Here is a 111,894-nt window from a genome sequence, read left to right as displayed (position 1 = left end):
AGGCGAACTTGTGCACGAACGCCTCCAGCAACGGCTGCGGATGAAACGCCATCGCGCCGGTTCCCCAGAGAATGCGGTCGATGGCATGCTGCCCACCGGGGCCAACGAGCGAAGCCATGATCTGCTGGAAGGCGGCTGGCCGGGTCGCGGCGAGCGCGCAGGTGATTTCAAGGTTGACATAGACGTTGGGGAAGCGCGCGAGTTGCCAGGCGGTTTCTTCCGCGAACGCCATTCCGCCATGGATAATTTCGAAATTGAGGTCCGGGAAGGCCATGCAGGCGCGATCGATGTCGCTGACGCGGTAGTGATCGATCGCGACGGGGCCGAGCGGAAGAGCCTTGTGGATCGCCACCACCCTGATACCCAATTCCTGCGCCCGCTGGAAAAGCGGGAAGGCCACTTCCGGGTCATCCATCTTCCAGCCCTGGATTTCCTGACCCACCCAACTATTCGGGTAGAGCTTCAGGCCGATGGGCTTCAGGATCTCGACCTGACGTTCGAGTTCGTCGAGCGCGGCGGCGCCCATCAGCGGATCGACGCCGCAATAGGTGATCATTCGGTTGGGCCAGCGCTTCTTCGCCTCGACGGCCTTTTCGAAACTGCAGAGACCATCATGAAAGGAGTAGATCGGCAAGGCGTGATATACGGCAAGGTCGGTGTCGCTTTCGACAAAAACCTGGTCTACCGTCTCCTCGATGCTCCAGTCCCGATAGAATTGCTCGCGCGTTGGGGCATAACCTGGCAATGCCGAAGCGATGACCGAGTCATAGACAAGATCGCACAAGGGTTTCGCGAAGCGATTGGCAAAATTCTTCTCATCCATATTATAAGCATGGATAACTGCATCTATTACGTTCAGGCCGTCAATCATCGGGATCCTCCCATCTCGATTTGTATTGCTTCAAGTGTTCTTCAATTTAGGATCTCCGTCCAACGAGGATTGATGACCTCGTGATCAGGATTCGAGATCAGAGCCTGCCGGCGCGCGGCGCGCTGCTGAGTGTCATCTGCACGACATCATGTGCCACCTCGCGAAAGGTCACGGCCGACGGGTTCGGTTCGTCGCCCTTCCAGGCGAGCAGCAGTTCATAAGGCGTGGAAAAGTCGGCCAGGTCGCGAAAGACGACGCCGGGCTGAGGAAGCTGCGCCACCCATTTCGGTACCAAGGTCACGCCAAGCCCAGCGCTGACGAGGGAAAGAAGCGTGTGCAACTGCCCACCTTCCTGCGTGATGCGCGGGGCAAAACCCGCCCCTGCACAGGCCGTCTTGAGCAGATCAAGGATTCGGCTGTTCATCTCCAGCGGAAAAGTCACGAAGGGCTCCGCTGCAAGCTCCGCCAGCTCGACTTTAGACTTGAGTGCCAGCACGTTCGCAGAAGGAAGGGCGACCATGAGCGGCGCCGATATCAACACCTCGGTCCTGACGGCCGCGGCAAGATGAGAGGGCGCCGGGATCATGCCGATATCGATCGTGCCCGCAGCGATAGCCTCGACCTGAACGCCGCGGTCCATGGGGATAAGCTTCAGATCGACATGCGGCCAGCGTTCACGAAAATCGCGGATGATCGGCGACAGCAGCGTCCACAGCACATTATCCACGAAGCCGATGGACAGGCGTCCGACAATGCCGCTCGCTGATGCCTTCAGCCGCCGCACCGCCTCCTCCGTTCGTTGCAGGATTTCGCGCGCCTCGGGTAGAAAAACCTCGCCCAGCAAAGTCAGGCTAACATCCTGGCGCGAACGCCGGATGAGGGTGAAACCGAGTTCGTCCTCCAAAAGCTTTAGCTGTTGGCTGATGGCCGATTGAACGACATGCGCCCGCTCGGCGGCCCTACCGAAATGAAGTTCCTCAGCCACGGCAACAAAGTAGCGAAGTCTGCGCAAATCCATGACCGGCTCCCTCGATCGCACCGCTTCTTGCGTCGTCGAGAAGGCTACACCTCTAAAAAATCGGCAACAGCGGCAAAGATTCGAGGGTTATGGTCGATTTAATAGAACGTCCGAACAAATGCAGCCATCGCTATATCGTTCGATTTTTTCGACCGTAACCAATCATTTTATTCGACTATTCCCCCAAGCGGTTCGATGCGAGTTTGTTCCCAAGCCGCAAGGGCGACTGCCTCAAATCAAAGGAGAACAAAAATGGCGAAGGTACTGGTCCTTTATTATTCGACCTACGGACATATCGAGGCGATGGCCTATGCCATCGCGGAAGGCGCCCGCAAGACTGGCGCTCAAGTCGATGTCAAGCGGGTCCCCGAGACTGTTCCGGAGGAGATTGCCCGCAACAACCATTTCAAGCTCGACCAGACAGCACCGATCGCCACCGTCGCGGAACTTGCGGATTACGACGCCATCGTCGTCGGTACCGGCACCCGTTTCGGTCGCATCTCTTCACAGATGGCAGCCTTCCTTGATCAAGCCGGCGGCCTCTGGGCGCGCGGTGCCCTGAACGGCAAAATCGGCGGCGCCTTCTCCTCCAGCGCCACCCAGCACGGCGGGCAGGAGACCACCCTGTTCTCGATCATTACCAATCTCCTGCACTTCGGCATGATGATCGTCGGCCTTCCCTATAGCCACCAGGGCCAGATGAGTGCCGAGGAGATCGTCGGCGGTGCCCCGTATGGTGCAACCACGGTGGCCGGCGGCGACGGATCGCGCCGGCCGACCGAAATTGACCTCGCCGGCGCCCGTCACCAGGGCGAACTGGTGGCTGCCGCGGCCATCAAGGTCTTCGGCTAAGCCGATCGGCGGGAGGTTCGCGCCTCCGGCCCCACTCCACACCAACAATCAACCGGAAACATCGTCCCGCACGGGCGGGCGAGGAGCGAAGCCATGTCTGCGGATTTCGACGGCAAAGTGGTACTGGTCACCGGTGCAGGCTCGGGGATCGGCCGGGAGGCGGCACGGCTGTTTGCCGAGTGCGGCGCGCATGTTTTCGCGGCCGACCTCAACTTGGACGGCCTTGAGGAAACCAGGGACATCTCCGCAGCCGGGAAAATCGAGATCTTCGGTGTCGACGTTTCGAGCGAAGAGCAGGTGAGGGCCTTCCTTGCGCGCATCGAAAAGGATGCGGGACGGCTGGATGCAGCATTCAACAATGCCGGCATCACCGGCGGCACCTACCGCATCGAGGACTACCCGATCGAGGATTTCGACCGGGTGCTGACCGTCAATCTGCGCAGTGTCTTCCTCGGCATGAAATATGAGCTTCCGCTGATCGCCAAGACCGGCGCCGGCGCGATCACCAACACCGCCTCCGTTGCCGCGCTGACCGGACCTGGCGGCATGAGCGCCTATGCCGCCTCCAAACACGGCATCCACGGCCTCACCCGCGTCGTGGCGATGGAAAACGCCAGCCGCAATATCCGCGTCAATGCACTCGCGCCCGGCTGGACCGAAACGCCGATGGTCGTGTCCAACAGCGCCCAGAACCCGGCTTTCGCCGATCTTGCACGGAAAGCCATCCCCGCCAAGCGGGGCGGACAGCCGCGCGAGCTCGCCGAAGTGGCCGTGTGGCTGAGCTCCCCGGCCGCAAGCTACGTCTTCGGCCAGATGATCGTCGTCGATGGCGGCATGACCATCGGCGGCTTCGAACTTTGACCCCTGACATCGAAGGATAAGACCATGACCAGAAGTGCAGAAAGCGAAGCGGCGATCGCAGTGGTCCGCCGGAACACCGAAGAGGTGCAAGGAAAGGGCAATTTCGCCATCTTCGACGAAGTCTTTTCGGAGGATTTTCTCGATCACACGCCGCAGCCAAACATGGTGCCGGACAAGGAAGGCGTGCGCGGCCTCTATGCCGGCCTGCGCAAGGCTTTTCCGGATTTCCATGCGGTCATCCACTGGCAAACGGCCGACGGCAATCTCGTGACAACCTTCAAGACCTACTACGGCACCCACAAGGGAACCTTCCTCGGCATTGAACCAACCGGCAAGACGATCCAGTTCGAGACGGTGGATGCCATGCGCGTCGTCGACGGCAAGATCACCGAACACTGGGGCGTCGCCAATCTCTATTCGCTCGTCGGCCAGCTCGGCCTCCAGCTTCAGCCGAAGGGCTGAGCCATCCCATTTTTCTGAAGGAACAGTGCCATGAGTGACATTCTGAAGAACAAGGTGGTCATCGTGACCGGCGCGTCAAGCGGCATCGGCCGCGCCATCGCCATCCGCGCCGCCGAACACGGGGCGAAGGCCGTGATCGTCGCCGACATCACCGAGGCCCCGCGCGAAGGCGGCCGGCCTACGGTCGAGGAGATCGAGGCGATCGGCTCGGCCGCCCGCTTCGTCAAGACCGACGTCAGCAAACGCGCCGACAACGATGCGCTCGTCGAAGCCTCGGCCGAGTTCGGCGGCGTCGACGTCATGGTCGCCAATGCGGGCATTACGCTCCGCACCGATGGCGCCGACGTGCCGGAAGACGACTACCACCGCCTGCTGTCGATCAATCTCGACGGCCCGCTGTTCGGCGCGCAGGCCGCTGCCAGGCAAATGAAGGCGAACGGCAAGGGCGGCAGCATTGTGCTGATGGCCAGCATGGGCGGCATATCCGGCGCCGGAATCACCGTGGCCTATTCCACCAGCAAGGGCGGCGTCGTGCTGATGGCAAAATCGCTTGCCGACGCGCTCGGCCCGGACGGTATCCGCGTCAACGCGGTCGCACCTGGCACGATCGACACCGAGCTTTTGCGCACTAGCCCCGGCATTGCCGAGGCTTCAGAAGGCTTTCGCAAGCGCACCCCGCTGCGCCGCCTCGGCCAGCCCTCCGAAGTGGGCGACGCTGTGGCCTATCTCGGCTCGGACCTCTCCAGCTACGTCTCGGGCATCGCCCTCCTCGTAGATGGCGGCCTGCTGGCCGTCCTCTGACCCATAAGGGAATCGGCGATAAAACGCCGAACGTGCTGGTTCATCAGGACATTGCCGTCCGGTGCCAGGCTTGGGCCAGCTCGGCATTCGAGGGCTAGAACCCCGAGGCCGGCCGTCTCAGGCGACGGCAAACCCTCATCATTTGAATCCGCTTGGCGGCAGGTCATGCCTGCCTAATGGAGAAGACCATGTCCTACGTCGTCAAATACAGCCAGTGGGGCGGCCCGTCCGTCCTGCGCATCGAGCAGGAAAATGCCCGCGCCCCGGGCGTCGGCGAGGTTCTGATCAAACAGGAAGCCATCGGCGTGAACTTCGTCGATACCATGTTCCGGGATGGAACGTTCAAGGTCGCCCTGCCTGCCGTCGCCGGCGTGGAGGGTGCCGGCACTGTGGAGGCGGTCGGACCGGGCGTCACCCGCTTCGCCGCTGGCGACCGGGTCGCCTACTTCTTCGCCCCCGGCAGCTATGCCACCCAGCGCATTGTCAGCGAAGACGTCCTCGTGAAGGTGCCCGACGACATCTCCGCAGAGAAGGCAGCGACAATCCTTACGAAGGGCCTCACCGCGTGGATGGCGATCAATGCCATGGCGAAGCCCGACAAAGACGACCGCGTGCTCGTTCAGGGCGCGACGGGCGGCGTCGGCAATCTGCTTGCCCGCTGGCTGAGGGCGCGCGGCATAGCGGTCATCGGAACCGGTTCGAGCCGCAAGCTCGCCGATCTGGAGCAGGCGGTCGACCATGCGTTTGCATATGAAACACTCGCGCTTAACGACCACATCCGCAGCCTCGCTCCCAATGGCGTCGATGTCGTTTATGAATTGGTGGGAGCAACGACTTTCGCATCGACGCTCGGCTCCATCCGTGACGGCGGGACGATCGCCGTGATCGGCGCCGCATCCGGTGGCGCCGCCATCGACGAGGCGGAACTCAGCCGTCGCGGCATTCGCCTCGTGCGCGGCAGCACCGGGCAGCATGTGACGAAGGCCAACCTGCAATCCGCTGCCGACGAGGTGTTCGATGCCTGGCGCACCGGTGTGTTCGGTAAGATCAGCGCGCGGAAATATCCGCTCTCCGAAGCGCAGCGCGCCCATGCCGACATTCTCGAACGCCGCAGCAGCGGTCCGATGGTGCTTATCCCTTGATGCTCGGAGGAAACCGTCATGTCCGATTGTGACAAACTTCATCCCGCCTTCCGGAATCTCGAGACGATCGAGGAGGCCCACCGCCGGCGCCTCAGCCCGTCGCTGGTGGAAGCTGTGGCGATGGCTGTCGTCCTGCTGCTGTTGCTAGCGACCAACTTCGATCGGTGGACCGGCAGTGCCAATGCCCCCTCAAAGGTCGCCGTTATCCACGAGAATGCGCTTGAACTCGATGATTGCCGGGCCGCTTTCCTGCCCGGCGACTGCTAAAGACAGCGATGGCGTCGCCTCGGAACGTGACGCCATTTTACCATGCGCCCTCTAGACCGAGCACCTGCCTTCGGCTGCAAAGGCACGGTTGCCGCGGTGATGCAAGCTACGCCTTGCGCTCAGTCTCGATCCATAACCGCTCAGTATCCAGAATGAAGAGGTTATGGGCTTCACGGGCATCGACTGCGCATTCCATGCTGGCAAGGCACTCCTCGATCAGCGGCACGGCCGGGCTTCGGCGTCAGGCCGAAACATTTGAACTTGTCGACTGCCCAGCCCGTTCAATTGCGAACCAGGCATCTCTTCTGCTCATTGAGGACGTCGTTCCCCATATCGAGAATGACAGTACGCTCGTGCCCACGCCAAGCGGTCGAAGCCGGAAGAGGGGGTCAACGCGTCTGCTAAGCAGCGGCGATGGGCTCATCCACATCCTGACTTCGGAAATGGTCAACCAGGAAACTGGCCGCAGGGCCAGGGGGCGCATCAGTGCGATACACTGCCTGAAGGCGATAGGGGCCGCCTTTGCAATCGGGAAGGTCAAGCTGCACCAAACGACCCGCCACGATGTCATCACGTACCATCGGCTCGGGCATGTTGCCCCAACCAATGCCCTCTTTGAGAAGCATATGCTTTGCGCCCAGGTCGGCCAGACGCCACGTGTGATTTCCGACAACAGCAAACTCATGTCCCTGAGTGAGCGGAGACCTGTCGGTCAGGACCAACTGAATGTGTCTTCGTGCGGCTCCGGGCGGATGTGAACCGCCCGCCAGCGGATGGTCACGCGAGGCCACCGGTATCAGTTTGACGAACCCCACGCCGATGCGTTCAAGCCCGGCGATTTCGACATCGAGCGGGCCGCTAATGCCGATCCCGGCGTTTCGGTTCAGCACCATCTGGGTGACCGCTCCGAGCGCCTCAACATACAAGCGAAGCGATACGCTCGGGAACTCCTTCCGAAACGCCTTCAGCGCATCCATGACGCGCGCGGCGGGCAGCATGACATCAAGTGCGAGGTGAACCTCCGGCTCTACGCCGCGAAGCATGCTCTTCACTTTGGCGCGGAGGTTATCGATGCCATGAGCAACGCTCTTCGCCTCAGCAAGGACTGTCCTGCCCTCCAAGGTTAGCTGCGGCTTCTTCGTCGATAGCCGATCGAACAGCATCACGCCCAGTTGCGCTTCAAGATTGGCGATCGTGTAGCTGATGACCGAGGTGGCTCGGTTAAGCTTGCGGGATGCGGCCGCGAAACTCCCGGTTTCAACCACGGTGATGAACACTTTTAGCTGATCCAGCGTCGGCTGGCCGGGATCTGACATTTCGAATTCCTCGATCGTTTCCGCCGAAATTATCTGAGTTTTCCGAAACGTCTAGTGGACTTATTTTCAGCTCATCGAAATTCAACCGTCGGAGCTGACGATGTCCTATTTGTCGAACGCTGATATCGAACAGGTGATCTTGCCTTCGAGCCGAGACCTTGGAGGTTTCTCTGTCCGCCGCGCGCTTCCTTCGGCCATGCGCCAGATGGTTGGTCCGTTCATATTTCTCGACAGTTTCGGACCGGTTCGTTTTGGGGCCGGCGAGGGGATCGATACCCGCCCCCATCCGCACATTGGACTATCGACCCTCACCTATCTTCTCGAAGGCGAACTGCTGCATCGTGACAGTGAAAGCTACGTACAATCGATCAGCCCGGGCGAAGTCAATCTGATGGTGGCCGGCTCCGGCATTGTTCACTCTGAACGCACGCCGGAGCACATTCGCAAGGACGGAGGGAAGCTCGCAGGCCTGCAGAGCTGGATTGCTCTTCCGAAACAGTCCGAAGAGACGACACCACGTTTCCAGCACCTAAGCGTCAACGAATTGCCGACGGTCAGCGGCGAGGGCATCAACATGAAGCTTCTCGCCGGCACCCTGCACGGCCGGCGCGCACCCACCACCACCTTCTCTGATCTGTTTTCCGCCGACATTCAGCTTCAGGCCGGCGCCCGCTACAGGATCGATGGCGAGCATATCGAGCGAGCGATCTTCGTTGTCGACGGTGCAATCGAGATCACCGGTCAGGACGGGACCCACGGGCCTGACCGTCTGATCGTGTTCAAGCCCGGCGCAGAAATCGTAGTGAAGGCGAGGCAACCATCCCGGTTCCTTGCGTTTGGAGGAGAACCGCTTCCGGAAAAGCGTTTCATCCGCTGGAATTTCGTAGCCACCGATCAAGATCGCATCCGCCATGCCGCCAATCTATGGCGCGAACGGCAATTCCCCGGCGTGCCGGGAGACGACGAGTTCATTCCCCTCCCCGACAACTTCAACTGACAATCGCAGCATATCAAGGAGAACGACTATGACGACATATGCAATCATTGGTTCTGGCGCGATCGGCTCTGCACTGGCAGAACGTTTCCACGCCGCAGGCATCGATGCCGTTATCGCCAACACACGCGGTGCGGCTTCGCTTCAGACGATCACCGACAAGTTTGGCAGCACGGTGAAGGCTGCGGAACTGGAGCAAGCTCTTCATTCCGACGTCATTATTTTGGCAGTGCCGTATGATGCTGTACCGCAAGTCGCTAAGAGAAAATCGGACTGGGAAGGCCGCATCATTGTAGATGCGACGAACGCTATCGATTTTCCTGCGTTCAAGCCGCGCGATCTCGGCGGCCGCCTGTCTTCGGAAATTGTCGCCGAACTGTTCCCCGGTGCTGAGCTCGTGAAGGCGTTCAACACGCTCCCGGCCGCTGTTCTGGCTGCGGATCCGGTCAAGGAAAGCGGTAGACGCGTGTTGTTCCTTTCCGGAAACTTTCAGGAAGCGCGCACGACGGTCGCTGACCTGATCGCTCGCCTTGGTTTTGCGCCTTCCGATCTCGGCAGCTTCAAAACTTCTGGCTCTCTGCAGCATTTCGGACAGCCGCTCGTCGCGTTGACCCTGCTGAAGGATTGAAGAATGGAGCCGCCCGCCCGTCGGGCGGCTCTCCCCCGCACTCAGGCTCCGAAAGCCAGGCCGAGACCGAACCGCGCAACTCTCATGTAGAGCTTTTCGATCATTTCCAGCCTCATGATCGGAGATTAGGCCGATCGACCTGGAGATTGGAATTCTTATGTTCCAAAGCGAGGTCGTGACCTTCAATCCGGCGCGACTGGACAGGCGTCGAAAGGAAACAAAATGAAAACCACGAACATCGAGTTCGGTCTGGACACCTTCGGGGACGTTACCCTTGATAACGCCGACCAGCCGGAACATCACGCGCAAGTCATCCGCAATCTTGTCGAGGAGGCCATTCTTGCCGATCAGCTCGGCATCGACTTCTTTGGTATTGGCGAGCACCACCGTGAAGATTTTGCCGTGTCCGCCCCCGAAATCGTGCTTGCGGCGATCGCCGGCGTGACCTCCCGCATAAAGCTGGGTTCCGCCGTGACGGTGCTGAGTTCGGATGACCCCATCAGGGTCTTCCAGCGCTTTTCCACCCTCGATGCTGTTTCGAACGGTCGTGCCGAAGCGATCCTCGGCCGCGGTTCCTTTACCGAGTCCTTTCCGCTGTTCGGTTTTTCACTCAGCGACTACGAAACTCTCTTTCAGGAAAAGCTGGACCTGTTTTCCGACCTGCTGGAGCAGAGGCCGGTAAGCTGGTCCGGGACCACCCGGCCGCCATTGAGCGAGCAGAGCGTGTTCCCGCACGTGGAAACCGGTCGACTGAAGACATGGATTGGCGTCGGCGGCAGTCCCAACTCCGTGATACGCGCTGCGCAGTACCGGCTGCCTCTGATGCTCGCCATCATCGGTGGAAGCCCATATCGCTTCAAACCCTATGTCGATCTCTACCACGAGGCGACACGAAAGCTCGGCTTTGAACCGCTGCCCTTTGGCATCCATTCGCCTGGGTACATCGCCGACAGCGACGAGCAAGCAAGGGACGAGTTCTGGCCGCACTATCGAGCGATGCGCGACAGAATAGGAAAAGAACGCGGTTGGGGCCCAATTACCATGGACGAATATGTCGCAGAGATCGAGAACGGTTCGCTCTATGTCGGATCAGCGGAGACGGTGGCGGCAAAGCTGGCTCCCGTTCTCCATACTTTGGGGGCTGAACGGTTCCAGCTTAAATACAGCGCGGGAACGCTTCCTCACACATATCTCATGCAAAGCATCCGACTGTACGGCGAAGAAGTGATCCCCGCCGTCAAGGCGCAACTCGCCAGCAAAGAAGCGGCGTGAGCTATCCCGACGGGATTGGTGACACCTGATAAACCGCCAGGCGTCGCCGCATGCTGCTCCTTGGCGGGGATCAACTGATGGCTTTGGCAGCCAATCTGGCAAGCCCTTCCAGCCGTTCGCGACCGGCCCCGTCGCGGGCCTGTACTGCCATGCCTTGAATAACCGCGGAAAGATAAACTGCCCTGTCAGCGGCGGCTTCCTCATCGAGCCAGCGCTGCAGCTTTCCTGCGAGCAACGCTGTGAAGGCCGTTCGACGTTCGGAAAGCTGCGCTGCAATCTCGGCGTGATCCGGATGACTTGTCAGCATGCCCATGTTGAGCATGCAGCCCGCTTCGGTGGACGGATCGCTCAGGCCGTGTGCCGTTGCGATAAGGAGAGCAAGCACTGCATCGTCAGCAGTCTCGTATACATCCATGAAGGAGAGATCCGTGGCGCCTCGCAGGCTTCGATATCTGTCGACGGCTTCGAGATAAAGCGCGCTCTTGTTTCCGAACGCAGCGTAAAGGCTGGGTGCCGCAACTCCCATGGCAGCGGTGAGTTGTTGGAACGAGACACCTTCATAGCCGTGTCGCCAAAACAGCCGCATCGCGGTCTCCAATGCCGCGTCACGATCAAATTCTCTAGGGCGACCGCCACCGGGTGATTTCTTAGGTTTCATAACGGTCATTAAATAATGTTTGACAGCGATCGTCAAGCTGTGTTGTTTAACGATCATTATAAAACATGGAGCGATATATGACCAACCATGAAAAGCCAGTGGCTCTCGTCACCGGTGCGTCCTCCGGCATCGGCGCTGGGTATGCCGACCGCCTTGCACACCGGGGATATGATCTCATTCTGGTCGCCCGACGACTGGATCGGCTCGACAAACTCGCAACTGACCTTTCCTGTCGACATGGTTCAAACGTGGAGGTTCTCGAGGCCGATCTCACAACGGAATCCGGTATCACAAAGGTCGAGAATACCCTGCGTTCAGACAGTCGCATCACACTGCTCGTGAACAACGCGGGAAATGGAAAGCTCGGAACAACAACGGACATTTCGCATGAAGATTCGATCTCCATGATCGCGCTGAACGTGACCGCTTTGACGCGGTTGACACGTGCAGCCCTTCCCAACTTTATCGCCCGCGACAGCGGCGCGATCATCAATATCGCTTCGGTGATGGCGTTACATTCCCTGCCGATAACATCGCTCTACAGCGCGACGAAAGCATTTGTCCTAAGCTTCAGCCGGGGCCTTCAGGAAGAATTGGCCGGAACCGCGGTGAAGGTGCAGGTGGTGCTGCCTGCCGGGACCGCAACGGAGTTCTACGACCATGCGGGCATCCCTCTTTCAGCATTTGATCCAGACGTGGTCATGACGACCACAGACCTCGTTGACGCGGCCCTTTTGGGCCTCGACAAAGGTGAACTCGTGACAATGCCGTCGGTAGAGGACCTTGAGCTTTGGGCTTCTTTCGATGTAGCACGAAACAAGCTTTTTGCAGCGACGCAAAGCGGGAAGCCGGCATCACGCTACCAGGTTGCTTCGGGCGGCTCCTCCGAATTATAGCCTGACCTTGTGCTGAGGATCAGGCAACTGCCTTCCACTTTGCCCTGCACGGAGCCGCCTCACCGCGGCTCCGCTTCTGGTCCGGGTACGCGTAGAATCAGGCAATCTACCCGGACTCCATTCTATCGCGGGCGCGCGCACAAGGAGAATCTCTCGCCATGGGCAGCACACTTGCTGACCGCTTCCTAAACCGAGGAGCTTACCCGTGACGAAACTCAAAATATTGATCTTCATTATCTCAGCACGACAACGAAACTGAACTTCAGGACCCTCCGATCGGACGCGCGCCTTCCCAGCGCGGGTTTTTCTGCGGCATCGTTCGAGATTATCGACGATAATGCGCGAGAATATCCGGCTTTTTCGTCCGATCTCAAGATGGCAGTTTCTCCTCACGACGCAGCCACGGCGGCTGCGCCCCAACACAGGAGAAACGTCGATGTCTTATTCCGATGCAATCGCTGAGCGCGCTGAAACTCTTTCCAAGTCGCTCCTCATTAATGGCGTGGCCCCGCTCGCCGGCCGTGTTCTTCTTGCCGCCATCTTCCTACTTTCCGGCATCAGCAAGATCTCGGACCCGGCCGGAACGATCGGCTATATCAATATGGTCGGCCTGCCCTTCCCCTCGCTGTCCTATGGCGCGGCAGTCGTGACGGAGATCGTCGGCGGCGGGGCGCTGATCCTCGGCTTCCAGACCCGCATCGTTGCCCTGGTCCTGGCTCTGTTCAGCATTGTCACCGCGGTGACGTTCCACAACAACCTCAGCGACCTGAACCAGTTCATCCACTTCTTCAAGAATATCGCCATGGCCGGTGGTCTGCTGCAGGTCGTCGCGTTCGGCGCGGGTCGCCTCAGCCTCGACGCTCGCCGCTAACCTCGCATAAGCCGCAAAAGAGCCCGGGCCTTCCCCCGGGCTCTTTTCGTTCGATGGTCAGCAGCTATGCAGATAGCGCCGAGCGCTGCTGAAACCCTCGGATCTCAACATCGGTGACACAAAGGTCAGGCACCATCGCAAGGAAATATCGGGCTTTGCCTTGAAGAAGGCCACATTGGTCAGTTCGGCCATTTTGATAGTCCTTACCGAGTTGACAGACTTCAGGCGCCCGCGATCGCGATGATCCTCGATTTGGCAGCAGCCTGGCGCTGGGCTGCAAGTGGTTGATATTCTTGCGATGCGAACAACTGGCTGATCGCTTCTTTGTCCGGGAATTCAATGATCAGCATGTTGGTGGCTTCCCAGTCTTCGAGTGCAAGTGGCGTGGCGTCGAGAGCGATCAGGCGGCCGCCTGCTTTGGCAACAAGCGGCAATGCCTTGGAACGATAGTCTTCGATCGAATTCATATCGTGAATATCGAGGTCGACGACGAGATAGGCAGACATAGGGTTTCTCCTCTAATTTCGGTTTCGAATGAGGCGGCCGACGCCCTCAGGGCAGATGGCGCCACTTGACCATACGGTCCTTGAGATCGAGCGTTCCGCCGTCGACGGTGAAGGTGCCGTCGCCCCGGTGGTGAAGTGTTCGACGCTCCTTGCGGGTTTCGTTCACCCATAGGCGCTTGGCTTCCAGGATGAACAGGTTGTACGGCTCGACGTTGCGCCGATCGACCACCACGCATTCGATGTTCACCAGGCAGTCGGCGATAAGAGGCGCGGACACCTCCTTCGCCTTTTCGGTGCGCAGTCCAAAACGCTGAAACTTGTCAACGCTGTCGCCCGAGCAGTTCCCCACATCGACAACCGTCTCGGCGAGGTCGAGACCCGGAACGGCGATGACACACTCGCCCGTCGCCAGAATTGTCTCGAAGCTATGGTCCCACGGCCCGATGATGCAGCCGATCAGCGGCGGCGCGTGCTGGATCATCATATGAAAGCCCATCGTCATGACGTTTGGCTTTCCCCGATCGCTGGTCGTTACCATAACGATCGGGCCTGGCTCCAGCACACGGTAGGTTTGTAGTGCGGATACCTCTTTCATCCTACTCTCCCGTGAAGAGGGCCCCACCCTTGGGCAGGGCCCGTTAGGACAGTCGCTTACCAGCCCTGCTCAACCGGCAGGACAAACAGCTCAGCGACGTCGACATGCGCCGGAGCCTGGGCGGCGAAGACGATGGTGTCGCCAATGTCCTCGCCCTGAAGGAAAGTCATCTGGCTGGCCAGCTCATCCATCTGCTTGCGGTAGCCCGGATCGGTGATGTGGTCGTAGAGCTCGGTGGCAACAGCGCCTGGCTGAATGCAGGTCACGCGGATGTTGTGCTTCTGGCCAACTTCCATGCGCAGTCCGTCGGAGAAGGCCGTGACCGCGTGTTTCGTGGCGCAGTAGACCGAAAGACCCTTGAAGACCTTGCGGCCCGCGATCGAGGACATGTTGAAGATGTGGCCCGAATGCTGCTTGATCATCTGGGGCAGAACGGCAGCCGTCGTGTTGAGCACGCCCTTTACGTTCACGTCCACCATCCGGTGCCATTCGTCGACCTTGAACTGGTCGATGTCCGAGAGTGGCATCAGGCCGGCATTGTTGACCAGGATATCGATCGAGCCGTAGGTTTCGACAAGCTTTTTGACGCCGGTTTCGATCGCGCTCGGATCAACGACATCCATCTCGATCACCAGAGCCTCGCCGCCCTTCGCTTCAATCCGCTGCTTCAGGTCTTCGAGTTTTTCGGTCCGGCGAGCGGCGATGCCGACTTTCGCGCCGGCTTCGGCGAGCTTCACGGCGGTAGCGGCGCCAATGCCACTCGACGCGCCAGTTACCAATGCGATCTTTCCGTTGAGGTTGGCCATTGTCTTCACTCCTTGTCTTTGAAGCCCACCACCGCGGTGGGCGTTTCGTTTCGACAAGGAGGAACCTAAGCGTTTCACGCCGGCCCTTCTCACGGGGCCTTGCGCGACCTGTCGCGATCTTGCTCAAATCGCAGACGGATGAAAAATCATCCTCGACGATAGTGGCTCGGCGGCAGACCTGTCTCGCGGCGGAAGACCTGCGCAAAGTGACTCGGGCTCGAATAGCCAACCGACAGGCCAATCTCGATGATGCTCGTCTCAGTTTCCTGGAGCAGCTGCTGTGCCTTGGCGACGCGCTGGCGAATGAAGTAGCGGGAGGGCGAAAGGCCGGTTGCTTTCTTAAACAGTCGGCTGAAATGAAACTCGCTCATGCCTACCGTAACGGCGAGCTGCGCCAGGTTGAACGGGTCAGCCAGGTGCGCTTCGAGATAAGCCATGGCGCGCCGAAGCTTAAAGCCTGGCAGAGCCGTCTGCCGATTGTCTTGCCGATCCTCCGTTACGTAGTTGCGGATCAGGTGCACCGTGAGACTTTGAGCCAATCCTTGCACGAACAATTGGCTGCCTTTGCCTTCAGCGGCAAGTTCCTGATGGATCAAGGCCAATAGATGCGAGAGCTGCTCATCTTTCCCGCCGGAGACGTCGAGCAGCACGGGCGGCCCATCGCCGCCAAGCACCTCTTTGGCGACGCGCTCAAACAGAGGAACCGACAAATACAGATGCATCACCTGAAAGGGCGCCGTCCCAGTCGAACGCCAGCGCATTTCGTAAGGCGTCGGGGAACGGGTCAGGAAGAAGTCTCCGACCGACACGATATTGGATACCCAATCGCCGCCGAGTTCGCGCTCTTCGACATTCGCTTCGCCCGACATAACCCAGACGATCAGCGGTTCCGCAACAGCTGGGACAAGAAACGCTTCCTGCTTGTCGCGGCGGGAATACACCTGAACGAACAGGTCGTTCCACGCCGGGCCATCGCCACTGACAAGCGTCCTGCCCGCGATGTATTGCTCGAGGCCGAGCGGCGAGGTCCGCTCAGGTGGAGCAGCCGCCTCTTCCCGGTCTTGCGCGCCCTGCAAGGAGGGCCCCTTCGATGACCCTCCTTTCGAAAGGACCTCGCGAGAGATTTCTTCCGGCTCTTCCAAATTGACGACCTCCAGGCGAGTGTGCGCGCGCCAGGCTCCGTTTAATCACATCCGGATCGCCCCGTCGTCACCTCTTGATGATCCGATGGCTAAATTGCTTTAGCGGGCAAGCCAAAAACGGCCGTTCTGCGGGCATCGAGGCGCGCAATATCCGGCCACTTCTCGCCTGGGAGATCGACAGTGATCGCTGCGGATGGCGAACCATTCCATGCGTTCGGTCGAGGGTTCAGTAAACCGCCCGGTATACCAACGGCACCCAGTCGTAATTGTCCGCATCGCGGCGAACATGCCCGATCCCAGGAAAAGCATGATGCGCACCGGCGACCAGATAGCGCCCGTCTGCCGCCTCAGCAAAAGCCGTCGCGCGGGTTGCTGCGGCGGCGTTCTGGTCGACATCAAATGCGACCGTGACATCCGGATGGTCATATTGCAGCACGTCGCCATGGGCGACATCGCCCCAAAACACGATCTTTTCCCCCTCGCTCTCGACAATGATACCACTGTGACCGGGCGTGTGGCCCGCAAGCAGAACAGATGCAAAACCAGAAATGGGTGCGCCATTGTCATCGAACGTTTCGAGCTTCTCGGCATCGACATAGGGTCCGAGGCACCTTTCGGCCTGGGCGATCTGAGGCCCAAGTACCTGATCGGCTTTCGCTTTAGCATCTGCCTTCAGCCAGAATTCCGCTTCCCGTCGGTTGACGTGCAGAATGGCGTTTTTGTAGACGCGGTCACCGCCCGAAACCAGTCCGCCTGAATGGTCGGCGTGGATGTGAGTTAAAATGACGTCGTCGATTTCAGAGGGCTTGTAGCCCGATGCTTCGATATTCGATACGAGCTTGCCCAGCGCGGGACCCATTAGGTCGCCTGTGCCGGCATCCACCAGCACGAGGCGCTCGCCGGTGTTGATCAGATAGGCATTCACGGAAACTTCTGCCGCGCCCGATTGAAACCGGTCGGTCAAATAGGTGTCGATCTCGTTCTGGGACATGTTCTGGTAGATCTTCGACATCGGCAGTTTTACCGTTCCGTCGGAAAGCGCCGTGATCTCGTAGTTGCCGAGCTTTATCCGATAAAATCCCGCCGCCTGCGCGCCGATCATCGGGGCCTTGGCGAAGCTGGTGGCAGGGAGACCGACCACGGTCCCGGCTGCCGCGCCAAATACGGCTGTATTGATGAGAAAAGAACGACGAGTTTGCATGAAAGGCTCCGGATGTACGCGAGGTGGCAAAAGCGGCCTTGAACTGACCTGGAGAGTAAATATGTACCGTGACATCAACGCGCAAATCGATGCAGGTCATGACAACTATCGATCATTTCAATCTTCGCTCTTTCGATCTCAACCTTCTTGTCGCCTTTGACGCATTGATGGCTGAGGGGAGCGTGACCAAGGCCGCACGGCGTCTGAAAATCCAGCAGCCGGCGATGAGCCATTCTCTTTCGACGCTGCGCGTGCTGTTGCAGGATGAGCTCTTTATACGCGTTGGCCCAACCATGCAGCCGACTGCGCGAGCGCAAAGCCTGGCGGTTCCGATAAGAAAGGCGTTAAGGCAGGCGCAACTGGCGTTGACGGGAGGCGCGGAATTCAATCCCTCTACGGAAGAGCGCGTGTTCCGGATCGCCATGTCCCCGGAAATTGAGCTGCTGCTCATTCCAGATTTGACCGCCAGGCTGCGGCGCCTGGCTCCAGGGATCAAACTCCTAGCGCGAGTGTTTCCGCATGAGGCGGTCGAGCCTTCCTTGGAGGATGGATCGATCGATCTCGCGGTTGGGTGCACCTACACCGTCACCAGCCGCCGGTCGTCCGAGAAGCTGTATGACACCGGGGTGTCGTGCTGTTTCAATGCGGATCTCATGACCCTCAGCAACCCCGTTGGCCTTACTGAGTATCTTTCAGCTGAGCATTCCACCATATCCCAGAACGAGACGCTGCAGGGGTGCATCAAAGATGCCCTGGAAATCGCCGGCGTCGATATCAATGTCGTTGCTGCAGCCCCCGGGTACATGTCTGTTCTTTCGGCCGCGCAACTCAGCCCCGTAATCGCCACCGTCCCGACAAGGATCGCGGAACGCTACGGGCCTCTGTTGGGCTTGGAGGTCAGCCCACTGCCGGTGTCACTCACTTTCCCTGCGGTGAACATGGTTTGGGCGAAACATGCCGACACTGATCCAGCGAATGGCTGGCTTCGCCAGCAGATACGCGAGAGTTTTGCCCGCACAGGCCTTACCGAAGCGATCGCCGAACAAGAACCAGGTTCGAGTCTGGTGTTCGCCTGACCACTGATCACGGTGGCGAAGTCCGGTACGGGTGTGTCTAACCCTTTTCCAAGCGCGGCTTGAGCGTTCAAGCGACTGGCGACTTGCCGGAAAGACGCAGCAACGGCTCCAAATCTTTCCAATAGAAAACCAATATACGTGAGGCAACGCTAAATTAACCAAAACGCTGCAATTTTTGGTTGGTCGCCATCGTTCGTTCACGCACATCCCCGCTGGCACTCAGAGCCGCAGCCACGGAGCAAGTTTGCGGTTCTGCCAATTTATCTCATGGCGCCAGCGCGGTTCTGGCGGGAGGATGACAATGATGGGAAAGGTAATACGCGCCGCAGCAATCGTGCTGCTGATCATCTCAGCCACCGTTCTGATCTGGGTGATTTTGTCGCTCACGTGAGCGGAGCTGATGACGGTAGTGATCTCGCTCGCAGACGGTCGCGATTAAACGATGTCCGTGACTGCGCGCGGCGGCGCAGAGGCGTGGACTGCGAAAGCGCGGCACCTTCCTTCGATACAAGGTCCCTATAAACCAAAGACCGCGACCGCTGATTTGACGATGATCCCACCATCCGGACTTCTGCGCATATGTGGACGGCCCGTCGCGGCGCGAAAGATCTGCAGCAATTGCAGCGCTGGCGGCACTTACCACATGGTTTTCATGCGTTCCCTGGACGCGCTTTTAGTAGCCCGAAGCGGACAATCAATTCGTTACGCAGGGACGCGGTTTTGCGCGCCATTTCGGTTGTCCAGGCTAATCGAACGAGATCCTAGAAGCCGAGGGTCTGCCTTCCGCTCATTCCTTGCGGAATGGCAGATCAGTGACCTACTGGCCGCGAACCGGTCATTCACGCCTTGCAAATCTGTCCGCTTGGAGCGTTGAAGAGACAAGCAAAGCTCTTCCACTGGCGGTTCAATTAGCTCACTCTCGCGAGCTCACGCGCAAGTTCCAAGAACGCCCTAACCCCGGCTGACAGATGTCGGCGCCCAGGGTAGTAAAGGCAAAGCCCCGGATACGGTGGCGTCCAGTCTTCCAGTACACGGACGACGCGCCCCGCCTCAATGTCCGGGAAAATGTCTTGCTCGAAGATGTAGGCTATACCGGCGCTTTCCAGGACAGCGGTTCTCGTGAGGCTAGCCTCGTCCAGCGATATCGGGCCGCGTGCATCGATTTGCACCTGCTCCCCGTCCTTCTCGAAACGCCACCGAAACAGGGAGCCATCGGGGAGGCGAACGCGAATGCATCGATGGCTGAGGAGGTCGGGAGGGACCACCGGCTTCCCATGCCTCTCGAAGTATTCAGGAGACCCAACCACAGCATGTCGCTGAGGCCGGCCGAGCGAAACTGCAATCATGTCGCTGGGAACGAGGCCCGCAACCCTGACTCCCAGATCAAACCCGTCCTTGACGATATCGACCATCTTTCCTTCAGTTACAATATCGACATTCATGTCGGGATAGCGGCGCAGGAACTCAAGCACGAGCGGCGAGATGATTGCGCGCGCCGCGAAGGGCGCCGCGTTGATCCGTATTGTTCCGGAAGGTGTCTCACGTTGCGCCCGCACCGAATCCAAGGCGGCATAGAGATCTTGAAGCGAGGGCGCCACCTGCTGCACAAAGAGCCTGCCGGCATCCGTCAGCGACACGCTGCGTGTGGTGCGGTTGAATAATCGCACCCCAAGCTCCGCCTCAAGCCTGCCTATTGTGTGGCTCAACGCTGTCGTAGACATGCCAAGATCAATGGCCGCTGCGCGGAATGTGCCGCGCCGGGCAATAGCGATTACCGCTTCAAGTTCCTTCAGGTTGGCTTGTTCCATTGTCCCGATCTGTTCATTGCTGCATGCCGGTTTATCCCACTTATTTACGCAATGGTCGAGCGCTACTATCGGGTTAGCCAATGAGGAGAACCACAATGGATATGCCCGATATCGTGAACATGTACTTTGACGCTGACAGCGGCAGCAACGCGGATGCGCTGTCGGAGACCTTTGCGATCGAAGCCGTTGTCGAAGATGAGGGATCGCGCCATCAAGGCGTGGTCGCTATCCGTGAATGGTGGGTGGCTGCGAAGGAGGCGACGCAGTACGTTTCTGAACCGTTCGAATCCACCGTTGACGGCAACAAAGTGCTCGTCCCCGCCAAAGTTGGCGGCCAGTTTCCCGGCAGTCCGGTGACGCTCTCATATGCCTTCACCATCAAGGACGGCAAGATCGCCTGGCTGGAGATCCGGTGATGACAGACTTTCTCAACCTGAGAGGCAAGCGAGCCCTCATTACTGCTGGAACCAAGGGCGCCGGGGCTGCGACCGTCAGCCTGTTTCGGGACCTCGGCGCGCAGGTGTTGACGACCGCGCGGACGCGTCCTGAGAACCTGCCGGAAGAATTGTTTGTCGAGGCCGAGCTCACGACTGAAGAGGGGTGCGCGGCCGTCGCGGACGTTACGCGTCAACGTCTCGGCAACGTCGATATCATCGTTCATATGCTGGGTGGTTCCGCAGCAGCTGGCGGTGGCTTTGGGGCGCTAACTGATGCCGAGTGGTACAACGAAATGTCTCTCAATCTTTTTCCCGCTGTTCGACTGGATCGCGAACTGGTTCCAGACATGGTCGAACGGGGAACCGGTGTGGTTGTGCATGTCACGTCCATCCAAAGATTGCTACCTCTCCCGGAAGCGACCACGGCTTATGCCGCAGCAAAGGCGGCACTCTCGACTTATAGCAAGGCCATGTCCAAGGAGGTATCGCCCAAGGGCGTCCGCGTCGTGCGAGTGTCTCCGGGTTGGATCGAAACGGAAGCGTCCGTTCACTTGGCCCAGCGCTTGGCGTACAAGGCGGGTACGGATCTTGAGGGTGGCAAGAAGATCATCATGGATAGTTTGGGCGGCATACCTCTCGGGCGCCCTGCCAAACCGACGGAAGTGGCAAATCTGATTGCCTTCCTGGCATCGGACCGCGCTGCATCGATCACAGGTACCGAATACACCATCGATGGAGGAACTGTGCCGACAGCCTAGATCGAGACGCCTTCGCAGATCAAGCGGGCGCGTCCCATCCGCCGATCTGTGAATAGATGGCGTCGCGGAGATGCCGGACATCGCGATTCAAGGATGCCAACTCCTGGGGCGTCTGTGTAGAGGCTGCGAGCAATGTGTCGCTGAGGCAGCCGGCCCGGTGCTGCAACGTGCGTCCCTCGTTCGTCAATGCAACGACAACCTGCCGCTCATTGCTCAGATTTCGTGTCCGTCGCAGCAAGCCTGATGCTTCCAGCCGCTTTAGAAGCGGCGTAAGCGTGCTGGATTCCAGAGCGAGGGTATGGGCGATGGCACCAACCGTCTGCTCGTCTTCGCGCCAGAGAACGTTGAGCACGAGGTACTGCGGATAGGTCAAACCCAACTCGTCAAGCACTTGCTTGTAGGCACGCTGGATAGCGATGCCAGCGGTGTAGATTGCGTAGCAGAGCTGATCGCTGAGCGGCGGCGGGTCGTTATGTCGTTTCGTCATTTTGAGCTCCTGTCGGCGCAGAATTAGCAAAAAGTACTGCAAAAAACAATATTGCGATAAATTTTGTTGACACGAAGAATGAAAACTGACAGGCATTATTTATCGCGATAAGAGTTATCGCATGCATCAAGAGGAGAGAGCCATGACCACCAGGACCGTATTGGCCACCGTCGCAGCCGTAGCCGCAATATCCGCCCCAGTGCCTGCGAACGCTGCGGACACGATCCCTGCTAACCAGGCCGTGAAGAACGTCGTACTCGTTCACGGTGCTTTCGCCGATGGTTCCGGCTGGAGGGCCGTCTACGACAATCTCACGAAGCGTGGATATCGTGTCACCATCGTCCAGAATCCGTTGACCTCCCTCGAAGACGACGTTGCCGCCACCAAGCGTGCACTTGAGCGGCAAGATGGACCGGCCATTCTGGTAGGCCATTCATGGGGTGGAACAGTCATTACGGAAGCCGGCATTGATACAAAGGCCGCGGGACTGGTTTACGTCTCCGCGCTCTCACCGGACGCAGGCGAGACGACGGCCCAGCAGTATGAAGGTTTTGCCCCGGCATCTGAATTCGTCATCGAAACCACGAAAGATGGATTTGGGTACGTTAACCCTGGGAAATTCAAGGCTGGATTTGCACATGACGCCAGCGACACCGACGTCGCGTTCATGCGGGATTCGCAGGTCCCAATCAACATGTCGGCGTTTGCCACGAAGCTGGAGAATGCTGCTTGGCGAACCAAGCCAAGCTGGGCCGTCATCGCCACAGAGGACAAAGCATTTGACCAAGCCATGCTGGTCCATATGGCAGAGCGGATTAAAGCCAAGATCACCAAGGTCGCAGCAAGCCACGCTCTGTTCATGACGCAGCCAACGGTGGTCGCGGACACCATCGACGAAGCGGCGAAAACTGTTTCGGCGCAGTAAGTATGGTCGTTCGAGCTTTATCATCGGGACAGGCATTCCTGTTCCGATGATCGGATGCTGGAATGTCCTCACCTCCCATCACACTTACAGGCCGTATGTAAAAACGTCGATCTCCGATTGAGATCGATTGCATCTCGGATGCCAATAGCGCTCGCGGCCAACTTGCAATTTCAGCCCACCAATTCACAAAGGTAACCCCGTGGATCAGAATACGCATGACATAAACCGACGTGAAAATCCGGCGCCACGACATCCTGAGGTCCCAGCCGATTTTGACTTCATAGTATGTGGAGCCGGATCCAGTGGTTCCGTCGTTGCCGCCCGACTGGCAGAATGCGGAAACGCCAGCGTCTTGCTTCTTGAGGCTGGGGGAGACGATACGGCCGAGTCCGTTGTAAACCCGTCGCAATGGCCACTCAATCTCGGTACGAACCGTGACTGGGGTTTCGTTGGAGAGCCGGCGCCTGAGCTCTACGGGAGGCGGCTTCCTCTCAGCATGGGGAAGGGACTGGGTGGTGGTTCGAGCATCAATGTTATGGTCTGGGCGCGAGGCCACAAGGAAGACTGGAATCATTTCGCGGCTGAAGCGGGCGATGAAGCCTGGGGTTATGAATCGGTTCTCGGCTACTATCGGCGGATTGAAGACTGGCGCGGCACACCGGATGCGCTACGCCGCGGGGCTGGAGGACCGGTGTATGTCGCCCAGCCACGTTCGCCACAACCAATCGCAGAGGCTCTGTTGAACGCTGCATCGGCGATGGGCATTCCGGTTTTCGACACTCCGAACGGCGAACTGATGGAAAGTCCCGGAGGTGCATCGATCGCAGAACTGCGCATCCGGGATGGCAAGCGGGAGTCCGTATTCGGATCTTATGTTCGTCCGCTCATGTCGCTACCGAACCTTACGGTCGTAACCGAGGCGTTGGTCACGCGCCTCATCTTCGATGGCAAACGGGCGACAGGCGTTGAGGCTCTCGTCAACGGACAGCGGCGTGCGTTCACTGCGCGATGCGAAACGGTATTGTCGCTGGGTGCGATCAATACGCCAAAGGTGCTGATGCAGTCAGGCATTGGCCCGAAGGACGAACTGAAAGCTCACGGGATATCTGTCGTGCAGCATCTCCCGGGTGTGGGTCGAAATCATCAAGATCATCTCGCGTTCGGCTGCACCTGGGCATATAGAAAGCCGGAAGGCGTCGGCGGGGGAGGCTGCGAAGCAAAACTCTATTGGAAAAGCGACTCCCGCCTCTCTCAACCGGACATTCTGCAGTGCCAGTTGGAGTTCGCCGTTCCTTCGCCGACAGAAACAGGTCTGGAAACCCCGGCGCATGGCTGGACGATGTTTTCAGGGCTTGCGCAGCCGAAAAGCCGTGGCCGGCTGAGGCTCTCCGGCCCCAATACAAACAACCCTATCCTGATTGAACCAAATTCTCTCAGTCAGCCGGAAGACATGGCTGCCGCCTTGGCGGCGGTTGAGCTGTGTCGCGAACTCGGAAATGGCGACGCCTTCACGCCGCTGGTCACGAGCGAGGCAGCTCCAGGCACACGCGACCGGGCAGGGATGATCGATTTCATCCGAAAGTCCGCTGTCACTTACTGGCACCAGTCCTGCACGGCCAAAATGGGACGCGACAGCATGTCCGTGGTCAATAACGAGCTCAAGGTCTACGGTATTGAAAGTCTTCGTATCGCAGATGCCTCGATCATGCCGCGTATCACCACGGGAAACACGATGGCACCGTGTGTCGTCATCGGAGAGCGCGCAGGCGATTTGATCAGGAAGACGCATGGTCTTGCTGACTTGAGTGGTGTCGCTCCATTCGCCTGAAGATGCTTTACAAGAGCTCGGCGGTCCGCACACACTGGCGTGCCGAGCTCTTTGCGCCCCTCTTCGGTCAACCGTTCGGCGTATTTCAAGACCTTCCACGAGCAGCTCAATAGACGAGCGCTTACAGAGTTGTGCTCTGCATCGGCAGCGTCGGGCGCCAACGCCAGTCGTCGAGGTCGATAGAGCTTCGCCCCGAAAACAGCCAGTCAACCATTGCATAATCAACCAAGGCAGCCCCGGGCCCGGAGCTCGGCGAAAGCAACGCCTTACCTTTCTCACGATCAGACCATGCGATGCCTGATGGATTCACCCAGACATATCATCTCGCCACGCATCACTCACACACGCCTCTATCGCGCGCATGCCTGTGGCGCGCCTGTTCACGGTGTCGCCAGACCGAGCTCTATCTCAGAACCTTTTCGTATCTGCCAATTCGCCACCTGCGCTATGACAAAGGCCACACCGACGAAGAGACCGCCTATTAGGCCGAGTTGATGGCGTTCAAGCACCGTGATGCCAGCCGCCCCAATGAGACCGGCAGCCGATACGCCGACATAAAGGGCAGCCGAATTCAGACCCAGCAAGAGCGACGCCGATGCGGGAGACAAACTGATCAACCGGTGCTGTTGGGGAACCAACAAGCCCCAACCGCAAATGCCCCAGACAACCAGAGCCAGGGCAGAACTCCAAAGGTCCGCACTGCTCCACGGCATCAATGCGAAGTTCGCCACGGCGATCGCAAGCGAGCCGTTGACAATCATCCGATTGCCGAACCGATCGGTAAAGTATCCGGCTGCCAGGTTGCCAGCGGTGGCTGCGATACCCCAAAGGAGCAGAAGTGCGGCCAAGACCTCGGGCCTTCCACCGGTCGCGCGATCGAAGGTCACTCCGAGATACGTGTAAACCGCAAAGAATCCTGAATACGCCACTAGTGTGGTCAAAAGGGTGAGCGCCACGCGAATGTCTTTGAGTGGACCAAGGCGCGCGCGCAACGATACTGCCGGCAAGGGGGGGACAGCCGGCAACAGCACGTAGACGCCAATAGTAGCGACGGCCCCAACGACAGTGACAAACCACATGGTGGCGCGCCAATCACCCAGCCCGCCAATAAATGTTCCAAGCGGAGATCCCAGGGCGGTCGCACCGGACAACCCGGCCACCACGATTGCTAGTGCACGCGCGCGTTTCTCCGCCGGCACAAGTGAGGCGGCTGTCGCCGTCGCCGTTGGGCTGAACATCGCTGCGCCGAGCCCCGCCACGAAACGGCTCGCCAACACCCATTCGATGGTCGGTGCAATGGCTGTGACGAGATTACCGATGACGAACACCGCCAAGCCGGCGAGGAGAAGTCGCTTTCGCGGCCAGTGAGCCGCCGCCGCGGCGATGACCGGCGAAAGCACGGCGAAACTCAACGCATAGACGGTGACCATTTGCCCAGCGACTGCGATTGAGACGCCGAGGGATTGCGTCACCTCAGGAAGAATTCCGGCGATTACGAAACTGTCTGTACCAATGGCGAACATGCCGACGGCAAGCACGAGCAAACGACGATCCATTGTGGTGGTCCTTAATCCGCGGCATCAGCCGCTGCGCAAAAGTTTCATGTTAAAACTTACCAGAAAAGTTGCACGACGCAACTGTTCTGGCTATATTGCTGGAATGCAACGCAAAGCCTTCAGTGAAATGAACTGCTCGATTGCCCGCGCCCTCGATGAAGTAGGCGAGTGGTGGAGCCTATTGATTATCCGGGAGTGCTTCTTTGGAACCACGCGTTTCGATCAATTTCAGGAACGCCTGGGCATCGCCCGGAATATACTGACGACGCGCTTGAGGCGGCTCATCGCGAACGGTGTCGTCGAAAGAGTTTCACTTGAAGAACATGGGCGACGGGAGGGGTATCGCCTCACCGCCAAGGGCGAGGAGCTTTTTCCGGTGCTGGTTTCGTTGCAACAGTGGGGCGACAAATGGGCCGTTGGAGAAAAGGGGCCGCCGATCCGAATGGTTGAACACGAGACAGATAGTTTGCTTGGACCTGTGGGCCCGATCTCGTCAACCGGGCGCATAATTAGTTTTCGTGACGTCCGCCTCGAGATGGGTCCAGGCGGAGGGCCGTCTACCGCAAAACGAATAGCGGACCGAAATCTCGCTATTCTCGGAGTGGCCGATGGAGCGTCCACCGCCGACAAATCGGTGGAACTTGACTCAAAAAGCACCTCGTGAGCGGGCAACCCCTCCCCGTGATTTTGGTGGCCAATGTTTTGATGTGCCAATAATAACATGGCGTGCGTTAGTGGCGCGTGCTTTAACGAAGACCGCCAGCGGGAAATCAATCTGGATCAGATTCGAAAGCTCAGCAAGGAATGGAACATTCCGGCTGGTTCGCTGATCGGCGACGTCGCTGCTTAAGGAATCCCACAGCTTCCGCAGTTGAAACGGTCCCGCGCCCTGTCCTCCAGGCGGGTGACCTCCTTGATGCGATCGATCGCGCCCGCATCTTCGAACCTGAGCATGTTTGGGAACAAAGCCGGCGCGAGCGCCAAACAGCGATCGCAAGAATGATCGTCAAGAGCACGAACATCGTCTGATATGAGAGATCGATCAGGCTCACGGAGCGCGGATCGAGCACCAGCGCGATGATGTCAGCATCACTGAACCCGCCGTCGGTGGCGCCCGGCATCCGGGCGAACGAAGACGCGCGGTGGATGCACGAGAGGTGACCTTGCCCCGTTGAAATAATCCATTTTGAAGTAAGCTCTGGCCCATTGAGAGGACCAGGGAATGGAGCGCAATCGTTTCACAGACGAACAGAACATCGGGATTCTGAAGGAGCACGAGGCGGGCACGCCGGTCGCGGAGCTTTGCCGCAGGCACGGCGTCAGCGATGCCAGCATCTATAAGTGGAAAGCCAAGTCGGCGGCATGGAGCTGTCCGAAGCCAAGCGGCTGAAGACGCTGGAGGTCCGTGGCAAACCGACCATGCCGACGGTATTGGACGTCTACGCACCGTCACGCTGGCGCGACGACGCGCTGTTCCGGCCGGAAGTCCGGAAAGCCTTATGCCGATCTCCTCGCCCAAGGCTGGACCGACGCCATCCGCCATATTCATCCGAAGGAACGCATCTACACCTTCTGGAAATACTGGCGCAGCGCCTGTGAGCGCGATGCGGGCCTGCGTATCGACCATATTCTCCTCAGCCCGGCGCTCGCGCCCTGGCTCAGCAAGGCGAGTGTCCCACGTAGCCCTCGTGGCTTGGAGCACACCACCGGCCATGGGTCGGTCATCATCGAGATCGAACCACCATCGGATTGAAGTCAGGCCTAAGCCTTTTGTCTGGCCCTGCGTTCGCGCGCCTTGGCGGTCAGCCGCGCCTCGCGCAGTTCCTCAAGAGTCGGCAGCCACCAGCCGCGCCGGCGCTCACGCTCTTCCGGCGCCCTTTTCGAGGGCCAGGTCTGCACCAGCTCCTCCAGCGAAGGCGTCCGCCATAGGCCCCAAACGTGATCCCCGGCGATGTGTGGATAAAGGTCGGCAACCTCATGGCAATCGACCAGCTCGCCGGTTATGTCTCCAACTACGACGATCCCGTAGAGCGGCGTCGCAAGCGGCCGACCTATCGGGGGCAAATCATCGACGGCAAGTGGGATGCGCCGGCGCTTGCGCTCGACCGCCCGGCGGCGGGACAGTCTTTCCTCGTAGGTTCCCTTGCGCGCCTCGGCGCGCTTGCGTTTTTCTTCAGGCTCATTTCGCTGCGCTTCCGCCTCGATAGCCCCCCAGCGATCGACAAGATCATCATAGGAAGCGAATGGCACCCGCCACACCTTATGCTCGCCATCCCAACGGGCAAATGGAACCTGGCGGATTTCGTCGACCAGTTTGCGTGAAAAAGGCGTCCGGATGCGAAACCCGTCCTTGTCGACGTTGAGGTAGGGGCTGAGGATCGGCTCGAACGCATAAGCATCCCTGCCCTTTCCCTCTGCGTGTGGATCGACGCGGAATTCTTCCCTGGCCAGCCAGCGATCGATGCGCCGGCGCGCGGTCGTGCCGGGGACGATCCAGGCCTTTCGCCGGTCGCTCCAGCGGGCGCGTGGAAAAGCCTCGCGAAACCGCTGCACGGTCATACGGTCGAACGGAAATGCGACCGACACGCACTCGCCAGCCCCTTTGTCCTCATGATCAATCTCGACATCGTCGGCCATCGCATCACCCGTCGCTACGACAGAGGGCGGCCCGCGCGCCAATGCTTCCTATGCCAATCTCCGAGACCGCCTTGCCGGGCTTTGCCTCAGTCTTCGCCTTTGTGCGCTGATCGGCGAACGGGGACCCGGTTCACATCGATACTTTCCTTGAACTGGCGTTTCCCGCGGCGCCGAATATAGCGCCTATCGGTTCTGCTATCGACGAATTCACGTTTCGTCATGACATCTCCCTTCCAGTTGTGGCTTCGGAAGAACGCACGCCGCCCCGAAAAGATGCAGCGAATCAGCGGCATGGTCGAGACTGGTTAAAAAGGGCGCCAACGCATGCCTAAGTTATTGATTTTCGATTCCTTTCGAGTCGGAACAAATTCGCTCGTGATTCGCTTGACTCGCTTTGGTTGCGTCGAGTCGGGAGTTTAAAAGATGGCCGGTCATCGTGCCCAGTGGAAGGGCTTCATCAAATTCGGCGAGGTCAGTTGCGCAGTCGGCCTCTACACGGCCGCCAGCACCTCGGCACGCATCGCGTTTCACACCATCAACCGCCGCACCGGCAATCGCGTTAACCGTGTCTTCGTCGATAGCGACACCGGCAAGGAGGTCGAGCGGGAGGATCAGACAAAGGGCTTCGAGATCGAAAACGGCCACTACATCATGATCGATCCGGAGGAGGTGGCCGCTACCGTTCCGGACAGCGACAAGACCCTGCAGATCGAAGCCTTCATTCCCTGCTCCGACGTTGACGACGTCTATTTCGACAAACCCTACTATCTCGTGCCGACCGACCGGGTTTCGTCAGACGCCTTTACCGCGCTGCGCGATGCAATGGAGAAGTCGCAGGTCGCTGCGATCGCGCGCACGGTCCTGTTTCGTCGCATACGCACACTCTTGATCCGCACCCACGGCAAAGGCCTGATCGCCACCACGATGCAGTATGACTACGAAGTCCGCTCATCACAGAAGGCGTTTGAGGAGGTGCCGAAGCTGCGGATCAAAGGTGAGATGCTGGATCTTGCCAAGCACATCATCGCTACAAAGAAAGGAACCTTCGACCCGGCCGCGTTCGACGATCGTTACGAGACGGCGGTCGCTGAGCTGGTGAAGGCGAAAATTGAAGGCAAGGCCTTGCCGAAGCGAAAGGAGGTCAAGGTCTCCAAACCGGACGACCTACTGGCCGCCCTACGCGAAAGCGCGAAGATGCTGAAGGCCGGCGGCGATCAACTGACGCGACCCGCCGCCAATGCCAACAAGGGCGCCGGGCGCAAGCCGGCGTCGCGCGCCGCGGCCTCGAAATCGCGCGGCTCGACGTCCGGACAGCGTAAAGCCGGCTGACGAGCACGATCATGGCGCCGCGCCCATACTGGAAAGGCTATCTGAAGCTCTCGCTCGTCACCTGCCCGGTCTCGATGTCGCCAGCAACGTCGGAGAGCGAAAAAGTCAGGTTTCACACGCTCAACAAAGAGACCGGAAATCGCGTCGTCTCCCAATTTGTCGACGCGGTCACGCGCAAACCGCTGAAGGATGAGGACGAGATAAAGGGCTATCCCCGCGGCGAGAACGACTTTGTGCTCCTCACGGACGACGAACTGGATGCCGTCGCGCTCGACACCGTCAAAACCATTGACATCGACAAGTTCGTCCCGAGCAACAGCATCGAGTGGATCTATCTCGAAAAGCCGCACTATCTTGTGCCCGACGATCCCGTCGGCCATGAGGCCTTCGCGGTCATTCGCGACGCCATGGCGTCCGACAAGGTGCTCGGCATTTCGAAACTCGTCATCGGCCGGCGCGAGCGGGCAGTCGTGCTCGAACCGCGCGGCGAAGGTATCGTGCTCTGGACACTACGCTTCGGCGACGAGGTCCGGCCAGAAGAGTCCTATTTCGAGGATATCGACGATGCATCGGACCCTGATCTTATTCCCCTTGTCGAGAAATTCATCAAGCAGCACACCAAGACCTGGTCCCCGGACATGGTTTCCGACCCCGTGCAGGACGCTCTCCTCGACATTATCGCGAAAAAGAAGAAGGGGCTGAGGCCCTTGAAGAAGGGCAAGGCCAAGGAAGAGACCGGCGCGGCTGGCAGCAACGTCATCGACATCATGGACGCTCTTCGCCAGAGTTTGGCGGCGAGCGGAAAAGGAAAGCGCTCATCCTGAAAACTTCACGGAAGGCACTTATGTTCGTATTCTCTCTTGCGCATGATGGATCGCCATGAAAGCGAAGCGCCGATCGGCCATACCCTTGCTCGATGACTCCCGTACTGCGCTCCAGTCGCGGCCGGTCCGCCGACGCAATCGCGACCAGCCCACTCTGCCCTTCGATCCGATGCCCGGCCGCATCGAGCCGTGCCTGGCGCTTCTGCGGCCGACGCCGCCGGAAGGACCGGAATGGCTCTACGAAATCAAATGGGACGGGTATCGCCTCGCCATCCACATCGAACCGAAGGGTGTTAGGATCATCACGCGCGGCGGCCACGACTGGACCGATCGCTTTCCACGGATCGCGGAAGCCGCGAAGAGGCTCGACGTCGGGACCGCCATCCTCGATGGCGAGGCCGTGGTCCTCAACAAGGAGGGCCATGCGGACTTCGGGGCGCTGCAACGCTCGCTCGGGGGCCGCGGCGGCAAGCGCGCCTCGACGGAGGCGGTCTTTGTCGCATTCGATCTTCTCTATTTTGATGGCCACGATCTGACGAAGACGGAGCTTTCGGTTCGCCGGCATCTGCTTACGGATTTCCTCGACGGCGCAAGCGGCGCGGTGCAGCTGTCGGAAGAAGCGCACGGTGATGGCGTCGAGCTGCTGGCAAATGCATGTTCGATGGGGCTGGAAGGCATTGTTGCCAAGCACCGCGAGCGGCCATACAGGTCGGGACGAACAGGCGACTGGATCAAGGTCAAATGCGTTCAAAGTGAGAGCTTCATGATCGTCGGCTATGAGCAGTCCGCTGCAGCGCGTAGCGGGATCGGCAGCCTTCTGCTTGCCGCCCGGCGGGGCGATAGCTGGGTGTCGGTGGGTTCTGTCGGGACCGGGTTCAAGGCGAAGGATGCCGAATACCTGCGCAAAACATTGGACAAGCTGAAGACGAAGAAACCGGTCGTGCCAGTCAAGGGCAAGAATTACGTGTTCGCGCTGCCGACGCTGATCGCCGAGATCGAGTTCCGCGGCTGGACGGTCGAGGGAAATCTGCGCCACGCCTCCTATAAAGGCTTGCGCGAAATCCAGGACAATGCCGCGGTGTTCGATATCGCCACGCTTGGAGACCGCAGCTGACCGGCGTTACCGATCGAGGTCAGCGTGGTCGAGGCCCAAGTGGTCCAGCACGAGTTGCAGATTGCGGCGGTTGGACTTGAAATAGATATCTAAGACATCGCCGAGCACCGGCACGCTTCCTGCGACCGTGTCGAAGCCGACATTGACAAGCATCTTCACCAGCTTGTCATTTGGCACGCCGAGACGGCGCGCCTCGTTTACGATGACGAGGCTGATAGCCGCCGCTGCGAAATCGCCCACGCCTGGGATGAGACCAAGAACCGAGTCCGCGCCCACCGATACGCGCGTGCCGGGAATGCGGAGCGCCGTGTCCATCAACCGTACCAGGCCGCGGATGCGCCGAAGGCGGATCAGGTGCTCGATGGGGACAGTGTGATTTTTCATGCGTCCTATGTGGTCTTGGCGCCCTGCCGTTCAACGCTCATGCCGCAGCCTTTGCTTGCCGAGCCGCTTGATGGCCTGTTCGAGCTCGCGCTGTCCGTCGCAATAGTCCTCCCACGCAATCGTCTTCGTTAGCAGCGCCGGTACGGTCCGCACGGTGAACCGCTTCGGATCGAGATCGGATTTGACCTGCGTCCAGGTTAGCGGCATCGACACCGTGGCGCCCGGACGCGCCCGTGGCGACAGCGGGGCCACCGCCGTCGCCATGCGGTCGTTGCGCAGATAGTCGAGGAAGATGCGGCCTTCCCGCAGGCTTTTCGTCATCTTGATGAGATAAAGGTCTGGATTATCGCGGGCCATCTCCTGGCAGACGTCACGGGCGAAGCCCTTCGCCTGCGCCCATGAAAGCGGCGTACGCGCGTTCACGGCCAGCGGCGTCACCACATGCAGTCCCTTGCCGCCAGTCGTCTTGCAGAAGCTGACAAGTCCGAGATCATCAAGCCGGTCCCGCATTTCACGGGCGGCCGCAACCACAGCCGCGAACGGCACATCCGGACCGGGGTCGAGGTCGAAGACCAGCCGGCCCGGCACCTCCGGATTTCCTGGTTCGCAGTTCCATGGATGTAGTTCGATGCCGCCGATCTGGGCGACGGCGACGAGGCCTTCGACACGGTCGACTTGCAAATACGGCTTCTTGTCGCCGAACACCTTGACCAGCTCCAGCAGGTTTGACGTACCCGGCATGGCGTGGCGTTGGAAAAACTGTTCGCCGCCAATGCCGTCAGGCGCGCGGATGATCGAACACGGCCGGCCCCTGACATGTTCGATCAGCCAAGAGCCGACCGCTTCGTGATACCGGGCCAGCTCTTCTTTGGTGACGGCCTTGCCGTCGTCGGCCTCCGGCCATAACGGTTTGTCCGGATTGGAGATGAGCACGCCCATGACCTCGGCCTTCGCGCCCTTGCGGCGCGGGACATTGTTCACCATCGGCGCGGGCTTGGGCGTTTTGGTCGTCGCGGGGGATGCCGGCTTTTCCGCCTCCACCTCATCGGCCGGCTTGTCCTCCCGCAGGCCCTTGAAGGCGGCCTGGCGGACTTGCCCGTCTGCGGTCCAGCCAGCGAATTCGATCTCGGCGACCAACTCGGGTCTCACCCAGACGACTTCCTTTTCGTTCTTCGGCGCGCCGATCCCCGTGAACGGCGACTTCGTCGTTTCCACAGCCTTCAACTTTGGCAGCAGTGTTTCGACCTTCTTGGCGCTGTAGCCTGTGCCGACGCGGCCGACATAAACGAAATGCTCACCGCGATTGACGCCGGCAAGTAGCGACCGGAACTTGCCATTCGTCTTGGCGTATCCGCCGATAACCACTTCATGCCCGGCGCGGCATTTCGATTTCGCCCAGGTGTCGGTACGGCCGGACTGGTAGGGCGCATCGGCATGCTTCGAGACAATGCCCTCGAGGGAAAGCTTGCACGCAGAACGCAGGACCGCATCGCCGCCCGTCTCGAAATGCTCGACGAAGCGAAGACGAGGATTGTCGGTCGCATCTGCTAGCAGCTCCTGCAAACGCGCCTTTCGATCGGTAAGCGGCCTCGGCCGCAAATCCTCGCCGCCGTCGAACAGGAGGTCGAACGTGAAATAGACCAGGTTGCCGGTGGTGCCTTCCGACAAGGCGGCCTGAAGCGCCGCGAAATCCGGAGCGCCATTGTCGTCGAGCGCGCAGATCTCGCCGTCGATAATGCAGTCGGGCAGTTGGGAGGAAGCTCTCGCTATCTCCGGATATTTGGCCGTCCAGTCCAGCCCTTTGCGGGTCTTCAGCATGACCTCACCGTCAGCGACCCGCATTTGGATGCGGTATCCATCGAACTTGATCTCATGCAGCCAGTTCTTCCCGACCGGCGGGCGCTCCACGGTTTCGCAGAGTTGCGGAGCAATGAAGTCGGGCAAGTCAACCCCGGTCGACGCCGCCACATCCGTCCGACCCCTCTCTTTGCGTTTACCGGCTGCGCGCCCTTGCTTGCTATCCCAGACTGCGTCGGCCTCGACCTCACCGCTCGCCATCATGAACGGCTTGGGCTTGCGCCCCTTGCCGCTTGCGATCTGCTCCATGGTTCGTCCGGAAGCCACCGAGGTCATGTTCTCATCTAGGATGGCAGCGCCGTTCTCTTCAACGGAATGATCGTCATGATGCTTGATCAGCAGCCAATTGGTGCGCTTACCGCCGTCGCGGTCGTTGCGCATCCGCACGAGCACGAAGCTGCCATTTAGGCGCTTACCCTGCAGCACGAATTTCAAATCGCCCTTCTTCAGGGCTTCCTCCGGCGACTTGTTTCCTTCCGGCTCCCAATAGCCCCGGTCCCACAGCATGACCGTGCCACCGCCATACTGGCCTTTCGGGATGGTGCCCTCGAAATCCCCATAGCCGAGCGGATGATCCTCCACCTCGACCGCCAGCCGCTTGTCATGCGGATCAAGTGACGGCCCCTTCGTCACAGCCCAGGACTTGAACACGCCGTCGAGTTCGAGGCGAAGATCGTAATGAAGGCGCGTCGCGTCGTGTTTCTGGATGATGAAGCGAAGCCGATTGGCCGGCTTGACAGCGGCCGCGCCGCTCGGTTCCTTTGTCTGCTTGAAGTCCCGTTTCTTCTTGTAGGTTGAGAGCTTGTCAGCCGCCATGATCGACCTCAATCCATCCCATCAGGAAATTCCTTACACTGGAGTCGAAAACCCCCGCGCCGGATTGTTGTTCCTCCAAGGACAGGTCCCGCCTGTCCGATGGCAGGTGTTTCGTGTGAAGAATATCCTCTGCCGGCGGCGCGGTGGTTAGGCACAGCCGATGCCATTGCCAAGCAACCTACCGAGCTGCCTTGTCCGTCAATGGGCTCGCAGACCGTCAAGGTGCTTGATGGGATCTGCCTAGTCACTCGGCGCCTTGAGGGACATCGCCGCTCCCTTTTGGGATCGGCCTGGTGGTCGCTACCGCAGGCGCTCCGTTGGCGGCGGCGCCGACGATTCTTTCTAGCGGTAAATGTCGAGCGTGCGATTACGGTGGTTCGGATGGGTGCTGTAGACGAAGATGCGGTTGAGGTCGCGGTCCGTCAGCATGCGCAGGAACCGCGCTTCGATAATGTTGTTACCATGCACCCGCTTTGTCAGGCAGCCGACCATCTGGATGCGGGCGCTCGGGATGTCCAGGTAGAAATTCTGTGGCAGCGTGTACTGCGTGAGGATGCTGATCAGGGCGCCGCTTTTCGAAAGCTTGATGATTTCGCAGCGACGAGAGCTCAGTTGCGTCATGCCCTTCTCAGTGTATTCGATGCGCGCATCGTTCCGCGTGTCCTCCATTGGGAAGTTGGTTTCCCGATCGTACATGAAGGACTCTTGCTTGTTCAGGAAGTGCTGATACATCACCGGCGCCGCGCCTCTCATCAAAATGCCTTTCCGTATCCCCTTTTGAAACAGACTAGCGGCAGAGATTTAACAGAGGGTTTGGACGACCGATCCACTGAGCCGTCAACCCGTCGGCTTCCAAACGTCGCGCGGTAACCTTGCTCACCGCTGTCGACCGCTGAATTGGGAGGAAAGCTGTTCGCCTTCGCCAAGCCAGCCTACATTCGTTTCGCATGCGACGGCGAGACTCTTGGGGATCTGCGAGCCCCGATTATCCCCGCGGACCCCGGCCGAGTACCATCGATATTCCCCGGAATGGAGCTGATTGGCGCGTCCTCGGTCGCCGCTTCCCGACGGGGGGCGATCCTGGCTTGAAAAACCGGCCTTGAAGCGAGAGGTCAGAAGTTGCCGGGATCGCGAAACGGAAGCGCGACCGATATTATTCGACGAAAAGTCGCCGTATCGCGTGATCTCCAAAGGGCCCATGAAAGCCCCGCAAAGGCAATGGTTACAGCCGCGCCTACCAGTCGATACGTCCTTCGCCTCGGACGAATTGCCACTATGCCCATGTTCTCAACACGCGTCTGCAAGCGACGCACCTGCTTTCTAAGTCGATTGATTTCCTTAGCAGTGTTTCTCTGCTGTGCCGGAATGCCCACGAAATCTTTAGTGGGATCGACGATCGCCTTCGGAATAGGCAGCCCGATATCGGCCATGTTTGATCCTCCTGCATATTTGTAGGTAAACAGTACCTTGGGAGTTTTGTTCCAACCGACCGGCCCCTCGCTAAGGGCAGACGCGTGACCCGCCCGGATACAGGTCAAGATTGTCAGCCACAAAAGGGCGTTGACTGGGACTGCGTATTGGTTGAGGTTGACTTCTTAACACGCAAAAGATGCTGACCCGTGACACACGTGTTGAGCGGACCTGACGACCGGCCCAGGGTCCTGAAAGGGTGCACGATATGATTCTGGTTGCGAAGATTATAATGGCTGCGGCAGCGCTGCTGGTGGAGCAAAGCCAGACGCCGAGCATCATTGTCGAACGCAAACCATGTCTCGGCGAGTGCCCAGTTTACCGTTTCCAGGTGAGCGCCAGCGGGGGTATGTTCGAGGGCCGGCGCTTTACAAGCGTTCATGGCGAACAGCCTTTCTCGATCACGCCAAAGGAATGGTCCACCTTTCAGTCGGCACTCGCACCGCATCGGCCACAAGGAACGGAGACCATTACCGTGGGGCATGCGCGGTGCAGACAGTTTGCCACGGATCATGCTTCAGTCTCGGTGACGTGGATCGAGGTCGGACGTTCTGACCAGCTTGTCTTCAATTTCGGCTGCAGGGATCCGCGGAACGATGCTTTGGCGCGGACGCTTGCGGATGCGCCCGATTTGCTTCAGGTGGGGAAACTGATCGAGGATCGCCGTCTTGAGGATGGAGCCTGGGATCGTCCAGCAAAGTGAGGCTCTGAGGGCGACTTACGACCAGGGCCTTAGAGTTAATCGCTGGGACGCTTGTGGGTTGAAAAGCAAGAGCCGTCGCCTTCCGCCTCCTTAGCGCACTGGGGGTACTTGGGAGCATTTCGGGGCTGAGGTGTGCTTCATCTGATCCCTCCGGCTTACCGCTTCCGGATGATGCACCCGTGCGCCATCCGAAGGTCCAGGAACGCCGGGAACTTTCGGCATGGTCGGAGGGCCAGGTCTGGGGCAGCCCGGAGCGCCCCAGGATCATGAAGGCGCAGATCGACTGGATCCCGCTGTCCGTCGGCTCGATCTGTGCGACGCAGGGGAAGTCCCTTGCGGTCATGCAAGTCGGGTGGTTCTCAGTCCTTCGATGCCATCAATACCCTCCGGCTGCCCGGCTGCTGGATGCGCATGATCACGATCCCCAAACGTCAGTCGCAAGGCCTATCAGGAGTACGACGGAAATGGGCGTATGAAGCCATCGTCCCACTACGACCGCGTTGTCGACCTCTGCGAGGAGCTGATGAAATTCACGCTGCTGACGCGTCGGCCTATCTCGTCGACCGATACAGCGAGCGCAAGGAAGACGCGGAGAAGCCGGAACAGCGCGTCAAACTCAAGTCGATCTGATCATCAAAGGGTATTCGATAATATTCGAATACCCTCTGACACGGAAATGAGGTCCGCGATGCCGTGAGACGTTGGAACTTAAGCAAGCGTCGACCTGAAAGCGCCACCGTCGAGCAGAATGTTCTGGCCGACAATATAGCCTGCGTACTGGCTGCAAAGAAATGCCGCGGCAGCGCCGAACTCCTCAATCGTGCCGAAGCGCCCGGTCGGATTCTCCGCATGCGCCTCCTGCCGCGCCTGGTCGATTGAGATGCCCTTCACTTCTGCCCGTCGCTGGAGAAGCACGGCTACACGATCAGTCTCATGTGACCCCGGTAGGAGGTTGTTGATCGTTACGCCATGTTTCGCGACTTGCCTTGCCGTCCCTGCCACAAAACCGGTCAGTCCGCTGCGGGATGCGTTGGACAGGCCCAACTCCGGGATCGGTGACTTTACCGAGGCGGAGGTGATGTTGACGACGCGCCCCCAGCTCCTATCGATCATACCGGGCAGAACCGCTTTCATCAGCAAGATCGGGGTCAGCATGTTAGCGTTCAGTGCGTTCAACCATTCATTCGTCTCCCAATCAGTCCATAACCCAGGCGGCGGTCCCCCTGCGTTGGTCACGAGGATGTCGGCTTTCGGTTCCGCTTCGAGAAGCTCTTGCCGACCTTCTACGGTCGTCACGTCTGCTACCACGGCATAGACTTCGGCACTTGTCAGCTCGCGAAGCTCCCTCGCGGTGGCCTCCAGCGCGTCCCGGTTACGACCGTTCAGGGTAACGATCACGCCCGCCTCTGCGAGCTTCTGCGCCACGCCTCTGCCCAGCCCTTTCGAGCTCGCGCAGACGATCGCGCGCTTGCCACTTATTCCCAAATCCATCGTGGTTCCGTCCTTCTATTGGATCGCATCTTTTGCGATGTGCTCAACCGCATGGATCAGGCCATCCACCTCTCCCGCCGTATTGAAATAACTGACCGAGGCTCGAGCTATTTCCTGCAGTCCGCGCGCCGTCATGTCGAAGGGCGTGTAGGGTACGCCGTTCGCCCCGATTGAGATACTCTTCTCTGCTAGTCTGCGTCTCACAACCGATGCCGAAATTCCCTCCACCGTGAAAGAAACAAGGCCCGACTGTTTCTCCCCGAGATCGCGCACCTCAACCGCCGGAATACGTTTCAACCCGTCCCGAAGCCGGGTTGCCAGTCGGGCTATGCGGGCTTGGATCGCCTCGACACCCAACTCCGAAGCCAGCGCGAGTGCTTCGCCGAGCCCCAGGAGCAGTGATATAGGCGCTTCGGACGTTTCGAATAGACGAGCATCTTTCCTCAGCTCGACTTTTCCATTCACGAGAGGGCCGGAGCTCACGTCAACGAAACTGGGATCGAGCTTCTCAAGAAAATTGGAGCGAACGTAGACGAGAGCCGTTCCGCGCGGCCCTCTAACGTATTTCCTGCCGGCCGCCTTGAGCACATCGCAACCTATCCTCGACACATCGATAGGAAGCTGACCAAGTGCCTGCCCGGCATCCACGAAGTATGGGATGCGAGCCGCGTTGGCGACCCGCCCGATGGCTTCGGCGTCGTTTATCAATCCCCCGTTGGCGGGAAGCCATGTTAGCGAGATCATGCGCACCTTGTCGTCGATCATTGCGGAAAGAGCGTTCGGATCGACACTGCCGTCTTCCGCGCAGGGAATGGTCTCGATACTTGCCCCGGCATGGCTTGCCGCACGCTGCATCGATGCGACATTACCGCCCCATTCCTGTCGCCCAATGAGAATGCGCTCGCCCGACCTCAGCTGTGGCAACGCGGCAAACACGCTCCCCCAAAGGGCAGACCCCGATCCACCGAAGGCAACCTCGCCTTCGTCGGCGCCGATGAACTTGGCAGCATTGGTACGAAGTATCGCAAACTCGTCCGCAACCAGTGCGGCAGCTTCCATCGGACCTCGCGTCGATTCCAGCATCAAGTGTCCGACAATCGCTTCGGTGACCCGCCTCGGTGGGAGCGAAGCTCCGGCGTGATTGAAGTGACTTCGCTGGGCGCAGCCGGGTGTGTCGTTGCGCAGGCCGTCGATTATTGCGTCGGTCAGCACCTGGTCTCCTCCAGTTCAACAACCGCATCGATCTCGACGGCTGCCCCCGAGGGAAGCGAACTGACACCAATGGCGGCCCTCGTGTGCTGCCCGGCTTCGCCGAACACCGCAACCATCAGATCGGAGGCACCGTTTGCAACCTTCGAGTGATCCTTGAACTCGCTCGTTGCCGCGACGAATACGCCAAGCTTCACGATGCGGCGGACAGACGAAAGCGAGCCGTCTGTATTGGAAGCGATCTGTCCGAGAAGATTAAGGGCTGCGATGCGCGCCGCTTGCACCCCCTGCTCGTGAGATATGTCCGCACCCAGGGTGCCTGCAATGATCTCACCGGCCGGCGCCTTGCTGATCTGACCGGAAATGAACAACAGGTTGCTCGTGTGGACCACCGAAATGTAATTCGCAGCCGGAGACGTCGGCGCGGGAAGTTCCAGGCCAAGAGTAACCAGTTGGTCACGGATGGAAATCGTCATCGTTTTCTCCTTTTCTTTCTTGCTTCATGAAAGAAATCCGAGGAGCCCGCCAATTCAAAGCTTTGCGCCCTGCGATCGAATTCGTTAATATCAGCCGTCATTGATCCGCGAGGCATCGGCATTGCGCAGTTCCCCGTTCCTCCCACCCCTTTCCGCGGCCAGGGTCTTCCAGGTGGTAGCAAACCGAGGGAGCTTTCGATTGGCCGGCGAGGAACTGCTCATTACGCAAAGCGCGGTGAGCCACCACATCAAGCAGCTCGAGAGTGCTCTCGGTACTCCACTCTTTCGTCGCAAGAGTAAAAGCATTGAGCTGACCGAGGCGGGCACAATGTTTCTTGCCACCGTCGACGAGGCCTTCACTGTGCTGTCGGAGGGCACCGCGAGGGTGCGCTCGCGATCCGGGCAGACCAGCTTGCGTGTGAGCCTGCTTCCCTCTTTCGCCGCCAACTGGCTGGTCAACAGACTTGGCAGTTTCCTCAAGAGCTACCCGGCGATCGAACTCGAATTGGATCCGACCCTGCGCATTGTCGATGTCGGGCGAGGCGAAGCGGATATCGCGATCCGATTTGGCGATTTTGGCGGGAGCAAACAGTCCTGCGTGCACCTCGCAAACGAAGATTTGTCTCCGGTGTTGAGCCCGGCGCTATACGGAGACGGATCCCAGTTTCAATCCGCGCTAGACCTACTCAACCAAGAGATATTACAGGCCAAGAGCGGCCTCGAGTGGCAGCTGTGGTCGGAGGCAGCCGGATTTCCGCTTGAGAGGGCCAAACAGACCCGGCTGACTGACTACAACATTGTATTGCAAGCTGCTCTTGATGGTCAGGGTGTCGCCATGGGGCGAGGCCTTCTTGTTCGGGAGCATATTCGGGCGGGGCGCCTGGTTAGGCCCTTTTCGGCTTCGTTGAGCTCACAGAAAGCTGCATACTGGGCAGCCTTCGACCCGCTCTCGAAGAAACTCGAAGCGATAGAGGCGTTTGTCGCCTGGTTGAAAAGTGAGATGACCCTATCGGCGCAGAGAACGTCCGGCCCCATTTTTTGATCGATGCAATCGTCGTCCCAACGGTAAGATTTACCGGCGGATACCTCTGGACGCGCTCCACCAAGTATCTCTTCACAAAACCCGAATGTTGGATGACATGCAGGCTGACTAGAACCTCAACACCGAGGAAGTAGCACTTGTTCCCCATAGAGTGGCAGACCCGGCTCTACCCCAGTGAGGCACCTTCCAGTCGATACATTGTGCGATCAGATCGTGAGGCTTTCGGTCTCTCCTCACTTTTTCTTTGGCGTGGAAAATGAAATCCGTCTAATTGGGGCTGCAACGACCGCTAGGCCGCTTCCGCCCCAAAAAACATTCTCGCCGAAGGCATGGAAGCGCAACCCGGGCGATGCAGGCGGAGTACAAGGGGAGACAGCGCCCCGCCCACTTGTCCGCCGACCCCTGTCGAATTAGGCTCCATTCTGGGAGCGACCATCGAGTGGATACCCATGTCGTCATTGTCGGAGCCGGGCCGGCCGGCCTTGCGGTCGGCGCCTGCCTAAGACGGGCGGGGCTGGATTTCGTCATCCTTGAAATGGCGTATGAGATCGCCCCTGCCTGGCGACGCCACTACCGGCGGCTGCACCTTCATACGGTGAAGGCGTTCTCCGCGCTGCCGCACATGCCATTCCCCAAGGACTATCCGCGCTATGTGCCGCGCGAGAAGATGGTCGCCTATCTCGACGCTTATGCCGAGCGTTTCGAGCTACGACCGCGCTTCGGCGAGACGGTCAAGTCCATCCGCCGCAAGGACGGCGGCTACCTGGTCGAGACCGGAACGGAGACCTTCTGCGCAGGCCACGTCGTGATCGCGAGCGGCAACAATGCTGAGCCCTTCGTTCCCAGCCTGCCCGAAATCGAGGCCTTCAAGGGCAGGCGGCTGCACAGCGCTGACTACACTGAAGCCGCGCCCTTCGCCGGCCAGTCGGTTCTGGTTGTCGGTATGGGTAACACCGGCGCTGAGATTGCGCTCGACCTTGCCGAGTGTGGCGCCCGCCCGACGCTGTCGGTACGAAATGGCATCCACATCGTGCCGCGCCAGCTGTTCGGCGTGCCGATCCAGATCATCGCCATGGCAACCCAACCGCTGCCGCGAGCTGTGAACGACCGGTTGTTCCCCACCATCCTCGACCTCGCGCTAGGTAAGCTCGAAAAATACGGCATCGCCAGGCCGAAGCAGGGCATTCTTGAGCAGATCAACGCCGGACGCATCCCGGTCATCGATGTCGGCACGGTGAGAGCGATCAAATCCGGCGACATCAAAGTGGCATCAGACATCAAGCGTTTCACCGAGCGCGGTGCCACTTTCGTTTCCGGCAGGCATGCGGAGTTCGACAGCGTCATCCTCGCGACCGGCTACCGGCCGAGTTTCGAGAAGTTCCTGCCGGCGGCATTGCGGCCCGGCAAGAGCGGCGTCACTCGCCAAGCCGCCGCGCCCGGCCTTTATCTCGTCGGTTTCCACAATCCGGTCACCGGCTTGCTCAGGGAGATCGGTCGAGAGGCGGCCGCGGTGAGCGCGGATATCGAGCGGCGGAGCAGCACAAAGTGATTGCGTCAAAGTTTCAGCGATGGGTGCTTCGTCCGCGCGCGCCCCAAACATGGAGCATAGGGGTGGTCGCTACCCGGACGCCGATCAGCTTGTCATCGCCGCCGACCTACAATAAGGTTCTCGCAATGGGAAAGTCCAAGGCTAGGCTCGGCTCGGCATCGCCATGCAACGCGAGCGCCTCGCAATAACGACCGTGATTGAGCCTCCGCTCACTGCGGAAGATCAATCAATTGCATACCGCAAGATCCAAGCCCCGGCGAACAGTTGGTCCGAAAAACTATCCTCGAGAAGGGTGTCCGTCGCGCCGGGCGACGCCGACGTTTCCCAAGGACTGATTACGGAGGCATCTGTGTCTTCGAAATCCTTGAAGTTGCGCGTGACAAGGATGAGATCGCGGACGATCGCGGTCGCGGCGATCAACCCGTCAATATCACCGCGGGGGCGGATTGCCGCGATGCGGCCCCATTCGACCGCGATTTGGTCTGTTATAGGCAAAATGCGGTCGCCATGGTCGTGGCGCAGCTTGCGCAGCCATTCGGTGAGGTGCGCTGCAGTCTTCGGATCCGACATCTGTTTCAGGGCAATGCCGCGCATGATTTGGCCGAGGGTGAGCGCGCTCAGGTGGATGCTGAGCGGATCGACAGAGCGCAGCCAGGACACCGCCTGCGACGTGCCACGTCGCGCCTCTGACACAATGTTTGTGTCAACCAGGTACATCAGAATGCCACATCGCGGCTTGGCGTCTTGATGCGTACATTCACCGCATCAGCGAGTTGGTCGTCCCAAGCGGGACCGCCAAGCAGGTCATTGACCAACTCCGGCCGGCCAGCCCGTAGGGCGTCGTAGTCATGAGCGGACAGTACAACGGCGGTGCGCTCCCCGCGCAGCGTGACAATCTGCGGTCCCTCGTGGCGGGCCTTCTGCACCACCTTCGAGAATTGGTCCTTGGCGTCCTGCAGTTGCCATTCCATAGCTCCACTCCAAGTTGGCTGGACTGTCTAGCTATATAATTCCTGTCGCTCGCGATTTAACGGGGAAAAGCGCGATCGATAGAGCTCTGCCCGCAACGCCACGCGAGCTCACTCGCAGGACTTGCATGCGACACTGAACTTGCTGAGCAATTTTGGCCAGATCTTCCTTTTGTCGGAAATGAATGGTGCACGTTACGCAATCATTTTGGCCCGGAACGGGAACAGCGCAGCAACTAGGGTTTGTCAACCCAGGCCCTTCGCACCTGGGTCGCCGGCGTCGGTCGGGGCAGGCAACGCGAGCCCGAGCCTTGCTCTTGCCTGACCGAACACGGCTCGCACGGTTCATCCTCCATCCGGGCTAATGGCGGGACGGTCACACGCATGATAGATTAATATTAGTTATTGCGCATATTCATGTGCTTGTATTTGTACTTGTTGGAGGCGACATAACTCGCATTCCTTCAATGGACGTTTATGGCTTGCCTACGCTGTCGGTGGGGAATTTTTCCGGCTGACTTTCCTCTCGTCGACCTTTCCGACATTCGCTGGAAGCCACCGCAACCTGACGGGATCGCTCGGACCGCCGCGCGGCAGGCATGTGGGGGACTGCGCGGCTGCGACCGGCACCTAGGCCGGGTCGGTTTCGCATCCGGTATGAGGGAGGGGACATGCTGAAGAATATGATGCTGCTGTTGATCTCGTTCACCGTGGCGCCCGGTGCCGGGGAAGCAATACTGCGCATGTTTACGCCGTTTCCGATCGGCACACGGACGCATCGGAGCATCGACGAGAAATATGGCTATCGCCTCGATCCGGCACTCGGCGACGTAGGCAAGGCCGGCTTCCGGGATCCACCTGGAGCAGGTCATGACTTTCAGGTCGCGGCGATCGGCGATTCGATGACCTATGGCAACAACGTTGATAGCGCGCATTCCTGGCCGCTGCTTTCGCGGCAATGACGGGGCAACGCACGTACAACCTCGGCGTCGGGAGCTACGGTATCTACACCTATCACGCCATCGTGCACGATGCTTTGGCCGCGGGCGCGAAAGGCAACATTGTCGCCGTATTCCCTGCCAACGACTTCGCAGTCGTCTTTTCCGCCTGTGATATCAAGAATGCCCGTTCCGACTTCTGGCTCTCAGAGCAGAGGCGGCTTCATCTGCAGGCCCTGTTCGGTGACGCGGGAGGTTATTGGCAGTGTGCCGAGCAATCCGCGAGCCTCAAGACGAAGCTTGTCGAGAATGTCGCGATCCTGAGTGTCTATCACCATGAGATCGGGGAACGACTAAAGACTCTTTACGCCCGACTGTTCAAACCGGGCGATGATGAAACATCCGAATACTACACATTTCCGGACGGATGCCTTCCGTCCTGAAGCGCTATGTCGACGACCACGGCCGCATGGCGGATCTGGCGTCACCCGAAACCGCAGCAATGTTCAGCGACTTCCAGCGGTTTGCGGCCGATTGGGCACAGCAGCGGCCGGGGCGGGTGGGCATTCTGCTCATTCCATCGAAAGAGCGCGTGATCTTCGAATGCCTGCGTCGCCATGACCGGCTGGCGTCAGCTGCGCCGGAATTTGTCCTCAGCGTTGAACGTCAGGTTGCGCTTGAGAAAAAGATCCGCGAGACCGCAGAGGAGCTCGGTTTGCCGTATCGCAGCGCGCTTGCCGCAACCGCCGATGCCCTGCAGGATGCGATCCTAGCTGGGCAGCGCCTTTATCCTGAAAGAGACGGCCATCCGTTTGAAGCCGGTTACAGCGCGTTCGCACGGACAGCATCATTGCTTTGGGATGAGATGACGGTGAGGGCCGCCCAGCCTGGCGACTAGTCGGGTTGATGAAGCAACGTGACATCGCTGATCGCGGCGAGCGTATGCATCCAGTCAGGCTCGGTCGTACGTAAAGGATGTCAGCAAGGTGGTTACGAAATTGCTCGCCCGTTCCTTGACGAGCACCTCGGTCCACTCATTGGTTCCTCGAAGCCTTAGATCGGTGTAGATGCTGTCGACGGCGGCCTCTTCGATGCGTTTGATGTGCGCCTTGAAATTTGCCTCGCCGCCGGCATGGTACATGTCCCGTATAACCATGCGCAGGATTTCTTGGATTGCGATTTGCCACGACGTGTTGATCGCCTGGAGTTCATTCGCATCCGGTGCCATCGGCGTTCCCTTTCGTATTGAGTGTCCCGAGCATGACATCGCCATGCTGTCGGGTAACGGCGCAACGGAAAAATTATCCTTGTCTTGCCTTGCGATTGGCATAGCGCCTGTCGCGGTTGGCCTTTCGCACCGCCTCATCTTCGATCACCCGCGCTATACGCGCGTTTTCGGCGATCGCCCGCGCTTCGGTTTCGGCGGCTGCTGCCGCCTCAACGGCTGCCTGCCGCTCTGTCGCCTCGGTCTCGATACGCTTTTGTTCCTCAAGCTTCAGACGCTCGCGTTCAACGCGCCGCTCTTCACGAGCGGTGGAAAGGGCTTCGCGCTCGGCCTGCCTTGCCATCCTCCCTGGTTCTGCTGCAGTCCTTGCCGCTCGGTAGGCGTTCAAGAGAGCAGCTTTGGCGTCTGCCGATGCGGCTCGGCGGTCGGAGATTTCGTTTTTTCCGGCGTTCTTCATTCGTATCCCAATAGTAAGTGCGTCAGAGATCAGCGTGTGTTGGCGCGTTTGGCGATAAGGTTGCGTGTCGCCGACAAGCGGTCGGCCAACTCCTTTGCAAGGCGTTCCTCTCGAAGCCGGAGAGTCTTGGCATCCCGGGCCTGAGCAACGGATTCCACCTCTTCCATCGCGTTGTTTTTGGAGAAGAACTGCGTCTGGACTTTCATGAAGGCGATCTCCGCCTGCTGACGGGATTTGCTATGTGCTTCTATCATTGGAACCTCAACTAGTTCGGCGTGGCGAACAAAAAAGGCCAGGCGAAACGCCCGGCCTTGTTGAAACTGCTTCCGGCAATGCCAGTACATCCGTGGTCAAAGGGAAGCAAATCTCAATTTTAGGCAGACTGCAGATTGGTAGCAGACATCTTGCCCGACTTATTGTCGCGCTCGAGCTCGAAGCCGATCTTTTGCCCTTCGACGAGTTCGCGCATTCCAGCGCGCTCGACGGCGGAGATGTGCACGAACGCGTCTGCGCCACCGTTATCAGGCTGGATGAAGCCGAAGCCCTTGGTGGAGTTGAACCATTTTACTGTGCCTGTGGTCATGATGAACCCTTTCAAAGCATAGAGTGAGGGACCGCTCAGCCTATGCTAAGCAGGTGGAAACCGACTGTTTTTGAAAGGGAAGTTCGCTTAAAGCGCGGTGCCAATCGCGCGGTAGACAAAGCTCGGCAAGCAAAAGATCGATGCCGCATCTATAAGTGACTTGGATTGGCGCGTCAACGATTAGTTTTCTAAGATGCAGTATTCACCCTGTGATTGTACTCATGTCATCGTGGCGCGAGCGAAGGCGCGCTTGCACCGGCCGTGCGACAGCGTCTGCGGTCACGGTGGGACAATAATTGATGGCACGCCAACGCATCAAGCGTGTTATAGCACGCGACACCGTGCCTGGGCTGATGAAAACGTACCGGAAACTCGGCCTGTCGTTCTGGCACTCTCTCGGCGATCGCCTCGGCCTCGATGGTCATCCCGCCGCTCGCCACCCTTGTCGGTACGGCCGGGCGTGCTCGCCCCCCTCCCGATAGCCGCATTGGGCCGATCTGCGGGTGGCGATCCGTTTGCCACCATACGCTCACATAAACCCGAGAGAGGGATCCGCGCGGGATCGGGCGTGTCGGCCCCTAATCGAGAACTGAAGCCACTGGACGACGAAACAAAAGGCCCCAGATCCGAACCAGGTAGAATGAGGGGCCGGAAACCAACAGGTTGTCGAACTGCCATGATAGGTTTACCTTATGCCCGCTGGTGACGGTGCCAAGTCCTTTTGGAGCGGGATCGACATGCGTGTCAAAGATGTAATGACGACGTCAGTCGTCAAGCTGTCTCCTGACAACGGCGTCCGGCAGGCAGCCCGGATCATGCTCGACAATCGTATCAGCGGCCTTCCCGTGGTCGACGATGATGGAGCCCTGGTGGGTGTCATCAGTGAAGGCGATCTCATTCGCCGGACCGAACTTGGCGGCGGCATGCCGGTTGCCGATCCGACCGAGGCCGAGGATGAACGGGCCAGCGCCTATGTGCGCCGGTCCTCCTGGAGGGTTGGTGACGCCATGACCGCCGATCCTGTCACGATCGACGAGAACGCGTCCGTCGAGCGCGTCGCAGTGCTGATGCAGGAACGCAGCATCAAGCGCATTCCTGTCTTGAAGGATGGCCGCCTTGTCGGGGTCGTCAGCCGCGCAGACCTTTTGCAGGCAATCGTCACAGCCAGTCAGGACGAGACAGCGGCTGGCGACGAAGCCATCCAGCGCAGCATTCTCGTCCGCCTTAACGAAAACACCGGGCTTGAAGGCCTGGACATAAAGGTCGCGGTGTCCGATGGCATCGTGCATCTCTGGGGCCATGTCGATACGAAGGATTGCAGAAGGGCCGCGCGGATTCTTGCCGAAAGCGTTCGCGGCGTCCGGGGTGTGGTCGAGCATTACGCTGAATCGGATCTGCAACAGCCCTGATCCGAGACTCTGCGGCGGCGCGTCTCCTCCACCCGCAGACTGTGAACTGCACAAATAGGCCGTGTCGTTGCCGAAATGGCGGCCTTGCAACGGACGGATGACTGCGGCGAGCGACAGCAGACCGGCAAAGGTTTCAAGCACATGTCTTATCGATCGGGAGGCTCAGATGGTTTCGCCTGAAACAGCATCGATGAAAGAGACGGCATCCGGAAAATCAGCAGCACCGTTRTCGGCCGACGAACTCCGCCTGATGGACGCCTATTGGCGCGCTTCGAACTATCTGTCGGTCGGGCAGATCTATCTGCTCGACAATCCGCTTCTGCGCGARCCGCTGAAGCGCGAGCACATCAAGCCGCGCCTGCTCGGCCATTGGGGCACGTCGCCGGGCCTCAACATGCTCTACGTGCATCTCAATCGCGTCATCAAACGTGACGACCTCGACATGATCTATATCATCGGTCCCGGCCATGGCGGGCCGTCTCTGGTGGCGCATGCCTATTTGGAAGGGACCTATACGGAGTTCTATCCGAACATCGCCGAAGACGCCGAAGGCATGCAGCGGCTGTTCAAGCAGTTCAGCTTTCCCGGCGGCATCCCGAGCCATGTGGCGCCGGAAACGCCCGGCAGCATCCATGAGGGCGGCGAGCTTGGTTATGCGCTCAGCCACGCCTATGGTGCCGCCTTCGACAATCCCAATCTGGTCGTTGCCTGCCGCTGAAGCGCGAGCACATCAAGCCGCGCCTGCTCGGCCATTGGGGCACGTCGCCGGGCCTCAACATGCTCTACGTGCATCTCAATCGCGTCATCAAACGCGACGACCTCGACATGATCTACATCATCGGTCCCGGCCATGGCGGGCCGTCTCTGGTGGCGCATGCCTATCTGGAAGGGACCTACACGGAGTTTTATCCGAACATCGCCGAAGACGCCGAAGGCATGCAGCGGCTGTTCAAGCAGTTCAGCTTTCCCGGCGGCATCCCGAGCCATGTGGCGCCGGAAACGCCCGGCAGCATCCATGAGGGCGGCGAGCTTGGTTATGCGCTCAGCCACGCCTATGGYGCCGCCTTCGACAATCCCAATCTGGTCGTTGCYTGCATCGTCGGCGATGGCGAGGCCGAGACCGGGCCGCTTGCGACSGGCTGGCAGAGCAACAAGTTCCTCAACCCTGCCCGCGACGGCTGTGTTCTGCCGATCCTGCACCTGAACGGCTACAAGATCGCCAATCCCTGCTTCCTCGCCCGCATTCCGCACGACGAGCTGAAGAAGTTCTTCGAGGGCATGGGCTACAAACCCTATTTCGTCGAAGGGCATGATCCGGCAAAGGTCCACCAGCAACTGGCAGACGTGCTCGATACGGCGACGGCCGAAATCCGGCAGATTTGGGACGATGCCCGCATCAGGGGCAATCTGAAGCGCCCGGCCTGGCCGATGATCATCTTCCGCACGCCAAAGGGCTGGACCTGCCCGCCGGAAATCGACGGCAAGAAATGCGAGGACTACTGGCGCGCGCACCAGGTGCCGATGGGCGAGATGGACAAGCCCGAGCACATCCGCATCCTCGAACAATGGATGAAGAGCTATCGCCCGGAAGAACTYTTCAGTGACGAGGGCCGGCTGAAGCCCGAGATCGCGGCGCTCGCCCCATCSGGACATCGCCGCATGAGCGACAATCCGCATGCAAACGGCGGCCTGCTGTTGCGCGACCTGAAAATGCCGGGCTTCCGGGACTACGCCGTCGACGTTCCGAGCCCGGGTGCCACGACCGTGGAAGCGGCGCGCGTGATGGGCAAGTTCCTGCGCGACGTGATGAAGAACAACATGGACGCGAAGAACTTCCGGCTGTTCAGCCCGGACGAAAACAACTCCAACCGATGGCAGGAYGTGCTCGAGGTCACCGACCGCTGCTACATGGCCGAGATCTATCCCGAGGACGATCACCTCTCACCGGATGGCCGCATCATGGAAGTCTTGAGCGAGCAYCAATGCCAGGGTTGGCTTGAAGGCTATCTCTTGACCGGGCGCCAYGGCTTCTTCTCCTGCTACGAAGCCTTCATCCACATCATCGATTCCATGTTCAACCAGCACGCCAAGTGGCTGAAGGTCTGCAATGAGATCCCCTGGCGCCGGCCGGTCGCGTCGCTCAATTATTTCCTGAGCTCCCATGTCTGGCGGCAGGATCACAACGGTTTCAGCCATCAGGATCCGGGCTTCATTGATCATGTCGTCAACAAGAAGGCTGAGGTCGTCCGCGTCTACCTGCCGCCGGATGCCAATACGCTGCTGTCGGTCACCGACCATTGCCTGCGCAGCCGCAACTACGTCAACGTCGTCGTCGCCGGCAAGCAGCCGGGCCCACAATGGCTGACGATGGAACAGGCCGTGCGCCATTGCAGCATGGGTGTGAGCATCTGGGACTGGGCCAGCAACGACGCCAACAGTGAGCCGGACGTCGTCATGGCCTGCTGCGGCGACACTCCGACGCTGGAAACCCTCGCCGCCGTCCAGCTGCTGCGCGAGCATCTGCCTGAAGTGAAGGTCCGGGTCGTCAACGTCGTCAACCTGATGAAGCTGCAGCCGGCGGAAGAACACCCGCATGGCCTTTCGGACAGCGACTTTGATGGCATCTTCACAAGGGACAAGCCGATCATCTTTGCGTTCCACGGCTACCCGTGGCTGATCCATCGCCTCACCTATCGCCGCACCAATCACGGCAACCTGCATGTTCGCGGCTACAAGGAAGAAGGCACGACCACGACACCGTTCGACATGGTGGTGCTGAACGAACTCGACCGCTTCCACCTGGCCGGCGATGCCATCGATCGCCTGCCGCAGCTCGGCGCGCGGGCGGCCTACTTCAAGCAGGCGATCCAGGCCAAGCTGATCCATGGCGACGACATGCCCTCGATCAGCGGCTGGAAATGGGGCGTTAACGGGGCGCAGCCTGCCAAGGCTGGGACATCGACCGAAGGGGACAATGTCTAGCCCCCATCAAGGATCGATCTGATGGTCCGGCCAGTTGACACGATCGACATCAGTACGACACGTCTGGCAGGCGTGCCTCCTGACACGACCCTGCTTTCGAATGGGCACTACAACGTCCTTCTGACAGAGGCCGGCGCCGGGTATGAAACCTGGCGCGGCCTCGACATCACGCGTTGGCGTGAGGACGTCACGCGCGATTGCTGGGGCCAGTTCTGCTACGTCCGCGACCTTGAGAGCGGCGAGGTCTGGACGATTGGCCGGCAGCCGATTTGCCATCCGGAGGCGATCTACGAACACACGTTTCACGGAGATCGTGCCGAGTATCGCTGTTTGCTCGGAGACATCGAAATTCAATGGGCGGTGTCGGTTGCACAGGACTGCGATGCTGAAGTGCGCTTGCTGAAACTCAGCAACAAAGGTGAGAAAGCGCGAAAGCTTGAACTGACAAGCTATTGCGAAGTCTGCCTGAATGGCCGAAGCGCCGATAGCGCACATCCGGCATTTGCCAAGCTTTTCATCGAAACCTGGTTCGATACCGAAACAAGCGCATTGTTCGCACGGCGCAGGCCGCGCAGCGCATCGGAGCGCCCCATCTGGGCGGTACATGTGTCTGCGTCAAGCCGCCAAGTCCATGCGGTGGAATATGAAACGGACCGCTACAGATTTCTTGGCCGACGGCGGACGCCTTCAAATCCTGGCGCTCTGGGGCCGGGGAGCCGCTTATCTGGGACGACGGGTCCCGTGCTCGACCCTATCTTCAGCATGCGCCGCACAGTCGATCTGGAACCCTCCGGAACGGGACTGATCGCGTTCGTGACAGGCGCAGCGGACAGTGAGGCAGGCGCTACCATAATAGCCAGCCGCTTCACTCATATCGACGCCGCGCGTCAAGCGTTACAAGAGAGGGAGAAACACACTGAAGACCCGCCTTGGTCCCCGTCTCTTCAAGACTTGGCCGTCTACGACCGGCTCCTAGCATATCTGGCATTCGGTGTTGCCGGCTTAAGGGAAGGCAGCACACCCGACACAAGACGACTGAACCGCGACGACTTGGGATCGGCGGGACTGTCGGGAGCCGTCCCAATTCTTCTGCTGCGTATCGACAAAACAGACAAGGAATCCCTCGTCGACAATGTCATCAATGCCCACGCATTCCTTGCCAGTCGCGGATTTCCTTTCGATCTCGCAGTCCTTGATGAAAGGCAGGCCAGTGGAAGCTTAAAGCTGAGCGCCGATGCGGCGGTCCATGTGGAGCAAACCCTCGGCAAAGCCGGGGGGATTCATTTCCCACCCAGGGCGAGTGTCTCGTCCGATGCAGAAAATGCGATCACGGCCGCCGCGCGCCTCGTCCTTTGTTGCAGCCAAGGATCCCTTGCGGATCAACTTTCGGCGAGATCGACCACCACTTTTTCCACGAACAAGACCATGACGAATGTCTCTGTCTCGCACGAAAAGCGTCACGAGGCACCACGAGCTAACCTGCTTTTTTGGAATGGCCGCGGCGGGTTTACCAAAGACGGGCGCGAATATGTGATCGCAGGCGACGCGACGCCAACACCGTGGTGCAACGTCCTTGCCAATAGCGCGTTTGGCTGCCTGACAAGCGATAGCGGCCTTGGCTACACCTGGGCGGGCAACAGCCAATTGAACAGGCTCACGCCTTGGTCAAACGACCCGGTTTCGGACCCGCCGAGTGAAGTTGTCTACCTGCGAGATGAACAGACCGCCGAGCTGTGGACGCCGACACCTTTGCCGCTCGGCCCGGCATCGACCACAAGAACGAGGCATGGCCAAGGTTACACGTGTTATGAAAGCAGTCGCGGGCCACTACACCATGAAATGACCGTGCACGTCCCGGCCGCGGGAGCGATCAAGGTCATCCGTCTTGCCATTCGCAACGACGGAAAACGACTTCGCCGCCTTACCGCCACCTATTTCGTTGAATGGGTCCTCGGCACACTGCGCGAAAGCGCGCAGTCCCGGGTCGAATGCGAATTTGACAGCGAGATTGGTGCCGTCGTTGCCCGGAACATCTGGAAGGGCGATTTTTCCGGCACGCTCGCATTCGCCGCTTCAAGCGCGCCTGTCCGGTCGTTCACATGTAATCGGCGCGCGTTCCTCGGCAGAAACGGTTCCATCGCTCAGCCGGTGGGATTGGAAGGCTTCGATCTCGGGGGGCATACCGGCTCTCTGCTCGACCCCTGCGCGGCCCTCATGGTCAGCGTTTCAGTACCACCGTCCGAGACCGTCGAGCTGGTATTCGTGCTCGGGCAGGCCGAAAACCGCGCGGAAACGCACAGGCTCGTGCGCGAACATGCCGAACCGAAGGCGGCCAGGAAGGCGCTGGCAGCCGTTTCACAATATTGGGATCAGCTGCTGAACTCCGTCACGGTTCGAACGCCAGACATAGCCTTCAACCTGATGATGAACCGCTGGTTGCTCTATCAGGTGTTGGCTTGCCGTATCTGGGCGCGAACAGGGTTTTACCAGTCCGGTGGCGCCTACGGATTTCGCGACCAACTCCAGGACGTGGCAACCCTCGTCCATTGCGCACCCGATGAGGCGCGAGCGCACATTCTTCGAGCCGCCTCGCGCCAGTTTTCCGAGGGAGACGTTCAACACTGGTGGCATCCGCCATCGGGTGCCGGCGTGCGCACACGCATGACGGACGACCTCTACTTTCTGCCCTACGTCGTCCATCACTACGTATCGGTCTCCGGAGACTATGGGCTCCTGAGTGAGCAGGTTCGTTTCCTCGTCTCGCCGCCTCTAACGGACGATGAGGAGGAGCGCTACGAGGTGCCTCCGGCCAGCCAGGAAAGCGGGACCGTCTATGAGCACTGCTGTCGAGCGCTGGACCGAGGTCTGAGGCTAGGCAGCCACGGGCTTCCGCTTATGGGAACGGGCGACTGGAACGACGGCATGAACCGAGTCGGCGCGGAAGGCAAAGGCGAGAGTGTATGGAACGGGTGGTTCTTTCTGACGGTCCTTCAATCTTTTGCAGCCATCGCTTCGGCGATGGCTGATGAGGAACGAGCCAAATGGTGCAAAGAGCGCGCCGAGACCCTGCGCATGTCCTTGGAGACCCACGCCTGGGATGGCGGCTGGTATCGCCGCGCCTACTTCGACGATGGCACGCCTCTCGGGTCCCAGTTGAATGACGAGTGCCAGATCGATGCGATCCCACAGGCCTGGGCAGTTATCTCGGGTGTTGCAGATGCCAAGCGTGGCGCGCAGGCAATGCGCGCGGTTTGGGAACGGCTCGTTCGTACCGATAACGGTTTGATACAGCTTTTCGACCCACCCTTTGACAAGGGCCCGCTGCAGCCCGGCTACATAAAGGGCTATGTGCCCGGAATTCGGGAGAACGGCGGCCAGTACACCCACGCGGCCACGTGGGTGGCGCTGGCGACCGCATTGCTGGGGGATGGCGATCGGGCATTTCAACTCTGGAGCATGCTCAATCCGATCAACCATGCCCTGTCACCCAAAGACACCGACCGCTACATGGTCGAGCCCTACGTTGTCAGTGCCGACGTTTATGGCGCCGCTCCTCACACAGGCCGCGGTGGCTGGACGTGGTATACGGGATCTGCGGGCTGGCTGTACCGGGTCGGCCTTGAGGCCATTCTCGGCATTCGACGTCAGGGCCGCCGGCTTTTTGTCGAGCCATGCATTCCCGTCGGGTGGTCAACATTCGACGTGGATTTTCGCCATGGAAGGTCGACTTACCGCATCAAGGTGAGCCGAGATACCAAACGAGCAAAAGACCACTATGCACTGAGCCTCGATGGTAAGAAGGTTGCTGACCGAAGTGTTCCACTCGTGGATGACGGACGAGATCACGACGTCCTTCTCGTGGTGGCCTAACCATGCCATGTCGGAATTGCTGTCGACAGATCCCGAACTGAACCGCATGCCGACCGAGCAGGATCTTGCCCGGTTGCAGTTCACGACGCTGCTCTACTATCTCCACTGCACCAACCCGGACAACGGCCTGGTCCGTGACAAGACGCAGGAAGACGCGCCCGCAAGCATCGCCGCGGTCGGCATGGCGCTCGCGACGATCCCGGTGTTGGTCGAGCGCGGCATCGTCATCCGCAAGTTTGCCGCAAAGATCGCGCGTCGGCGCTTGCAGTTTCTCCTGGAGTGCCCGCAGGGACCGGAACCCGACGCCTCCGGCTACAAGGGCTTCTTCTACCACTTCCTCGAYATCGAGACCGGCAGGCGCGTTTGGGAGTGCGAGCTTTCGACGATCGACTCCGCCTTTCTTTTCGCGGGYGCTCTGACAGTGGCCGCSTATTTCGACGGCGATGGCGCCGAAGAAGTTGAAATCCGCAGGGTGGCAAACGCGCTCTATGAACGGGCCGACTGGAACTGGGCCTGCGATCACGGGCTGACGCTCACCCACGGCTGGCGGCCGGAAAACGGCTTCATCCCCTATCGCTGGCGCGGCTACGACGAGGGCCTGCTCCTCTACATCCTCGGMCTCGGCTCACCGACCCACCCRCTCCCGCCGGAAGCCTATGCSGCCTACACCGCAAGCTACGACTGGCGGAACCTTTACGGGCGCGAATTGCTCTATTCGGGACCGCTCTTCACCCACCARCTCTCGCATATGTGGGTCGATTTCCGCGGCATCCGCGACGAATTCATGCGCGAGCACAACAGCGACTATTTCCAGAACAGTCGCCACGCGACCTTCGTCCAGCAGGAATATGCCATCCGCAACCCGCTGAATTTCGTCGGCTACGGCGAGCATTGCTGGGGCTTCACCGCAAGCGACGGTCCCGGCTGGACCAAGCGCACGGTGAACGGTGTCAAGCGGGAGTTCTTCGACTACATCGCCCGCGGCGCCCCCTTCGGTCCTGACGATGGGACCGTGTCGCCCTGGGCAGTCGTCGCCTCCCTGCCCTTCGCGCCGGACCGGCGAGCATTGCTGGGGCTTCACCGCAAGCGACGGTCCCGGCTGGACCAAGCGCACGGTGAACGGTGTCGAGCGGGAGTTCTTCGACTACATCGCCCGCGGCGCCCCCTTCGGTCCTGACGATGGGACCGTGTCGCCCTGGGCAGTCGTCGCCTCCCTGCCCTTCGCGCCGGAAATCGTCATTCCGACGGTCTGGAATTGTGCCCGTATGAATCTCGGCATGACCAGGCTTTACGGCTTCAGGCCCTCCTTCAACCGCAGCTTTCCGGCGGAAGGAACCGAATCCGGCTGGTGGGTCAGCCCCTATCATTTCGGCATCGACCAAGGCCCCGTGGTGCTGATGATCGAGAACTACAGGACCGGCCTGCTGTGGAACATCATGCGCCGCTGCGAGCCGATGGTGGTGGGATTGCGACGGGCAGGCTTCTCCGGCGGCTGGCTCTGACGGCCAAAGCAACAAAGGTACTCTGATGGACAGCCAGCCAGTGCCGATCAGAACAACCGCACTTCGCTTCGCACGGGCTGTCCGGATGCTGCTGACCTCCGAGGTCGGAGGCCGTGCCAAGTTGATGTTTGCCGGGCTTATTGCGCTGCTTTTCGGTCTGAACGGCCTCAACGTCGTCAACAACTACGTCGGCCGAAACTTTATGACGGCGATCGCCGAGCGCCAGATGAACGAGTTCATTCAGCAAGCGGTTTTCTACGTCTGCGTCTTTGCCGTTCTCACCGTCACCGGTGTTATCGCACGTTTTGTCGAAGAACGGCTGGCGCTGCTGTGGCGTGAATTCATGACGAGACGCGCCGTCGATCTCTATTTGGAGGAGGAGACCTATTATCGCGTGGAAGTCTCGGGGACGCTAAGCAATCCGGACCAGCGGATATCGGAGGACATCCAGGCGTTCACCGTCACCACGCTTTCCTACATCATCATGCTGTTCAGCAGCACGCTGACGGTGGTGACGTTCTCAGGCGTGCTCTGGTCGATCAGCCCGCTGCTGTTTGTCGTCGCTGTTTTCTATGCCGCCTGCGGCTCGTATATGACGATCGTGCTCGGTCGGCCGCTGATCGGCCTGAACTATGAGCGGCTCGACAGGGAGGCGAACTTGAGGTCGAGCCTCATGCACCTGCGCGAAAACGCAGAAGCGGTGATGGTGACCAGCGTCGAGGGGCAGCAGAAGACGCGATTGCTAGATCGCCTCGATGCCTTGGTCGTCAACATCCTGACGATTACCGCCGTCAATCGCAACCTGGCCTTTTTTACCAGCGGCTACAACTGGATGATCCAGATCATCCCGGATTTGATCATCGCTCCGGCTTTCATGCGCGGCGAAATCGAGTTTGGGGTGATTACCCAATCAGGTGCAGCCTTCGCCATGCTTGTCGGCGCATTCTCGCTGATCGTCAGGCAGTTCAACTCGATCTCGAATTTCGCCGTCGTCGTTTCTCGACTGAGCGCCTTGCTGGAGGCGATCGAGGAAAGCCGAAAAAGCAGCGTCTCGAGCATCGAACTGGTGAAGCAAGACGGCGATCTGGCCTTTGACCAGGTAACGCTGGGATCGGCAGTCACCCACCCATTGCTTCGCGATCTGTCGCTGTCGATCCCAATGGGAACGCCTGTGCTGATCTCAGGGCCGCATGCGGCCGCGGGGGCTGCGCTCTTCCGGGCCACCGCGGGAATTCCGACCCCCGGCACCGGGCGGATCGAGCGCCCGGAAAGTCTGATGTTTCTGCCGCAACGACCCTATCTGCCGCCGGGTCCTCTTCGGCAATATCTTCTGCCGCCTGGAAGTTCCGAAGGCATCTCCGATAGCCAGGTGCTCAATGTCTTGCGCAGCCTCGGTCTCGATGGGCTCGCCGATGGCGCCGAGGGGCTGGAGAAGGAACAGGATCGGGATATGTCCTTGGGCGACCAGCAGCTCCTGGCCCTCGCCAAGGTGCTTCTCGCCAGGCCACGGTATGTGTTTCTCGACCGGATCGAGGCAACGCTTGGTCGTGAGGCCTTGCGCAACACCCTGAGCCTTCTCCGCCAGAGTTCGATCACCTGCATCAACAACGGCGAGGAAGGCGATACACGCGACCTTTACGGCGCCTTCCTGGATTGCCGGGAGGATGGCAGCTGGACGTGGAAAGACGATCGGACTTGATCAGCCCCATCCCGGCACGCACTCAAGGCCGAGACCTGACCGGCATGCCCCGCCGAGCGATCGCCCGATGACCGATTCTGACGCCGGCACCTACCGCGGCGCGACGATGCCCTGGTAGTAGTCGCCATCACCGCCGACGACCCGCGGCGGACCATTGTAGGTTTGTGAACAGGCGGCCAGCGTGGTGAGCGCAAGCAACAATACGATCGTTCTCATGAAGTCCCCTTCTGGCCTGCATGCCGGCTATGTCCTTGAGACTTGGGAGAATCTGAGGCGGAGCCGGTTAGAAAACAAGTACTAAAATGGTGGTATAACAAAATCTATGATCGTTGAAGATGCAATCTTCAACGATTGCCGCCCGCTATGGGGCGGCAATCCGGACACGGTCAACAATGGATGAAAAGGTCGCCTAGATCGGGCGCTGCCGGTTGGTCTGTTCGCGCTCTCTCCAGTACTGCAGCCGAAGTCGCGGCGCCATGATCCAGGCGATGAACGGCGTGACGAGGAAACAGCTGACGACCACGATCGGGATCGCATATTTGGCGTTGGCCGTGAGGGCCGGTACCGACAGAACGATCAGGATCCCGATGGCGAACACGATGGCGTTGATCATCAGGCCGACCATGATCGCGAGTTGCAGGCGGACGGACATTTCGACCTCCCGAAGCTTCGGGGCGCTACGCCCCTTAAGCGTGCATTTGCGCGGCGGATTGTAGCAGACCGCTCTCATTCGCGAAATGGTGGAGTTCGCGCGGCGTCTCGCCCCTGTTGCGGGCGCAAATCTGCTCTATGCTTTTAGGCGAGCGATTGAAGACGCACGCGCCGGCCCGGCAAGGCTCGGGGAACGTGGTCGATCCGCGCTCGCCCAAAGGAGATCGCATGACGAGCCCATACGAAACGCTCGGTGTCAGCCGCGACGCGACGCAAAAGGACATCCAGAGCGCCTATCGCAAGCTTGCCAAGAAGCTGCACCCGGATCTCAATCCGGGAGACAAGGGCGCGGAGGACCGCTTCAAGGCGGTTTCAGCGGCCTATTCCTTGCTTGGAGACGAAGACAAACGCGGAAAATACGACCGCGGAGAGATCGACGGGACCGGAGCGGAAACGCCGCCCCGGCACTACTACCGCGACTATGCCCAATCAGGCGATGCGGGGGCACGTTACGAAAGCGCGCATGGCTTTTCTGATTTTGCCGAAGCGGACGATATCTTTTCGAGCTTCTTTTCACGGCGCGCGGGCGGGCAGCAGCAGCGCCAGCGCGGTCGCGATACCCATTTCTCGATGGAGATCGCATTTCTCGACGCGGCGAACGGCACCAAGACCCAGATCACCCTGCCCGGCGGCGGACCGGCGCTCGACCTGACCATTCCGCCCGGCACGCGCGATGGCCAGACGCTGAGGCTGCGCGGCAAGGGAGAACCGGGTCGCGACGGCGCACCGGCCGGCGACGCGCTGATCGACATTCGCGTCCGCCCGCATCCGCTCTTTGCCACGGATGGTGACGACGTGCGCTACGAGGTGCCGATATCGCTGAGCGAGGCCGTGCTCGGCGGCAAGATCCGCGTTCCGACGATCGATGGTGCCGTGAACATTTCGATTGCTCCGCACACCAACACGGGCAAGACACTGCGGCTGAAGGGCAAGGGACTGCACAAGCCGGGCGGTGGCCATGGCGATGCTTATGTCAGCCTGAAGATCGTGCTGCCGCAGGCCCCCGACCCGGCGCTTTCCGCCTTCGTCGAAGGCTGGGCCGCCGGCAAGACGGAAGATCCGCGCAAGGGCATGGGAGGATGACCTATGAACGACTGTGAATTTTGCGAACATCTCGATATCGAGGTCAAGGTTCTGCGCATCTGGGTCGAGCAGCGCTGGCTGATGCCCCAGGAGGCTGACGCCGGCTGGCTGTTCGAGGATGCCGACCTTGCGCGCGCGCGTCTGATCCAGGATCTGACGGGCCCCATGGGGGTCAATGACAACGGCGTCGACGTGGCCATGCAACTGCTCGACCAGGTCCACAGCCTACGGGGTCGCCTAGCGGTGTTGATGAACGCCATTCGCTCCCAGGAGCCGGCGGTTCAAAAGCTCATCTTGTCGAGCGCCGAGGAGGATTAGGCGACGGCCGGCTCGTTCAGCAGCCCGACCGTTTCGGCGACAAACAGGGTATCGACGAACTCCGTAAGGTCGACGATCCGATCGTCCCGGAACGTGAACTTGTCGATGATCTCGGTTCGCTCGCGGGTCTGCGACGGGATGAAGCGAACAAAGCCGGCGCGGTGGACGATGACGGTATCGCCATCGGCATAGCAGCCGACCATCTCCATCTCGCTCAGGTCCCAGTTCTTGACGAGCGTCGTGAAACTGTCGCGCACTGTTTCCGGCGTGTTGACGGCCAGTGCCATCGTGCCGAGCCTGCCGCTTCCCACGATGCGGAAGCTGAAGTCCGGATCAAGTTGCGCCATCATGGTGTCGAGGTCGTTGACATCGCGGGCGAGATAAAGGGCCCGCACCCTGAATTCCAGCATGCTTCGCTCAGTCATGACAGCCTCCCCGTTTCTATTAGAACGAGTGTGTTTTAACTTTAGCGATCGCGCAAGTATTAGTGGTGTTCCGGCCCGCTTCGCACCGGTCGCAGTGACCATCGTTAGAGTTTTCCTAAAATGCAACCACCAGTTTTTACCCGCCTTCAGGTGAAACTGAGCGACAAGAATGGATTGCTAACGGGAAGGCAGAGAAAACGTGACACAGGTCGTCACAGTATCCGCAACGACGGCGGCTTATGCGGCAGAAGCGCTGAAGCCGTCTGCACGTGTGCGCGGCGACGGTCCGACCGATGAAGCGATCACGTTGCTCTCGGCGCGGCGCACCGAAGAGCCCAAGTTGACGCCGGTCTCGATCCCGAAGACCAAAGGCGCCCTGCCCCTCTCCTTCATGCTAGCCACGGCCGACGGCCGTCTGCCGGAGCGCTCGGAAGCCGAAGCCCTGCGCCGCTATCTCGAATTCATGCGCGATGACGACGGTGGTTCCGAGAAGCAGGAAAACGAAGGCCGGCAGGATGAGCCCGCCGGCCAGGAGGATGAAAGCGACGCCGCCTGAGGCGGAATCGCAGTTTCTCGGGTCAATGATGCTTTTGGCCGCCGGCTGCCTCACCGCCCTTGGCCGAGCCGACCGGGAACGTCGCATCGACCTTGCCGGCCTTTTCGAAGACGAGCGTGACGGGAACCGTATCGCCTTCCTTGAAGGGCGTCTTCACGTCCATGAACATCAGGTGCAGGCCGCCGGCCTTGAGCTCCACCGTTTCGCCGGCCGGCAATGCCACGCCGTCGTCGAGCTTGCGCATCCGCATCACGTCGTTTTCCATCTTCATCTCGTGGATCTCGACACGCGCGGCCGCAGGGCTCTCGACAGCAACGAGCCGGTCTTCACCTGCCCCACCGTTCTTGATCGTCAGGAAGCCGCCGCCGACCTTGGCGCCCGGCAGCATGGCCTTCACCGAGCCACCGGAGATATCGAGATCGCCGACCTTCGCCGAGCCGCCGGCCGCAGCCATATGTCCGCCATGGCCGGCGTGCGGATCGGCGGCATCGGCCATCGTCACCGTTACGGTCGGTGCCGGGCTTTTCAGGTCATGTGCGTTCTGGCCCTCGGCAGCCACCTGGTCCCAGACGACCTTGCCTTCGGTGCCGCAAAGCTGCGTGGTCGGGAAGGCCAGCACAGTCTCCTTGTCGAAGCCCGAGACTTTACCGCGCACGACAAAGGTGTCGTAGTATTCGTTGGGAAGATTGCCGCCCTTCCACCGGATCTCCAGTGGGCCGGACGAGACCTTCTTGCCGTGATTGTCATAGGTCTTCTGGTAATCGCCCTTGATGATCTCGATTTCCCAGCCGGGCTTCGGCTGCGGTTGGGCGAAGACGAAGCCTTCCGGCAGCTTGATCTGTACTTCCGTCGTCGGCTTGCCGTCGCAGCCATGCGGAACCTGCAGCACCGCCTTGAAGGTGGTCTCCACCGGCGCCGTGTCTTTCTCGAAGGTGGCATGGGCGTGGGCGATGCCGCTTGCGGCAAGGGTAAGGCCGAGCGAAAGCGAAACGATCCTGGTCTTTGTCATGTCGTAATCTCCTGACCACGCGCCGGGCTTTGCCCGATGTCCGGTGGTCCAAGCCGCTTGAACGCGGCAAATTGTATTGGGATGCGAGAGGAGAATTACGAACGCGCCGGAGGCCCGCGCGAAGGCGGCAGCAACCGCAGATGCTGATGGGGTGTCGCGTATTCAGCGACAGCTGTCGAAACCTGCCACGCGCCCGTTTCGGCGCGAACGCTCTCGGTTGGCGGAGCCGGCAGCAGGATAGAGCCCGAAAGACGGCAGGCCTCGCAGACCGGGGCCATCGCCTGGCCCTTGCCGCTTTCGTGGTCGACGCCATCCATGCCGAAGCAGATTTCGGCGATCGTTCCGTCAGGCAATTGATAGGCGGAAATTTCAGCCGGGCTCAGGCTCTTGGCGCTGAGCGGCTTGTGGGCAAAGGTCAGGAAAACGAGCGCAAAGACGGCGATCAGCCGCACTGCTATCCCGAATTTTCCGTCGCGCCCTGTCATGGTTATCCCCGGTATCTGTCTTGGGTTATCCTCAACCGGAGAAGAATGCAAAGGCAGAATTGCCGCACCCTGCCCGGCTGCGTCTTTTGGTCATGCGACAAAAATGTGTTTCGGCGCGACACCGCCCCCTTGCCAAGCTCTGGCCTTCGCCGTTATCTGGAGACGATCTTGTTGGGAGAAGCCGGTTCACTCCGGTGCCGAAGGAGCAACCGCCCCGGAAACTCTCAGGCCAAAGGACCAGCAAGGTGCCGGTAGGACTCTGGAGAGAAGCGTTTTACGCTCGCCGAAGGGATAACAATCTCAGGCAAAGGGACAGAGGGGGCTCGAATCGACGGCGATTGACGCCGGAAGTGTGAGCCGGCGCGGGAGCGCCAGACCTGGAGGCCGGATTTGGAAAACAATCCTCATTTGAAACAGACGCCGCTGCATGCGCTGCACCTTTCGCTGGGCGCCCGCATGGTACCCTTTGCCGGTTACGACATGCCGGTGCAGTACCCCGATGGCGTGATGAAGGAACACCAGCACACCCGTGTTGCTGCCGGTCTCTTCGATGTATCGCATATGGGCCAGGTCATCGTTCGGCCGAAGTCCGGCAAGATCGAGGACGCGGCCCTGGCGCTCGAAAAGCTGGTGCCGGTCGATGTGCTCGGCCTTGCCGAGGGCCGCCAGCGTTATGGCCTCTTCACCAATGCCGAAGGCGGCATCCTCGACGACCTGATGATCACCAACCGCGGCGACCATCTCTTCCTCGTCGTCAACGCCGCCTGCAAGGACGCCGACTTCGAGCTCCTGAAGGCCGGTCTCTCCGATACCTGCGACGTGACGATGCTCGACGATCGCGCGCTGATCGCGCTTCAGGGCCCGCACGCCGAAGCCGTGCTCGGCGAACTCTGGGCTGATGTCTCCGCCATGCGCTTCATGGACGTCGCCGAAGCCGACCTGCATGACGTCACCTGCATCATTTCCCGCTCGGGCTATACCGGCGAAGACGGTTTCGAGATCTCCATTCCCGTTGCCTCCGCCGTCGATGTTACCCAACGCCTGCTCGAACATCCCGATGTGAAGCCGATCGGCCTTGGCGCCCGCGATTCGCTGCGCCTTGAAGCCGGTCTTTGTCTCTATGGCAACGACATCGACACCGCCACGACCCCGGTCGAAGGGGCGCTCGAATGGGCACTGCAGAAGGCGCGCCGCGCCGGTGGCGCCCGCGAAGGTGGTTTCCCCGGTGCCGATCGTATCCTCGGCCAGTTCGCCGCTGGCGCCTCGCGCCGCCGCGTCGGCCTGAAGCCCGAGGGACGCGCGCCGGTTCGCGGCGGCGCTAACCTCTTTGCCGATGCCGAGGGCAAGACCCCGGTCGGCCAGGTGACCTCGGGTGGCTTCGGCCCCTCGGTCGATGGCCCGGTCGCCATGGGCTATGTCGATGCCGGCCATATCGAGAACGGCACCACCCTTTTTGCGGAAGTGCGCGGCAAGTACCTGCCGGTGGCGGTCGCCGCCCTTCCCTTCGTCAAACAAACCTACAAACGCTGATCAGGAGAGAGCGCACATGTTGAAGTTCACTGAGGAACACGAGTGGCTGAAGATCGAAGCTGGTGTCGCAACCGTCGGCATCACCGAGCATGCCGCCGGCCAGCTCGGCGATCTCGTCTTCGTTGAACTGCCGGAAACCGGCTCGAACTTTGCCAAGGGCGATAGCGCCGCCACCGTCGAATCCGTCAAGGCAGCTTCCGACGTCTATTGTCCGCTTGACGGCGAAATCGTCGAAGTGAACCAGGCGATCGTCGACGACCCGTCGCTCGTCAACAGCGACCCGCAGGGTGCTGCCTGGTTCTTCAAGCTGAAGCTTGCCAACCCCAGCGATGCCGATGCCCTCCTCGAGGAAGCGGCCTACAAGGAGCTCGTCGCCTGATGAGCATGCCCAAGGATTTCACCTTTACGGACTACAAGCCGTATGACTTCGCCAATCGGCGTCATATCGGCCCGTCGCCGGCCGAAATGGACGAGATGCTGAAGGTCGTCGGTTACCCGACGCTCGATGCGCTGATCGATGACACCGTGCCGCCGTCGATCCGCCAGAAAACGCCGCTTGCCTGGGGCGCGCCGATGACCGAGCGCGAGGCGCTCGACAAGATGCGCGAAACGGCCAACCGCAACCAGAAGCTCGTGTCGCTGATCGGCCAGGGCTACTACGGCACGATCACGCCACCGGTCATCCAGCGCAACATCCTGGAAAACCCGGCCTGGTACACGGCCTATACGCCCTACCAGCCGGAAATCAGCCAGGGCCGCCTCGAAGCGCTGCTCAACTACCAGACCATGGTCTGCGACCTGACTGGCCTCGACGTTGCCAACGCGTCGCTTCTCGATGAAGCGACCGCAGCCGCTGAAGCGATGGCGATGGCCGAGCGCGTCTCGAAGTCGAAGGCCAAGTCCTTCTTCGTCGACGAAAACTGCCATCCGCAGACGATCGCGCTTCTGAAGACCCGCGCCGAGCCGCTCGGCTGGCAGATTGTCATCGGCAATCCCTTCGCCGATCTCGATCCGGTCGACGTCTTCGGCGCGATCTTCCAGTATCCGGGCACCTACGGCCATGTGAACGACTTCACCGGCCTGATTGCCCGCCTGCACCAGACTGGCGCTATCGCGACCGTTGCCGCCGATCCGCTGGCGCTGGCGCTTCTGAAGTCGCCTGGCGAAATGGGCGCCGATATCGCCATCGGCTGCACCCAGCGCTTCGGCGTTCCGGTCGGCTATGGGGGTCCGCATGCGGCCTATATGGCCGTCAAGGATGCACACAAGCGCTCGATGCCCGGCCGTCTCGTCGGCGTCTCGGTCGACGCGCGCGGCAACCGCGCCTACCGCCTGTCGCTGCAGACCCGCGAACAGCACATCCGCCGCGAAAAGGCGACGTCGAACATCTGCACCGCGCAGGTTCTGCTCGCCGTCATGGCCTCGATGTACGCCGTCTTCCATGGACCGAAGGGCATCAAGGCGATCGCCCAGAGCGTTCACCAGAAGACCGTTCGTCTCGCCATGGGTCTCGAAAAGCTCGGCTACACGGTCGAGCCCGATGTGTTTTTCGACACGATCACCGTCGAAGTCGGCAAGCTGCAGGGCATCATCCTCAAGACCGCGGTCGCCGAGGAAGTGAACCTGCGCAAGATCGGCGAGACCAAGATCGGCATCAGCCTCGACGAGCGCTCGCGCCCCGTCACGCTCGAAGCCGTCTGGCGCGCCTTCGGTGGCGACTTCAAGGTGGAAGAGTTCGAGCCGGGTTACCGCCTGCCGCAGCCGCTGCTGCGCACCAGCGAATACCTGATGCACCCGATCTTCCATATGAACCGCGCCGAAAGCGAGATGACGCGCTACATCCGCCGTCTGTCGGACCGCGACCTGGCGCTCGATCGGGCGATGATCCCGCTCGGCTCGTGCACGATGAAGCTGAACGCGACCGCCGAGATGCTGCCGATCACCTGGCCGGAATTCTCGGAGATCCATCCCTTCGTGCCGAAGGATCAGGCGGCTGGCTACCAGCACATGATCGAAGACCTGTCGGAGAAGCTCTGCGCCGTCACCGGCTATGACGCGATCTCCATGCAGCCGAACTCCGGTGCACAGGGCGAATATGCCGGTCTCCTGACGATCCGTGCATACCACCTTGCGCAGGGCAACGCCCATCGCGACGTCTGCCTGATCCCGACCTCGGCGCACGGCACCAACCCTGCGTCGGCCCAGATGGCCGGCATGAAGGTGGTCGTCATCAAGGTCAGCGAAAACGGCGACATCGACATGGAAGATTTCCGTGCGAAAGCCGAGCAGTATGCCGACAATCTCTCGTGCTGCATGATCACCTATCCTTCGACGCACGGCGTGTTCGAGGAGAATGTGCGTGAGGTCTGCGAGATCGTGCACAAGCACGGTGGCCAGGTCTACATGGACGGCGCCAACATGAACGCCATGGTCGGCCTTGCCCGCCCCGGCGACATCGGCTCCGACGTCAGCCATCTCAACCTGCACAAGACCTTCTGCATTCCGCACGGCGGCGGCGGTCCCGGCATGGGCCCGATCGGCGTCAAGGCGCATTTGGCGCCATACCTGCCCGGCCACCCGGAAACGGACGGCCAGGACGGCGCGGTTTCGGCGGCTCCCTTCGGTTCGGCCTCGATCCTGCCGATCTCCTGGAGCTACTGCCTGATGATGGGTGGCGAAGGCCTGACCCAGGCGACGAAGGTGGCGATCCTCAACGCCAACTACATTGCAGCAAGGCTCAAGGGCGCCTACGAGGTGCTCTACAAGTCGTCGAAGGGGCGTGTCGCGCATGAATGCATCATCGACACCCGCCCGCTGGTCGAAAGCGCCGGCGTGACCGTTGACGACGTCGCCAAGCGCCTGATCGACTGCGGTTTTCACGCCCCGACCATGAGCTGGCCGGTTGCCGGAACTCTGATGATCGAGCCGACCGAATCGGAAACCAAGGCCGAGATCGACCGATTCTGCGAGGCAATGCTTGCCATCCGCGAGGAAGCCCGTGCGATCGAGGAAGGTCGCATGGACAAGACCAATAACCCGCTGAAGAACGCTCCGCACACGGTCGAAGACCTGGTCGGCGAATGGGATCGCCCCTATTCGCGCGAGCAGGCCTGCTACCCGCCGGGCGCCTTCCGGGTCGACAAGTACTGGTCGCCGGTCAATCGTGTCGACAACGTCTTCGGTGACCGCAACCTCGTCTGCACCTGCCCGCCGCTCGAAAGCTACGCGGAAGCCGCAGAGTAACGACATCGACCGGCGGAGCAGCAATGCTCCGCCGGTTGTTTTCTCCGGCGCGGCTGCGCCCGGACGGATGCGCGCCTGTGCGCTCGACCCCATTCCCCAAAAAAACGTGGCGTGTATTACCGATCGCGTGAAGACAGCTGGCCTATCGGCGCGCGCTCATGCCCGGTGGCAGGATTGTGCTTTCGACCCAGAAGCGAATGAACGCCTCGGCGAAGCGACGATATTCGATGACCGAAGACGGCTTTGCCGCATAGGCATTGGCGCCGGCACCGTAGCAGTGAAGCACGTCGGCCGGATTGATCGAGGACGTCAGCACGATGATCGGGATGAGCGCAGTGGCACGGCTCTTGCGCACGCGCCTTAGGAGCTCGATCCCATCGCTGCCGGGCAGCTTGATATCCATCAGCATGTAGTCGAAGTGCCCGCTGGAGAGCTGTTCCACGGCCTCGTCCGCGTCGGTCACCAGGACGAGTTCGATCGATTTGTCGATCTGGGCAAAGGCGCGCATCACGAAACGCGCATCGTGCGCGTCGTCTTCCACCAAGAGCAATCGCTTTGGCGTCGAGGTCACCTTGTTCCGCCCTACTTCGCCTTCCTCAGCCACCTCGGAAGCAACACGATGAAACGTGCGCCTTCTCGGAAGCTCGTGTCAAGGCAGATCGAACCGCCATGGCTTTCGGCGATGCGTTTGGCGAGCGACAAGCCGATTCCCGTGCCGCCATAGACCGTTTCATCCTTGTGCAGCCGCTGGAACACTTCGAAGATGCGCGTCGCAAACCGCGGATCGATGCCGATGCCGTTGTCCTCTACGACCAGTTCCACCGTTTGGTGCAAAACGCTGCCGTGGATGCGGATGACCGGGGGGCGGTCGGCGTGCCGGTACTTGATCGCATTGCCGACGAGGTTCTGGACCAGGCGGCGCAGCAGCTCGGGATCCCCTTCCAGTTCCGGCAGTGGGCCTACCTCGAAGGTTGCGTTTGCGTCGTTTGCGTCACCGGCGAGAATCGTCAGCGTCTCCGAGACGACGTCGCTCAGCCGCACCTGGGTCCAGTCGGTGATGCGATGCGCGATCTGCGCATAGTCGAGCAGGCTGTCGACCACGCGGTTCATGCGCCGGACGCTGTCGCGCAGGTGCCGGGCATTTTCCGCAAGTTCGGTCTGATTGCCTGCCTTGAGGTCGTCTTCGATCATCTCGGAGAACATCGAGATGTGCCGAAGCGGCGCCTTGAGATCGTGGGAGACGGTGGCGGTGAACTGATCGAGCGCCTCGTTCTTGTGTTCCAGTTCCTGCCGTTGCCGCTCGAGCGCGAGCTCGGCGCGCTTCAGATCCGTGACATCGACACGCGCGACGACCGTGTTGCCATCCTTGGCCTTGATGTTCTCCACCCTCAGCCAGCGGTCGTCGGCATAGCGGTGGATCTTCGGCTTTCCGTCCGGATAGCGGAAATCGCGCAGACGCGAGGCGATCCATTCGTTGCCTTCGCGCGTGCCCGGCAAGGCGTCCGGGTAGTGACCGCCCTGGCGCGCCAAGAGCAGGATTTCCTCGGCGGTGATGCCGGGCTTGAGTGCCGGACCGGCAGGCCCGCAGATCGCCTGATAGGCCCTGTTATAGACGACCAGCCGTTCCTCCCTGTCGAAGATGGCAAAGCCTTCAGGCATTGCTTCGAGGGCCGCATTCAGCATCTCGGAAGCCTTCTGCCGTTCGCTCACCGCTTCGGTCAGGTCCGAAACGTCTCTGATGATACCGATAAGCGCCAGTTCTTCGCCTTGGTCGTTGATCAGGGGCGTGGTGCGCAGATGCCCGGAGAATGTCGAGCCGTCACGCCTGATATAAAGATAGTTCGAAGTCCGGGGGGCGGTTTCGTCCACGCGCGCCGCCCGGTTCTGCAGGCGCTTGGCATATTCCGCATCGGTCGCGTAGATCAGGCGCACGGATCTGTCGATGAACTCCGCGGACGGATAACCGAACTGGCGAAGTGCTGCATTGTTCGCGGAACGGATGATACGCTCGGCGTCGATGATGATCACGGGATCGGGAAACGTTTCGTAGAGCGCCTTGAAGACGAGATCTTCGTTCAACGCCGCCATGTCCCTCTCCCTATTCCATAGATGTGTATCTCAGCAGAAAAAAGGCCCGGCGAAAACCGGGCCGACCTATTCAATTGAAGGAATGGTAAAACTCAGTTGGCGCGCACTACGGCGTCACCCTGTGCCGCAAGTGCGGCCAGATCGGCCGGCTTCAGCTCGACCGATTCGCCACATCCGCAGGCGGATGTCTGGTTGGGATTGTGGAAGGTGAATCCGGAGCGCAGCGTCGTCACTTCGAAATCCATCTGCGTGCCGAGCAGATAGAGCACGGCTTCCGGCGCAATCCAGACCTTGGCGCCCTGATGCTCGATCAGGTCGTCCTTGGGGTTCGGCTCGGTCACGAGATCGACGGCATATTCCATGCCGGCGCAGCCACCCTTCTTGATGCCGACGCGAATGCCCTTGGCATCGGCGCCGGAATTCTCGACGATCGCGCGCACGCGGCCGGCAGCAGCATCGGTCAGGCTCATCACGGCAAAGCCCATGGGCTCATTCTCCTTGTCGTCACCGGGGTAAAGGCCCGGCGCCTTACAGAATCAAATGTAGTATCCGTGCCTTAACGGATCAATACGCGAGGCTCAGTACCACCCGACGGCGACCTGTGCTTCCTCGGACATCCGGTCCGGCGTCCACGGCGGATCGAAGGTCATTTTGACCTCCACACCCGAGACGCCCTCGACGGCGCCGACGGCGTTCTCGACCCAGCCCGGCATCTCGCCCGCCACCGGGCAGCCGGGTGCTGTCAGCGTCATGTCGATCTTGACCATGCGGTCGTCTTCGATGTCGATCTTGTAGATGAGACCGAGTTCGAAGATGTCGGCCGGGATTTCCGGGTCGTAGACGGTCTTCAGCGCCGCGATGATGTCGTCGCTGAGGCGCGCAATCTCTTCGGTTGGGATCGCCGAATGCACGATGCCCTCGCGGACGTCGACCTTTTCTTCCGTTGCATCAAGGCTCATGTCGGCCTCCTGGACTTTCTCTAGTGGTTCAGCAGATTGGGATAAATCCCTGAACTTTTTACAAATTTCTTAGGCGAAGAACTTTCGTGCATGCTCCAGCGCGTCGACCAGCGCATCGACCTCGGCCCGTGTGTTGTAGAGCCCGAAGGATGCACGGCATGTGGAGGTCACGCCGAAACGTTTCAAGAGCGGCTGGGCGCAATGGGTACCGGCGCGAACAGCGACACCGGCACGGTCGATTACCATCGACACATCGTGCGAATGAATGCCGGCAAGCTCGAAGGCGAAAATGCTACCCTTGTCGGGCGTGTTGCCGAAGACCCGCAGCGAATTGACCGACGAGAGGCGCTCGCGCGCATAGGCCGTCAGATCGGCTTCATGCGCCTGGATCGCTGCACGACCAAGCTTGTCCATGTAATCGAGCGCATAGCCAAGGCCGATTGCCTGCACGATCGGGGGCGTGCCGGCCTCGAAGCGGTGCGGCGGATCGTTGTAGGTAACATAATCCTCGGTCACCACCTCGATCATCTCACCGCCGCCGAGGAACGGTCGCATCTCCTTCAGCCGGTCCGTCTTGCCGTAGAGCACACCGACACCGGAGGGGCCGTAGAGCTTGTGGCCGGTCATCACGTACCAGTCGCAATCGATGTCCTGGACGTCGACTGGCATGTGCACGGCGCCCTGGCTGCCGTCGACGAGTACAGGGATGCCGCGCTCGCGGGCGATGCGGCAGATTTCCTTGACCGGAACAACGGTTCCGAGCGCATTCGACATATGGGTGATGGCGATGAGCTTGGTCTTGTCCGTCAGGCACTTGACGAAATCTTCGACGTGCAACGCGCCGTCGTCATCGACCGGGATCCAGACGAGCTTGGCGCCCTGGCGTTCGCGGATGAAATGCCAGGGAACGATGTTGGAGTGGTGCTCCATGATCGACAGCACGATCTCGTCGCCCTCGCCGAGCTTCGGCATGCCGTAGCCATAGGCGACCGTGTTGATCGCCTCGGTCGAAGACTTGGTGAAGATGACGTTGTCGACCGACGGGGCATTGAGGAAGCGGCGCACCTTTTCGCGTGCCGCCTCATAGGCTTCCGTCGCGGCATTCGACAGGAAATGCAGGCCGCGATGGACGTTGGCGTATTCGTTGGAATAGGCATGGGAGATCGCATCGATCACGACCTGTGGCTTCTGTGCCGATGCGCCGTTGTCGAGATAGACGAGCGGCTTGCCGTAGACGGTTTTCGACAGGATCGGAAAATCCTTGCGGATCGTTTCGACGTCGTAGGCGGGCACCGGTACAGAGTGTTCCATGTCTTCAATCCAATTTCGCCACGTCGCCGCGCGTCCCTGAGGACGCGCTAAGCGCACTGCAACATGTTGAAGTCCCGCGCAATTTTACCCCAAATCGACGCCGATTTAAGGAATTACGCAGACAGCCCGTCAGGCGTGCTTGTCGAGCCAGGTCGAGATGACCTCTTCCAGCGCCTCGACCAGCGCCTCGTCATCTTCCAGCTCTTCGACGATCTCGGCAACAAAGGCATTGACGAGCATGGCCCGAGCCTTGTTTTCCGGAACACCGCGCGCCATCAGGTAGAAGAGCTGCGTGTGGTCGATATCGGCAACCGTCGCACCGTGGCCGCACTGCACGTCGTCGGCGAAGATCTCCAGCTCAGGCTTCGCCGAGAGATCGGCGTCGTCGGATAGAAGCAGCGTGTTGCATGCCATCTTCGCGTCGGTCTTCTGCGCGTCCTTGGCAACCAGGATCTTGCCCTGGAACACGCCCTTGGCACGATCGAACACGACGTTGCGGATGATCTCCGTCGACGTGGTGTGCGGTACGTTGTGGCCGAGCGTGAAGGTCACGTCCGTGTGGCTCTCGCCGCCGAGCAGGTTGATGCCGCGCAGTTTGAAATCCGCACCCTCGCCGCTCGTCTTGCCATGGATCTCCTGGCGCACCAGCTTGCCGCCGGCGTTGATCACGAAGAGATGCAGCTTGGCATTCTTGCCGAGGTCGAAGCGGATCTGGCCGAGATGGGTATCGGCAGCGCCCTGCTGCTGCAGGATGATCCAGATGACATCGGCACCGTCGGCGAGCGTAATGTCGCTAACGGAGGAGACGAAGCTCTCGCCGTCTTTGGTCGACAGATGCCGCTCGATCACGGTTGCCTTGGCGTTGGCGCCGAACGTCACCGGGAAGCGCGTATGCGCCTGGCCGACACTCTGTACCAGCTGAATTTCCAGCGGATTTTCGACCGTTGCATCATCGCCGACGGCGATTTCGAGACCGCCGCGCACGAGACCGCCGTTGATGCGGCCGATCGCGTCGTCAAAGCCGAGCACAGCGAGGCCAGCCGTGGCCGAACCGTCGAGCAGGCTGTCGACATAGGAACGGACCGTCACGCCCTCGGGAAGGTTGCCCTTGACCTCGGCCTGGCCGTTTCGGACCGAAAACACCGTCGAGCCCGGAACCAGCGCGTCGACGCGATCGGCAAAAGCCGTCGGATCGGTAGCCGGCACCGCGCGCAGCAGCGTGCGCAGGTCGGTGTAGTGCCAGGATTCGACACGGCGGGTCGGCAGACCCGCAGTCCTCAGTTCGTGCACCAGCGTGTCGCGAACCGAAAGCACCGAACCGTCACCCGGCAGATCGCCGATCTGCGCGGTATAGGCGTCGACGAGCGCCGTCTCGGCCGCCGTCATCTTGATTGCCTGTTGCATATTCATTCGAACACTCCTTCAACAGGCTCTAAGCTGCGGCCTCGATGATATCCGCGTAGCCGTTGGCTTCGAGTTCGTGCGCCAGCGTCTTGTCGCCCGACTTGATCACCTGGCCCTTGTAGAGGACGTGCACCGTGTCGGGCACGATGTAGTCGAGCAGGCGCTGGTAGTGGGTGATGACGACGACGGCGCGATCCGGCGAACGCAGGGCGTTGACGCCGTCGGCGACGATCTTCAGCGCATCGATGTCGAGGCCGGAGTCGGTTTCGTCGAGCACGCAAAGCTTCGGCTGGAGCAGCGACATCTGCAGGATTTCGGCGCGCTTCTTCTCACCGCCGGAGAAGCCGACGTTGAGCGGGCGACGCAGCATTTCCGGTGCGATCTTCAGCTCGGCAGCGGCTTCCTTGACGCGGCGCATGAATTCCGGCGTCGTCAGCTCGTCTTCACCGCGATACTTGCGCTGTTCGTTCATCGCCACCTTCAGGAACTGCATGGTGGCAACGCCCGGGATTTCGACCGGGTACTGGAAGGCAAGGAAGATGCCCTTGGCCGCACGCTCGGACGCGTCGAGTTCCAGGATGCTTTCGCCGTTGTAGAGGATGTCGCCTTCGGTGACTTCGTAATCTTCGCGGCCCGACAGGATGTAGGAGAGCGTCGACTTGCCGGAGCCGTTCGGGCCCATGATGGCGGCAACTTCGCCGGCCTTCACGGTCAGGTTCAGGCCGCGGATGATCTCGGTGCCGTCTTCGGCGATGCGGGCGTGCAGGTTCTTGATTTCAAGCATTTCTATCGTCCTCTTGGGAAACGAACGTTCGTTCGCGCGCAAACTCTCGGTGCGCGCCATTCAATTTTCAGTCCAGGGCCTTAGCCCACCGAGCCTTCAAGCGAGATGCCGATCAGCTTCTGCGCTTCGACGGCGAATTCCATCGGCAGTTCCTGGATGACTTCCTTGACGAAGCCGTTGACGATCAGCGCGATCGCCGCTTCGGTCGGGATGCCGCGCTGCTGGCAGTAGAACAGCTGGTCCTCGGAAATCTTCGACGTCGTGGCTTCGTGCTCGAACTGTGCCGTCGAGTTCTTCGCCTCGATGTAAGGAACGGTATGCGCGCCGCACTTGTCGCCGATCAGCAGCGAATCGCACTGGGTGAAGTTGCGGGCATTCTCGGCCTTGCGGTGGGCCGAAACCTGGCCGCGATAGGTGTTTTCCGAGACGCCGGCAGCAATACCCTTGGAGACGATGCGGCTCGACGTGTTCTTGCCGAGGTGGATCATCTTGGTGCCACTGTCGATCTGCTGGTGACCGTTGGACACCGCGATCGAGTAGAACTCGCCGCGCGAACCGTCGCCGCGCAGGATGCAGGACGGATACTTCCAGGTAATCGCCGAACCGGTTTCGACCTGCGTCCAGGAGATCTTGGAGTTCTTGCCACGGCAATCGCCACGCTTGGTGACAAAGTTGTAGATGCCGCCCTTGCCTTCCTTGTCGCCCGGATACCAGTTCTGGACCGTCGAGTACTTGATCTCTGCGTCATCGAGCGCAACGAGTTCGACGACGGCGGCATGAAGCTGGTTCTCGTCGCGCTGCGGTGCGGTGCAGCCTTCGAGATAGGACACGTAGGCGCCCTCTTCGCAGATGATCAGCGTGCGCTCGAACTGGCCGGTGTTCTTCTCGTTGATACGGAAGTAGGTGGACAGTTCCATCGGGCAACGAACGCCCTTCGGCACGTAGACGAAGGAGCCGTCGGTGAAGACTGCGGAGTTCAGCGTCGCATAGTAGTTGTCGGTCGTCGGAACGACGGAACCGAGATACTTCTTGACGAGATCAGGGTGCTCGCGGATCGCCTCGGAGATCGACATGAAGATCACGCCGGCCTTCTTCAACTCTTCCTTGAAGGTGGTGACGACCGAGACGCTGTCGAAGACGGCGTCGACGGCGATCTTCGACTTCTGTACGCCGGCGAGGATTTCCTGTTCCTTCAGCGGAATGCCGAGCTTTTCGTAGACCTTGAGGATCTCGGGATCGACTTCGTCGAGCGACTTCGGGCCCGTCACGCCCTTGGGAGCGGCGTAATAGTAGATCTCGTTGAAGTCGATCTTCGGATAGCTGACGCGTGCCCAGGTCGGCTCGTCGAGCGTCAGCCAGCGGCGATAGGCCTCAAGACGCCATTCCAGCATCCATTCCGGCTCGTTTTTCTTCTCGGAGATGAAGCGAATGATGTCTTCCGAGAGACCCTTCGGGGCCTTCTCGACTTCGATGGTCGTCTCAAAACCGTATTTGTACTGGTCAACGTCGATCTGACGGACCTGATCAATGGTCTCCTGCACGGCAGGCATGTCGTTCTCCAATCTTGCCGGATCCAAGGTCCGGCAGCTTGTCAACACGATGCGCTTGGCACACCGCTTATGTAATGGCTAAAAGGCGCTTTTCACCCTGTTTGCCAAGCGGAAAATTGCTTTTCCGCAATTTCGTCCGGTCGTTCCGCTCAGGCTGCTTGCCCGGGCGCTCGTCTTCTTGCTGCTACCTTTGCAAAGACCGTGGCGCAACGGTCGATATCAGCCTGTGTCGTGCCCTCGCCGATCGAGATTCGAAGTGCGCCCTGGCGCGGATCGTAACCCATCGCCGTCAGCACGTGGCTCTGCCCGACCTTGCCGGAGGAGCAGGCGGAACCCGCCGACAACGCCACACCTTCGAGATCGAAGGCAATCTGCCCGGTCTCGGCCTTGAGGCCAGGAAGCGTGAAGAAGATCGTGTTGCCAACGCGCGAAACGTCGCGGCCGTGAATAACCACGTCGGTTGCCGCGGCCAGCATCTCGCCTTCGAGCTTGTCGCGCAACGCGGTGACCACGCCTATTCGTTGGCCGACATCTTCGCCGACCTTCCGGGCGGCTGCTGCAAAGCCGGCAATCGCCACCGGATTTTCAGTCCCGGAACGGTGCCCCTTTTCCTGTCCGCCGCCGCGGATCAGCGGTGCGGGCATCATAACCTCGCCGCGCGCCACCAGCGCGCCGGCGCCCTTCGGGCCGCCGATCTTGTGCGAGGAGACGATCAGGAAGTCGGCGCCGAGGTCTTCAATCGAAAGCGGCACGCGGCCGGCGGCCTGCACCGCGTCGACGACGAGAATGCCGCCATGGGCGCGAACGATCTCGGCGATCGCGGCGATCGGCTGGATGATGCCCGTCTCGTTGTTGACCAGCATGACGGCAACCATCGGCAAGCCGAGCTGGCGATCATGCGCGGATAACAGCTCCCTCAGCACCGGGAGATCGACGACGCCGTCTGAAATCACCGGGATTTCGCTGAGGGCTTCGCGCGGAAAGCGTCCGCCTTCGCGCACAGCCGGGTGCTCGATCGCCGAGGCATAGAGCCGGCCGATCTTCAGCGGCGTGCGGCCCATGCGGAAATCGGGCGTAAGCACCAGGTTGGCCGCTTCCGTGGCGCCGCTGGTAAAGATGACGCTGCCAGGCTTGGCGCCGCAGAGCACTGCCACGTCGCGACGGGCGTTTTCGATCAACGTGCGCAACGCGCGGCCCTCTCCGTGAACGGAAGAAGGGTTGCCAAGGAGGTCGAGCGCCGACAGGCAAGCCTCGCGCGCTTCGGGCAGAAGCGGCGCCGTGGCGTTCCAGTCCATATAGATGCGTGAACTCGACATGATTTCCTTCGCTAGATCAACAGGTCACAGGCCCGCAACCTCTGGCGATGCATTTTCCTTGAATTTTCCGCGCCGCTTGCCTTATGAGACGAAGCACAAGGCGGAATGCCCGCACAGAAGTTTTGAACGGTTCTAAACTAGGTTTTAGAAAAGCTGACTGCTTTCGTCAAGACTCATCGCGATCTGAACCCAAGATTCGAACCAGGAACACTCCCGGAGAGCCAATGCCCGAAATCATCTTCAACGGACCCGCCGGCCGCCTCGAAGGCCGTTATCAGCCTTCGAAGCAGAAGAGCGCGCCGATCGCCATCATCCTGCACCCGCACCCGCAGTTCGGCGGCACGATGAACAACCAGATCGTCTACCAGCTCTTCTATATGTTCCAGAAGCGCGGCTTCACCACGCTCCGGTTCAACTTCCGCGGCATCGGTCGCAGCCAGGGCGAATTCGACCACGGCGCCGGCGAGCTTTCGGATGCGGCATCGGCGCTCGACTGGGTGCAGAGCCTGCATCCGGATTCGAAGAGCTGCTGGGTTGCCGGCTATTCCTTCGGTGCCTGGATCGGTATGCAGCTCCTGATGCGCCGCCCGGAAATCGAAGGCTTCATGGCCGTCGCGCCACAGCCGAACATCTACGACTTCTCGTTCCTGGCGCCCTGCCCGTCTTCGGGCCTGATCATCAATGGTGATTCCGACAAGGTTGCGCCGGAAAAGGACGTCAACGGTCTCGTCGAGAAGCTGAAGGCGCAGAAGGGCATTCTCATCACCCACAAGACGGTGCCCGGCGCCAACCACTTCTTCAACGGCCAGGTCGAAGGCCTGATGACGGAATGCGAGGACTACCTCGACCGTCGCCTCAACGGCGAACTGACACCGGAGCCGGCCGCCAAGCGTATTCGCTGAAAACCCGGGCCACGTACAGGAGCGCCGCGTACCCCTTCGGGTGCGCGGCGTTTTTTATGGACAAATGCGCCCCATGGTCGTGCGCCCGAAGGCTGCAACAACTCTCACCCGATAGGATGAGTTTCAGCGCCGTGTGATCGGCGTATAGTGCAAGTCTAGGCTGTCTGGGTGGGGCAGAGCCGAGCAGCATTCACGGGAGGGAGCCATGTCGCAGGTGTCGAATGTGTCGGCGTGCGAGCCGAGGTGGCTAACCCTGCCCGCCACTCCGCAGCTTCCGGCTGGCGGACGTGAGGGTGTTGTCGAGCTCGCGGACGCCAGGATCTGGCACGCGGTGTATGGTTCGGGTGCTCCCGTCATTTTGCTACATGGCGGGCTCGGCAATTCCGACTATTGGGGGCTTCAGGTCACGGAGCTCGCCAAAACCTGTCAGGTCATCGTGATGGACAGCCGGGGTCACGGACGCAGCTCCCGAGGTGGTGGGAGCATGAGCTATGAACTCATGGCAGGCGATGTCATGGCACTGATGGCTCACCTGACGTTGCCAAAGGCGGTCATCATCGGCTGGAGCGACGGCGCGATTATCGGGCTCCTGCTGGCGATGCGGCATCCCGATCTCATAGCCGGTGTCTTTTCCTTCGGGGCAAACAGCAATCCATCCGGAACACACGATTTTACCATGAGCGTCGTCTTCAACGCCTATATCGCGCGAACGGGCGAAGAGTACGCCCTGCTGTCGTCGACGCCAGGGGGATTTAAGCGCTTCTTCGACGAGATGATGGCGATGTGGACTTCGCAGCCGAACATCACGGCCGGCGACCTTCAGAAAATCCGGGTCCCTGTCTGGGTGGTGGATGGCGACCATGAGGAAGCCATCAAACGGGACGACACGCTGTTCATCGCCGACAACATTCCGGGGGCCGGCCTGTTGATCCAGCCTGAGGTCAGCCATTTTTCGATACTGCAGAACCCGCACCAGTTCACCGAAGACATCCTCCGGTTTCTCCGAGAGAAATGCATCGCCTAGACGCCGGTCGTCTATGACCGCCCGATCCAGTGTGGAACGCTTGGGTTGACGACCGTGGTCGGTGCTTCGGCACATTCGACACGGTTGCGACCGTTGGCCTTGGCCGTATAGAGCGCCTCGTCGGCGCGCTGTATCACCGGATCGAGCGCCTCGCCGATGCCGACGGCCGTGACTCCGAAGCTCGCCGTCACCCTTGCTGCTTCCGGAAGTCCGCCGATCTGCTGGGACATGATCGCCGCACGCATGCCGTGGGCGACGACGCGCGCTTCCGACAGGTCCGTGCAGGGCAGAAACACCGCGAACTCTTCGCCGCCGAGACGGCCGGCGACGGCACGGTTGGGCATCACGTCCATCAGCACCCGGGCGAATCGGCGAATGACTTCGTCGCCCGTGAGGTGGCCATAGGTGTCGTTGACCAACTTGAAGCGATCGAGGTCGGCGAGAATGACTGTTCCCGGCGTCTGGGTGGTGCGGGCGTGCAGGAGCGGCATGACCCGTTCGATGAAGCCACGGCGATTGTAGAGGCCGGAGAGCAGGTCGATTTCCGAGCGCGCCTGCGCGTCGTCGACAATCTCCTTGACCATCGCGCCGAGCATGGCAAGGCCGGCGCCGACGATGAGGATCGCACCGAGCGCCTGCGAGATGAGCGCAAACGGGCTGGAAACATAGTCCTGGGCCGTTACGCCCGAGCCTGCGACGACCGCGGCATAGATCTTTACGAGGTAGTAGGCGGCCGAGAGCGCCAGCAGGCCGAACAACAGCCAGTCAAAGAAGGTGCGACGGCCGGAGCGAAGGACGACCGATGCCGTCCACGCCTGGATCACGACAAAGGGCGCCTGGTACGGGATCGCATGCTCCCAGGTGCCTCTCGGCAGGTCGTAGATCGCCAGGTCCAGGGAAACGCCGGCAACGAAGAAGGCGCCGAGCAACGGCACGCGCACCGGCACTTGATAGAAAAGGCCGAGGCCAAAACGCAGAAGACAGAAGCCGCCGAGCACGCAGGCAAAGGCGCTGACGGCAAAGAGCCGCGGGGTCGAGGAAAAGGGAACGATCGTTTCGCAGACGGCTGCAAGCGAGGCGACGGCAAATCCGGCAGCGCACCAGAGCGCCGCACGCCGCTGCCGGCTCTTTGCGGCAATGATGAGAAATGCGGCCGTGAAGATCTGCGCGATGATGAAATTCACGGCCAGCAGAGAAATCGCACCACCCATCGACGAACCCGAAACCCTCGTGCGGCACCAAGCCGCTCCTCGCCACCTCCAGTGGCAGCGGCTGAGATCCTAATTCGCTGTTGCGAAAATTTGATTAATCCGTTGGGATGACGGACTTATGGCGAAACGTGAGATCAACTTCAAGTTCTTGCCGCGCGCCGGCCGCCGCTGACCGGTTGCCGCACGCCCGTCGTTCCCGGATAGGTAAGCGGCAGGCCTCGCAAGGCGCGTACGGCGAGGTAGGCCCAGGCCTCGGCCTCCATCGAATCGCCGTTGAAGCCCACCGCCTCCGCCGCAAGCACTGTTGCGCCCTCTACTTCGGCAAGCGAAGCGAGGTCACGCATGATCACCGGATTGAGCCGGCCGCCGCCGCAGACGACATAGGTGACTGGCCGCTGTGGCAAGTGCCCCGCCGATTTGATGATCGCTGCCGCCGTGACATGGGCAAGCGTGCGTGCGCCGTCGGCAAGGCCGGCATCGCTTCCGGCCGGTGGTGCAAAATCGTTCCGGTCCAGCGAGCGGCGCGTGGCCGCGGTGAAGAAGGCATTGGTGAGATAGCGTTCGGCAAGCGCCGGCAGCACCGTTCCCTCGCAGGCGATCATGCCGCCCTGGTCGAAGGGAATGCCGGCATGCGCTTCGACCCACTGGTCGATCAGCGTGTTGCCGGGACCGCTGTCATAGGCAATGAGCGTCTCGCCTTCGCCAATGAAGGTCAGGTTGGAAATGCCGCCGATGTTGACGAAGACAACCGGTGCTGGAAGGCCGGCCGCGCCTCGCGCCAGTGCTGCGTGGTAGGCGGGGATCAGCGGCGCGCCCTGCCCTCCATGTTCCATGTCGTTGGCGCGCATGTCGTAGACGACATCGATGCCCGTTTCTCCGGCAAGGAGCGCGCCGTCGCCGATCTGCACCGTCAGGGCCTCGTCTGGGCGGTGCAGCACGGTCTGTCCGTGAAAGCCGAGCACGTCGATATCAGCCGCCGACAGGTTGTTCTGTTTGAGGAAGGTCTTGACCGCTTCTGCGTGTCGCAGCGTCAGGTCGCGCTCAAGCGCATCAAGGGCGCCCGGCCTTTGGTCGCGTTGCGTGATCGCCTTCGCTTCGACCAGTCCCTGCTTCAAACGATCCCGAAATTGCGCGTCGTAGGGAAAGCTGGCAGATGGTCCGCGCTCGACGACGGTCTCCCCGTCGGTTCGCAACAGGGCCACGTCGATGCCGTCCATGCTCGTGCCACTCATCAGGCCGATTGCGGTTCTTGTCTGTGTCATGCGGGTCAATATTTCCAGAATCACTTTTGAAGTGATTATGCGCAAAAACAGTGCTAAACGCCCGTTCGTTCAAAAACTCCCCCCGCAAGAGAGACAGATCATGTCCGGTTTCAAGTCCGATTTCCTTCACACCCTCAGCGAGCGTGGCTTCATCCACCAGATCTCCGACGAGACTGGCCTGGACGAACTGTTCCGGAAGGAAACCGTGACGGCCTATATCGGCTTCGACCCGACGGCGCCGAGCCTGCATGCCGGCGGCCTGATCCAGATCATGATGCTGCACTGGATGCAGGCGACCGGCCACCGGCCGATCTCGCTGATGGGCGGCGGCACCGGCATGGTCGGCGACCCGTCCTTCAAGGACGAGGCTCGCCAGCTGATGACGCCGGCGACGATCGACGCCAACATCGCCAGCATCAAGACGGTGTTCTCCAACTACCTCAGCTATGGCGAAGGCCCCAAGGACGCGTTGATGATCAACAACGCCGACTGGCTGCTCGGCATCAACTACCTCGAATTCCTGCGCGACGTCGGCCGTCATTTCTCGGTCAACCGCATGCTGTCCTTCGACAGCGTCAAGACGCGGCTTGATCGCGAGCAGTCGCTGTCCTTCCTCGAATTCAACTACATGATCCTGCAGGCCTACGACTTCGTCGAGCTGCACAAGCGCACCGGCTGCCGCCTGCAGATGGGCGGATCGGACCAGTGGGGCAACATCATCAACGGCATCGACCTCGGCCACCGCATGGGCACCGAGCAGCTCTATGCCCTGACCTCGCCGCTTCTGACCACCTCGTCGGGCGCAAAGATGGGCAAGTCGGTCAACGGCGCCATCTGGCTGAACCCGGACATGCTGTCGGCCTATGACTTCTGGCAGTACTGGCGCAACACCGAGGATGCGGACGTCACCCGCTTCCTGAAGCTCTACACGACCCTGCCTATGGCCGAGATCGATCGGCTCTCCGAGCTGGGCGGCTCTGAGATCAACGAGGTCAAGAAGATCCTGGCAACCGAGATCACCGCCATGCTGCACGGCCGACCGGCCGCCGAGCAGGCGGCGGAGACCGCTCGGAAGACTTTCGAGGAAGGCGCGCTCGCCGCCGACCTGCCCTCGGTCGAGATCCCGACTGCTGAGCTTGAAGCCGGCCTCGGCCTGCTGACGCTGATCGTACGCGCCGGTCTTGCCGCTTCCAACGGCGAGGCTCGTCGCCATGTCCAGGGCGGTGCCGTCAGGATCAACGACGAGGCCGTCAGCGACGAGCGTCGGATCATCGGCACCGGCGACGTGACCGCCGACAATGTCGTCAAGCTGTCGCTCGGCAAGAAGAAGCACATTCTGGTGCGCCCGGCCTGAACCGGAGCGCCACTCAAGAATTTGAAGGGCCGGCCCGACAGCGCCGCGCGTCTGTTAAGACGCGCAAAGGTCGCTGTAGAACTTTGAAGTGCTGCATGTTTTGTCCTTAAATCGGCGACGATTTAAGGACATGCAGTGCGTCGGCCTTCTTCATTGGAACTCGAAGATGCTGCGGAAGACGCCCGGCGCGATGATCGACAAAGGATTGATCGTCAGCTTCGGCTGGTTGAACGGGCCGTTGAGCTTGAAGGTGATGCCGAGCAGGCCGCGGTCGCGGCCGTTGCCGAGCAGTACGCCGATCAGCGGCAGTTCGCCGAAGATGCGGTTCAGCCCATAGGCCGGCATGAAAGTGCCAGTCATGTCCATGATGCCATTGTTGTCGCGCACCGTTCCCTGGAAGGTCGCGCCGACATCGGTGCCGCGCAGCACGCCGCCTTCGACGCGAATCGCGCCGCGATCGAGCGCCAGTTGCGCGAAGCCGCGTTCGAAGCGGGCCGAGCTGACGTCGATGTCACGGCGCACGGCCTGGTTCAGGCTTCGGCCGTCGGCACCGGTGGGCGTCGACACCATCGATTGCAGGCGCTGCTCGCCGACCAGCTGGAACTTTCGGATATCGACGCTGCCGCGCCAGGAGCGTCCGCCACGGTCACGCAGTTTGAGATTGAGCAGGCCGCCGCGCATGTTCTGGTAGATGTCGGCAAACCGCGCCAGCGCGCCGGCATCGCCCGTGGTCAGCTCTAGCGTGTTGTCGGCACCGGCCTTGGCGAGCCGGGCAACCAGCGCCTGACCGCTGCTCGTCACGGCCGAGAGGTTGACGTCCTCGATCTGACGTCCGCGCTCGCCGTAGACCAGATTGACGTTCGAGAGCGATTCGCCATTGAAACCGGTGACGCGATCGAGCTGGGCCCTGATGGCAATGTCGTCGCCACCACCCTGGTTCTGGTCGCTTCCGGTCTTCAATTGCGCCAGGATCGGCCTGATATCGGCTGCAGCGCCGCTGAGCGACGCCGTGTAGCCGCCCCTGGTGCGGTCGATGGAGACCTTGAAGTCGTCGCCCTGCGCCAGGCGGACATTATCGAGATCCGCCGAGAGCAGACCGCCATCGTCGATCTGCAGCTTGCCGCGCGCACCAAAGCCGTCGCCGGCAACCGTGAAATTGCTGATTGTTGCGATCTTGCCGTCCATCGAGGACGTGAACTGCGCCTCGGCCGGAATCCCGACGCCCTTGCTCCAGCCGATCCAGGGAAGCGAGAGCTGGGCTTTCGTGAGGTCGATCTCTGCCGTCTGCCGGCTCGCCTCGTCGATTGCAACGTCGATCGTGATCGGTCCGGAAACGATCCGAGAAAGCCCAGGTATCAGTTTCTGCCAGACACCCTGCTCCAGCGAGCCCGAAATCTCGCGCGAACGCTTGACGGTCGAACCGGAATCGACCGGTTCCGTCAGCGCGACCTTGACCTTCGCGCCTTCGATACGGGCATCCGCATCGAGGACCGCCTGCTGATTATCTACCCGAAATGTGCCGACCAGATCCTCTACGGCGCGCCCGAACATGGCCTTCTGGACCGTGACCTTGTCGAGCTGCATCTGTACCTGATAGAGCGGCTTCGGCGGCTTCTGATCCGAGATCAGGCCGAAACGGGCGCCCACGACGGCGGTCAGAGGACCGCTGAAATCTTCCGGCAGCAGCGGGGTCTTTTGCAGCGCCTGAATCGGCTTGTAGCTCACGAGCTCGGCGATCGCATCGGCATCGCCGCCAACCTCGATCTTCATCTCCGCCATCAGTGGTTTCGTGTAGACGTCGGGAAGGATGAAGTCGCCGCCGTTGAGCGCGACCGCGCGTCCAGACGGGAAGAAGGCGGTCCCCTTCTCGATCTCGGCTGTCATGCGCTGGCCGCTCAGCTTGAACTTGCCGGAGGTGTCGCGCAGCGGGGGTATCTCGCCGGTGATGTTGATGCGCGTGTCGTCGATATCGAAGTTGATATTGAGCTCCTGCTCGTTGAGCTTGAGCTCGCCTTCGTTGGAGGCGATCCGCCCCTCGGCGACCGATACTTCGATGCGGGCATTGGTGACCGTGCCGCCGAAGAGGTTGGCGATCGCCCAGCGCCGCGCGCCCTTGGCCAACCACCACGGCCACAATTGCTTGACGGCGGTCGCCTCCATGCGATCGCTGACCGAGGCGAAGCTGATCTGCGGTGATGTCTTGCCGAAGGCGACGGAAAGCGATCCGAACATCGAACCGAGCGGGGTCGACACGGCGAGCTGGTCGAAGATCAGTTGGCGCTTGTCCGACACAAACCGGCCATTTGCCTTGGCATCGAAGATCAGTGGCGCGTCGGCGACGTCTTCCGGGGCGGAGCTTGCGTTCTTGAGCAGGAGGTCGATGGCAAACCCCTTCTCCGTTGCGCCGGCAATCTTGTCGAGGTCGATAATCGCCCCGGTAAACGGAAAGGTCGAACGGCCGATCTTGACGGCCGACGGCAGAATTTCGACGGACGAGCGCTCGAAGTCATAGGCGACGTCCATTTGCGAGGCATTGAGCGTCGAGACGAGGTTGCCCGCGTGAAACTCGCCCTTGGACGTGCGCACTGTCACGCGCAGATCCGGTTTCGCATTGCCGGCGGCCCGCGTCGCCTTCAGCGACAGCCCGGCCGATGCGACGACGCCGAAGGGCGGCTCCGAGCCGACTTTACCGTGGTAGAAGAAAGGTGCGAGCGGCAGATTGGTGATCGACGCTTCGAAGCCGGTCATGTGCCCCTTGTCGCCAAGGGCGTCGGCGCTGAGATCGACGTCCACCCCGTCGACGGTGACGCTGCCCTTGACGCTCATCGAGCCGCCCGCGTCACGGTTGAACTCGAGCGCGTTGGCGACGACGGGCACGACGCGATCGCGGGAGCCGATGACGGAGAAGCTGAAATCCGACAGCGTGACCTTCTGGCTGCCGCGGCCGGCCGCCATCTGCGATATGCGGTCGACGTGGGAGAAGATTGCCTCCAGCGTATCGCCAACGTCGGCAATGCGGATCTTGGTGAGATCGAGCGGTTCGCCGCGCGGCAGCAACCCGGAATCGAAATCGCCGCCTTCCGCTTCGAGGTTGGAGACGGCGATGCGTCCGGTCATCAACGCCAGCGGGTCGAGCGCGATCGAGATCGCGCGGAGCTTGGCGACCGGCTGGCCTGAGGACGCTTCGCTGAGCGCCACTTCGCGGGCTCTGAGCGCAATCGCGCCGCCCGCGGTCATGCGCACCACAGTGCTGCCGACCTCTACGCGGTAGGCATCGCCGAGCGCTGCATTGAGTGCGGTGCGGGCGCGCGCGTTAAGCGTGCTGTCCATCACCCCGCTTTCGATGACGACAATGAGGATCGCCGCGATGGAAAGCGCGAGCAGCGATGTCAGCAGTGCGATCTTGGCACAGAAGCGCGCGGCTTTGTTCTTGCGCGGCGCGTGCACGATCATGGGTTCGTGCGCCTGCGCCGAAGGCAACGCATGCAACGCGACGATGTCTTTCTTGCGAAAGCCGACTTTTTCGCCGCGGATCTCACTCATCAGCGCGGGCGTCCTCCATACGATACGAGCTTCGTCGTCGCCCTCCGTCTCTGTCATTTCGGGGCGACCACTTCTCGCTTCTTGTAGACCACATGTCATCGTGCCGAGTCACCAAGGGACGCGGGACCATGCTGTGGAAAGCGACCACCTGCGATGGAATTCGCGCGCGCAGGCGACTGCAACGTTTCGTAGCGGCCCATGCCGTCCGAAACCTGTCGAATCTAGCACAAATGCGCTGGACGGCAGTCGACGATTTTCGCTATGCCCAACAGCGCCGCGTGCCTTGTGGCGCGCAAATGTCACTCGACTAGCTTGAGCACTGCACGTTTTGCCCTCTGGTCGGCAAAGACCAATGAAAACATGCAGTAGCGCCCGATTGTCTGCAAAACTTGGCGGAAGGAAGGTTTAATCATGGCAAGACCCGGTCCCGGAGATGTCGCTCCCGACTTCACCCTGCCGCGTGACGGCGGCGGTACGATTTCGCTCTCGGCCCTGCGCGGCCGCCCGGTTGTTCTGTTCTTCTATCCGAAGGACGATACGCAGGCCTGCACGCTTGAGGCGATCTCGTTTTCGGAACTTGCCGACGACTTCGCCGCAGCCGGCATAGCCCTGATCGGGCTTTCGCCCGACTCGGTGAAGAAGCACGACCGCTTCGCCAAGAAGCACAACCTGACGGTGCCGCTCGCTGCCGACGAGGAGAAGTCGGTCGTCGAAGCCTATGGCGTCTGGGTCGAGAAGATGATGTACGGGCGCAAGTACATGGGTGTCGAGCGCAGTACCTTCCTGATCGGCGCCGACGGTGTCGTCGTCAGAGTTTGGGAAAAGGTGAAGGTGGACGGCCACGCCCGCGAGGTCCTTGACGCCGCAAAGGCGATCTGAGGGCGCCGATGACGGAGTTGCCCGTGTTCCACAGCCTGCGGGGCGGTGCAGTCGAAGCGATCCGCGCCGCCGACCTCGAGGTCAAGACGGCGCTCGCGCAGGAAGCCGCCCGGCGCTGGCAGCGCCGCACGCTGTCGCTGCGCTCGCCGCTCGACCGGCCGGTGCCGGTGCGCCCAGGCCGACCGGACAAGCCGGTGCTGACGCCACCGACGCAGGTCAAGCGCCGGTCTCTCGGTTCGCTGAAGGGCCGAATCGCACTTCTGCACTCCATCGCCCATATCGAATTGAACGCCGTCGATCTCGCCCTTGATATCGTCGCCCGCTTTGCAACCGAGCCGGTGCCCAATTCCTTCTTCGACGGCTGGATGCGTGTCGCCTTCGAAGAGGCGAAGCACTTCCGCATGGTCCGCCAGCGCCTGAACGACCTCGGCGCCGACTATGGCGACCTGCCTGCCCATGACGGCCTCTGGCAGGCGGCGCACGATACGCGCAACGACCTGACGGCGCGGCTCGCCGTCGTGCCGCTCATTCTCGAAGCGCGCGGTCTCGACGTGACGCCAGCGCTTCAGGCCAAGATGCGCGAAACCGGCGACTTCGAGAGTGCGGCCGTGCTCGACGTCATCTACGAGGACGAGAAGGGCCACGTCGCCGTTGGCGCCAAATGGTTCCGCTTTCTCTGCGCCCGCGAGAAGAAGGACCCGGCAGCGACCTTCCAGCAGCTGGTGCGCGCCAATTTCCGCGGTCCCCTGAAGGCGCCGTTCAACGATATCGCCCGCGCCGAGGCCGGCCTGACGCCGTCGTTCTACCGCTCGATGACCGCTTCGACCAATCGATAGCGGACATCACCTTCCCGCAATCTTGCTTACCGATTGTTAACCCTAACAAAGTGTAATGATCCCCAGGTGATGCGAGGCAACGCGCACATGGCGGGAGAGAACGGGTGTCTGGACATCAGGCAAATCGTACCTTTGGAAAACGCAAGCAGAATCACGTCCTGATCCTGGCCAGCGGCGACAAGGTCCGGCACATGACCGTGCGCCCGTGGATGGCGGCGATCGCTGTCTCCTTTGCAGGCGTCTGCAGCATCGGCTATCTCGCGGCCACTTCCTATCTGGTTTTGCGCGACGACCTGATCGGCGGCACGATTGCCCGCCAGGCCCGCATGCAGCATGAATACGAGGATCGGATCACAGCGCTGCGGGCGCAGGTCGATCGGGTCACCAGCCGGCAACTGCTCGACCAGCAAGTGGTCGAGGAAAAGGTCGAGAAGCTGCTGCGCCAGCAGATGGCGCTGACCTCGCGCAACGGAAAGCTCGGCGCCCTGGTCGAAAGGGCCGAAAGTTCCGGCGTCACGACCGCAACCGATGCGCCTGCGGCCGTCGAGCCGCTTGCCTATGAAAAACGCGCCGATGCGAGCAGCAGCGGCAGTGTCAAGGCAATTGAGAAGCTGATGGGACTGAACGTTGCGCCGGTCAGTGCTGCAGCTGTCCCCGCCCTCGCCTATGCAGCACCCGATGCCGGCGAATCAAGTTCCGACCGCGCCGACCGGATTTTCTCAAAAGTGACGCTCTCGCTGAAGGATGTCGAGCGCGAGCAGATGACGCGGGTCCAGCGACTGACGGACGGTGCGGCGAAGACGTCGGATGCGATTCGTTCGATCGTCGGGCGCACCGGTGTCGACCTGCCCGTTGACGATGTCGCCGAGTTGATTCCGGCCAACGACATATCCGGCTCGGCCGAGACGGCGATCGGCGGCCCCTTCGTCGAGCCTGTGAACGATGACGATTTCGGCCGTTCGCTTGCCGCACTCGATACCGCACTCCTGGAGCTCGACCGCACGCGCGCCGAGGTCCGCAAGCTGCCCTTCGGCAACCCCTCGCCGGCCAGCGACATCACCAGCGATTTCGGCAACCGGCTTGATCCGTTTCTCGGGCGTCTGGCGCTGCATGCCGGCATCGACTTTCGCGCAACGGTCGGTACACGCATCCGCTCGGCCGCGCCTGGAACGGTGACCAATGCAGGGTTGACGGGCGGCTATGGAAACATGGTCGAGATCGACCACGGCAATGGTGTCGCGACGCGCTACGCCCACCTTTCCACCGTGCTGGTGAAAGCCGGCGACCGGGTGAAGGCTGGCGAAGTCATTGCCAAGTCCGGCAACACCGGGCGCTCCACCGGACCGCACCTACACTATGAAATCCGGCTGAACGGCAATGCCGTGGATCCCATGCGGTTTCTGGATGCGAGCACCAAGCTTGCGAGCTATATGAACTGACGCTGCCGCGCGGTTCCGCTTGACAAGAAATGCGACAGATTCGCCACTATTTACCTTTTACTGCTTCAACGTGCTGGATTTCTTGACTTTCGGCGGCGTTCAGCTTAAGAGCGCGGCCACGTGCTCGTGCGTTTTCCATCGATCGATCAGTGTTCTATTGAACCGGAACGGAAACAGATTTCCCTTTGACCAATTTTGCTGACCTTGGCCTGAGCCAAAAAGTTCTCTCCGCTGTCACCGATGCGGGCTACACAATCCCGACCCCGATCCAGACAGGCGCTATCCCGCCGGCGCTGCAGCGTCGTGATATTCTGGGCATCGCCCAGACGGGCACGGGCAAGACCGCTTCGTTCGTGCTGCCGATGCTGACGCTGCTCGAAAAGGGCCGCGCCCGCGCGCGCATGCCGCGTACGCTCATTCTGGAGCCGACGCGCGAACTCGCCGCACAGGTCGCAGAGAACTTCGACAAGTACGGCAAGAACCACAAACTAAACATCGCGCTTCTGATCGGCGGCGTGTCCTTCGACGAGCAGGACCGCAAGCTTGAGCGTGGCGCTGATGTGCTGATCTGCACGCCCGGCCGCCTGCTCGACCACTTCGAGCGCGGCAAGCTGCTGATGAGCGGCGTGGAAATCCTGGTCATCGACGAGGCCGACCGTATGCTCGACATGGGCTTCATTCCCGATATCGAGCGCATCGCCAAGCTGATCCCGTTCACGCGCCAGACGTTGTTCTTCTCGGCGACGATGCCGCCGGAAATCCAGAAGCTTGCCGACCGCTTCCTGCAGAACCCGGAGCGCGTCGAAGTCGCCCGCCCGGCTTCCACGGCTCAGACGGTGACGCAGCGCTTCGTTGCGGCGCATGCCAAGGATTACGAGAAGCGCGCGGTACTGCGTGATCTGATTCGCGCCCAGGACGAACTGAAGAACGCGATCATCTTCTGCAATCGCAAGAAGGATGTCGCCGACCTCTTCCGTTCGCTCGACCGCCACGGCTTCTCCGTCGGTGCGCTGCATGGCGACATGGACCAGCGGTCGCGCATGACGATGCTGGCCAACTTCAAGGACGGCAACATCAAGCTGCTCGTCGCCTCCGACGTTGCGGCCCGCGGCCTCGATATCCCTGATGTCAGCCACGTCTTCAACTTCGACGTTCCGATCCATGCGGAAGACTACGTCCACCGCATCGGCCGTACCGGCCGTGCCGGCCGCTCGGGCGCGTCCTTCACGCTGGTGACCAAGCGCGACACGAAATTCTCCGACGCCATCGAAAAGCTGATCGGCCAGAAGGTCGAATGGCTGAACGGCGACCTTTCCAATCTGCCTGAGCCGATGGAAAGCCACGATACCGGCCGCCGTGAACGCGGTCGTGATGGCCGCAAGGACCGGAAAAAAGATGGGGATCGCGGCTCCAAGGCCCGTTCCGATCATAAATCCGATACCGTGCGCGCCGATAGTGAGGCCGAAATTGAAACAGTCGTGGAAAGGGCGGAATCGGTGAAACCGGCACGCAGCGCAGAGAACAAGCAGGCACAGAACAACCGTGGCGATCGTCCGGTGCGTGCATCGAACCCTGCCAACGACGACAATCGCGACCGCCGCAACCGTCACCGCCGCGACTATGACGACGGCCCGACGCCCGTCGGCTTCGGCGACGAAATCCCTGCCTTCATGCTGATTGCCGGCAAGGCCTGATCCGAAAGGATGGGCCAGCCGGGCATCGATTTTCCGGGCTTCGGCTGCGGACTTGTCATCGTGCGCGATGGCAAGATTCTGCTCTACAGGCGCGTCAATGCGCCTGAGGCCGGGCATTGGAACATCGTCGGCGGCAAGGTAGATCACATGGAGCGTTCGCAGGCTGCGGCCTGCCGCGAGGCCGAAGAAGAATCCGGCCTCAAGATTGGCTCGACCGAATTCCTCTGCCTCAGCGAACAGGTGATCGACGCTGACCGCCAGCACTGGATCTCGATGATCTATGTGACCCGGGATTTCTCAGGTGAACCTCAACTCACCGAACCGGACAAGCTTTCCGAATTCGGCTGGTTTAGCCTCGACGCCCTGCCCCAACCGCTATCCCGCTTTACCGCCGATGCCGCCGATGCCTTGCGCAGGCATGAACAGGGCGTCGCCGCATAGCAGCCGCCCACCGGGGGCCGGTGTTCTTCGTACGTCCCTCGTTCTGTGCATTGCTGGTGCCGCTGTCGGCGGCGTTCCGCGGGCACCAACAGATCCGGCCGATGTCACTTAGGCGCGCCGATGGGAAACGTGGTGATCGTGTCAATATTTTCATCTGAGGCGCAGCTGCCGCGCATAGGCTGGACGGCCTACTTCCTGGAGCGTAGCGCCGCCTCATAGGCAAGCCGCACCCACCGCGCCATCTCGTCGGGATCGTCGAATGCGTCGTCCGGAATGCTCCAATAGGGCATCTTCACCGGCTTGCCCTTGCCGTCATAGGCCCATTGCCGCGAACCGGCCGCCTCCAGCGCCGGCGCTGTTTGCTCGTCGCCCTTCAGCAGAATTTCGCCATCGACCTCAAGGGCGAAGATCACACCCTGGCAATAAATGCCCTTGCCGCCGAACATCCGCTTGATGGTCACCGGCCCGAGGACCGCGAACATGTCTTCGATTGCGGCATTATCCACGCGTCTGTTCCTCCAAGATACCGCCGGCGGCGACGATCTGTTCCGGCGTGTCGAGATCGAGGCGCGCCGCCGCGCCGAGTTCGACATCGATGACCGGCAGCCCGCTCTTTTCGATAATGTGCCTTGCACCAACGTCTCCGACCAGTTGCTTGATCGCCGAAAATGTCTGTCGCGGCAGGATCACCGGATTGCCGCGCTGTCCGCCTGCGGTCGCGCGGATGATGGAGCGGCCACCTTCGGCGACGAAACGTTCGATGAGCCGGCGCAGATCGTCGCCGGTTATCCCGGGCATGTCTGCAAGCATCACCAGCATGCCCGGCGCCCGCGCCCCGACTGCCGAAAGCCCGGCCGTCAGCGAAGAGGCCATGCCCGAAATGTAGTCGGGGTTGGAAACGAACGTCACCGGCAGTCCTTGCAGCGCATAGCGGATATCGGCCTCGCGGTGGCCGGTCACGACGCTGACCTTGCCCGGAGCGGCCTTAAGCGCGGCTTCGACGCTGCGGCGCACGAGCGGCACGCCATCGAAAGTTGCGAGAAGTTTGTGCCCGCCGTCAGCGCCCATACGGCTGGCCCGGCCAGCGGCCAGAACGACGACTGAAACCGAGCCGGATGACAACTCCGTTGCATGTTCGCGTGGCTGCGGCCGGGTCGGGATCTCACTCAACAAGCCGCCGACGCCAAGGCCGGTAATATCGTCGAAACTCGGCCACTCGCCGGCAAGGATCCGGTCGAGGATCCAGTCGAAACCATTCTCGCGCGGGCTGCGGGCGCAGCCGGGTGCACCGATGACCGGCGTTTCGCCGACGCGGCCGAGAACGAGAAGATTACCGGGGTCAACAGGCATTCCCACATGATCGACCACGCCACCGGCCCGCCGGATCGCCGCCGGAATGACGTCTTCGGGATCGGCGACCGCCGAAGCGCCGAAGACGATCAGCAGGTCGTGCGTTGATCGCATTTCGGCGATCGCCGCCCCCACGGCGTCTTCCCTATGCGCGACGCGCCGTTCGGTGAAGAGTTCGCTTCCGGCCTGTCGCAGCCGCGCCGCGAGGATGGCATGGGTCTTGTCCATGACCTGGGATTTGAGGTTCGGCAACTCCGTTGCTATCAAGGCTGCGCGGCGCGGCGCGAACGGCTTGACCTCGAAGGCGCGATGGTCGCGCAGAAGCCTCTCCGCCTGCTCGACGAAGGCGCCGGCGACCGCAAGCGGGATGATCTTGATCGTTGCGACCATATCGCCGGGCTGCACCGGCATATGGTCGTCGAGACAGGCGAAGGTGATGGAGGGATCTAGGCGGTTCAAGCGATCGACAATTTCGCGGCTCGCAACGAAGAGGCCGGCGACCTCGGAATAGACGTTGACGCGGCCGGTCGCTGCCCGCGAAAACCGGAGATGATCGGGGGCCACGGCCGCGGCAATGCGCGTGGCCGCCTCGTCTTCCGGGAGGTCGCCGGCATCAAGGCGGGCGGCCACCACCTCCACGACACCTGAAGCGGTCAAAGCGACGATGTCGGCGGATGTGACCCGGTGCCCCTTCGGCAGCCTGGCATCACCGACCTTCACCGCATGTGCGAGCATCGCGCCCTCTGCTTCTGCGACCTTGATCGGGCCGAACCTCATGCTTCACTCCCTGCGGAAGCAACGTCACGCCGTCGCAGCGCCTCGATGATTTCGGCGAGGATCGCAACCGCGATTTCGGCAGGACTTGCCGCGCCGATATCGAGACCGATCGGTGCACGGATGCGGGCCATGTCAGCATCGGCGACACCCGCATGCCGCAGTCGTTCGATCCGTGTGGCATGTGTCTTGCGGCTGCCGAGTGCACCGACATAGAAACAACCGGCCGACAGTGCCGCCCGGATCGGTTCGTCGTCGATCTTCGGGTCATGCGTCACGGCTGCAAGTGCCGTGAAGCGGTCGAGCGGTCTGAGTTTCAGGGCGTCCTCCGGCCAATCGGCGATGAGGTCGACGCCGGCAAAACGTTCCGGCGTGGCAAAGGCCGTACGCGGATCGATGATGGTCATGTCGAAGCCGGCAACGGGCGCAAGCTGCGCCAGGGCCTGTGAAATATGCACCGCGCCGATGACGAGGATGCGCGGCGGCGGCAGGTAGACATTGAGGAAGAAGGAGCCCTGCCCGGTTTCGACGATCCCGGCTCGGCCGGACCGCAAGGCACGGGCAACGGCTTCGCGCCAGGGTTCTGGACAGTCGTCGCCTTCGAGGTAGACGCGGACACCACCGGTAAGATCGCTGACGGTGACGGCGGCGCGGCGGGCCGCGCGCGCAAGATTGAGTGTTTCCAGGATCGCCTGTTCCATCGTCAGCCGTTAACCCGTTCCACGAGGACCCGGATCCGGCCGCCGCAGGAAAGCCCGACGCGCCAGGCGGTCTCGTCCGCGACGCCGAAGTCGAGAACGCGCGAGGTGCCAGAGGCGATCACGTCGGCCGCTTCGGTGATGACCGCGCCCTCGACGCATCCTCCCGAAACAGAGCCCTGAAAATTGCCCTCACTATCGATCACCAGATGGCTGCCGACCGGCCGTGGCGCCGAGCCCCAGGTCTCGATCACCGTTGCGATCGCCACCCGGCGTCCTTCCTTCAGCCAGGCTTCGGCGATGTCGAGCGGATCGAGAACATTGACTGCCTGCCTCATGCCTGCCACCTCCCATGCGCGCCGGTCACCGTGGCCCGGCCAGGCTCTAGGAACCGCCGCGGGTCCGCCTGGCGGGAGCGCTGCCCGGACAGCGCCTTCACCAGTTCGCCAATCGATTCAAGATTGTGCACGGCCCGGAATTCGTCAACATGCGGCAGCATCGCCCGCACACCGCGCGCCCGCGCCTCGAAGCCGTCGAAGCGCAGCAGCGGGTTCAGCCAGATCAGCCGCCGACAGGATCGGTGCAGGCGGTCGATTTCGATTTCGAGATCGGCGACGTCATCGCGCTCCAGACCGTCGGTGATCAGAAGCACGATCGCGCCCTGCCCGAGCACGCGCCGCGACCAGCGCCGATTGAACTCATGCAAGGTCTCGCCGATGCGCGTGCCGCCGGACCAGTCCTTGACCGCAGCGACGCAGTCGTCGATCGCCGCATCGGGATCGCGATTGCGCAATTGGCGCGAGACATTGGTCAGCCGGGTTCCGAAGAGGAAGGTATGAACGCGCCGCCGTTCCTCGGTCAGCGCATACAGAAAGTGCAGAAAGATGCGGGTGTACTGGCTCATCGAGCCGGAGATGTCGGCGAGCACGACAAGCGGCGGATGAACGACGCGCCGCTCCCGAAACCTCGGAAGGATCAGTTCGCCGCCAAAGCGCATGGCGTCGCGCATGGTGGCGCGCGGGTCGATGCGGATCTGACGCTTCGAGGGGCGGAAGCGGCGCGTGACGACGCGGTCCATCGGTAGCGTCAATGCCGAAAGCGCGCGCTTGGCCTCGGCAAGCTCGGCAGCGCTCATCTGCGCGAAGTCGGCCCGGCGCAAAAGCTCGCGACCGGAGACCGTGAAACGTGCATCGACTTCGATCTCCGGCTCGTCGCGCGGCGGTCGATCGGCCTCGTGGCCAGAAAGCAGCGCGTCGCTGACGCGGGTCTCGCCTGCCCGGCGCTGCTGCCGTTCGCTCTCGCGTTCCGGCGCCAGCGGCGACATCATCGCGATCATTTTTTCGACGAGACCGCGCGACCGCCAGAACAAGCGAAACGCCTCGTCGAAGACCGGCTGATCTTCGTGACGTTTGACGAAGACGCATTGCAGCGCGGCGTAGAACGCGTCCCGTCCACCGATCCCGATCAGCGCCACCGCATCGATGGCGTCGGCGATGGCGCCTGGCCCGATCTTGATGCCGGCGCGCCGGAGCGCGCGCGCGAAGAAGACAATATTGTCGGCAAGCCGTCCGTCGCCTGCCGCGATTGGCGGGGGAACATCGTCCCTGTGCTGTTCCCGCGCCTCCGTCATCAGCTTGCCGCCAGCAATTCCGCCTTGACCTCGGAGAGCAGCTTTCGCCCCTCTGCCCCCTCTATCCTGGCGATGTCGTCCTGGTATTTGAGTAGGGTGCCAAGCGTGTCGGCGATCGTCTCTGGATCGAGCGCCAGCCGGTCGAGTTCCGTCAGCGCCGTTGCCCAGTCGATGGTTTCGGCAACGCCCGGGTTCTTGAAGAGGTCGATCGTGCGCAGCCGCTGCACATAGGCGATGACTTCCCGTGACAAGGTGGCATTGCAGCCGGGAACCTTGCGGCGAATGATCTCCAGTTCCTGCGCCGCCTTGGGATAATCGACCCAATGATAGAGGCAGCGGCGCTTCAGTGCGTCATGGATCTCGCGGGTGCGATTGGTGGTGATGATGACAACAGGCGGTTCGTCCGCCCGGATCGTACCAAGTTCCGGAATTGTCACCTGGAAATCGGACAAAACTTCCAGCAGGAACGCCTCGAAGGCTTCATCTGTCCGGTCGAGCTCGTCGATCAGGAAAACGGGCGCACGTCCCGAATTGGAGGAAATGGCCTGCAGAACCGGGCGGCGGATCAGGAAACGTTCGGAGAAGATGTCGCTTTCGACCCGCTTGCGGTCGACCTTGCCGGATGCTTCCGACAGGCGGATTTCGAGCATCTGCGCCGGATAGTTCCACTCGTAGACCGCCGAGGCGACGTCGAGACCTTCGTAGCATTGCAGCCGGATCAACGGCCGGTCGAGCGCCTTGGCCAGAACCTTGGCGATCTCCGTCTTGCCGACGCCGGCTTCGCCCTCAAGAAAAAGCGGGCGCTTCATCCGGAGTGCAAGAAACAGCACCGTCGCCAGCGCCGTGCCGGCGAGATAATCATGTGCCTCCAGCAGTGCCATCGTCTCTTCGATGGACTGTGGCAGGCCCGTTGCCGCCTGTGCCATGTCTCCTCCACCACGGCCCGAATCGATCGCTGGATGCTGGAAGGGGGCAAAATCCACCGGCCAACTCAACGACTTAGAGCGATCTTCTCATGTTGCGATGAGCAGTCGACCGCTGAGTAAAAAACTTATAGCGAGTGGTATCCGCGGTCCACATAAATGAGCGGCGGGCGGGACGGCCCGATCGCGACGTCGACAACCTCGCCAAATAGCACCAGATGCGTGGCGATCGTCTTCACCTCGACCAGACGGCAATCGAAAGCGGCGGTGGCATTGACGAGGATTGGCGCACCGGTCCTAAGCCGCGTCCACTGTCCGAGCGCAAAACGCAGATCCATGTCGAGCTGGTCGCGGCCGGAGAAGCCATGGGCAAGCGCCCGGTGCTCGTCGCCGAGCAGGTTGAGTGCAAAGCTGTCGCTGCGCGTGAAGATATCGTTGCGCGGATTGGCGCCGTTCAGGCAGACGAGAACCGTCGGCGGGCTATCGGAAACCGAGCAGGCCGCAGTCACAGTGACGCCGCGCCGCTCGCTGCCGTCAGCGGCGGTGATGATCTGCACGTGACCGGCCAGGCGGCTCATCGCGTCGCGATAACTGATAGGGTCCAGCCGGGTCTTCTCCAACACATCTTTCTCCGGGCGATGTCAGGCACATACATAGACGCTGGCGGAAAATATGAAACCCGCCGGAGGGAGAATCTTGCACATCTGCGACGTGGCCGTGACGCAGATTGAACCTTCTTCGCCAGGAGCGGCATCTTTTCCTTTGACGCCGGGAGGCACATCCTTAAAACATGCGGCAACGACCGTGCCTCGCGTCTGACGCGAGCGGCAACGGAACAGGAAGCTGTGGTGGCTCGCCGTAGGACTTTGCCCGGATCGGTTCGGTCGGGAAAGCTTGCGGCGGCGGAGTAAGTGAATGCGTCGATCCATTGTCAGCAGCCTTATCCTTGCCGGACTGGTACAGGCAACGCCGGCTTTGGCGGCCGGCATCAAGGTGGCGGTCGTGGCGCCTGTGGAAGGTCCGTTCGCGCCGCTCGGCAAGCAGATTGTCGACGGCGCCGGCTTCAAGGCCGGTGATCGCGGCAGCGAGATCGTCGTCATTCCCGAGACCTGCGATACCGCCGGCAGCGAGGCACTGACCAAAGCGCTGCTTGCCGCAGGTGCCGAGGCCGCAGTCGGCTTTCTCTGCACCGAAAGCCTGGATGCGGCGCTTCCGGCACTGACCGAGGCGGGCTTGCCGGCGATCACGCTCAGCGTGCGCTCCGATATCCTGATGGAAGACGCGCTCAAGAACAAATGGCCGCTCTTCCGCCTCGCACCGAGCGGCAATGCCGAGGCTACGGCGATCGTCGATGCCATCGTCAACCGCTGGAAGGACAAGCCCATCGCGCTCGTCGACGATGGCACGATCCACAGCCGGGAACTGGTCGAGGCCGTGCGCGCAGCACTCGCCGAAATCGGCATGACGCCGGTCTTCAGCGACACCTACCGGCCGGCGCAGGAGCAGCAGATCAACCTCGTGCGGCGCCTGGTGAAAAGCGGTGCAACCCACGTCTTCACCGGCGGCGACCGGCAGGATACCGCCGTGATCGCCCGCGATGCCATTGGCGAAGGCGCGAGCCTTACCTTGCTTGGCGGCGATGCCTTGAATGCGGCCGATCTCACTGTCCCGCTTGCCGATGGCGTGCTTGCGGTAACGCTGCCGGATGCGGCGCAGTCGCCGGAGGGCAAGCCCTTTGCCGACGAAATGCGCGCCGCCGGCATCGAGCCGGAAGGCTATGTGATGCCGGCTTTCGCCGTGATGGCTTTGCTGGAGGAAGCCAAGGACCGGGCAGCACAGGACGACAAGTCGCTGATCGAAGCGATCGCCGGCAAGGGGCCCTACCCGACCGTTCTCGGCCTCACCGCCTTCAACGCTGGGCACGAGCGCGCCGACAACCCCTACCGTTTGATGCAGTGGCAAGGCGGCCATTTCGCGCCCGCGGCCGCTGAAGGAGCCGCCCCATGATGCGTCCCGGACCGCTGAACCTGATCACCGATGTCAAAGGTCTGACGGTCGGCAACGCCGAGGACCATCGCCTGAAATCGGGCGTCACCGCGATCGTCTGCGACCCCCCCCCGACGGCTGCGGTCCAGGTCCTGGGCGGTGCGCCGGGAACCCGGGAGACCGACCTGCTCGATCCGCACAATACGGTACAGACGGTCGATGCGCTCGTTCTTTCCGGCGGTTCGGCCTTCGGGCTCGATGCCGCGTCCGGTGCTCAGGCGGCGCTCAGGGAAATGGGTCGCGGCTTCGCCGTCGGCCCACACCGGATACCGATCGTACCGACGGCGATCCTCTTCGACCTCATCAACGGTGGCGACAAGGATTGGGGCCGATTCCCGCCCTATCGCGAACTCGGCTTCGAGGCCGTCGGGCGGGCCGGCGCGACATTTTCGACCGGTTCGGCAGGCGCCGGCACAGGCGCGCTGACCGCGAGCCTGAAGGGCGGTCTCGGTTCGGCATCCACAGTTCTGCCGAACGGTATCACCATCGGCGCCCTCGTCGCCGTCAATGCGCTCGGATCCGCCACCGTCGGCGACACCGGGCATTTCTGGTCTGCGCCCTTCGAACTGGAGAGCGAGTTCGGCGGACTTGGCCTGCCCCACCCGATGCCGGCCGATGCGGCCGACATCCGCATCAAGTTCCGCGACCGCCAGGCCGCCGTGGCCAATACAACGATCGCGGTCATTGCGACGGATGCGGTGCTGACGAAGGCCGAAGCCAAGCGCCTGGCGATTGCCGCCCATGACGGCTTCGCCCGCGGGCTCTGGCCGGCGCACACGCCGCTCGACGGCGATCTGATCTTCGCGCTTGCGACCGGCGCCAGCGGCAAGACGCCGACAACAGAGGATTTCATCGATCTCGGCGCCGTTGCAGCCTCGACCATGGCGCGCGCGATCGCCCGCGGCGTCCACGACGCAACGCCGGCGGAAAACGATCTCATGCCCTGCTGGTCAGAGCGTAGCTGACGCAGCTTTGATCGCAGGCATGTTGTTTGCGGGGCTCGGCGGTGCTATTCCCGCGGAAAACACGCTGGAGTGCGCCATGACCCACCCTATCCGCATTGCCCCGTCGATCCTGGCGGCCGATTTCTCCAAGCTCGGCCAGGAGGTTCGCGATGTCGTCGATGCCGGCGCGGACTGGATCCATCTCGATGTCATGGACGGTCATTTCGTGCCGAACATCACCTTCGGCCCGGATGTCATCAAGTCTCTGCGTCGCTACACCGATGCGACGTTCGACTGCCACCTGATGATTTCGCCGGCCGACCCGTTCCTCGAAGCCTTCGCCAAGGCCGGCTGCGATATCCTGACGGTGCACGCGGAAGCCGGTCCGCACCTGCACCGCTCGCTGCAGACGGTCAGGTCGCTCGGCAAGAAGGCCGGCGTGTCGCTCAATCCGGCAACGCCAGAAAGCGCGATCGAATACGTGCTCGATCAGCTTGACCTGATCCTCGTCATGACCGTCAATCCGGGCTTCGGTGGGCAGAAGTTCATCGACGCCACCGCGGAAAAGATCCGCCGCATCAAGGCGATGATCGGCGATCGACCGATCGAGATCGAAGTCGACGGCGGTATTGCGCCTGAAACGGCAGCCATTGCCACCGGCGCCGGCGCCAATGTTCTCGTTGCCGGCTCGGCGATCTTCAAGGGCGGCTCGGTCGAGGCCTATCGCTCGGCGATCGAAGCGATCCGTGCGCCGGCCGAGAAGGCTTATCGATGACGACACGCGCGGCAATTTCCGGCCTTTGTTGCCTGGCCGCGGCCGCCGCTGCATCGCCGGCGCTTGCTGGCGACTATGCCGCGTTGCAGCCGATCGGCTTTTCCGCCGATGGCAATGTCTTTGCCTTCGAGGAATATGGCGTTCAGGACGGCTCCGGCTTTCCGTATTCGACCATCTATGTGATCGACACGCGCAATGACAGCTTCCTGCCGGGTGCACCGGTGCGCGCTGTCAGTCGCGAAGATGGCAGCCCGCTGTCGAAGGCGCGCCATGAAGCCCGCCGTCGGGCTGCGCCCCTGATCGATGCCTATCGCCTGGCCGATGCACCCGGGTTGCTCGCAGCCTTCAACCCGATCACGGAAACCAACGCCAAGCCGCACTCGCTGACCTACGATGCCTTTGCAGCCGATGAAGCGTTCCGCGAGACCTATACGGTAACGCTCGAGGAAAAGACCTTCGAGCCGGACGGCATCTGCAAAGACTTCCTGAAGGAAGCCAAGGGTTTCCGTCTGTCGATGACGATGAAGGCGGGCGCACCGGCAAGCGACGTGCTTCAGGACGACAGCCGCATACCGGAAAGCCGCCGTTGCCCCACCGGCTACCTGGTCGGCGGCGCCATCACCCACCGCAACGACGACGGTTCGGAAACCCATGTGATCATGGTGCTTGTGAAGTCGCTCGGCTTTGAAGGCACGACGGACGGGCGCTGGATCGCGGTCCCGACGCGGATCGCGAAATGAACGAAGCGGCCGCCAGCGTCGAAGCGAAAGCAGGGCGTGCGGCGGTCGGTGCCCGGAAGCGGACCCGCCTTGCCCGGTCCGTGCCGAGCGTTCCGTTGCTGCTCCTTGGCGCACCCTTGTGGAGCGCGTCAATGACGCTATCGGCGTGGTTTGCGCTGTGGCTGCGGGAACGGGACGTGACCTTTCATCTGGCCGAACTTCTTTGGGTTTTCGGGGCCGGCGCTTTGCTCGCCTGGCCGCCGGCGCTGTTTCTCGCCCGCTTCGCGGCGATCGGACGCGGCGTAGAAACGCGTTTCGCCGCCTATCTCTTCTTCCTTTCGCTCGGCACGATCGGGATGACGGCATTGCTCTTTGCGCTCGACTACCGCGAGTTCTATGCGCAGTGGCACGCCCCGATCGGAACCACGACCTGGCTCTTCCAGTTCGCCTTTACGACGCTGATCGCCTTCTACCAGTTTCTCGTCATGGGCCTTCGCCTCTATTTGCCGATCGGCGGTGTTATACTGCTCGCCGTCTGCCTGTGGCTGGCAAGCGATCGCCGTGCGCAACGGCGTTGAGCTTCGCGGCTATCTTTGCTAGAGGCACGACCATCCCTCCACTGACGACGAAAGCTTAAGCCCATGATCCCCCGTTACTCCCGACCGGAAATGGTGGCCATCTGGTCGCCGGAAACGAAATTCCGCATCTGGTTCGAGATCGAGGCCCACGCCTGCGATGCGCTTGCCGAAATCGGCGTGATCCCGAAGGATGCTGCGCGCACGATCTGGGAAAAAGGCGGCGCTGCCACTTTCGACGTCGCCCGCATCGACGAGATCGAGGCCGTCACCAAGCATGACGTCATTGCCTTCCTGACGCATCTCGCCGAATTCGTCGGCCCGGACAGCCGCTTCATCCACCAGGGCATGACCTCGTCCGACGTTCTGGATACCTGCTTCAACGTGCAGCTGGTCCGCGCGACCGACCTGCTGCTCGCCGACCTCGACAAGCTGCTCGAAGCGCTGAAACGCCGCGCTTTTGAACACAAGGAGACGGTGACGATCGGCCGTTCGCATGGCATCCATGCCGAGCCGACCACCTTCGGCGTCAAGCTGGCGCTCGCCTATGCCGAGTTCGACCGCTGCAAGCAGCGCCTGCTGGCCGCACGCGAAGAAGTCGCCACCTGCGCGATCTCCGGCGCCGTCGGCACTTTCGCCAACATCGACCCGCGCGTTGAAGAACACGTAGCCGAGGCGCTCGGGCTGAAGCCGGAACCGGTTTCGACCCAGGTCATCCCGCGCGACCGCCATGCCATGTACTTCGCCACCCTCGGCGTCATTGCCTCGTCGATCGAGCGCCTGGCGACGGAAGTTCGTCACCTGCAGCGCACCGAAGTGCTTGAAGCGGAGGAGTATTTCTCGCCGGGCCAGAAGGGCTCGTCGGCGATGCCGCACAAGCGGAACCCGGTTCTGACCGAAAACCTCACGGGTCTCGCCCGTATGGTTCGCGCCTTCTCGATCCCGGCCATGGAAAACGTTGCGCTTTGGCATGAGCGCGACATTTCGCACTCCTCGGTCGAGCGCATGATCGGCCCGGATGCAACGGTGACGCTCGACTTCGCGCTCGCTCGTCTGACCACCGTTATCGACAAGCTGCTCGTCTACCCCGAGAACATGATCAACAACATGAACAAGTTCCGTGGGCTCGTGCATTCGCAGCGCGTGCTGCTGGCGCTGACGCAGGCCGGCGTGTCGCGTGAGGACGCCTACCGCCTCGTGCAGCGCAACGCCATGAAGGTCTGGGAACAGGGCAAGGACTTCCTCGAAGAACTGCTCGCCGACGCGGAAGTTCGCGCGGCCCTTTCCGAGGAAGATATCCGCGAAAAGTTCGATCTCGGCTATCACACCAAGCACGTCGACACGATCTTCAAGCGCGTCTTCGGCTGAGGTTCTGCGCTGAGCGGACGGCCGTAGGCCTTTGGTTTTTGTTGCCATGCCCGCATTTGGAGCACATCGCTCAAATGCGGGCATTTGCGTTAGCAGGAAATTCACGCATTGCGTGCAAAGCTCAGGGCCTGTCAATCCAGGTTCTGAGGATCACATGGCCTACAAGGACAGTGTCGAGCGGGCGACGCAGCGCACGCAAACGAAAATTACAGGTACGGTGACCGTCAAGTCCGGCTCCAGCAGCGGCATCGTCAAGGACCTTTCTGCCGAGGGCATCTGCTTTCAGCTGCTCTTCGACATCGGCGCCAAGACGGGACAGGAAGTGACGATCAGAAGCGAGGAACTCGGCTTCCTGACCGGCATGGTGCGCTGGTATCGCGGCGACAAGATCGGCATCAAGCTCAACCTGTCGTCCAACACCGCGGCGCAGATCTCATCTTACTACAAGCATTTTCGCTAGGCCGAGATTTTCGGCAACACGCCACAAGCGCCGCAGGTCGATCGACATGCGGCGCTTTTTTATGAGCGGTTACATTCGCCTTCGGCTGTCGGCGATCAGTGTGAACGCGCGCGCGGACCGGGCTCCACCATCTTGCGATAGAGGTGCCAGGTGGCGTGTCCGAAGATCGGCATGATGACGGCGAGGCCGACGAAGACCGGGATCGAGCCGATAACCAGACCGGCGGCGATAATGAAGCCCCAGACGGCGACGGGCACCGGGTTGACGAGCGTTGCGCGAATGGAAGTCTCGACCGCCGATACGGCGCCGACGTCCCGATCGATCAGCAACGGAAACGACACGACGGATGTCGCCAGAACGATGACGGCGAAGACGAAGCCGACAGCGTTGCCGACGAGGATCAGGTTCCAGCCCTGGTCAGTGCCGATGATACCGTTCCAGAAGGCTGCAATCGAATCCGGCGGTTCCGCCCCGAAGATCTGCACATAGAGCGCCTGGGCGACGAGCAGCCAGATGATGAAGACAACGAACAGCATGGCGGCGACGGCCATGATCGACAGCAGCGCCGGAGAGCGGTGCAGGCGAAGGGCGTGCGGCCAGGAGTAGTCCATGCCGAGTTCTCGCCGTCGGCTGATTTCATAAAGCCCGATCGCAGCGACTGGGCCGATCAGAGCGAAGCCGGAGACAAGAGGATAAAGCAGCGGCAGCATGTTGGCGCCCGCGCTCCAGGTGATCAGAACGACACCCGCGATCGGGTAGATCAGGCAAAGAAAGACGTAGTGCGATGGTTTCTCGCGAAAATCGTCAAAGCCCAAGCGTAAGGCGTCGAATACATCCGCGACGCCAATCTTTTTTATTCCGGGATGGGCGACACTCGCGTCCGCTCCCGAAAGGACATGGAATGTTGTCATGGCTCACACTCCTCAACGAACCAGAGCGGCCACGGAACAAAGATGCGACGAACCAAGCCGCACCATCCGCGACCGTCCCTTCGATTATACAGAAAATGCGACCGCTGTCGCCTGCCGCCTCTCGCCACGTTAAGCGGCCTATTGGAGCGCGAACATCGGGCTCGTCGGGCAGGCTCCCATGGGTGGCTTCGAGGCCCTGAAGCACGGGTAATGCTGAAGGTCTTGACTTCCGCGCCTTTCAGCGCCACATCGCGGCCACCATGAAAGTATCCGACGCTCATATCCTCATCGTTCCAGGCTACACCAACTCCGGACCGGAGCACTGGCAGACCCGCTGGGAGCGCAAGATGTCGACCGCACGCCGCGTCGAGCAGGCGGAGTGGGCAAAGCCTGTCCGCGAGGATTGGGTGGCGCGCATGATCGAAGAGGTCAATGCGGCGGAAAAGCCTGTGGTCATCGTCGCCCATTCGCTTGGCGTCGCAACCGCCGTGCACGCCCTACCCCATTTCACCAAGCCGATCGCCGGCGCCTTCCTGGTGGCACCTCCTGATGTTGCCAACCCGGCGATCCGTCCGAAGCATCTGATGACCTTCGGTCCCTACCCGCGCGATCCGCTTCCCTTCCCGTCGCTGATGGTCGCCAGCCGCAACGATCCGTTCGGTTCCTACGAGCATGCGGACGACATCGCCAACGCCTGGGGTTCGCTGCTCGTCGATGCCGGAGAGTCCGGCCACATCAACACCGAGTCCGGCCACGGGCCGTGGCCGGAGGGAACGATGGTCTTCGCCCAGTTCTTGAGCCGGCTTAAACCCTGACGCGCCCGATCAACCTGTCGACGCCTTATTAATCCGACGTTCATTGTCCGCGGTCATCATCGCCGGCACGACGCGACTCGTCTCATGATGGTGCCGAGCGCTGTCGAACCTTGATCTGCGCCGGCATTGACCGGATCGTTCCGCTTGGTTGCTCGGCCGCAGATACTGGACATGGGAAGTGGCCGTAAACGAACGTCTCACCAAAGGTGCGCAAGGCGCACCGGCGCATCCGGATGCTCTGACGCAGGCCACCTTGGAACGGTTGCCGGCAGGCGCGGTCATTGTCGATGCGCACGGACGGATCCTGGCCGCTAACGTCCTTGCCGGCGAAGTGTTCGGCCGCACGCTTGTACAATTGCGACACGCCTTTCTGAATGACTTCGTGGCGGAAGAGGACCGGTCGCGCGTGCCGCCGCGCGCCACATCGACGGTCGCCGAGACGATCCATTTCCTTGGTCCCGACCGCTCCGTGCCGATGCTCGTTGCCTGTTCGCCGGTACGGTTCGCGGATGAAGCCGCCTCGCTGCTGCTGATGTTGCCGGCCGATGACTTCGTCAACGAGATCGCCGGATTGCGCAACGACGAGACCCGCTGGAAATATGCCCTGGACGGCGCGCTTGAGGGTGTCTGGGATCACGACTTCGAAACCGGAGACCTGTTTTACTCGGCCACCTGGAGGCGGCTTCGTGGCCTGTCCGAAGACGCCCAGGTGGATGGTACCCTTGAAAACTGGATCCAGAACGTTCACCCCGACGATCATGCGCATGTGCGCGCCGCGATCGAGCGGCAGGATTCCGGCGAGGCGATCTTCAACACTTTCGAGTATCGAGAGCGTCACGCCGACGGTCACTGGATCTGGATCGAAAGCCGCGGCGCCTCGGTTGCCTACTGGCCGGATGGCAGGCCGAGCCGCATCATCGGGACGGATACCGACATCACCGCCCGCAAGGAGGCCGAGGCCCGGCTCGAGGAGGTCTCCCGCCGACTGAGGCTGGCGCTCGGCGTCTCGAAGATCGGCGTGTTCGACTTCAATCTCGATGCACTGCGCGACGACTGGGACGAGCGCATGTTCGAGATTTATGGTCTCGACCTCGCCGACGGCGCACCAAGCTCTGAGACCTGGGAAAACTCCCTTCACCCCGACGATCGCGATGCCGTGGTCCTCAGAACCAACGAAGGCATCGCCTCGGGTAAACCCTACAGCAATGCTTTCCGTATTGTGCGCCCGGACGGTTCCGTCCGCCACATCCGCTCCAATGCCGCGACCTATGTCGATCATCTCGGAACTCGCAAGCTCATCGGCGCCAACTGGGACGTTACCGAGGACATCGCGCTGCAGGAAGAACTGCGCCAGGCGAAAGCATCGGCCGAAGGGCGCAACCGTGAACTCGAGCAGGCGCGGATCAGGATCGAGTACAACGCGCTGCACGATTACCTGACCGACTTGCCCAACCGTCGCTACCTGGATCAGATGCTGACGGAGAATGTCGCAGTCAACGCGATCCTGCATATCGATCTCGACCGCTTCAAGCAGATCAACGATACGCTCGGACACCAGGCCGGAGACGCGATGTTAACGCATGCGGCCGCGATCCTGCGTGCCCACGCCCGCCACGACGATTTTATCGCCCGCATCGGCGGCGACGAGTTCGTCATTCTCTGCCGCCGGAACCGCGACCTGCCGCAGCTGACCGAGCTTGCCGAGCGCATCGTCCATGCCTTCCGCCGCCCCATTCCCTATGACGGTCAGCTCTGCCGCCTGGGCGCAAGCATCGGCATCGCCTTCAAGGGGGGCGAAGACATCGACGCCAAACAGCTGCTGATGAATGCCGACATCGCCCTCTATCGGGCAAAGAGCGTCGGGCGCGATCGCGTCGAAGTGTTCTCCGAGCTCATTCAAACCCAGATCCTCAACGCCAAGCGCATCGGCGACGATATTCGCCAGGCGATCGAGGAAGGGCAGTTCACCGTCTATTACCAGCCGCAGTTCCATGCGCGCTCGCTGGAGATATCCGGCGTCGAGGCGTTGGTGCGGTGGAACCACCCGGAGCGCGGCATCCTCACCCCCTTCCATTTCCTGAAGGTGGCCGAAGAGATCAACGTCCTGCCGGCGATCGACAGGAAGGTGGTCGAGCTCGCCTATCGCGACTTTCAGTCCTGGCAAAAGGAAGGGCTCGCCGTTCCCAAGATCTCGGTCAACATGTCGTCGCCGCGGCTGCGCGACCCAGGATTGATCGCCGATCTGCGCGACATGCGGATCCCGCCGGGCATCCTTTCCTTCGAGCTGCTCGAGTCCATCTTCCTCGATGACCCGGAAGACGAAATCGCCGGGACCATTTCAGCTCTCGGCGACCTCGGCATCGAAATCGAGATTGACGATTTCGGCACCGGGCATGCCTCGATCATCGGCCTGCTCAACCTCAATCCGGCCCGGCTCAAGATCGACCGGGCGCTCGTTGGACCGATGACCGAAGGTGCCAAGCAGGCGAAGCTGGTGCGCGCGATCGTCGACATCGGCCACTCGCTCAACATCGCTGTCGTCGGCGAAGGCGTGGAGACCTGGGAGCACGCGGCGATGCTGCGGGACCTCGGCTGCGACGTGCTGCAGGGCTATGCGCTTGCGCGGCCGATGGATCGGCTGGAGCTGGAGCAGCGTTTGCGCCGCGGCTGGAAGCCGGTGTTCGGCGGTCCGGACAAATAAAAACCGCCCGGCCAGATGGACGGGCGGCGCTTCAATGAATGCGGCAACAGCCTTTCGGCTTACTTGCTCTGGAGCTGCTGGACGGCTTCGCCGAGCAGTTCGAGCATCCGCACGCGGATCTGCTCTTCGGTCTGGGCAACGCCTGCCGCGTCGAAATCCGCCTTGATCTTGCGAACGACGTCTTCATGGCCGGCTTCTTCGAAATCGGCAGCCACCACTTCGCTGGCATAGGCGTCGGCGTCGGCCTTGCCGAGCAGGCCGGCGGCCCACAGACCGAGCAGCTTGTTGCGACGCGCTTCAGCCTTGAACCTAAGCTCTTCGTCCATCGCAAACTTTGCTTCGAAGGCCTTTTCGCGATCCTGCATCGACGTCATCAATCAATCTCCCTGAGAATTCCATGTCTGAAATCAGTTTATCGCCATAAATCAAAACGCGGGTCAAACTGCAATGTGAACTTTTCCGGTTTGATGACTTTCATGTTACCCTTTGTGCGGTTCCTCAGATCGCATTTGATCAAGGATCAGGACATCGCCGCTTCGTGAGGCGGCAGCAACCTTGGCGCACTTTGAGAAGGCGCGCGGCGCCCCATGCAAATCAGGGGAACGGGCAGATACGCCGATTGTGAAATCGGTTCTTTTCGGCTATGGACCCCGAGAGATGTTCCACGCGCGTCCCGAGAGCGCCAACAACTACAGAGACAAATCCATGAATCGTCGCCGCCGTATCTACGAGGGCAAGGCCAAGATCCTCTATGAGGGTCCAGAGCCGGGCACGCTCATCCAGTTCTTCAAGGACGACGCGACCGCCTTCAACAAGAAAAAGCACGACGTCATTGACGGCAAGGGTGTGCTGAACAACCGGATTTCCGAGTACATCTTCACGCACCTCAACAAGATCGGCATCCCCACGCACTTCATCCGCCGCCTCAACATGCGCGAGCAGTTGATCAAGGAAGTCGAGATCATCCCGCTTGAGATCGTCGTGCGCAACGTCGCCGCCGGCTCGCTGGCCAAGCGTCTCGGCATCGAGGAAGGCACGGTCCTTCCCCGCTCGATCATCGAGTTCTACTACAAGGCCGATGCGCTCGAAGACCCGATGGTCTCCGAAGAGCACATCACCGCGTTTGGCTGGGCAAGCCCGCAGGAACTCGACGATATCATGGCGCTCGCCATCCGCATCAACGACTTCCTCTCGGGCCTGTTCCTCGGCGTCGGCATCCAGCTCGTCGATTTCAAGATCGAGTGCGGCCGGCTGTTCGAAGGCGACATGATGCGCATCGTGCTTGCCGACGAGATCTCGCCGGACAGCTGCCGTCTCTGGGACATCGAGACGCGCGAGAAGCTCGACAAGGATCGTTTCCGCCGCGACCTCGGCGGCCTCGTCGAGGCCTACCAGGAAGTCGCCCGCCGTCTCGGCATCATGAATGAGAACGAACCCGTGCGCGGCACCGGTCCGGTTCTCGTGAAGTAACTTCGGGGAAAATCAAAGTGATCAAGGCACGTGTAACCGTGACGCTGAAGAACGGCGTTCTCGATCCGCAGGGCAAGGCAATCGAAGGTGCGCTCGGCGCACTCGGCTTCGACGGCATCGGCCAGGTTCGCCAGGGCAAGGTCTTCGACCTGCAGATCGAATCCGCAGACAAGGCCAAGGCCGAGGAAGACCTCAAGGCCATGTGCGAAAAGCTGCTCGCCAACACGGTCATCGAGAACTACAGCATCTCCTTCGCCTGATCCTGCAGGCGACGGAATCGTTCCGCGTCTTCGGGCGCGGAACCAGACGTTACGAAATGCCGGAGCAGCCGCTGGTCCCCTCGGGAACGCCGCTGCCATAGTCGCAGCAGATGCCAGCTCTTCGGAGCGCGCCATCAAGATTGATCTCGCCGTATCGGAGACAGAGATATGAAGTCAGCCGTCGTCCAGCTTCCGGGCCTCAACCGCGACCGCGACATGATCGCGGCCCTCACCAAGATCTCCGGCAAGGCGCCTGTCACCGTCTGGCAGACCGAGACCGAGATTCCGGATGTCGACCTGATCGTCATTCCCGGCGGTTTCTCCTATGGCGACTACCTTCGCTGCGGCGCGATCGCTGCACGCATGCCGGTCATGCAGGCGATCAAGGCCAAGGCGGAAAAGGGCGTGAAGGTTCTCGGCGTCTGCAACGGCTTCCAGATCCTCGTCGAGGCCGGCCTCCTGCCCGGCGCGCTGATGCGCAATGCCTCGCTGAAATTCGTCTGCCGCGAGATCAAGCTCGAAGTTGTCAACGCCGACACCGACTTTACCCGCGCCTATTCCAAGGGCCAGGTCATCCGTTCGCCGGTCGCCCATCACGACGGCAACTACTTTGCCGATGCCGAGACGCTGAAGACGATCGAAGGCAATGGCCAGGTGGTCTTCCGTTACGCCGAAGGCACCAATCCGAACGGTTCGATGAACGATATCGCCGGCGTCATGAACGCTGCGGGCAACGTTCTCGGCATGATGCCGCATCCGGAAAACCTGATCGAAGCCGCCCATGGCGGTTCCGACGGCCGCGGCCTCTTCGCGTCTGCGCTCGAAGTAATCGCCGCTTAACCATCCGGCTGTAGAAGGCATCCGACCCATCCCCATTTGCGAGCGAGACCGTCGATGCCTTCATTTGCCCCTGCACGCCTGACCGGCCTTGCCTGCACGGCCTTCGGTCTAATGCTTCTGGCCTCGTGCCAATCGCCGAAGCCGCCGGCCCCGAGCCCGAACACGGCGGCGCTGCCGACCATGGAACGCGTGGCGCTCGGCGCCAACAGCTGCTGGTTCAAGTCGGGCGATGCGGAATTCAAGTCTTATCGCCTGGCGCCCGAGCTCAATTCCTTCTCCGGCCGTCCGCGCATCTTGATCGTGCCGCGCAAGTCGCCGGAGGCACGCCCCCTCGCCGTCGTTCAGGCCGAGGGCAATCCGGCCCGCCTGCAGGCCTTCGGGCCGCTGATGAGCGAGCCGACGGGAACGCGCATGGCCGCAGACATCAAGCGCTGGGCCGCTGGCGGACAGGGCTGCAAATAGCCCCAAGCTGAACTTGTCGAATTGATTAAAGGGCCGGTTGACCTCAAGGTTGCCGGCCCTTTTGCATTTCGGACAGTCGGTTCTATCCGATCGGTTAGCGCCAGAACGGGACAGTCGATTCCTGACGCGCGTCCTTTTCCGAAACGCCGATATCCTTGAGCTGCCACTCGCTCATCTCCTCGAGCGCCAACCGGCCGCGTCGCTTCGCCGCCAGCTCGCAATAGCGGGTCCAAAGCCGCTTCAGCAGA

At 61.1% G+C, this 111,894-nt stretch carries 110 protein-coding genes, 9 pseudogenes and 1 riboswitch (1 of these 120 cut by a window edge); of the genes and pseudogenes, 64 read left to right on the top strand and 55 right to left on the bottom strand.

The annotated features are described in order from the left end of the window. Together ASD63_RS04695 and ASD63_RS04690 are read right to left on the bottom strand one after the other, a co-directional pair. A protein-coding gene (locus tag ASD63_RS04695; RefSeq protein WP_200953431.1) for an amidohydrolase family protein crosses the window boundary here: on the bottom strand, positions 1-823 show its 5' portion. Its footprint begins 206 nt before the window's first position; 823 of the gene's 1,029 nt are visible here — the first part of the coding sequence; the start codon lies at positions 821-823; the stop codon falls past the left edge of the window. Positions 824-968: 145 nt separating this feature from the next. After that, complete coding sequence (locus ASD63_RS04690) at positions 969-1,883, bottom strand: LysR family transcriptional regulator (protein WP_162253337.1); 915 nt, start codon at positions 1,881-1,883, stop codon at positions 969-971. 258 nt (positions 1,884-2,141) lie between these two features. Between ASD63_RS04690 and wrbA the strand changes: the two genes are divergently transcribed. The 6 genes from wrbA to ASD63_RS04660 all read left to right on the top strand — a co-directional run bounded on the left by wrbA (position 2,142) and on the right by ASD63_RS04660 (position 6,274). Then, positions 2,142-2,741, top strand: coding sequence for an NAD(P)H:quinone oxidoreductase (gene wrbA, locus ASD63_RS04685; protein WP_060528814.1), 600 nt, complete (start codon positions 2,142-2,144; stop codon positions 2,739-2,741). 93 nt (positions 2,742-2,834) lie between these two features. Next, positions 2,835-3,602, top strand: a complete 768-nt coding sequence (locus ASD63_RS04680) for an SDR family NAD(P)-dependent oxidoreductase (protein ID WP_060528813.1) — start codon at positions 2,835-2,837, stop codon at positions 3,600-3,602. A gap of 24 nt (positions 3,603-3,626) precedes the next feature. Beyond that, positions 3,627-4,064, top strand: a complete 438-nt coding sequence (locus ASD63_RS04675; protein ID WP_034799869.1) for an ester cyclase — start codon at positions 3,627-3,629, stop codon at positions 4,062-4,064. A 30-nt stretch (positions 4,065-4,094) separates the two neighbouring features. After that, positions 4,095-4,865: an SDR family oxidoreductase gene (locus tag ASD63_RS04670; protein ID WP_034799866.1), complete on the top strand. Its 771-nt coding sequence runs from the start codon at positions 4,095-4,097 to the stop codon at positions 4,863-4,865. Positions 4,866-5,053: 188 nt separating this feature from the next. After that, positions 5,054-6,007, top strand: coding sequence for a zinc-binding dehydrogenase (locus ASD63_RS04665; RefSeq protein WP_051659514.1), 954 nt, complete (start codon positions 5,054-5,056; stop codon positions 6,005-6,007). A gap of 18 nt (positions 6,008-6,025) precedes the next feature. After that, positions 6,026-6,274 (top strand): hypothetical protein, encoded by a 249-nt coding sequence (locus tag ASD63_RS04660; RefSeq protein ID WP_034799861.1) that lies wholly within the window; start codon positions 6,026-6,028, stop codon positions 6,272-6,274. A 401-nt stretch (positions 6,275-6,675) separates the two neighbouring features. Here ASD63_RS04660 and ASD63_RS04655 read toward each other — a convergent pair whose 3' ends face one another. Continuing rightward, positions 6,676-7,590, bottom strand: coding sequence for a LysR family transcriptional regulator (locus tag ASD63_RS04655; RefSeq protein ID WP_060528812.1), 915 nt, complete (start codon positions 7,588-7,590; stop codon positions 6,676-6,678). 100 nt (positions 7,591-7,690) lie between these two features. Here ASD63_RS04655 and ASD63_RS04650 point away from each other — a divergent pair, with 100 nt between their 5' ends. The 3 genes from ASD63_RS04650 (at position 7,691) to ASD63_RS04640 (ending at position 10,484) form a co-directional block, all read left to right on the top strand. Then, positions 7,691-8,587, top strand: coding sequence for a pirin family protein (locus tag ASD63_RS04650; RefSeq protein WP_034799854.1), 897 nt, complete (start codon positions 7,691-7,693; stop codon positions 8,585-8,587). Then, the gene (locus tag ASD63_RS04645; protein ID WP_156553104.1) at positions 8,502-9,212 is read left to right on the top strand and encodes an NADPH-dependent F420 reductase; all 711 of its coding nucleotides are present in this window, start codon (positions 8,502-8,504) and stop codon (positions 9,210-9,212) included. Before ASD63_RS04650 ends, ASD63_RS04645 begins: the two co-directional genes overlap by 86 nt. 222 nt (positions 9,213-9,434) lie before the next feature. Continuing rightward, positions 9,435-10,484 carry an LLM class flavin-dependent oxidoreductase gene (locus tag ASD63_RS04640; RefSeq protein ID WP_034799851.1) on the top strand — a complete coding sequence of 350 codons (1,050 nt, stop codon included), beginning with the start codon at positions 9,435-9,437 and terminating at the stop codon, positions 10,482-10,484. A 70-nt stretch (positions 10,485-10,554) separates the two neighbouring features. On the opposite strand, the gene ASD63_RS04635 is transcribed toward ASD63_RS04640, so the two are convergent. Next, a complete protein-coding gene (locus tag ASD63_RS04635) occupies positions 10,555-11,199 on the bottom strand; it encodes a TetR/AcrR family transcriptional regulator (protein WP_234798860.1) in 645 nt (214 codons plus the stop codon). A 20-nt stretch (positions 11,200-11,219) separates the two neighbouring features. Here ASD63_RS04635 and ASD63_RS04630 point away from each other — a divergent pair, with 20 nt between their 5' ends. Further along, positions 11,220-12,038: an SDR family oxidoreductase gene (locus ASD63_RS04630; RefSeq protein WP_034799841.1), complete on the top strand. Its 819-nt coding sequence runs from the start codon at positions 11,220-11,222 to the stop codon at positions 12,036-12,038. 436 nt (positions 12,039-12,474) lie between these two features. Further along, positions 12,475-12,909 carry a DoxX family protein gene (locus ASD63_RS04625; protein WP_034799839.1) on the top strand — a complete coding sequence of 145 codons (435 nt, stop codon included), beginning with the start codon at positions 12,475-12,477 and terminating at the stop codon, positions 12,907-12,909. Positions 12,910-12,966: 57 nt separating this feature from the next. On the opposite strand, the gene ASD63_RS36560 is transcribed toward ASD63_RS04625, so the two are convergent. From ASD63_RS36560 to ASD63_RS04600, 6 genes are all read right to left on the bottom strand, one after another. Beyond that, complete coding sequence (locus ASD63_RS36560; protein ID WP_257785215.1) at positions 12,967-13,101, bottom strand: hypothetical protein; 135 nt, start codon at positions 13,099-13,101, stop codon at positions 12,967-12,969. 29 nt (positions 13,102-13,130) lie between these two features. Next, positions 13,131-13,415, bottom strand: a complete 285-nt coding sequence (locus ASD63_RS04620) for a DUF1330 domain-containing protein (RefSeq protein WP_034799837.1) — start codon at positions 13,413-13,415, stop codon at positions 13,131-13,133. A 46-nt stretch (positions 13,416-13,461) separates the two neighbouring features. Next, the gene (locus ASD63_RS04615; RefSeq protein WP_034799835.1) at positions 13,462-14,010 is read right to left on the bottom strand and encodes a flavin reductase family protein; all 549 of its coding nucleotides are present in this window, start codon (positions 14,008-14,010) and stop codon (positions 13,462-13,464) included. A gap of 56 nt (positions 14,011-14,066) precedes the next feature. Then, the gene (locus ASD63_RS04610; RefSeq protein ID WP_034799834.1) at positions 14,067-14,816 is read right to left on the bottom strand and encodes an SDR family oxidoreductase; all 750 of its coding nucleotides are present in this window, start codon (positions 14,814-14,816) and stop codon (positions 14,067-14,069) included. A gap of 146 nt (positions 14,817-14,962) precedes the next feature. Then, positions 14,963-15,892 carry an AraC family transcriptional regulator gene (locus ASD63_RS04605; RefSeq protein WP_034799832.1) on the bottom strand — a complete coding sequence of 310 codons (930 nt, stop codon included), beginning with the start codon at positions 15,890-15,892 and terminating at the stop codon, positions 14,963-14,965. Between the two features lie 292 nt (positions 15,893-16,184). Then, complete coding sequence (locus tag ASD63_RS04600) at positions 16,185-17,159, bottom strand: MBL fold metallo-hydrolase (protein WP_034799830.1); 975 nt, start codon at positions 17,157-17,159, stop codon at positions 16,185-16,187. Positions 17,160-17,257: 98 nt separating this feature from the next. On the opposite strand from ASD63_RS04600, the gene ASD63_RS04595 reads away from it, so the two are divergent. Then, complete coding sequence (locus ASD63_RS04595; protein ID WP_034799910.1) at positions 17,258-18,235, top strand: LysR family transcriptional regulator; 978 nt, start codon at positions 17,258-17,260, stop codon at positions 18,233-18,235. Positions 18,236-18,751: 516 nt separating this feature from the next. Here ASD63_RS04595 and ASD63_RS34875 read toward each other — a convergent pair. Further along, positions 18,752-18,898 (bottom strand): annotated as a pseudogene (locus tag ASD63_RS34875) (IS1595 family transposase); the annotation flags it as partial. A 245-nt stretch (positions 18,899-19,143) separates the two neighbouring features. Continuing rightward, positions 19,144-20,043 carry a LysR family transcriptional regulator gene (locus ASD63_RS04590; RefSeq protein WP_034799828.1) on the bottom strand — a complete coding sequence of 300 codons (900 nt, stop codon included), beginning with the start codon at positions 20,041-20,043 and terminating at the stop codon, positions 19,144-19,146. 95 nt (positions 20,044-20,138) lie between these two features. Between ASD63_RS04590 and ASD63_RS04585 the strand changes: the two genes are divergently transcribed. Further along, complete coding sequence (locus ASD63_RS04585) at positions 20,139-20,459, top strand: nuclear transport factor 2 family protein (RefSeq protein WP_034799826.1); 321 nt, start codon at positions 20,139-20,141, stop codon at positions 20,457-20,459. Next, positions 20,459-21,238, top strand: a complete 780-nt coding sequence (locus ASD63_RS04580) for an SDR family oxidoreductase (RefSeq protein ID WP_034799824.1) — start codon at positions 20,459-20,461, stop codon at positions 21,236-21,238. The genes ASD63_RS04585 and ASD63_RS04580 overlap by 1 nt, the downstream gene beginning before the upstream one ends. A gap of 19 nt (positions 21,239-21,257) precedes the next feature. On the opposite strand, the gene ASD63_RS04575 is transcribed toward ASD63_RS04580, so the two are convergent. Continuing rightward, positions 21,258-21,725 carry a MarR family transcriptional regulator gene (locus ASD63_RS04575; protein ID WP_034799823.1) on the bottom strand — a complete coding sequence of 156 codons (468 nt, stop codon included), beginning with the start codon at positions 21,723-21,725 and terminating at the stop codon, positions 21,258-21,260. Between the two features lie 142 nt (positions 21,726-21,867). Between ASD63_RS04575 and ASD63_RS04570 the strand changes: the two genes are divergently transcribed. Both ASD63_RS04570 and ASD63_RS04565 read left to right on the top strand, forming a co-directional pair. After that, a complete protein-coding gene (locus ASD63_RS04570) occupies positions 21,868-22,650 on the top strand; it encodes an alpha/beta hydrolase (RefSeq protein ID WP_060528811.1) in 783 nt (260 codons plus the stop codon). A gap of 220 nt (positions 22,651-22,870) precedes the next feature. Beyond that, on the top strand, positions 22,871-24,478 hold the full coding sequence (locus ASD63_RS04565) for a GMC family oxidoreductase (RefSeq protein WP_234798897.1): 1,608 nt from the start codon (positions 22,871-22,873) through the stop codon (positions 24,476-24,478). A 380-nt stretch (positions 24,479-24,858) separates the two neighbouring features. On the opposite strand, the gene ASD63_RS04560 is transcribed toward ASD63_RS04565, so the two are convergent. Next, positions 24,859-26,034, bottom strand: a complete 1,176-nt coding sequence (locus ASD63_RS04560) for an MFS transporter (protein WP_034799817.1) — start codon at positions 26,032-26,034, stop codon at positions 24,859-24,861. Positions 26,035-26,080: 46 nt separating this feature from the next. Between ASD63_RS04560 and ASD63_RS04555 the strand changes: the two genes are divergently transcribed. From ASD63_RS04555 to ASD63_RS33895, 4 genes and pseudogenes are all read left to right on the top strand, one after another. Further along, entirely contained in the window at positions 26,081-26,698 is a 618-nt protein-coding gene (locus ASD63_RS04555) for a helix-turn-helix domain-containing protein (protein ID WP_234798859.1), read from the top strand. 90 nt (positions 26,699-26,788) lie between these two features. After that, positions 26,789-26,884: pseudogene (locus tag ASD63_RS36705) on the top strand (transcriptional regulator); the annotation flags it as partial. A 372-nt stretch (positions 26,885-27,256) separates the two neighbouring features. Further along, positions 27,257-27,435 (top strand): annotated as a pseudogene (locus ASD63_RS04545) (transposase); the annotation flags it as partial. Positions 27,436-27,453: 18 nt separating this feature from the next. Beyond that, positions 27,454-27,787: pseudogene (locus tag ASD63_RS33895) on the top strand (exodeoxyribonuclease III); the annotation flags it as partial. Positions 27,788-27,795: 8 nt separating this feature from the next. On the opposite strand, the gene ASD63_RS04540 reads toward ASD63_RS33895, so the two are convergent. Beyond that, the gene (locus ASD63_RS04540) at positions 27,796-28,671 is read right to left on the bottom strand and encodes a hypothetical protein (RefSeq protein ID WP_034799908.1); all 876 of its coding nucleotides are present in this window, start codon (positions 28,669-28,671) and stop codon (positions 27,796-27,798) included. 423 nt (positions 28,672-29,094) lie between these two features. On the opposite strand from ASD63_RS04540, the gene ASD63_RS04535 reads away from it, so the two are divergent. The 3 genes from ASD63_RS04535 to ligD (ASD63_RS04525) are packed head-to-tail and all read left to right on the top strand — an operon-like array spanning position 29,095 to position 31,938. Then, positions 29,095-30,000: a Ku protein gene (locus ASD63_RS04535; protein WP_034799814.1), complete on the top strand. Its 906-nt coding sequence runs from the start codon at positions 29,095-29,097 to the stop codon at positions 29,998-30,000. A gap of 11 nt (positions 30,001-30,011) precedes the next feature. Then, complete coding sequence (locus ASD63_RS04530; RefSeq protein ID WP_060528810.1) at positions 30,012-30,824, top strand: Ku protein; 813 nt, start codon at positions 30,012-30,014, stop codon at positions 30,822-30,824. Positions 30,825-30,879: 55 nt separating this feature from the next. Then, complete coding sequence (ligD, locus tag ASD63_RS04525; RefSeq protein ID WP_060528809.1) at positions 30,880-31,938, top strand: non-homologous end-joining DNA ligase; 1,059 nt, start codon at positions 30,880-30,882, stop codon at positions 31,936-31,938. A gap of 6 nt (positions 31,939-31,944) precedes the next feature. Here ligD (ASD63_RS04525) and ASD63_RS04520 read toward each other — a convergent pair whose 3' ends face one another. The 4 genes from ASD63_RS04520 to ASD63_RS04505 form a co-directional block, all read right to left on the bottom strand. After that, positions 31,945-32,322 carry a DUF4112 domain-containing protein gene (locus tag ASD63_RS04520; protein WP_060528808.1) on the bottom strand — a complete coding sequence of 126 codons (378 nt, stop codon included), beginning with the start codon at positions 32,320-32,322 and terminating at the stop codon, positions 31,945-31,947. Positions 32,323-32,352: 30 nt separating this feature from the next. Further along, positions 32,353-34,995, bottom strand: coding sequence for a DNA ligase D (gene ligD, locus ASD63_RS04515; protein WP_060528807.1), 2,643 nt, complete (start codon positions 34,993-34,995; stop codon positions 32,353-32,355). Between the two features lie 342 nt (positions 34,996-35,337). Beyond that, entirely contained in the window at positions 35,338-35,748 is a 411-nt protein-coding gene (locus ASD63_RS04510) for a hypothetical protein (RefSeq protein ID WP_034799804.1), read from the bottom strand. A gap of 359 nt (positions 35,749-36,107) precedes the next feature. Next, the gene (locus tag ASD63_RS04505; RefSeq protein WP_034799802.1) at positions 36,108-36,425 is read right to left on the bottom strand and encodes a hypothetical protein; all 318 of its coding nucleotides are present in this window, start codon (positions 36,423-36,425) and stop codon (positions 36,108-36,110) included. Positions 36,426-36,673: 248 nt separating this feature from the next. Here ASD63_RS04505 and ASD63_RS35965 point away from each other — a divergent pair, with 248 nt between their 5' ends. Further along, entirely contained in the window at positions 36,674-37,168 is a 495-nt protein-coding gene (locus tag ASD63_RS35965; RefSeq protein WP_244495230.1) for a DUF6438 domain-containing protein, read from the top strand. Positions 37,169-37,311: 143 nt separating this feature from the next. Beyond that, a pseudogene (locus ASD63_RS04495) lies at positions 37,312-37,798 on the top strand (NAD(P)H-dependent oxidoreductase); the annotation flags it as partial. Between the two features lie 78 nt (positions 37,799-37,876). On the opposite strand, the gene ASD63_RS04490 reads toward ASD63_RS04495, so the two are convergent. Genes ASD63_RS04490 through ASD63_RS04480 form a run of 3 tightly spaced genes read right to left on the bottom strand, consistent with a single transcriptional unit; the run spans position 37,877 to position 40,344 of the window. Next, positions 37,877-38,659: an SDR family oxidoreductase gene (locus ASD63_RS04490; protein WP_034799800.1), complete on the bottom strand. Its 783-nt coding sequence runs from the start codon at positions 38,657-38,659 to the stop codon at positions 37,877-37,879. A 15-nt stretch (positions 38,660-38,674) separates the two neighbouring features. After that, a complete protein-coding gene (locus tag ASD63_RS04485) occupies positions 38,675-39,871 on the bottom strand; it encodes an aminotransferase class V-fold PLP-dependent enzyme (protein ID WP_244495229.1) in 1,197 nt (398 codons plus the stop codon). Further along, positions 39,865-40,344, bottom strand: coding sequence for a RidA family protein (locus ASD63_RS04480; RefSeq protein ID WP_060520498.1), 480 nt, complete (start codon positions 40,342-40,344; stop codon positions 39,865-39,867). The genes ASD63_RS04485 and ASD63_RS04480 overlap by 7 nt, the downstream gene beginning before the upstream one ends. A gap of 100 nt (positions 40,345-40,444) precedes the next feature. Between ASD63_RS04480 and ASD63_RS04475 the strand changes: the two genes are divergently transcribed. After that, the gene (locus tag ASD63_RS04475; protein WP_335669425.1) at positions 40,445-41,386 is read left to right on the top strand and encodes a LysR substrate-binding domain-containing protein; all 942 of its coding nucleotides are present in this window, start codon (positions 40,445-40,447) and stop codon (positions 41,384-41,386) included. 439 nt (positions 41,387-41,825) lie between these two features. Next, on the top strand, positions 41,826-42,935 hold the full coding sequence (locus ASD63_RS04470) for an NAD(P)/FAD-dependent oxidoreductase (RefSeq protein ID WP_034799795.1): 1,110 nt from the start codon (positions 41,826-41,828) through the stop codon (positions 42,933-42,935). A gap of 312 nt (positions 42,936-43,247) precedes the next feature. On the opposite strand, the pseudogene ASD63_RS04465 reads toward ASD63_RS04470, so the two are convergent. Both ASD63_RS04465 and ASD63_RS04460 read right to left on the bottom strand, forming a co-directional pair. After that, positions 43,248-43,652: pseudogene (locus tag ASD63_RS04465) on the bottom strand (type II toxin-antitoxin system VapC family toxin); the annotation flags it as partial. Next, a complete protein-coding gene (locus ASD63_RS04460) occupies positions 43,652-43,906 on the bottom strand; it encodes a type II toxin-antitoxin system Phd/YefM family antitoxin (RefSeq protein WP_034799793.1) in 255 nt (84 codons plus the stop codon). The gene ASD63_RS04460 and the pseudogene ASD63_RS04465, both read right to left, overlap by 1 nt. A 683-nt stretch (positions 43,907-44,589) precedes the next feature. Between ASD63_RS04460 and ASD63_RS35960 the strand changes: the two genes are divergently transcribed. The 3 genes from ASD63_RS35960 to ASD63_RS35950 are packed head-to-tail and all read left to right on the top strand — an operon-like array spanning position 44,590 to position 45,739. Next, positions 44,590-44,865 carry a hypothetical protein gene (locus tag ASD63_RS35960; protein WP_244495228.1) on the top strand — a complete coding sequence of 92 codons (276 nt, stop codon included), beginning with the start codon at positions 44,590-44,592 and terminating at the stop codon, positions 44,863-44,865. After that, positions 44,862-45,284 (top strand): hypothetical protein, encoded by a 423-nt coding sequence (locus ASD63_RS35955; RefSeq protein ID WP_244497212.1) that lies wholly within the window; start codon positions 44,862-44,864, stop codon positions 45,282-45,284. The genes ASD63_RS35960 and ASD63_RS35955 overlap by 4 nt, the downstream gene beginning before the upstream one ends. Then, positions 45,269-45,739, top strand: coding sequence for a hypothetical protein (locus ASD63_RS35950; protein ID WP_244495226.1), 471 nt, complete (start codon positions 45,269-45,271; stop codon positions 45,737-45,739). The genes ASD63_RS35955 and ASD63_RS35950 overlap by 16 nt, the downstream gene beginning before the upstream one ends. 54 nt (positions 45,740-45,793) lie before the next feature. On the opposite strand, the gene ASD63_RS04450 is transcribed toward ASD63_RS35950, so the two are convergent. The 4 genes from ASD63_RS04450 to ASD63_RS04435 all read right to left on the bottom strand — a co-directional run bounded on the left by ASD63_RS04450 (position 45,794) and on the right by ASD63_RS04435 (position 47,106). Continuing rightward, positions 45,794-46,069 (bottom strand): hypothetical protein, encoded by a 276-nt coding sequence (locus tag ASD63_RS04450; RefSeq protein WP_034799791.1) that lies wholly within the window; start codon positions 46,067-46,069, stop codon positions 45,794-45,796. 73 nt (positions 46,070-46,142) lie between these two features. After that, positions 46,143-46,523, bottom strand: coding sequence for a DUF6481 family protein (locus ASD63_RS04445; protein WP_060528806.1), 381 nt, complete (start codon positions 46,521-46,523; stop codon positions 46,143-46,145). Positions 46,524-46,552: 29 nt separating this feature from the next. Further along, a complete protein-coding gene (locus ASD63_RS04440; RefSeq protein WP_034806064.1) occupies positions 46,553-46,777 on the bottom strand; it encodes a hypothetical protein in 225 nt (74 codons plus the stop codon). Between the two features lie 119 nt (positions 46,778-46,896). Beyond that, positions 46,897-47,106: a cold-shock protein gene (locus ASD63_RS04435; protein WP_034806062.1), complete on the bottom strand. Its 210-nt coding sequence runs from the start codon at positions 47,104-47,106 to the stop codon at positions 46,897-46,899. Between the two features lie 737 nt (positions 47,107-47,843). Here ASD63_RS04435 and ASD63_RS04430 point away from each other — a divergent pair. From ASD63_RS04430 to ASD63_RS04405, 7 genes and pseudogenes are all read left to right on the top strand, one after another. Continuing rightward, complete coding sequence (locus ASD63_RS04430) at positions 47,844-48,515, top strand: CBS domain-containing protein (protein ID WP_060528873.1); 672 nt, start codon at positions 47,844-47,846, stop codon at positions 48,513-48,515. A gap of 97 nt (positions 48,516-48,612) precedes the next feature. Beyond that, positions 48,613-49,233 (top strand): hypothetical protein, encoded by a 621-nt coding sequence (locus tag ASD63_RS33890; RefSeq protein ID WP_082572768.1) that lies wholly within the window; start codon positions 48,613-48,615, stop codon positions 49,231-49,233. Next, positions 49,227-51,497, top strand: a pseudogene (locus ASD63_RS04425) (phosphoketolase family protein); the annotation flags it as partial. The gene ASD63_RS33890 and the pseudogene ASD63_RS04425, both read left to right, overlap by 7 nt. 21 nt (positions 51,498-51,518) lie before the next feature. After that, a complete protein-coding gene (locus ASD63_RS04420) occupies positions 51,519-55,367 on the top strand; it encodes a glycosyl transferase (protein ID WP_060528805.1) in 3,849 nt (1,282 codons plus the stop codon). 7 nt (positions 55,368-55,374) lie between these two features. Continuing rightward, a pseudogene (locus ASD63_RS04415) lies at positions 55,375-56,424 on the top strand (glucoamylase family protein); the annotation flags it as partial. 1 nt (position 56,425) lies between these two features. Next, a pseudogene (locus ASD63_RS04410) lies at positions 56,426-56,869 on the top strand (glucoamylase family protein); the annotation flags it as partial. Positions 56,870-56,894: 25 nt separating this feature from the next. After that, on the top strand, positions 56,895-58,568 hold the full coding sequence (locus ASD63_RS04405; protein ID WP_034794286.1) for an SbmA/BacA-like family transporter: 1,674 nt from the start codon (positions 56,895-56,897) through the stop codon (positions 58,566-58,568). A gap of 90 nt (positions 58,569-58,658) precedes the next feature. Here the strand turns inward: ASD63_RS04405 and ASD63_RS36555 are convergent, their stop codons facing one another. Then, positions 58,659-58,784 carry a hypothetical protein gene (locus ASD63_RS36555; RefSeq protein WP_255380881.1) on the bottom strand — a complete coding sequence of 42 codons (126 nt, stop codon included), beginning with the start codon at positions 58,782-58,784 and terminating at the stop codon, positions 58,659-58,661. A gap of 193 nt (positions 58,785-58,977) precedes the next feature. Beyond that, on the bottom strand, positions 58,978-59,220 hold the full coding sequence (locus ASD63_RS04400) for a hypothetical protein (protein WP_034794289.1): 243 nt from the start codon (positions 59,218-59,220) through the stop codon (positions 58,978-58,980). 227 nt (positions 59,221-59,447) lie between these two features. Between ASD63_RS04400 and ASD63_RS04395 the strand changes: the two genes are divergently transcribed. Beyond that, positions 59,448-60,362: a J domain-containing protein gene (locus tag ASD63_RS04395; RefSeq protein ID WP_060528803.1), complete on the top strand. Its 915-nt coding sequence runs from the start codon at positions 59,448-59,450 to the stop codon at positions 60,360-60,362. 3 nt (positions 60,363-60,365) lie between these two features. Continuing rightward, on the top strand, positions 60,366-60,680 hold the full coding sequence (locus tag ASD63_RS04390; RefSeq protein WP_034794294.1) for a chaperone modulator CbpM: 315 nt from the start codon (positions 60,366-60,368) through the stop codon (positions 60,678-60,680). Here the strand turns inward: ASD63_RS04390 and ASD63_RS04385 are convergent. After that, positions 60,677-61,105 carry a nuclear transport factor 2 family protein gene (locus tag ASD63_RS04385; protein ID WP_034794296.1) on the bottom strand — a complete coding sequence of 143 codons (429 nt, stop codon included), beginning with the start codon at positions 61,103-61,105 and terminating at the stop codon, positions 60,677-60,679. The two genes, ASD63_RS04390 and ASD63_RS04385, sit on opposite strands and share 4 nt — an antisense overlap. A 199-nt stretch (positions 61,106-61,304) precedes the next feature. On the opposite strand from ASD63_RS04385, the gene ASD63_RS04380 reads away from it, so the two are divergent. Next, positions 61,305-61,661, top strand: coding sequence for a hypothetical protein (locus ASD63_RS04380; RefSeq protein ID WP_034794298.1), 357 nt, complete (start codon positions 61,305-61,307; stop codon positions 61,659-61,661). A gap of 22 nt (positions 61,662-61,683) precedes the next feature. Here the strand turns inward: ASD63_RS04380 and ASD63_RS04375 are convergent, their stop codons facing one another. Continuing rightward, positions 61,684-62,670, bottom strand: a complete 987-nt coding sequence (locus ASD63_RS04375) for a copper chaperone PCu(A)C (protein WP_034794300.1) — start codon at positions 62,668-62,670, stop codon at positions 61,684-61,686. Positions 62,671-62,765: 95 nt separating this feature from the next. Next, entirely contained in the window at positions 62,766-63,155 is a 390-nt protein-coding gene (locus ASD63_RS04370; RefSeq protein WP_034794303.1) for a hypothetical protein, read from the bottom strand. A 162-nt stretch (positions 63,156-63,317) separates the two neighbouring features. Beyond that, positions 63,318-63,405: riboswitch (glycine riboswitch) on the top strand. A gap of 140 nt (positions 63,406-63,545) precedes the next feature. On the opposite strand from ASD63_RS04370, the gene gcvT reads away from it, so the two are divergent. Genes gcvT through gcvP form a run of 3 tightly spaced genes read left to right on the top strand, consistent with a single transcriptional unit; the run spans position 63,546 to position 67,928 of the window. Then, positions 63,546-64,685, top strand: coding sequence for a glycine cleavage system aminomethyltransferase GcvT (gene gcvT, locus ASD63_RS04365; RefSeq protein WP_034794307.1), 1,140 nt, complete (start codon positions 63,546-63,548; stop codon positions 64,683-64,685). A gap of 16 nt (positions 64,686-64,701) precedes the next feature. Continuing rightward, on the top strand, positions 64,702-65,064 hold the full coding sequence (gene gcvH, locus ASD63_RS04360; RefSeq protein ID WP_034794310.1) for a glycine cleavage system protein GcvH: 363 nt from the start codon (positions 64,702-64,704) through the stop codon (positions 65,062-65,064). Beyond that, positions 65,064-67,928, top strand: coding sequence for an aminomethyl-transferring glycine dehydrogenase (gcvP, locus tag ASD63_RS04355; RefSeq protein WP_034794312.1), 2,865 nt, complete (start codon positions 65,064-65,066; stop codon positions 67,926-67,928). Before gcvH ends, gcvP begins: the two co-directional genes overlap by 1 nt. A 142-nt stretch (positions 67,929-68,070) precedes the next feature. Here the strand turns inward: gcvP and ASD63_RS04350 are convergent, their stop codons facing one another. The 9 genes from ASD63_RS04350 to ASD63_RS04310 all read right to left on the bottom strand — a co-directional run bounded on the left by ASD63_RS04350 (position 68,071) and on the right by ASD63_RS04310 (position 77,340). Further along, entirely contained in the window at positions 68,071-68,499 is a 429-nt protein-coding gene (locus tag ASD63_RS04350; protein ID WP_127889067.1) for a response regulator, read from the bottom strand. Between the two features lie 11 nt (positions 68,500-68,510). Next, positions 68,511-70,016: an ATP-binding protein gene (locus ASD63_RS04345; protein ID WP_051659306.1), complete on the bottom strand. Its 1,506-nt coding sequence runs from the start codon at positions 70,014-70,016 to the stop codon at positions 68,511-68,513. A 92-nt stretch (positions 70,017-70,108) separates the two neighbouring features. Continuing rightward, complete coding sequence (sufA, locus tag ASD63_RS04340) at positions 70,109-70,501, bottom strand: Fe-S cluster assembly scaffold SufA (protein ID WP_034794319.1); 393 nt, start codon at positions 70,499-70,501, stop codon at positions 70,109-70,111. 93 nt (positions 70,502-70,594) lie between these two features. Beyond that, positions 70,595-70,975, bottom strand: a complete 381-nt coding sequence (locus ASD63_RS04335) for an SUF system Fe-S cluster assembly protein (RefSeq protein ID WP_034794321.1) — start codon at positions 70,973-70,975, stop codon at positions 70,595-70,597. Between the two features lie 69 nt (positions 70,976-71,044). After that, entirely contained in the window at positions 71,045-72,286 is a 1,242-nt protein-coding gene (locus tag ASD63_RS04330; protein ID WP_034794323.1) for a cysteine desulfurase, read from the bottom strand. A gap of 129 nt (positions 72,287-72,415) precedes the next feature. Continuing rightward, positions 72,416-73,696: a Fe-S cluster assembly protein SufD gene (gene sufD / locus ASD63_RS04325; RefSeq protein WP_034794325.1), complete on the bottom strand. Its 1,281-nt coding sequence runs from the start codon at positions 73,694-73,696 to the stop codon at positions 72,416-72,418. Between the two features lie 22 nt (positions 73,697-73,718). Continuing rightward, positions 73,719-74,474, bottom strand: a complete 756-nt coding sequence (sufC, locus tag ASD63_RS04320) for a Fe-S cluster assembly ATPase SufC (protein WP_034794631.1) — start codon at positions 74,472-74,474, stop codon at positions 73,719-73,721. An 80-nt stretch (positions 74,475-74,554) separates the two neighbouring features. Further along, complete coding sequence (gene sufB, locus ASD63_RS04315) at positions 74,555-76,024, bottom strand: Fe-S cluster assembly protein SufB (protein ID WP_034794338.1); 1,470 nt, start codon at positions 76,022-76,024, stop codon at positions 74,555-74,557. 149 nt (positions 76,025-76,173) lie between these two features. Continuing rightward, the gene (locus ASD63_RS04310; protein ID WP_034794341.1) at positions 76,174-77,340 is read right to left on the bottom strand and encodes a cysteine desulfurase family protein; all 1,167 of its coding nucleotides are present in this window, start codon (positions 77,338-77,340) and stop codon (positions 76,174-76,176) included. Between the two features lie 224 nt (positions 77,341-77,564). Here ASD63_RS04310 and ASD63_RS04305 point away from each other — a divergent pair, with 224 nt between their 5' ends. Then, a complete protein-coding gene (locus ASD63_RS04305; protein WP_034794344.1) occupies positions 77,565-78,242 on the top strand; it encodes an alpha/beta hydrolase in 678 nt (225 codons plus the stop codon). A gap of 205 nt (positions 78,243-78,447) precedes the next feature. Further along, positions 78,448-79,266, top strand: coding sequence for an alpha/beta hydrolase (locus ASD63_RS04300; protein WP_034794347.1), 819 nt, complete (start codon positions 78,448-78,450; stop codon positions 79,264-79,266). An 11-nt stretch (positions 79,267-79,277) separates the two neighbouring features. On the opposite strand, the gene ASD63_RS04295 is transcribed toward ASD63_RS04300, so the two are convergent. Then, entirely contained in the window at positions 79,278-80,477 is a 1,200-nt protein-coding gene (locus ASD63_RS04295) for a GGDEF domain-containing protein (protein WP_034794350.1), read from the bottom strand. Between the two features lie 140 nt (positions 80,478-80,617). Beyond that, on the bottom strand, positions 80,618-81,739 hold the full coding sequence (locus tag ASD63_RS04290; protein WP_034794354.1) for an anhydro-N-acetylmuramic acid kinase: 1,122 nt from the start codon (positions 81,737-81,739) through the stop codon (positions 80,618-80,620). Positions 81,740-81,839: 100 nt separating this feature from the next. Between ASD63_RS04290 and tyrS the strand changes: the two genes are divergently transcribed. Further along, on the top strand, positions 81,840-83,093 hold the full coding sequence (gene tyrS / locus ASD63_RS04285) for a tyrosine--tRNA ligase (RefSeq protein WP_034794357.1): 1,254 nt from the start codon (positions 81,840-81,842) through the stop codon (positions 83,091-83,093). Between the two features lie 150 nt (positions 83,094-83,243). Here tyrS and ASD63_RS04280 read toward each other — a convergent pair whose 3' ends face one another. Then, on the bottom strand, positions 83,244-86,636 hold the full coding sequence (locus ASD63_RS04280; protein ID WP_034794360.1) for an AsmA-like C-terminal region-containing protein: 3,393 nt from the start codon (positions 86,634-86,636) through the stop codon (positions 83,244-83,246). 411 nt (positions 86,637-87,047) lie between these two features. Here ASD63_RS04280 and ASD63_RS04275 point away from each other — a divergent pair, with 411 nt between their 5' ends. From ASD63_RS04275 to ASD63_RS04255, 5 genes are all read left to right on the top strand, one after another. Next, complete coding sequence (locus ASD63_RS04275) at positions 87,048-87,515, top strand: peroxiredoxin (RefSeq protein WP_034794362.1); 468 nt, start codon at positions 87,048-87,050, stop codon at positions 87,513-87,515. A gap of 8 nt (positions 87,516-87,523) precedes the next feature. Next, entirely contained in the window at positions 87,524-88,351 is an 828-nt protein-coding gene (locus ASD63_RS04270) for a ferritin-like domain-containing protein (RefSeq protein WP_034794364.1), read from the top strand. Between the two features lie 104 nt (positions 88,352-88,455). After that, on the top strand, positions 88,456-89,790 hold the full coding sequence (locus ASD63_RS04265) for a M23 family metallopeptidase (protein WP_034794366.1): 1,335 nt from the start codon (positions 88,456-88,458) through the stop codon (positions 89,788-89,790). Between the two features lie 185 nt (positions 89,791-89,975). Continuing rightward, positions 89,976-91,484, top strand: coding sequence for a DEAD/DEAH box helicase (locus tag ASD63_RS04260; RefSeq protein ID WP_034794369.1), 1,509 nt, complete (start codon positions 89,976-89,978; stop codon positions 91,482-91,484). 9 nt (positions 91,485-91,493) lie between these two features. Continuing rightward, the gene (locus ASD63_RS04255) at positions 91,494-91,925 is read left to right on the top strand and encodes an NUDIX domain-containing protein (protein WP_034794370.1); all 432 of its coding nucleotides are present in this window, start codon (positions 91,494-91,496) and stop codon (positions 91,923-91,925) included. A gap of 188 nt (positions 91,926-92,113) precedes the next feature. Here the strand turns inward: ASD63_RS04255 and ASD63_RS04250 are convergent, their stop codons facing one another. The 7 genes from ASD63_RS04250 to ASD63_RS04220 all read right to left on the bottom strand — a co-directional run bounded on the left by ASD63_RS04250 (position 92,114) and on the right by ASD63_RS04220 (position 97,878). Further along, positions 92,114-92,431: a TfoX/Sxy family protein gene (locus tag ASD63_RS04250; protein WP_034794374.1), complete on the bottom strand. Its 318-nt coding sequence runs from the start codon at positions 92,429-92,431 to the stop codon at positions 92,114-92,116. Next, positions 92,424-94,052: a molybdopterin-binding/glycosyltransferase family 2 protein gene (locus ASD63_RS04245; protein WP_034794377.1), complete on the bottom strand. Its 1,629-nt coding sequence runs from the start codon at positions 94,050-94,052 to the stop codon at positions 92,424-92,426. The genes ASD63_RS04250 and ASD63_RS04245 overlap by 8 nt, the downstream gene beginning before the upstream one ends. Beyond that, positions 94,049-94,750, bottom strand: a complete 702-nt coding sequence (locus ASD63_RS04240) for an XdhC family protein (protein WP_034794379.1) — start codon at positions 94,748-94,750, stop codon at positions 94,049-94,051. Before ASD63_RS04240 ends, ASD63_RS04245 begins: the two co-directional genes overlap by 4 nt. A gap of 2 nt (positions 94,751-94,752) precedes the next feature. Further along, a complete protein-coding gene (locus ASD63_RS04235; protein ID WP_034794382.1) occupies positions 94,753-95,085 on the bottom strand; it encodes an XdhC family protein in 333 nt (110 codons plus the stop codon). Beyond that, positions 95,082-96,377: a VWA domain-containing protein gene (locus ASD63_RS04230; protein WP_051659307.1), complete on the bottom strand. Its 1,296-nt coding sequence runs from the start codon at positions 96,375-96,377 to the stop codon at positions 95,082-95,084. The genes ASD63_RS04235 and ASD63_RS04230 overlap by 4 nt, the downstream gene beginning before the upstream one ends. After that, entirely contained in the window at positions 96,377-97,303 is a 927-nt protein-coding gene (locus tag ASD63_RS04225) for a MoxR family ATPase (protein WP_060528802.1), read from the bottom strand. The genes ASD63_RS04230 and ASD63_RS04225 overlap by 1 nt, the downstream gene beginning before the upstream one ends. A gap of 125 nt (positions 97,304-97,428) precedes the next feature. Then, a complete protein-coding gene (locus ASD63_RS04220) occupies positions 97,429-97,878 on the bottom strand; it encodes a flavin reductase family protein (RefSeq protein ID WP_082572787.1) in 450 nt (149 codons plus the stop codon). 337 nt (positions 97,879-98,215) lie between these two features. Between ASD63_RS04220 and ASD63_RS04215 the strand changes: the two genes are divergently transcribed. From ASD63_RS04215 to ASD63_RS04185, 7 genes are all read left to right on the top strand, one after another. Continuing rightward, positions 98,216-99,307, top strand: coding sequence for an ABC transporter substrate-binding protein (locus ASD63_RS04215; protein ID WP_034794390.1), 1,092 nt, complete (start codon positions 98,216-98,218; stop codon positions 99,305-99,307). Continuing rightward, positions 99,304-100,311, top strand: coding sequence for a P1 family peptidase (locus tag ASD63_RS04210; RefSeq protein ID WP_060528801.1), 1,008 nt, complete (start codon positions 99,304-99,306; stop codon positions 100,309-100,311). Before ASD63_RS04215 ends, ASD63_RS04210 begins: the two co-directional genes overlap by 4 nt. Before the next feature lie 76 nt (positions 100,312-100,387). Further along, positions 100,388-101,065, top strand: coding sequence for a ribulose-phosphate 3-epimerase (rpe, locus tag ASD63_RS04205; RefSeq protein ID WP_034794395.1), 678 nt, complete (start codon positions 100,388-100,390; stop codon positions 101,063-101,065). After that, a complete protein-coding gene (locus ASD63_RS04200; protein WP_034794398.1) occupies positions 101,062-101,805 on the top strand; it encodes a DUF2259 domain-containing protein in 744 nt (247 codons plus the stop codon). The genes rpe and ASD63_RS04200 overlap by 4 nt, the downstream gene beginning before the upstream one ends. Further along, a complete protein-coding gene (locus tag ASD63_RS04195; protein WP_082572765.1) occupies positions 101,802-102,362 on the top strand; it encodes a hypothetical protein in 561 nt (186 codons plus the stop codon). The genes ASD63_RS04200 and ASD63_RS04195 overlap by 4 nt, the downstream gene beginning before the upstream one ends. A 63-nt stretch (positions 102,363-102,425) precedes the next feature. Further along, positions 102,426-103,727: an adenylosuccinate lyase gene (gene purB / locus ASD63_RS04190; protein ID WP_060528800.1), complete on the top strand. Its 1,302-nt coding sequence runs from the start codon at positions 102,426-102,428 to the stop codon at positions 103,725-103,727. A gap of 154 nt (positions 103,728-103,881) precedes the next feature. Next, positions 103,882-104,187, top strand: coding sequence for a PilZ domain-containing protein (locus ASD63_RS04185; RefSeq protein ID WP_034794416.1), 306 nt, complete (start codon positions 103,882-103,884; stop codon positions 104,185-104,187). A gap of 95 nt (positions 104,188-104,282) precedes the next feature. Here ASD63_RS04185 and ASD63_RS04180 read toward each other — a convergent pair whose 3' ends face one another. Beyond that, the gene (locus tag ASD63_RS04180) at positions 104,283-105,098 is read right to left on the bottom strand and encodes a DUF2189 domain-containing protein (protein ID WP_060528799.1); all 816 of its coding nucleotides are present in this window, start codon (positions 105,096-105,098) and stop codon (positions 104,283-104,285) included. Between the two features lie 260 nt (positions 105,099-105,358). Between ASD63_RS04180 and ASD63_RS04175 the strand changes: the two genes are divergently transcribed. Both ASD63_RS04175 and ASD63_RS04170 read left to right on the top strand, forming a co-directional pair. Then, on the top strand, positions 105,359-105,913 hold the full coding sequence (locus ASD63_RS04175; RefSeq protein ID WP_034794640.1) for an alpha/beta hydrolase: 555 nt from the start codon (positions 105,359-105,361) through the stop codon (positions 105,911-105,913). 178 nt (positions 105,914-106,091) lie between these two features. Continuing rightward, positions 106,092-108,614, top strand: coding sequence for an EAL domain-containing protein (locus tag ASD63_RS04170; RefSeq protein WP_060528798.1), 2,523 nt, complete (start codon positions 106,092-106,094; stop codon positions 108,612-108,614). 59 nt (positions 108,615-108,673) lie between these two features. On the opposite strand, the gene ASD63_RS04165 is transcribed toward ASD63_RS04170, so the two are convergent. Further along, positions 108,674-108,988: an ATPase inhibitor subunit zeta gene (locus tag ASD63_RS04165; RefSeq protein ID WP_034794424.1), complete on the bottom strand. Its 315-nt coding sequence runs from the start codon at positions 108,986-108,988 to the stop codon at positions 108,674-108,676. A gap of 331 nt (positions 108,989-109,319) precedes the next feature. Between ASD63_RS04165 and purC the strand changes: the two genes are divergently transcribed. The 4 genes from purC to ASD63_RS04145 all read left to right on the top strand — a co-directional run bounded on the left by purC (position 109,320) and on the right by ASD63_RS04145 (position 111,646). Then, a complete protein-coding gene (gene purC / locus ASD63_RS04160; RefSeq protein WP_034794646.1) occupies positions 109,320-110,084 on the top strand; it encodes a phosphoribosylaminoimidazolesuccinocarboxamide synthase in 765 nt (254 codons plus the stop codon). A 17-nt stretch (positions 110,085-110,101) separates the two neighbouring features. Beyond that, a complete protein-coding gene (gene purS / locus ASD63_RS04155; protein ID WP_034794427.1) occupies positions 110,102-110,344 on the top strand; it encodes a phosphoribosylformylglycinamidine synthase subunit PurS in 243 nt (80 codons plus the stop codon). A 168-nt stretch (positions 110,345-110,512) separates the two neighbouring features. Then, on the top strand, positions 110,513-111,184 hold the full coding sequence (gene purQ, locus ASD63_RS04150) for a phosphoribosylformylglycinamidine synthase subunit PurQ (protein ID WP_034794430.1): 672 nt from the start codon (positions 110,513-110,515) through the stop codon (positions 111,182-111,184). Positions 111,185-111,238: 54 nt separating this feature from the next. Then, positions 111,239-111,646: a hypothetical protein gene (locus tag ASD63_RS04145; RefSeq protein ID WP_034794436.1), complete on the top strand. Its 408-nt coding sequence runs from the start codon at positions 111,239-111,241 to the stop codon at positions 111,644-111,646. Positions 111,647-111,740: 94 nt separating this feature from the next. Here ASD63_RS04145 and ASD63_RS35945 read toward each other — a convergent pair whose 3' ends face one another. Further along, positions 111,741-111,893, bottom strand: a complete 153-nt coding sequence (locus tag ASD63_RS35945) for a DUF1127 domain-containing protein (RefSeq protein WP_226020710.1) — start codon at positions 111,891-111,893, stop codon at positions 111,741-111,743. Position 111,894: the final 1 nt, after the last annotated feature.

The sequence above is a fragment of the Ensifer sp. Root558 genome (genome assembly GCF_001427045.1).
Lineage (GTDB): Bacteria > Pseudomonadota > Alphaproteobacteria > Rhizobiales > Rhizobiaceae > Ensifer > Ensifer adhaerens.
Note: the sequence above shows the minus strand (reverse complement) of the source record. Positions and strands in the feature narration are given on the sequence as shown.

Bases quoted from the DNA above. Each gene is read 5' to 3' on its own strand.
- ASD63_RS04580 (WP_034799824.1), top strand. From the start codon at position 20,459: ATGACAGACTTTCTCAACCTGAGAGGCAAGCGAGCCCTCATTACTGCT.
- ligD (WP_060528809.1), top strand. From the start codon at position 30,880: ATGAAAGCGAAGCGCCGATCGGCCATACCCTTGCTCGATGACTCCCGT.
- ASD63_RS04230 (WP_051659307.1), bottom strand. From the start codon at position 96,377: ATGACGGAGGCGCGGGAACAGCACAGGGACGATGTTCCCCCGCCAATC.
- ASD63_RS04195 (WP_082572765.1), top strand. From the start codon at position 101,802: ATGAACGAAGCGGCCGCCAGCGTCGAAGCGAAAGCAGGGCGTGCGGCG.
- ASD63_RS04635 (WP_234798860.1), bottom strand. From the start codon at position 11,199: ATGATCGTTAAACAACACAGCTTGACGATCGCTGTCAAACATTATTTA.
- ASD63_RS04630 (WP_034799841.1), top strand. From the start codon at position 11,220: ATGACCAACCATGAAAAGCCAGTGGCTCTCGTCACCGGTGCGTCCTCC.
- ASD63_RS04390 (WP_034794294.1), top strand. From the start codon at position 60,366: ATGAACGACTGTGAATTTTGCGAACATCTCGATATCGAGGTCAAGGTT.
- ASD63_RS04345 (WP_051659306.1), bottom strand. From the start codon at position 70,016: ATGGCGGCGTTGAACGAAGATCTCGTCTTCAAGGCGCTCTACGAAACG.
- sufA (WP_034794319.1), bottom strand. From the start codon at position 70,501: ATGGGCTTTGCCGTGATGAGCCTGACCGATGCTGCTGCCGGCCGCGTG.
- ASD63_RS04680 (WP_060528813.1), top strand. From the start codon at position 2,835: ATGTCTGCGGATTTCGACGGCAAAGTGGTACTGGTCACCGGTGCAGGC.
- ASD63_RS04675 (WP_034799869.1), top strand. From the start codon at position 3,627: ATGACCAGAAGTGCAGAAAGCGAAGCGGCGATCGCAGTGGTCCGCCGG.
- ASD63_RS04610 (WP_034799834.1), bottom strand. From the start codon at position 14,816: ATGGCCAACCTCAACGGAAAGATCGCATTGGTAACTGGCGCGTCGAGT.
- ASD63_RS04510 (WP_034799804.1), bottom strand. From the start codon at position 35,748: ATGAGAGGCGCGGCGCCGGTGATGTATCAGCACTTCCTGAACAAGCAA.
- ASD63_RS04505 (WP_034799802.1), bottom strand. From the start codon at position 36,425: ATGGCCGATATCGGGCTGCCTATTCCGAAGGCGATCGTCGATCCCACT.
- ASD63_RS04490 (WP_034799800.1), bottom strand. From the start codon at position 38,659: ATGGATTTGGGAATAAGTGGCAAGCGCGCGATCGTCTGCGCGAGCTCG.
- ASD63_RS04295 (WP_034794350.1), bottom strand. From the start codon at position 80,477: ATGGGTGGTGCGATTTCTCTGCTGGCCGTGAATTTCATCATCGCGCAG.
- ligD (WP_060528807.1), bottom strand. From the start codon at position 34,995: ATGGCGGCTGACAAGCTCTCAACCTACAAGAAGAAACGGGACTTCAAG.
- ASD63_RS04480 (WP_060520498.1), bottom strand. From the start codon at position 40,344: ATGACGATTTCCATCCGTGACCAACTGGTTACTCTTGGCCTGGAACTT.
- ASD63_RS35965 (WP_244495230.1), top strand. From the start codon at position 36,674: ATGATTCTGGTTGCGAAGATTATAATGGCTGCGGCAGCGCTGCTGGTG.
- ASD63_RS04305 (WP_034794344.1), top strand. From the start codon at position 77,565: ATGCCCGAAATCATCTTCAACGGACCCGCCGGCCGCCTCGAAGGCCGT.
- wrbA (WP_060528814.1), top strand. From the start codon at position 2,142: ATGGCGAAGGTACTGGTCCTTTATTATTCGACCTACGGACATATCGAG.
- ASD63_RS04570 (WP_060528811.1), top strand. From the start codon at position 21,868: ATGACCACCAGGACCGTATTGGCCACCGTCGCAGCCGTAGCCGCAATA.
- ASD63_RS04560 (WP_034799817.1), bottom strand. From the start codon at position 26,034: ATGGATCGTCGTTTGCTCGTGCTTGCCGTCGGCATGTTCGCCATTGGT.
- ASD63_RS35955 (WP_244497212.1), top strand. From the start codon at position 44,862: ATGACGGGGCAACGCACGTACAACCTCGGCGTCGGGAGCTACGGTATC.
- ASD63_RS04275 (WP_034794362.1), top strand. From the start codon at position 87,048: ATGGCAAGACCCGGTCCCGGAGATGTCGCTCCCGACTTCACCCTGCCG.
- ASD63_RS04595 (WP_034799910.1), top strand. From the start codon at position 17,258: ATGACAACTATCGATCATTTCAATCTTCGCTCTTTCGATCTCAACCTT.
- ASD63_RS04435 (WP_034806062.1), bottom strand. From the start codon at position 47,106: ATGACCACAGGCACAGTAAAATGGTTCAACTCCACCAAGGGCTTCGGC.
- ASD63_RS04370 (WP_034794303.1), bottom strand. From the start codon at position 63,155: ATGACAGGGCGCGACGGAAAATTCGGGATAGCAGTGCGGCTGATCGCC.
- ASD63_RS04530 (WP_060528810.1), top strand. From the start codon at position 30,012: ATGGCGCCGCGCCCATACTGGAAAGGCTATCTGAAGCTCTCGCTCGTC.
- ASD63_RS04660 (WP_034799861.1), top strand. From the start codon at position 6,026: ATGTCCGATTGTGACAAACTTCATCCCGCCTTCCGGAATCTCGAGACG.
- ASD63_RS04640 (WP_034799851.1), top strand. From the start codon at position 9,435: ATGAAAACCACGAACATCGAGTTCGGTCTGGACACCTTCGGGGACGTT.
- ASD63_RS35960 (WP_244495228.1), top strand. From the start codon at position 44,590: ATGCTGCTGTTGATCTCGTTCACCGTGGCGCCCGGTGCCGGGGAAGCA.
- ASD63_RS04235 (WP_034794382.1), bottom strand. From the start codon at position 95,085: ATGAGGCAGGCAGTCAATGTTCTCGATCCGCTCGACATCGCCGAAGCC.
- ASD63_RS04590 (WP_034799828.1), bottom strand. From the start codon at position 20,043: ATGGAACAAGCCAACCTGAAGGAACTTGAAGCGGTAATCGCTATTGCC.
- sufD (WP_034794325.1), bottom strand. From the start codon at position 73,696: ATGAATATGCAACAGGCAATCAAGATGACGGCGGCCGAGACGGCGCTC.
- ASD63_RS04395 (WP_060528803.1), top strand. From the start codon at position 59,448: ATGACGAGCCCATACGAAACGCTCGGTGTCAGCCGCGACGCGACGCAA.
- ASD63_RS04405 (WP_034794286.1), top strand. From the start codon at position 56,895: ATGGACAGCCAGCCAGTGCCGATCAGAACAACCGCACTTCGCTTCGCA.
- ASD63_RS04220 (WP_082572787.1), bottom strand. From the start codon at position 97,878: ATGAGCCGCCTGGCCGGTCACGTGCAGATCATCACCGCCGCTGACGGC.
- gcvH (WP_034794310.1), top strand. From the start codon at position 64,702: ATGTTGAAGTTCACTGAGGAACACGAGTGGCTGAAGATCGAAGCTGGT.
- ASD63_RS04655 (WP_060528812.1), bottom strand. From the start codon at position 7,590: ATGTCAGATCCCGGCCAGCCGACGCTGGATCAGCTAAAAGTGTTCATC.
- ASD63_RS04600 (WP_034799830.1), bottom strand. From the start codon at position 17,159: ATGCAAACTCGTCGTTCTTTTCTCATCAATACAGCCGTATTTGGCGCG.
- ASD63_RS04245 (WP_034794377.1), bottom strand. From the start codon at position 94,052: ATGAGGTTCGGCCCGATCAAGGTCGCAGAAGCAGAGGGCGCGATGCTC.
- ASD63_RS04335 (WP_034794321.1), bottom strand. From the start codon at position 70,975: ATGAGCCTTGATGCAACGGAAGAAAAGGTCGACGTCCGCGAGGGCATC.
- ASD63_RS04225 (WP_060528802.1), bottom strand. From the start codon at position 97,303: ATGGCACAGGCGGCAACGGGCCTGCCACAGTCCATCGAAGAGACGATG.
- ASD63_RS36560 (WP_257785215.1), bottom strand. From the start codon at position 13,101: ATGGCCGAACTGACCAATGTGGCCTTCTTCAAGGCAAAGCCCGATATT.
- purQ (WP_034794430.1), top strand. From the start codon at position 110,513: ATGAAGTCAGCCGTCGTCCAGCTTCCGGGCCTCAACCGCGACCGCGAC.
- ASD63_RS04555 (WP_234798859.1), top strand. From the start codon at position 26,081: ATGTTAAAACTTACCAGAAAAGTTGCACGACGCAACTGTTCTGGCTAT.
- ASD63_RS04520 (WP_060528808.1), bottom strand. From the start codon at position 32,322: ATGAAAAATCACACTGTCCCCATCGAGCACCTGATCCGCCTTCGGCGC.
- ASD63_RS04445 (WP_060528806.1), bottom strand. From the start codon at position 46,523: ATGAAGAACGCCGGAAAAAACGAAATCTCCGACCGCCGAGCCGCATCG.
- ASD63_RS04215 (WP_034794390.1), top strand. From the start codon at position 98,216: ATGCGTCGATCCATTGTCAGCAGCCTTATCCTTGCCGGACTGGTACAG.
- ASD63_RS04165 (WP_034794424.1), bottom strand. From the start codon at position 108,988: ATGACGTCGATGCAGGATCGCGAAAAGGCCTTCGAAGCAAAGTTTGCG.
- ASD63_RS36555 (WP_255380881.1), bottom strand. From the start codon at position 58,784: ATGAGAACGATCGTATTGTTGCTTGCGCTCACCACGCTGGCCGCCTGT.
- ASD63_RS04535 (WP_034799814.1), top strand. From the start codon at position 29,095: ATGGCCGGTCATCGTGCCCAGTGGAAGGGCTTCATCAAATTCGGCGAG.
- ASD63_RS04585 (WP_034799826.1), top strand. From the start codon at position 20,139: ATGGATATGCCCGATATCGTGAACATGTACTTTGACGCTGACAGCGGC.
- ASD63_RS04255 (WP_034794370.1), top strand. From the start codon at position 91,494: ATGGGCCAGCCGGGCATCGATTTTCCGGGCTTCGGCTGCGGACTTGTC.
- ASD63_RS35950 (WP_244495226.1), top strand. From the start codon at position 45,269: ATGCCTTCCGTCCTGAAGCGCTATGTCGACGACCACGGCCGCATGGCG.
- ASD63_RS04420 (WP_060528805.1), top strand. From the start codon at position 51,519: ATGGTCCGGCCAGTTGACACGATCGACATCAGTACGACACGTCTGGCA.
- ASD63_RS04240 (WP_034794379.1), bottom strand. From the start codon at position 94,750: ATGGAACAGGCGATCCTGGAAACACTCAATCTTGCGCGCGCGGCCCGC.
- ASD63_RS04450 (WP_034799791.1), bottom strand. From the start codon at position 46,069: ATGGCACCGGATGCGAATGAACTCCAGGCGATCAACACGTCGTGGCAA.
- ASD63_RS04645 (WP_156553104.1), top strand. From the start codon at position 8,502: ATGCCGCCAATCTATGGCGCGAACGGCAATTCCCCGGCGTGCCGGGAG.
- ASD63_RS04310 (WP_034794341.1), bottom strand. From the start codon at position 77,340: ATGTCGAGTTCACGCATCTATATGGACTGGAACGCCACGGCGCCGCTT.
- sufB (WP_034794338.1), bottom strand. From the start codon at position 76,024: ATGCCTGCCGTGCAGGAGACCATTGATCAGGTCCGTCAGATCGACGTT.
- ASD63_RS04180 (WP_060528799.1), bottom strand. From the start codon at position 105,098: ATGACAACATTCCATGTCCTTTCGGGAGCGGACGCGAGTGTCGCCCAT.
- ASD63_RS04620 (WP_034799837.1), bottom strand. From the start codon at position 13,415: ATGTCTGCCTATCTCGTCGTCGACCTCGATATTCACGATATGAATTCG.
- ASD63_RS04210 (WP_060528801.1), top strand. From the start codon at position 99,304: ATGATGCGTCCCGGACCGCTGAACCTGATCACCGATGTCAAAGGTCTG.
- ASD63_RS04375 (WP_034794300.1), bottom strand. From the start codon at position 62,670: ATGACAAAGACCAGGATCGTTTCGCTTTCGCTCGGCCTTACCCTTGCC.
- ASD63_RS04330 (WP_034794323.1), bottom strand. From the start codon at position 72,286: ATGGAACACTCTGTACCGGTGCCCGCCTACGACGTCGAAACGATCCGC.
- ASD63_RS04400 (WP_034794289.1), bottom strand. From the start codon at position 59,220: ATGTCCGTCCGCCTGCAACTCGCGATCATGGTCGGCCTGATGATCAAC.
- ASD63_RS04460 (WP_034799793.1), bottom strand. From the start codon at position 43,906: ATGGAATGGCAACTGCAGGACGCCAAGGACCAATTCTCGAAGGTGGTG.
- rpe (WP_034794395.1), top strand. From the start codon at position 100,388: ATGACCCACCCTATCCGCATTGCCCCGTCGATCCTGGCGGCCGATTTC.
- ASD63_RS04300 (WP_034794347.1), top strand. From the start codon at position 78,448: ATGTCGCAGGTGTCGAATGTGTCGGCGTGCGAGCCGAGGTGGCTAACC.
- ASD63_RS04385 (WP_034794296.1), bottom strand. From the start codon at position 61,105: ATGACTGAGCGAAGCATGCTGGAATTCAGGGTGCGGGCCCTTTATCTC.
- ASD63_RS04575 (WP_034799823.1), bottom strand. From the start codon at position 21,725: ATGACGAAACGACATAACGACCCGCCGCCGCTCAGCGATCAGCTCTGC.
- ASD63_RS04650 (WP_034799854.1), top strand. From the start codon at position 7,691: ATGTCCTATTTGTCGAACGCTGATATCGAACAGGTGATCTTGCCTTCG.
- gcvP (WP_034794312.1), top strand. From the start codon at position 65,064: ATGAGCATGCCCAAGGATTTCACCTTTACGGACTACAAGCCGTATGAC.
- ASD63_RS04615 (WP_034799835.1), bottom strand. From the start codon at position 14,010: ATGAAAGAGGTATCCGCACTACAAACCTACCGTGTGCTGGAGCCAGGC.
- purB (WP_060528800.1), top strand. From the start codon at position 102,426: ATGATCCCCCGTTACTCCCGACCGGAAATGGTGGCCATCTGGTCGCCG.
- ASD63_RS04665 (WP_051659514.1), top strand. From the start codon at position 5,054: ATGTCCTACGTCGTCAAATACAGCCAGTGGGGCGGCCCGTCCGTCCTG.
- ASD63_RS04625 (WP_034799839.1), top strand. From the start codon at position 12,475: ATGTCTTATTCCGATGCAATCGCTGAGCGCGCTGAAACTCTTTCCAAG.
- ASD63_RS04145 (WP_034794436.1), top strand. From the start codon at position 111,239: ATGCCTTCATTTGCCCCTGCACGCCTGACCGGCCTTGCCTGCACGGCC.
- ASD63_RS04175 (WP_034794640.1), top strand. From the start codon at position 105,359: ATGAAAGTATCCGACGCTCATATCCTCATCGTTCCAGGCTACACCAAC.
- ASD63_RS04280 (WP_034794360.1), bottom strand. From the start codon at position 86,636: ATGAGTGAGATCCGCGGCGAAAAAGTCGGCTTTCGCAAGAAAGACATC.
- sufC (WP_034794631.1), bottom strand. From the start codon at position 74,474: ATGCTTGAAATCAAGAACCTGCACGCCCGCATCGCCGAAGACGGCACC.
- ASD63_RS04290 (WP_034794354.1), bottom strand. From the start codon at position 81,739: ATGACACAGACAAGAACCGCAATCGGCCTGATGAGTGGCACGAGCATG.
- ASD63_RS04440 (WP_034806064.1), bottom strand. From the start codon at position 46,777: ATGATAGAAGCACATAGCAAATCCCGTCAGCAGGCGGAGATCGCCTTC.
- purC (WP_034794646.1), top strand. From the start codon at position 109,320: ATGAATCGTCGCCGCCGTATCTACGAGGGCAAGGCCAAGATCCTCTAT.
- ASD63_RS04185 (WP_034794416.1), top strand. From the start codon at position 103,882: ATGGCCTACAAGGACAGTGTCGAGCGGGCGACGCAGCGCACGCAAACG.
- tyrS (WP_034794357.1), top strand. From the start codon at position 81,840: ATGTCCGGTTTCAAGTCCGATTTCCTTCACACCCTCAGCGAGCGTGGC.
- ASD63_RS04200 (WP_034794398.1), top strand. From the start codon at position 101,062: ATGACGACACGCGCGGCAATTTCCGGCCTTTGTTGCCTGGCCGCGGCC.
- ASD63_RS04430 (WP_060528873.1), top strand. From the start codon at position 47,844: ATGCGTGTCAAAGATGTAATGACGACGTCAGTCGTCAAGCTGTCTCCT.
- ASD63_RS04540 (WP_034799908.1), bottom strand. From the start codon at position 28,671: ATGGCCGACGATGTCGAGATTGATCATGAGGACAAAGGGGCTGGCGAG.
- ASD63_RS04670 (WP_034799866.1), top strand. From the start codon at position 4,095: ATGAGTGACATTCTGAAGAACAAGGTGGTCATCGTGACCGGCGCGTCA.
- ASD63_RS04270 (WP_034794364.1), top strand. From the start codon at position 87,524: ATGACGGAGTTGCCCGTGTTCCACAGCCTGCGGGGCGGTGCAGTCGAA.